We start from the raw sequence: 115,343 nt of genomic DNA, 5'->3' as shown, positions 1-115,343 counted from the left end.
AAAGTTACGTTTATACGCAGAAATCAAGGCTGCTTCAATTGCATCAAACAGAATTTCCGGCGCAATACCCTTTTCTCTTCCTAGTTGTTCAAATGCCTGCATAAATTCTGCATTCATAACAATTCCCCCTTATTCAATTTTCAATGCTAAAATTCTATATGAAGTCTGATTTGTGCAGTCTTTTCTATTGGGATAGTAACAGTTTGACCATCTATATCAATCTGAACATTACCATTGAGCAAACCAATTAACGTCCCCACTAGTAGTTTCTCTCCGTTAATAGGCTCATAGGTTTTCACTTCTATCTTATCACCAGCATGACGGATAAAATCCCGGTCTTTTTTTAGCGGACGATCAAGACCAGGAGAGGAAACTTCGAGATAATAATGATCTTTTATTAAATCACTTTCGTCCAGCTTAGCTTCAAGTTGTTCACTCACCCACTGGCAATCATCAATCTCAATACCTGATTCTTTATCAAGAAAGACTCTAAGATACCAGTCCCGTTCCTTAACATATTCAACATCAACCAATTCGAGTTTACTATCAACAATAATATCTGAAACAATGGTTTCCACTATTGCTTCTATTTTTTCTCGCAACACAACAATTAACACCTCCAATTAGGGCTTAATAAGCCGTAACAGTTCTTACTTTATATTGTTTCCTAATATCCTACCTCTCATACCTAATTATGGTAAGAGCGACTAGTGCTAAAATACGATGAAAGAGTGGGTGCTCAATACCCACTCTTAAAAAGTCAAATACCTTTTATACACTCAACTATTATACCACTAAACTGGTAATTTTACAACCGGCTTTTCACTCGAATTTCACTTCAGGCAAACAATTGGATTTGATCTGAATCATCTAGTCCTGCTAAACAGCCATGATTTTTCAGAACATCAATTACAGTTTTAGAAACTCTGCTGCGCGAGCGTAAATCCTCAATTGACGAAAAATCTCTGTCTTCGCGAGCTGCTACGATATTATGAGCAGCAGATACTCCTACCCCTTGCAAGGACCCAATTGGAGGTAAAAGCCCATTATCAAGAATTAGAAATTTTTCAGCGTCAGATTTATATAAATCCACCCGGTGAAAAACAAACCCGCGCAAGTACATCTCGTGCGCTATTTCTAAAATCGTTTGGATACTCTTCTCTTTTGTTGAAAGAGCATTTCCTTTTTCCTCTAACATCACAAGCTCATCTTTAAGTACTTTAGCACCTTTGACAATTAAGTCTGCATCAAAATCGGTAGCTCTAACGGTGCAATAGGCGGCATAAAATGCCAACGGATGATGCACTTTGCAGTAGGCTATCCGGAAAGCCATCATTACATATGCTACGGCATGTGCTTTGGGAAACATGTATTTTATTTTCTGACAGGATTCGATAAACCACTCGGGTACATTTTTAGCCCTGATCTTTTCGACATCATCAGGTTTTATCCCCTTGCCTTTACGCACACTTTCCATAGTTTTAAATGCCAGCAGCGAATCAACGCCTTTCTGCATGAGATAGACCATAATGTCATCACGCGTAGAAATGGCCTCAGAAAGTTTAGCAGTTCCACTGCGAATAAGATCCTGGGCATTATTAAGCCAGACATCTGTCCCATGAGAAAAACCGCTTATTCGTATCAGTTCACTAAAGGTCTTTGGTTTCGTATCCTCAAGCATTTGCCTGACAAATTTAGTCCCAAATTCCGGTATTCCGAAGGTGGCAACTGTACTGTTAAGTGCTTCCGGCGTAAGCTGTAGTGCGGTTGTCGAAGAAAATAGGCTCATCGTCGCAGCATCATCAAAAGGAATTGTCTTGGGATCAATATGTGTCAAGTCTTCCAGCATTTTGATCACTGTCGGATCATCATGTCCTAGAATATCAAGTTTGACCAGGCGACTACTGATTGAGTGGTAATCAAAGTGAGTAGTAATTGTTGCTGAGTTCTTATCGTCTGCCGGATATTGAATTGGTGTAAAGTGATGCACATCCATATCCCTGGGTATAACCATAATACCACCAGGATGTTGACCAGTAGTTCGTTTTACGCCGGTACAACCTCCCACAAGCTTATTTATATAAGCATTACGGGCGGTAGAGCCTTTATCATTCAGATAATTTTTAACATAACCATAGGCTGTCTTGTCGGCGATAGTGGCAATCGTCCCGGCCCTAAATACATTATCACGGCCAAATAATTCTTCGGTATATTTGTGGGCAACCGGCTGATAATCACCGGAAAAGTTTAGGTCAATATCAGGCACTTTATCACCATGGAAACCCATAAATACAGCAAAGGGGATATCATGGCCATTTTTCTCCATATCAGTCTGGCAATGAGGACAAACTTTCTCCGGCAAATCGAAGCCGCCACCATAACTGCCATCAGTAATAAATTCACTGTATTTACAACTGGGACAGCGCCAATGCGGTGGTAACGGATTAACTTCGGTTATCCCGGTCATAGTAGCAACAAAAGAAGAGCCTACTGACCCCCTGGAGCCTACCAGATAACCATCATCCATCGATTTCTTTACCAGTTTATGGGCAATAAGATATAGTACAGCAAAACCATGATTAATTATCGAATCAAGTTCATTCTCAAGACGTTTAGCCACAATCTCCGGTAATGGAGTTCCATAGAGTTGTTCGGCGTTTTGATAGGACATAATCTTAATATCTTCTTCTGCCCCAGGGATTTGCGGCGAATACAATTCTTCCGGAATAGGCTTAATGCTTTCAATACTGTCATTAATACGCTTAGGAACCTCAATTACTACTTCATGGGCTTTCTCTGCTCCCAGGTAGCTAAACTCAGCCAACATTTCGTCAGTTGTTCGAAAAAAGAGTGGCGGCTGCTTATCCGCATCATCATAACCCCGCCCAGCCATAAGAATTCGACGATATACTTCATCTTCAGGATTTAAAAAATGAACGTCACAGGTAGCGGCAACAGGTTTTCCCAATTGCGCACCAAGCTCGCAAACTTTTTTGTTGATAACGCGCAATCCTTCTTCATCGGCAATCTTACCTTTGCGTACTAAAAACTCATTATTGCCTGTTGGCTGAATCTCAAGATAGTCATAATACTTAGCAATAGTAAGTAATTCTTCCTGGCTGGCACCATTTATCATCGCGTGAATTAACTCACCCGCTTCGCAAGCTGACCCCAACAATAAGCCTTCCCGATAATCGTCTAATATCATCCGTGGTATGCGCGGCGTACGATGCAGATACCTAAGATGGGATATCGATACCAACCGGTATAAATTGCGCAGGCCAATATTGTTTTGGGCCAAAATGATAATATGACGAGCCTGATTGATATCGTCATCAAACAGATAGCCTTCCATGCCATAGATCACTTTAATACCAGCACTGGCAGCTTCCTCATAGGCTTCCGGGAAAGCTTGCACTACACCATGATCAGTAATGGCAATGGCAGAGTGCCCCCATTTAGCAGCCGTTTTTACTAAATTTTTTGCAGAAACCACAGCATCCATAGCACTCATACGAGTATGGGCATGTAGTTCAATCCGGCGTATAGGCGCATTGTCTTGGCGCTCTTCGACTTTTTCTGCGCGACACATACTGTCAGTAAATAGAATTAATTCATTAGCAAATTTATCATATTGAACTGTCCCTTTAACTGTCGCCTGCATACCGTTTTTAATAGGTCCTGTTGCTTTATCAAACTGCTCTTTATTATCAAAAAAAGCTTTGCCGCTAATACCATCAGTAGAATCAACCAGATCAAATGTCAACAAAAACCGGCCTGATTTCAATTCTTTTACTTCATGGTTAAGAACCTGACCAGTAAGAACTACATTACGTGCTTCCTCCTGGATGGCATTGATCGGCTGAACAGCGACCGCCGCTCCGCGAATATTACGACCAAATAGTATTGGGCTGTCATTTGCTGCTTTTGGTCTATCCTGAGATATAACAGCCTCCTTATACGCGGGAGTTAATAATGCCTCATCACAGTTAATTACTTCTTCCATCTCTGAATAAAGAAATTTCACTTCACAACAGTGACCAAAATTCCGCATAATGAAAGCTTTTATTACCTGCTCGATGCCATGCTCAGCCAAAATTGCTGTTGACAATCCCCCAACAGTTTCAATGCTAAGCGTTTCCCCATCATACGACCAACTCGCTTGCAAAAGCAAATGTTGAATACCGTAATGACCTTCCGTAATTTGTTCAACAAATTGTGGCCAGTTCTCCACCAGATATTGCTTCAAATCTTTTGTCTGCTGAGTAAAACGAACAGTAGTTAAAGCACATTGTTGACATAGATGCTCTGCTATCATACCAATAGTCTGTTCAGAAACAGGTTTAGCTACGGTTATAAATATGATCCATGTCTTAGCAACCGGGTTTACCTCAACTTTAGTAACTTGCGCTGCCTTCACTAATTCCCGATTAACCGTATCAATTGGTAACTGTTCGACAAATTGGAAAAAACTTTGGCAGTTTTCTGGTATAACACAATAACTAGACATTTAACCTCTCCCATCAATAACAGGTCACCACTATTTTACCACGGTTTATCAAGGGATAGCACTCCGTCAATTTCGGCTAGTTCGGCAAATATCTGTATCATATCAGCATTTGCCGGGATTATTAGAACAAACTCAAGGTTTATCACTTTTTGTTCGGGGATATGGTGCATGGTTATATTCTTAATACCAACATTATGTTTTCCAAAAAATATCCCCACTTGACCAATCTGGCCTGGCTGATCGCGCACAATAATTTTTATTTTATCACGACATTTATTACTCCAGTGACGGCGCTCCACTTGCCCAAATAGTACCAATGTTAAAAATACCAGTGCAGTACCGGCGATACCGGCAAAATATAACCCACAGCCAATAGCCAGGCCAATTCCGGCAACAACCCACAAACTGGCTGCCGTTGTAAGCCCTGTAACAGTCAACCCTTCTCGCAGAATAGTACCGGCACCTAAAAAGCCAATCCCACTTACTACTTGTGCCGCAATCCGTGCAGGATCCTTGGTAACAGCATCAAAACCGGAGAACCCATAAATAGACACAAGCGTCATTAATGTCGACCCTATACATACCAATATATGAGTACGCAAGCCAGCCGGACGATCCAAACTCTCGCGTTCAAAACCGATTAAACCGCCAAGAATACAAGAGATCACTAACCGTAAAGTAATATCTATTTCACTGATTGGAGCCACCTTCTCACCTCACATACTTTCCCATATAGTTAAAAAGACGTGATCATCATTATCACGCCTTTTAGTATAAATGGATTATCGTGTTACAACTTTATTAAAAGCTCTTTGACATTACTAAGATATTCTGCTTGGCTAAAATAAAGCACTTCCCCTGTACGCCGGATTTTAATCTCAATTAAATTTTCATTAATTGCCTTGGGACCAATTGTGATCTTAATAGGATAACCAATAAGGTCTGCATCTTTAAATTTAACACCGGGTCGCTCATTGCGATCATCCAGAATAGCCTCTATCCCATTCGCATTTAACTCAGTATATATTTTTTCTGCTAAGGCCATCTGCTTTTCATCTTTACTGCTGACAGGAATAACTACAGCATGGTAAGGAGCAATAGGTGCAGGCCAGATAATACCATTTTGATCATAATTTTGTTCAATAGCCGCTGCCATTGTACGGCTGACGCCAATGCCATAGCAACCCATAACCATCGGTTTTTCTTTACTATCAATATCAATAAAAGTAGCCTGTAATGCCGTACTATATTTGGTAAATAATTTAAATACCTGGCCAACTTCTATTCCCCGGGCAGTTTTAACAGGAGCACCACAGTGAGGACAAGGATCATTTTCTTTTATCAGACGAAGATCTGTAACAAGGAATGGTTTAAAGTCACGGCCAGGATTGACGTTAATATAGTGAGTATCCGGTTTATTAGCGCCGCATACCGCATTACTCATATTCATAACAGTTGCATCGGCAACAATGATAATATTCTCATTATCGTCAAGCCCAACAGGACCAATATAACCAGCTCGACTACCTAATGCATGGGCAATAGCTTCTTCATTAGCCATATCCAGTTGTATACAGCCGACTTTGTTTAATAATTTAATCTCATTTACTTCATGATCGCCGCGAACAAGCGCTAGTACAAGCGTACCAGTATCTGTCCGGTAAGCTAATGTTTTGATCGTCTTTTCCGGTGTAATGCTTAAAAACTGACTGAGATCAACAATAGTCTTCATTCCCGGAGTAGTTTTTTCGTCTAGCGGCAGCTGTTCTTCTCGTGGAAGACAAATCGGATGCAATTCGGCTTTCTCATCGTTGGCTGCATACTCACATTTTTCACAATAGACAATACCAGCTTCTCCTGATTCAGCAATTACCATAAATTCGTGTGAGCCACTGCCGCCAATAGCACCAGAGTCGGCTTCCACGGCGCGGAATGTCAGACCACAACGGGTAAATACGCGTGAATAAGCATCATACATTTTGTTATAGCTTTCGTCAAGACCTGCCTCATCGCGATCAAAGGAGTATAAGTCTTTCATAATAAACTCACGACCCCGCATAAGTCCAAACCGCGGCCTAATCTCATCACGATACTTATTTTGAATCTGATAAAGCATAAGTGGCAGCTGACGATAAGAGCGAATATCCCCACGAACAAGGGTCGTAATCATTTCTTCATGAGTAGGTCCTAGACAAAATTTGCGATCATGACGGTCTTGCAAGCGAAACATTTCTTCACCATAAACGCTCCATCGGCCAGTTTCCTGCCACATTTCGGCTGGCTGAAGAATTGGCATTGCCAATTCTTGTCCACCTTTAGCATCCATTTCTTCACGTACTATTTTTTCAATTTTTTTCAGCACCCGCAAAGCCAAGGGCAAATAGGAATAAACTCCACCTGTAGCTTTACGGATAAGTCCTGCCCTGAGCATTAATTGATGGCTTACTACTTCGGCTTCAGCCGGGGTTTCTCGTAATGTAGGTGCAAATAATTGGGAAAAGCGCATTAAGTATTAGCCTCCTTACTAATTTTATCGATTTCAGCAAATAATGTACTTACTAATTCACCTTCAGGCACTTTACGAATAATCTCGCCTTTACTGAATAACAGACCTTCCCCTTTACCACCGGCAATACCAACATCGGCATCTCTGGCCTCTCCAGGTCCGTTCACAACACAACCCATTACTGCTACCGTAATGGGGGTTTTCATGGTTTTTAACTTACTGTCTACCTGCTCAGCAATTTCAACCAAATTGATTTGGCAACGCCCACAGGTCGGACAAGATATAAGCGTAGGACCATACTTGCGTAGTCCTAAAGACTTAAGAATCTCATTGGCAACATACACCTCTTCGACAGGGTCACCAGTTAATGATACTCTGATTGTATCACCAATTCCCTGAGCTAAAAGCGCGCCAATGCCTACGGCTGACTTAATTACCCCTGAGCGTATTGTCCCCGCCTCAGTAATTCCTAAATGCAATGGATAATCTACAGTTTCTGACATAAGCTTATAAGCACTAATAGTAAGCGGTACATCATGTGCCTTTAACGATATTTTAATATCATGAAAATTAAGATTTTCCAAAATTGCAATATGACTTAACGCGCTTTCGACCATAGCTTCCGCTGTAGGATGCCCGCCATATTTAGCAAGTATTGCTTTACTTAGTGATCCGGCATTAACCCCAATGCGAATCGGAATTCGCCGTTTTTGGGCCTCTTTAACGATTACGGCCACATGATCGACCTCGGCAATGTTCCCTGGATTCAAACGCAACCCATCAATGCCGCGCTCCATGGCCGCAACCGCCAAACGGTAATCAAAGTGAATATCTGCAATAAGGGGAACATCCTCTACGGCGGCTTTTATCTGCTCGATAGCCTGAGCGGCAGACATATCAGGTACAGCAACCCGAACTATATCACAACCGGCATCAATAAGCCGCTTAATTTGCGCTACAGTATCAGCAACATGGTCTGTACGGGTATTGGTCATCGATTGTACCGATATAGGGGCGCTACCACCTACCACCACTTTGCCAACTTGTAGCGGCTGTGTTTTCTTACGCTGCATATTTCATCACCAGCTTAAAACAAATTTAATCGCACTATATCTTTGAAGGTTGCCACAACAAATAGCAGCAGTAACAACGCTAAGCCAATCATCTGAATAAACTGCATTTGGCTATCACTAAGCGGTTTACCTCTAATACCTTCAACAGCCAGTGTGACAACATGCCCACCATCCAATACCGGCACTGGCAAAAGATTAATTAATCCTAAATTGATGCTTAAAAAAGCGGCAAATTGCAGTAATGGAATAATTCCCAATTGGGCAACTTCCCCTGCCATTTGGGCTACACCAATGGGGCCGGCAACATCGGCTGCTGTTTTACCGGTAATCATTTCACCAATACCAATCAACATAGCTTGCGCTACAGTAACTGTTTGTTTTGCAGCCAGACCAGCCGATTCAATTATTCCAGGCTGGTAGTTATCAATCTGGGGAATGACACCAATAACTCCGCGCTTGCCTTTTTCATCATAATCAGGTGTAAGCACAGCTATTTTGTTAGTTTCCAAAGCGCGGGAATAGGTTATCGTAAGCTTGTTTCCTGCATTTGTCTGGATAACACTAACAAAATCCCGCCAGGAATCTACAACTGTTCCATTTACTGCTGTTATTCTATCACCAGGCAGCAACCCGGCAACCGCAGCTGGCTTATCCGGAAAGACTTTACCTATTATTGGTTGGTTGGAGGGACTGTCAATACCTGCGCTCACAAATACAATAAAAAGCAAGAGCACAGGTAAAACAAAATTCATGACCGAACCAGCCACAATTACTAACATCCTAGCCCAGATAGGCTTAGCACTAAATGAACGCTCATCCTGCTGTTCGTCTGGGTCCATACCTGCAATTTTATTAAAACCGCCAAGTGGTATGATACGAATAGAGTAGATGGTCTCACCAATTTTTTTACTTATCAACTTAGGACCAAAGCCGATGGCAAATTCATCCACCCGCATACCCACGCTTTTCGCTGTAATAAAATGTCCTAGCTCGTGAAATAAGATAAGTAAACCGAAAACAAAAATAGTCGCAATGACTGTAGACAAATTTCCACCAACCTTTCAAGTATTGGTTCATTTTTTTAAATCATTTACTGCCAGAAGTGCCAAGTGACGTGCCCATGCATCAGCAGCATCAATCTGCTCCAAATCAGGAGTTGCAATCAAGGTATGTTTTTCCATAGTATATCGTATTACCTGAATGATATCAAGAAAACTAATTTTGCCATTTAAAAAAGCGTAAACCGCTACTTCGTTAGCTGCATTAAAAATACAGGGCATAGTTCCGCCTGCTTTCCCTGCATTATAAGCTAGCTTTAATGCAGGGAAATTTAGCGTATCAGGTTCCGCGAAAGTCAGTGCCGCTAATTTTGTCAAGTCTAAACGAGGGAACTCAGATGATAAGCGTTCAGGATAAGATAACGCATATTGAATCGGCAGTCGCATGTCCGGCATTCCTAGTTGCGCCATAATACTGCCATCAATAAATTCAATCATCGAATGAATTATGCTCTGAGGATGAACACAAACCTCAATATTGTCATAATCAACACCGAATAGCCATTTGGCTTCAATGACCTCTAAGCCTTTATTGGCTAATGTAGCAGAATCAATGGTGATTTTTCGTCCCATTGACCAATTGGGATGTTTTAGACAATCTTCAACCGTCACATTGCGCAATTCTTCTATCGTACGCCCGCGAAATGGTCCACCAGATGCCGTTAAAATAATCCGCTCTATCTGCTGTTTATTTTCTCCATTCAAACATTGAAAAACAGCACTATGCTCGCTGTCAACCGGGGAAATGCTAACATTATATTCCTTTGCTAATGACATCACTAATTCACCGGCAGCTACTAAGGTTTCCTTATTAGCAAGCGCTATATTCTTCTTTGCCTTTATCGCAGCAACCGTTGGCTTCAAGCCTGCAAATCCAACAAGTGATGTCAAAACAGTATCTGTCTGATAAAAAGTAGCTGCTTCCAGCAACCCTTCCTCACCAGCCAAAATTTTCGTTTTACCTCGATAGGCAGTAACCATGCGATCAGCTGCCAATTTATCAATTAGTACCGCAATCTTCGGCTTAAAATACTCAATCTGCTCGGCTAATAATTTCTCATTTTGATACGCAGCTAAGGCAGTTATAGTATACCTATCGGCATTAGCTGCAATCACAGTCAAAGCCTGAGTACCAATTGAGCCGGTACTTCCTAAAATAGCAATATGCTTCATCAAGGAGTTCTCCATTCTAAGTTTCTACACAATAATAAATGCCTTAATATAATAATAAACTACTGGTACAGAAAACATAATGGCGTCAAAACGGTCAAGTATGCCACCATGCCCAGGTAAAATATTACCAGAATTTTTTATGCCGGTAAACCTTTTTAATACTGATTCGGCAAGATCGCCCAAAGGAGCGACAATACCGATTAACAAACCGAGAAAAGCCATATGCACTAGCGGCAATCCGCACAAATGTCCTACAGCAACTACACCTGCGATACTGCCAAGTAAGCCGCCGCTAGCTCCTTCAATGGTTTTTCCAGGACTAATATCCGGACACAACTTGTGCCGGCCAATTAATGACCCTACAAAATATGCCAGCGTATCACTGGCCCAAGTTCCAATAAAAGCTAGCCAAAGATAGACGGCACCTGCTGATAGATTGCCAAGCGCCGTGTACATATAATCATATTGATCTGTAAACCGAAGCAGTAACAAATGAGCAAATGGCAAACTGATATACATTGTGCCCAAGATAGTAAAAGCGGCCTCAGTAACCCCGAATGTCTTATATTTTAGTATTGTTTGCGCCATAGTAACTAATACAACTAACAACATTACCATAACCAATTCCTGCGTGTTGCCAAGCCAAGCACAACCTGATGCCAAAATAATACCAATAAGACCAATATTGTACTGAATTTGAATATCTTTGGCCTGCATCATGGTAAAAAATTCATGCCAGGCAACCAATGCGAGCGCTACTACTGTTGCTGCAAACAGCCAACTGCCATAATTAATAATAACTATAGCTATTGGAATTCCAATAACTGCTGTCAAAATACGCATACCAAGCAATATAGGCACCTACCGTTACTTTGTATTTTTAATCCCGCCAAATCTTCGTTCCCGCTGCTGGTAATCGCGTATAGCCTGCAAGAAATTCTCTGATTTAAAGTCCGGCCAATTAGTCTCTGTAAACCAGAACTCAGCATACGCAACTTGCCATAATAAAAAGTTACTAATACGAAAATCCCCACTCGGCCTAATTAATAAGTCTGGTGCTGGAATATTCGCTGTATATAAATTTTCTTCAATAATTGCCTCATTGATATCTTCTAATGCCAATTCTTGATTTAATACTTTTTCAGTAATTATTTTAACAGCACGCGTCAACTCAGCTCGTCCACCATAGTTTACAGCCAGGTTTAGAATTAAACCGGTATTTTGAGCAGTCTGCGCCTGAGCTTTTTCAATTTTTTTTCGTAAAGTTAGTGCCAGTTCCTCGATCTTACCGATAAACCTGATTTGCACATTATTTTTGTCCAACTCATTAATCTCATTATCAAGATACTCAGCAAGTAAACCCATAAGCAACCTAACTTCATCAGCTGGCCGCCGCCAATTTTCCGTAGAAAAAGCATAAGCAGTAAGAACTTTTATGCCGATCTCCGAAGCTGTCATAACAATTTCTCGTAGCGTTTCCGCGCCAGCCCGGTGACCAAACGCACGGGGAAGACTTTTCTTTTGAGCCCATCTGCCGTTTCCATCCATAATGATTGCCACATGGCCCGGAAGTCTAGTCAAATCAATCGAAGTATAATCATTTTGCTTATTAACAGCCTTATCACTAAACCACTTTTTCCACACACTAAGCCCCTCCGCCAAACTGCAGCATAGTTATTACCAAAATTATCTCCAAAATCCTGAAAAGTTAGCCAAATAAATATAAATTTAAACCCCCTCTTGCGAGGGGGATTTAAATTACTCTGGAGCTACTATTGCCCCAGTAGGGCAAGCTTCAGCACAAGAACCACACTCAACACACTCTTCAGCATCAATGCTGTAAATTGGTTCCCCTTCTTTAATAGCTTCAACCGGACAGGTTGCAGCACAAGAACCACAAGCAACACACTCATCTGTAATCTTGTAAGCCATTTATTAAAACACCTCCTTTCCCATTTTAGCAGCAACTATTAAATTATAAATACCATCAGCATCTAATTGCTGCTTGATAACATAAAGCTTATCTTCCAGTTGGAACAGTTCGCGCGAAGGCTTAGTAACAGTAATGTTATATTTGCATTTCGCTTGTTTCAACCTGCAGATAACTTTAGACAACGGCTGCGCAACTGTATCCACCATATTACACTTCCATTATGTCTTTTTCTTTTGCAGCCATAACCTGATCTACTTCTTTAATATATTTATCTGTTAATTTTTGAATATCGTCTTGCGCTTTTTTGGCCTCATCTTCAGAAACCGTTTTGTCTTTTTCAACCTTCTTTATCGCCTCATTGGCATCACGCCTGAGATTACGAATAACAACTCTGCATTCTTCCGCTTTTTTATGTATAACTTTAACAATTTCCGAACGGCGTTCTTGCGTAAGTTGCGGAATAGTCAATCGAATGATAGCGCCATCATTAGTAGGCATCAGCCCTAAATCCGACTTTTGAATAGCCTTATCAATGGCGTTAAGCATCGTCTTTTCCCATGGTTGAATGACAATCATCCTCGGTTCAGGAACTGAAACATTGGCTACCTGATTAACTGGCGTTGGTGAACCATAATAATCAACCATAACCTTTTCCAGAAGCGAAGGAGTTGCCCTGCCTGCACGCAGACTGCCATACTCTTTCCGTAGGACTTCCAAAGCCTTCTTCATTTTGTCCTCATGGGCAGAATGAATTTCCTTAGTTGCCATTTTTTTCTCCTCCGACGATAGTTCCAATATCTTTGCCTAGCGCAGCTTGCAAAATATTGCCTGGCTCATCAATACTAAATACTACAATTGGAATTTTATTATCCATACACAGCGAAGTAGCTGTAGAATCCATAACTCCTAACCCCCGCTGTAAAACTTCAATATATTCAAGTTCTTTAAACTTCTTGGCATCAGGATTGTGGCGTGGATCAGAATCATATACACCATCAGTGTTCCTTTTTGCCATCAAAATTGCATCTGCTTCAATTTCGGCAGCTCTTAGTGCAGCTGTCGTATCTGTTGAGAAATAAGGATTCCCCGTACCTGCGGCAAAAATAACTACGCGTCCTTTTTCCATATGTCGTATAGCCCGACGACGGATGTATGGCTCAGCAACTTGTTGCATATTAATAGCCGTCTGCACTCTTGAATCAACACCACAATGTTCAAGCGCATCTTGGAGTGCCAGTGAATTCATAACAGTTGCCAGCATTCCCATATAATCAGCAGTGGCACGATCCATGCCTTTCGCGCTGCCGGCAAGGCCACGCCAGATATTCCCGCCACCAACAACAATGGCTACATCCAAATTACTTGCTTTAACCTCTTTTATTTCTTTGGCAATAGAATCAACAACAACAGGATCTATACCATAGCCCTTATTACCAGCCAAGGCTTCACCACTTAATTTTAAGACAACGCGTTTATATTTACCAGCGACCAAAAGGGAAACCTCCTTTAAAATATATGTTTCTACATTTTGCGAATAAATCCTTTATTTCACAAAATATTTTTTTTGAAAAAAGAGAACACTTAGTGTTCTCTTATTTATTGACAGCCGCCATTACTTCAGCTGCAAAATCATTAGCCTTTTTCTCAATACCTTCCCCTAATTGATATCTGGTGAAACGTCGAACTGAAATATTTTCACCAATTTTTGATACTCGTTCAGTTATTAATTGAGTTATTGTTTTATCAGGATCTTTGATAAACGCTTGCTCCAATAAACAATTTTCCTGATAGAACTTTTTCAAACGACCTTCAATCATTTTTTCAACAATATTAGCGGGCTTCCCTTCGTTAAGCGCCTGCGCCCGCAGGATTTCTCTTTCGTGATTCAGTATTTCTTCTGGCACTTCTTCACGAGTAACATAACCAGGGTTAGCGGCAGCAATCTGCATGGCTATATCTCGCACTAGTGATTTAAAATCATCAGTTTTAGCAACAAAATCAGTTTCGCAGTTTACCTCAACAAGAACACCAATACGTCCTGCTCCATGTATGTAAGATTCAACAAGTCCTTCAGAAGCTATACGGCTAGCTTTTTTTGCTGCTGCAGCCAAACCTTTTTCCCGCAAAGAGTCAACAGCCTTTTCCATATCACCGTTAGTCTCACTTAAAGCCTTTTTACAATCCATCATGCCGGCACCAGTGCGTTCCCGTAGTTCTTTAACCATTCCTGCAGTTATCATTTAAAATCCTCCTAACTATTATTAAAGGTAAGAGGGCCGAAAGCCCCTTACCTTTAATGTGCACATAATAGTTTACTCTGCCATCTGTTCGCCTTGGCGACCTTCCAGTACAGCGTCAGCAACCTTTGCGGTAAGCAGCTTAACAGCGCGAATAGCATCATCATTACCAGGAATAACATAATCGATTTCATCAGGATCGCAGTTGGTATCAACAATCCCAACAATAGGAATACCTAAGTTACGAGCTTCTGCCACAGCAATGCGTTCTTTGCGCGGATCAATAATGAAAAGTGCGCCTGGCAGTTTGTGCATATTTTTAATTCCACCAAGGAATTTTTGTAATCGTTCCATTTCGTGGCGTAAAGTAAGGACTTCTTTTTTAGGCAATACTTCAAACATACCTTTAGCTTCCATATCTTCAAGCTCACGCAATCTGTTAATGCGTTTTTGAATTGTTTGGAAGTTTGTCAACATACCACCCAGCCATCTTTCATTGACATAGAACATTTCACATCTGATAGCTTCTTCTTTTACAGCTTCCTGCGCCTGTTTTTTGGTACCTACAAACAGCATAGTTTGCCCTTGAGCAGCTAAGTCACGTACAAAATTATACGCTTCTTCCACCTTTTTTACTGTTTTTTGTAGGTCAATAATGTAAATACCATTACGCTCCGTAAATATGTACGGAGCCATTTTGGGGTTCCACCTTCTGGTTTGGTGACCAAAATGTACACCAGCTTCCAAAAGCTGTTTCATAGAAATAACTGACATAAATACACCTCCTGTTAAATTACCGCCGCAACCCGCATCTTTTGCCTTCACCAGTTTTGGCACAGTAGCAAAATTGGATTGCGTGTGTGATACACCGAAAAGTAGTATAGCATAACTTTCCGCTGATAACAAGTCAAATTCTCTCATAATTTCTTGCTTTTCGCTTTTTATTATACCAATTGCCTTACTTTTTATTCAATTGCAGGAGCAGCATAATTTCGCCCTTGCCCATACCTGTAGCTTTGGCAATTTCCGTCACTGTATAATTCTGGTCTGCCATAGCAATAATGTGACGATATTTTTCAACATTTACTTCTTTAATAGTATGTTTATTCTCTTCGGCCTCAATTGCCAGTTCAGCAATAGGCTGAACTGGCTCAGGCAAAACATCATCTGCAACCGGTAGCACGGATGCATTACCAATCTCGGCAACAACTAGTCCTGTATCCTGTTGCTTAGCTATGCTTTGTTTTTCCTCTAACGCTGACAACTGCTCAATCATCTTATTAGCATACTCAACTTGCTGGTTAAGCAGGCCAATTTTCGTCTCCGCTTCTTCAAGTAATAGCTCAAGTTGAGCAGCTTCCTCTTCAAGGCGTCTAATAATAGCATCAGCTGTTTGCTCTAGTTGCGCTGTAAATTCATTAGCTGGAGCAGACATCTTTAACATAAACATTTTAACAATCATATCTTTTTTATATAGTAATAAAAAAAGAAAAAGAACGATTGCCAGTAAAACAATACTAACACTAGCCGGCAAGAATATCACCTCCATAATACTACGTTTTAATATCGATAATATGTCCTAATACCGGATCTGGAGGCATTATCTCTTGCTCTGAATTTTCTGATTCTAAGGATTTTTGGGAAACTACATTGTGATTTTGGTTAAGGTCACTACCACCGCGTTTATTATTTTCTTTTTTATCATCGCGTTCAACCTTGCCACCCTGGCCTTTTTCTACACTCTGAACCTGATGCTGACGTATCTGGGCCGCCTTTTCCATCTGTTCAGCAAATTGCTGTTGCTGAAGTGTACCTTGATGGGCAAGATTATTTTGTTGCGTCCCGACTTCTGTCGCCTTTGGAATAATTACCTGCATATCAATTGGCCTGATACTCATTACATCACCATCCAACCATAAAAGTAAAAGCTGATTGGTAGTTAATCACTATTTATAAGAGCCTGTTTTAATTTCCCCGTCTTCAGCATAAAAATTCGCAAACTTAGTTGCATCCCGTACTGGTTTCACTAATGTTCCGATAACTAGCTTGACCCCAGGGTAAACTGTATCTGCTACTTTAATGTGACCATAGCGCATTTCTTCCAGAGCTATTTCTATTTCTGCCAGTCTGTTACGCATGGTTTCAGTCTGACCAATTAAATGAAACTGAGCTTTCGTCAATTTAAGCAACATTTCGTGTTTATCCGGAGGCATCGTACTCTGGTTCATTGTTCGTAATATATGTAAAGCTTTTTGCGCTTGCTCTAAATCAAATTCAAACTTTTTAATTTCTTTGCGTAATATTTGGTATTCTTCCCGTAATGCCGGATTTACTCCGACCTCAATATCAGTATTAGTAGCAGAATAAGTACCAATAGTCTTGGCCTTAATTTCTTCACCTGCAGATATCTGTCCACCAACAATAAGACCACGCCGTTCGTCAACAATTACTCTTTTGCCGGCGCTCACTTTACTATGTAAAACAACATCACTGACAATGACGTCTTTTCCTGCTAATACTGTTGCATTTTCAATATACTTTGTAACAACATTCTCACTTGCTTTGATATATCCTTTGTTCATTCCCTGAATACCCATACGAACAGTAACATTCTTGCCTTCAACAATACCACCACTGACATTACCGGCTATCTCTACATTTCCTTCAGCCTTTACTGTAAAACCAGTCTGTACTGAGCCTTTAACGATTACACTACCGACAAATTCAATGTTACCTGTTGATAAATCAACATCACCTTTTATTTCGATAAGAGGAATAACACCTATTTTCTTGTTCACAACAACAAGTTGGCCGTCTTGTCCCGCATATGCCTTTAATCCCTCGACAGCATAAACATTTTTACCTGTTGGCAATACTACATCTTTTCCTGGTTTAGCCTGAACTTCATTCCCCAAAACATCAATTCCCTCGGTTCCTTGTGTTGCAGGCACTTTTTCAGCTAACAACTCATCTTTGTGAACAACGGTAAACAAATTAAGGCTTTTAAAATCCACCCTGCCGTCATCTAATTCTACAGGACGCCCTTTGTTTTCTAAATCAAGGAAATATGTAATTTCGGCATTAGCTCCATTAACAGGTGGCAATCCTTTTGCGCAGACGACCATGCATCCCGGTCTGGTGCGTGCTGCTTCAATTGCCGCGCTGTCAATTCCATAAACTATACCAGCCTGTTTAATTTTATCCATAATCTCATCAATAGTAACCGGTCGACAGCCTTTCGGCATATCTACCTGCAGAGTGGCCTCCATTCTATCACGAGAGACAAAAACCTGAATAACCGGTTCTGTTTCAACTAGTTTCTCTGCTACTTTAATGGGAGTACCTAACGCCTCTTTTACTACACGGACAAGCAAAGCATTCTCTACTTTATCAATGCCGCGTTCTCTCAAAAGATCAGTAATTTGAGGTACTTTTACAGGCTGTCCTTCACCTTGCGGAGAATACACAGCCAGATAAGTACCATTTTCATCTGTTGTAATAGTAAAATATCCATCAAGTGAACTTACATTATCCTCTGCCTGTTCTAATAAGCGTGCATCATCCATACGCAATCTCCCATCACTAGCACTAACGACTAGGTTTGATTATTAAATAAAGCTTGATTTTAGTCTTGACAGAGCACCTCGTAACCGGAAAATAGCTTTAGTATGAAGTTGAGATATACGAGCTTCTGATAATTTTAATATCAAGCTGATCTCTTTTAATGTCAGTCCTTCATAATAGTAAAGACTAACCACCAAACGCTCTTTTTCTGGCAACTTATCAATACTTTTGGCTAACATATCTTTTACTTCTTGCTCTTCTATATGTTGTGCAGGGTTCGGCGTATGCTGCGAAGCTGTCTCTGTTCTGGCAAATTCTTCAAGTGGAATAAGTGTGCTGGCATTTAGCTGATTAATAAGCTTATACAGTTCACTGAGTGGAATTTTCATTGCCATCGCAATTTCTTCATCTTTTACTGAGCGTCCCAGCGCATGTTCTAACTTGGCGACTGTTTGTTCATATTGTCGTGCTTTTTGTCTAATGGTAGCCGGAACCCAATCTTGAGCTCTAAGGGAGTCAAGAATAGCTCCCCTAATTCTTACAACTGCATAGGTTTCGAACTTAACTCCTCTATCAGCATCAAAGCGTTCAATTGATTCCATAAGACCAAAAAATCCATTACTAATCAAATCATCTTTATCTACATGCTGAGGAAGACTAACTGCAACACGGCCTGCCACTAGTTTTACTAAAGGCAAGTAGTTCTCAATAATTTTCTCCCGAATCTCCGGGCTTTTGTTATTACTATACTCCCGCCAAAGTTTGAGAGTGTTAGCAGCCTTCTCTTCAGCATTATTATCTGCCATTGGCGCTTACCCCTCCATCGTTACTTTTGCGTTAGTGTTATATTCTCAAAATTCTTAGGATTAAGAGGTTCAAAATCTGCCGCCGGTAACTCATCTCCCTGTATGTCATCGCTACTTGTAATAGAAACATCCACACCCTTAGGTTCCGATTCATCCAGGGTTTCTTGAAAATAGCGCTCAGCAAATTGACCACAAACATATCCAATAATGGCAAAAAGAACTAACGATACTAATGTTCGGTATACCATAGCAGTTAGTGTAATATTATTATGCACACCTACCAATAATGTTAAGCCACTGGCAATAAGTGCCACATATAAACTAATCCGCAACTTTAGTGTCATAGTTCTTCCTCCAATTATAATTCTTTTTCACCTTTATCAATGGTTTTGACGCGAAAAATGCCAGTGTCCAATTTTAACTCAACTGTACGTCCATAATTACCACCGGTATCTTCAGCTATTAATCGTATCTCCAGCTTCTTTAGTACTAAACGCACAGCTTCTGCATTACGCTCACCGACCCGCATAATATCAGTAGCATTAGTAAATGTAAACATTTGTGCGCCGCCGGCAATCTTCGCAGTAATACGCGACTTGCTTGCACCTAATTTTATTATATCATTAAGCATGGCTGGTAAAGCCGTATCCGCAAATTTTGCTATATTCTCTGCTGAGCGGGCTTGCGTACTGTCGGGTAACATTATATGGGCTAATCCACCTACCTTAGCAACCAAATCAAAAAGTGCGATACCAACACAGGATCCTAGTCCATAACTAATCAGGCTAGCCGGATTACGCCCAACCTTGTAATCAGCCATTCCGACTTTTATTAGTTCAGCCATTATTCTGTCACCCCGATTGCAGCCAAAATTGTACTCAAAGAACCGGGATCAGGAATAAGGAAAAAGTGACCCTTAACGCCATCATTATCAGTGGTAAATTCAGTTTCGATTACCAATGCGTGATCGCCCATTTGACCTAACTGACTTAAGACAACGCTTAATATAGCACCAGCCATATCAACGGCTAAAGCCGGAATAGATGGTAATAATGTCAGTTTAGTAAAGTGAGAAAGCGCATTCAAATAGGCACCTGCCAAAATATTACCAATTTCCATCAGTGCTGATTCATCCATAGAATTAAGGAGTTGAGTTTCACCTTGGCTGCGCCCCATTAGCATATCAACCAAGTAAAAGGCACTGTCACGAGGAAGCAAAAATAAGATACTCCCAGGTGCCAAGCCAAAAACTCTGAGATAAACACCCGCAACCATAGCATCTGGGCCACCTACCACCTCTGGTACTTCACCAAGAGGAAGAATAGCCACTTCTGGTACTGTCATATCAATTTTGTTATTAATGATTTGAGATAGCGCAGTTGCCGCATTACCAGCACCAACATTACCTATTTCCCTCAACGCATCTAACTGCAATGGTGATAGTTTTAAAATATCCTCAGACAAGTTTTGCCACCCCTTTGCTATCTACACCTAACTATTAACTAGCTTTAACTTCTTGACCCACACCAATAATTGCATCTGTATTAAGTAATATTAACAGCCGATTATCTAATTTACCTACACCACTTAAATAATCTCCAGCAATACCACCCACCACCGCTTGCGGTGGTTCAATATTATTTTGGTCAATTGTTGTTACTTCAGACACAGCATCGACAATCATGCCAACAACTATATCTTCAACTTTTATAATAATAATTCGCGTATCTTCCGTATACTCTTCCGGAGGTAAATTAAGTCTTTTCTTCAAATCAATAACAGGCAAAATACTACCGCGTAAATTCATTACACCTTTAATATAATCAGGTGAATGAGGAACCCGGGTAATCTCCGTTATTCGCTTGATCTCTTGAACTTGCAGAATACTGACACCATACTCCTCGCGCCCTAATTTAAATACTACTAACTGAATATCATTACCAGAATATGTTAGTTCAGACACTCTTCTTCCCTCCCTTTTTTACTGTTTTAGCGCCCCAACATCTAAGATAAGTGCTACTTGACCATTACCTAGAATAGTAGCGCCGGCAATAACCTTAATTCCAGCTAATAATTTCCCCATAGATTTAATTACTATTTCTTGCTGCCCAATAAGCGTATCTACAATGATCCCGGCACGCTCTTCCCCAATATGAACGATTACTACAAATAATTCTTCCTGACTATGCTGGCAAGTATTAGCAACATTAAGTACATTTGCCAAACGAACTATGGGAATGATTTGGCCTCTAAGTAAGATAACCTCTTGATTTTGAATTGTTTTTATATCCTGGGGTGTAATATTAATGGTGCTATCAATGGAGCCAAGCGGAATGGCATAAATTTCTTCACATACTTTTACTAATAATGCCTGAATAATAGCCAATGTTAGTGGCAGTCGAATCTTGAATTTACTACCCATATTAATTTTGGTCTCAACATCTACCATGCCGCCTAATGATTCAATTTTAGTCTTAACAGCATCCATGCCAACGCCACGTCCTGAAACATCTGTTACTGTTTCAGCCGTCGAGAAACCGGGCAAAAACACAAGCCGAACAGCTTCAGCTGCTTCAAGCTTATCAGCTTCAGCTTGCGTAATCATCCCCCGCTCCACAGCCTTTTGTTTTATAGTATCAGCATTAATGCCTTTTCCATCATCTTCAACCATAATAATAACATTATTACCTTCATGACGGGCAATCAGGCGAACTTCACCAACAGGATTCTTGCCTTTGGCTTGCCGTTCAGCCGGATGTTCAACACCATGATCAATCGAGTTTCTCAAAAGATGAACTAAAGGATCGCCAATTTCATCGATTACAGTACGGTCAAGTTCTGTTTCCTCCCCCTGAATAATGAGGTTAATCTCTTTATTTAATTCGCGTGACAAGTCTCTAACCATTCGTGGAAAACGATTAAACACCTGACCAACAGGAACCATCCGAACTTTCATGACTACTGACTGCAAATCTGTTGTTACCCTATCCATTTGTTCAATCGTTTCAACAAGATCAGTAAGTCTGTGTGTTAACCCAATTTGCTCCAGCCGGGTCTTGTTAATAACTAATTCCCCAACAAGGTTAAGCAAACTATCCAATTTATCAATATCAACTCTTACTGACTGACCACTTTTAAGCTTTTTATCATTATGTTGTTCATTAGCAACCGGTTTGTCACCAGAGACACTTTTATCCTGTTTGCCGACAGTTGGTTTATCTGCTTGAGCCTCTGGGATTGCGGCTGATTTTTCGGTAGTTTCCGGAATTATCACTGGAATAACAACTACTTTTTCAACCTCTGAAATATTGAGAACAGCTGTTTCAATATTCTCCGCAGTAACACTTGTCAAAACACTAACTTGGAAAGAATTGTCGAAGTTTTCTTTTTCCAATTCTTCAACAGTTGGAACACTCTTAATAACCTCACCAAGTTCTTCTAATGCGTTCATTACCATATATGCCCTGGCAGATTTAAGGAGACATCCTGTCCGCAAATCAATATGAACTTCATAACACTCAATGCCTTGCTTTCTTGCAGCTTTAACAACATTGAGCTCTGTTTCATCAAGATTGACGTTTTGAGCTGAAATAGATTCCGCTTCCGGCGTCGCGGCAACCTGCACAGAGTGTTGTTCAGATACCGAACACGGCTCACCTTTAGCAATTGCTGTGAGTTTGGAAATGAGCGGTTTAATCTCAATAGGCGTATCAGAATTCGAGGATACGTTTTCGACTAGCTGCTCCAAGGTATCAACACATTTAAATAAAATATCAGTAATATCATCATTTGCCTGCAGTGTCCCTTTACGAAGCAAATCAAGTACATTTTCCATCTCATGTGTAAGCTCCGCAATAGTAGTAAACCCCATGGTAGCAGACATACCTTTAATGGTATGAGCACTTCTAAATATTTCATCAAGTACATTTAGATTGCCAGGATCATTTTCAAGATCAAGCAAACAACTATTTAAGGCTTGAAGGTGCTCACGCGATTCTTCTAAAAACATTCCCATATACTGATTGATATCCATTCATCTACACCCCCGTATCACGATTTATGTTTATTGTTTAGCCAAAGCTCTAAGAATTTCAGCGGTTATACCAGTAATAGGCGCTACCCTATCAACTACACCTGCTTCAATAGCTGATTTAGGCATTCCAAATACAACTGCCGTTGATTGATCTTCCGCAATTGTCTTGCCATTTTGACGTTTAATCGCTTGGATACCTTTTGTACCATCATGGCCCATACCGGTTAAAATAACCCCGATTGCCTTACTGCCAAAAATACGGGCTACTGATTCTAGTAAAGGATCTACTGCTGGTCTATGTCCGCTAATGGGAGGGTTTTGGTTAAGCTTAACAAGTACCTTACCACCTTCTTTTTCAAGCAGCATATGATAATCTCCTGGTGCAATCAACACAAGTCCTGGGCACACAACATCATTATGTTCGGCTTCCTTCACTGTTACAGCAGATAAGGAGTTCAGCCGTTCCGCGAGTGACTTAGTAAATCCTGGCGGCATATGCTGGACTATAACAATTCCACAGGGAATATTGCCGGGAATTTTAGTTATAACTTCTTGCAAAGCCCGCGGTCCACCTGTCGAAGTGCCAATAGCAATTATTCGTTCTTCCGTTTGTACACCTAGTGACGAATACACCTGTTTCGTCGTCGGCATATGGTTGATAGTTTGCGTTTTTGTAAGCTGCGATACATTCGCTCTAACAGCAGCCCGACATTTTGCAAGTATTTCAGCTCGCACATCCGTTATATTAGAGATAGGTCCTGCCGTTTTAGCAACAAAATCAACAGCACCTAATTCAAGTGCCCGCAAAGTAGCAATAGCGCCTGCCTTCGTCAAACTACTGATCATAACTACCGGGGTAGGGCATTCTGACATAATTATTTCTAAGGCCTTAAGACCATCCACAATCGGCATCTCAACATCAAGAGTAATTAAGTCAGGCTTCAGGCGTTTTGCTTTATCAATTGCATCTTTACCATTGCGTGCAGTCTCAATAACAGTAAAATCAGCTTCATTAGAAAATAAATCACCTAACAGCTTACGCATGAACACAGAATCATCAACAACCAGCACTTTTATCAAAAAATCACCACCAATACCTTTTAGTTATTCCAACTCTTTGCGGCGCTGTTCAAGTTGTTTTTTAAAAATAAACTTGATAATATTACTACGGTCTTTTTCGGCAATTTCCAGAAATCTTATCCCCACCCAAAATACCGCAAGCTCATGCTGTGGCTGAAACACCCTAACCACTTCACTTTTAAAAGTAAGAGCACCAATCTGTGGATAATGAATTGTCACCATCAATTTAGTTCCAATAGGCCATTTGTGACCAGTAACAATTTGCACACCACCACCACTAATATCTTTTGTTGAAGCATTAATTATTGTATCATCAAGCATTTCATTAGCATCAATCGCTCTAATTTGAACAAGTATAGTCAAATCAATCCTGACAAAAGCCCTTTGCTGAATTTTTTTTATATTATAAGGCAAGACAATCGTCCATACAGGCAACGGATTCATCTGTCTGCTGAGCAGAGAGCTGGTAAATTCAAAAGCCATGTGGTTAATCACTGTCCGCCCGAAGAAAATATCACCTTGCTGTAATCTGACAGGAACGCCCTTACTCATTGGCATAGCTATCACCATATTCTCAGCAGTTATATCTTCAATCCGACTGCGGTATTGCTCTGCAAGACCACTTCGGTCAGGAACAATTACTTTAATACGTTGATTAATTTTAAAAATATCTCTTGACTCGATACTAATAACGACACCCCCATTTGAGGACTACTACATATATTCTAAAAACTTATAAAAAAATCCTTTCATTCCGCGGGGCTTTTGCTGTACATTTTCACCATGAAGTATTTGTTGTGCGATATCTTCAATACAACGGGACGATATCGCTTCAGGAAACGATATCAACAGTGGTATTTGGCTTTTAACAGCCTTTACCAGATTACGGTCTTCATAAACATATCCAAGATGCTCAATGGCTACATCAAGAAATCGCTGAGAGACTCGCATTAATTTATCAACAACCATTTGGCCTTCATCACGATCTACAATTCGGTTAATCACCAGTTTAAGTGGTGCCGTCCCCTTTTGCCCGGCATAGGCTTTTACCATCGCATAGGCATCAGTAATTGCGGTGGGCTCTGGTGTCGTAATAATAATAACTTCATCAGCAGCCACAACAAAATTTAAAACATTGCGGCTGATTCCAGCTCCTGTATCAATTAAAATAAAGTCAGCCCAATTATCAAATAAAGATATTTGGTCTATTATCTGGTTTAAATGGGCATCGCTTAAATTTGCCAGATGATAAATTCCTGAACCGCCGGCCATAAACTTAATGCCGCGCGGACCTTCTGTGGCAATATCAGCAATCTTCAAACCGTCTTCCAATAAATTAAGAATAGTATAAGTGGCTGAACAACCCAGTACCACTTCAACATTAGCCATCCCTAAGTCAGCATCAATTACCAATACCCTTTTGTTAAGTGCGGCTAGAGCAAGCGCGAGGTTTACGGTAAAATTTGTTTTTCCTACACCGCCTTTACCACTGGTAACTGTGATTACCCGGCTTTTTTTAGCACTGTGCTTAATTATCGGACTTGTCGGAATTGAAGAATGTAGTGTCATTTGACGCAATTTCTCAGCTTGATCACTCATTTTAATCCCTCAAAATCATATTTGCTAATTTGGTTGAACTAATTAACTCAATATCATCGGGAACACTTTGTCCTGTAGTCATATATGATAAAGATGCCGGAAAATGATATACCAAATTTAAGATAGTTCCCAAATTACTTGCTTCATCCACTTTTGTAAATAAAATTTTTTGTGGCGAACAAATCGAAAATTTATTTACTATTTCTAAGATGTCACGATATTTTGTTGTAGTACTCAAAACAAGATGTGTTTCAATATCCGGATCAACTGACAATAATGCCTGAAGTTCTGCTAATTGACATTGATTGCTGGGACTGCGGCCAGCAGTATCCACTAATACCAAATCCTTATCCCTATGCCTGTCAAGTGCAGCCTTAAATTCATCAAGGGAATATACAATTTCAATTGGTACACCAATAATATCACCATAAGTTTTTAACTGCTCAACAGCTGCAATCCGATACGTATCAGCGGTCAAAAGTGCTACCTTATATCCCTCTTTTAAAACAAAATTAGCAGCTAACTTAGCAATAGTTGTCGTTTTCCCAACACCGGTCGGGCCGATCAAAGCCACCGTTTTGCAGTTTGAGGGCATTATATTAATTCCATCAATTTTTGGGAAGTAATTAACAATACGTTCAGCTAAAAGCTTACGAACACTCCCATGATCGCCGCCAACAATCGAGTTTTCATCTGGCAATCCCTTAATTAGGCTGGCAGCAATCACTGGATCAATATCATTCTTAATTAATAAGTCCATCAGCGGTGATAATTCGTTACCACTTTTAACAACTTGACCTACCATTTGTTCTATCATTTTTCGCATAGTAGCCATTTCAGTCTGCAACGCCGTTATTTTTGTGTCATCAATATTGGCTACAAGCGGAGTAGTAATGATGGGCTGTTTTTTCTCGACAATCGTGGTTTGGGCAGTGTCTATGGCTGCCATAATCTCTACCATTTCTTTGCCGAAAAAGCCAAAAATTCCCCCTCTTTTAAACCGGCGGGTATGCAAGATAACAGCCTCTCGTCCTAAATCCTGCTTTACCTGAGCCATTGCTTCCGGCATGTTGTATGCGGTAAATAGTTTAACTTTCAACTTACAATTTCACCATCCCTAGTGCCTGTACTTCAGCTTTTGGATCTAATTCAGCATAGGATAAGACCGTTAAATTTGGCGCTACACGTTCTGTAAGTTTGCGGAAATATAGCCTGGCGCCCGGATTTGTAAGAACTACCGGCTGATAACCCATATTAGTCAGCTTAGAAAGTTCATTGGTAAGAGTAGTAATTACAGCTTGCACCACTTTGGGTTCTAATGCAACATAGGAACCTTGTTCAGTGCGCTGTACTGAATTAACGATCATGTTTTCCAACTGCGGATCAACCGTTAAGCAGGTTAAAATATTATTATTTACAAATTGACGGGATATTTGACGAGAAAGCGCATGTCTAACATACTCAGTTAGAATCTCCGTATCTTTTGTTAATTGAGCATAATCAGCTGCTGTCTCAAAGATTGTTACCAAATCTCTAATAGAAATTTTCTCACGTAACAAATTTCCCAATATTTTTTGAATTTCACCAATTGATAAGAGATTAGGTGTCAATTCTTCGACTACAGCTGCATTATTTTGTTTAACAGACTCAACCAGGGTTTGTACTTCTTGCCGCCCTAGAATCTCAGCAGCATGGCTTCTGATAATCTCAGTAAGATGTGTTGCCAAAACAGACACCGGGTCAACTACCGTATAACCCGCAAGCTCAGCTTGCTCACGATAAGTCTCTTGAATCCACAGCGCCGGCAGCCCAAAAGCTGGTTCCACAGTCTCAATTCCAGGCACTGATTCAAAAGCCGCACCTGAATCCATCGCTAAAAAGTGATCTAACATTAATTCGCCTCTGGCAATTTCAATCCCTTTTAATTTAATAACATAGATACTAGGTTTCAATTGAATATTATCGCGAATTCGTATTGTTGGCACAATAAGCCCCAGTTCTAATGCACATTGGCGACGAATCATAACCACCCGGTCTAATAAGTCACCGCCTTGGCTAACATCAACAAGCGGAATAAGACTATAACCAATCTCCAATTCCATCGGATCAACCTGCAGCAAAGCAATGATATTTTCGGGCTTACGGACCTCTTCTTTTTCAATTTCCTCTTGTTGCGACATTTCTGTTTGAACATCTGTTTGTTGAGTTTTAACGAGCGCATAACCAATGACACCAGTAAGCAAACTGACCGTCAAGAACGGAATACCAGGTAACCCTGGAATTAAGCCTAAAAGCAATAATACCCCGCAAGCGATAAAGAAAACGCGGGGATTATTGATAAGCTGACGAGTAAGATCTGAGCCTAGATTAGAATCGGAAGCAGCTCTGGTTACCACTATACCAGTAGCCGTAGATATTAATAACGCCGGTATCTGATTAACCAAACCTTCTCCTACAGTCAACAACGTATAGGTATGAAGCGCTTGCAGCACATCCAGGTCACGCTGCACCATCCCAATAATAAAACCGCCGACAATATTTATTACAATAATAATAATAGCTGCAATGGCATCGCCTTTAACAAATTTACTGGCACCATCCATCGCACCATAAAAATCAGCTTCCCGCTGAATATTACTGCGTCGTTCACGCGCGTCCTTATCCGAAATAAGCCCGGCATTCAGGTCAGCATCAATGCTCATTTGCTTACCTGGCATAGCATCCAAAGTAAAACGTGCGGCAACTTCAGCGACACGTTCGGCGCCTTTGGTAATTACAATAAACTGAATGATAATCAAAATAACAAATACAATAAAACCAACTACCGCATTACCACCAACTACAAAATTACCAAAAGCAGCAATGACTTCCCCCGCATGGCCCTCAAGTAAAATAAGACGAGTAGAAGATACATTAAGCGCCAACCGGAATAAGGTAGCAATTAAGAGCAATGAGGGAAATACTGAAAAATCTAAAGGCTCAATATTATAAATAGCCACCATTACAATAATTACAGCCAACGTAATATTTAGTGTCAATAAAAGGTCAAGTAACATTGTTGGCAGCGGAATAATCATCATCCCGACAATAGTAATAATAAACACAGCTACCATGACGTCACTGTATTTTTCTAAATTTGCAAAAAATTTGGATTCTCGAATAACAGCCATCTATTTTATCGCTCCTTCTACTAGGACAAGCGTTTCTTCAAGCGATATACATAAGCCAGAACTTCTGCAACCGCTTGATATAACTCAGCAGGTATAACATCGCCAATCTCTACCACAGGGTATAAGGCACGGGCTAACGACTTATTCTCTACAACGACAACTTTATTATCCCGTGCAATTTGTTTAATACGCTCAGCCAAAAAATCCTGACCTTTAGCCAAAACTACCGGAGCTGCCATACTTTTCTCATATTTAAGGGCAATCGCCAAATGAGTAGGATTAGTAACGACTACATCGGCTTTGGGAATTTCTTGCATCATTCGCCGCATCGCCATCGCGCGCTGCCTTTCCCTGATTTTACTCTTAATTTGCGGGTCCCCCTCTGTTTGTTTCATTTCCTGTTTGACTTCTTCTTTAGACATCTTTAAACTTTCATTATGTTCCCACCATTGATAAATATAATCAAATATTGCCAAAATCATCATAACCGTAATAATTTGAAAAGCTAAATCAATAATTAGCGAACCTGTTAATCTAAGCGAGTCTATTAATTCCATGCTAATTAGTTTAGAAATATCACTTATTTGAACAATAGCAAAGCGATAAATAAAATAACCAATAATACCTACTTTAAAAAGGGCTTTTGCAAGTTCAACAAGTGACCTTTTCGAAAATAGTCGTTGAAAACCAGATAGCGGATTAATTTTACTAAAATCTGGCATTAATACTTCGGTTGAAAAAATGACTCCTACCTGCATAAAATTAATAACCACTGATATTACCATAATAACTAAGAGAATTGGCAAAACTGTTTTTACCATAACTAATCCCACATTAAAGAATAATAACTGAACAGCATTAATCGTCAAATCTGTGGCAGTCAGACTAGACAAAATGGCTGTCATATAGCCTGCTAATTCATTATATACACCAGTACCTACCAATTTGAGCGTATAAAAAGCAGCCAGAATGACGAAAGCAGAACTAATCTCAGAACTTTTGGCGACTTGCCCCTTTTTCTTAGCATCCGCTTTTCGCTTAGGGGTAGCTTCTTCGGTTTTTTCGCCATTAAACAACTGCAAATCAAAGGTATTCAGCTTATACCGGCTATCTTTAACTTGGGGCAAAGCTTTCCAAGAGGCGGTACATATTATGAAAGCCTTCACTGAAAACCACCTCCAAAAATGCTATATAAAACGGCAAAGCCAACGATAGTACAAAAATGCCGACAATAATTTTGCCCGGCATACCAACAACAAAAATATTCATTTGCGGCATAGTGCGGGCCAAAATACCTAACGCAACATCAGTAAGCAGTACTGCTACCACTACTGGCAAACTAATCTTAATGGCAATGATAAAAATATCTCCAACCATATCTACCACAATATTGGCAAGTTCGGGACGAAACAATCCGCGAGTTACCGGAATACTTGCAAAACTGTATACTATTGCTGATAAAAAAAGATGATGGCTGTTACTAGTCAAAAACACTAGTATTGCTAAAATGTATTTAAAATTGCCAACAAGTGGTACCTGCTGGCCAAATTGAGGATCTATGACATTAACCATTCCAAAACCAATTTGTGTATCTAGTAAGGTGCCTGCCATCTGTATCCCGTAAAAGATAAATGAACAGGCAAAACCCATAATCAAGCCAATTAAAAATTCACCAACTACTACCGCTACATAGGTGAGTACGGCATCTGGGATAACGAGGTTGGTTTGGATTAATAATGGTAACAAAATATAGGATATTAGTAATGACAACCCAGCCTTTACTATTAACGGAACATTTTTAGCACCAAAAATAGGGGCTGATGAAAAAATCCCACTCAATCTTGCAAAAATCAACAGGAAAAAACCCAACTGGTTTTGCAATAAAGTAAACAGATCCATGCTTTCTTACCACCTATCTATTGGTAGAACTACCCCATCTTCTCCGTTAACGAACCATAGTAGGCAGACTCAAAAACAAGTCTCTGGTATAGCTAATCAATATACTCAGCATCCATGGACCAAAAACAAGAACAGCAATAAAAACAGCAATAATTTTAGGGATAAAAGCAAGTGACTGCTCTTGTATTTGAGTTGTCGCTTGAAATATGCTGACCGCAACACCAACAACCAGTCCCAGAATAAGCATCGGCGCTGACACCAGCATAACCATTGCTAAAGCGTCACGACCAATCTGAATAGCCATATCACCAGACATAAGCGCCCCCCTAAATAAAGCTACTGATTAATGACCGTGTAATCAAATGCCAGCCATCCACCAATATAAATAATAATACCTTAAAAGGTAAGGATATCATTGACGGTGGCAACATCATCATCCCCATAGCCATAAGGGTACTGGCAACGACCATATCAATAACAATAAACGGAATATAAATCAAAAAACCAATCTGAAAAGCAGTTTTAAGCTCACTAATAATAAAAGACGGAATTAATACTGTTGTAGGAACATCTTCCGGGCCATTGGGCCGGGGCATCTCTGATAAATTCACAAATAATGCTAAGTCGTTTTCGCGAGTTTGCTTAAACATAAATTCACGCATAGGTTTCACAGCCTCAGTCATTGCCGTTTGTTGATCCATCGTCCCAGCCAACATAGGCTGCAAAGCATTTTGATTCACCTGATCGAAATAAGGAGACATCGTATAAAAGGTCAAGAACAGCGAAAGCCCAACTAAAACTTGATTCGGAGGCATCTGCTGAGTTGACAAAGCACTGCGTAAAAATGACAATACTATAATTATACGAGTAAATGAAGTCATCATAATCAAAATAGACGGTGCCAGTGAAAGCACCGTTAACATTAACAGAACTTGCAGGCTAAGCGCAACATCCTGAGGACTATTTGCTTGTTCCACACCAACATTAATATTGGGAATAGGTATCAGCGGCGCGGCTCCAGCTACAGCTGGAAAAGCTAGTACAATAATTATGGTCAAAATCAAACCATGTTTTTGCCATGATTTTACATAGTTAATCCATTGTGACACTCTATTTACCTCTTCCTACTATCGGTATCCTGCTCCTTCGCGTGAAATTCGGGAGTGTCTGAAGTAAAATTAAAAAGGGATTTTTTTTGCATTTGCCTAAGCATACCAATTTGTCGATGAAAAACACTGCTAAATTGTTCCGGAGGCATAGCGCTATTTTGAGTAGCTTTAAGTTGCTCAATTTCTGATAAAGCGGTAATCTCATTGAGCATCGTAATACTTTGTTCGGTTACCCCCAATACCATATACCTGCCTGCTATTTCTATTACATAAATAGCACGGTTAGGCCCCAAAGACAAAGTGGCATAAATCTTACCGCTACCAAATCTACCACCATTAGTCATTCTTTGTCCTAAAAAACGCGAAGTAAGATAAGCAAGAGCAAGAACTAATAAAAACGTTAATAGTAACGATACAATATAACCACTGGTTGCAAGCCAGGATGAGGTTGCTGGTTGAGGCTCCTGATATTTTAAATATTCGCCCGTGTCAGCAGCAGCCAATACCTGACCTGTAAACAAGAATAACCAACTAACAAATACTAGGATACTGCCGTGAACGCGCAAATTACCAAACATTTACAAATTCACCTGACTAACCAACCGCTTTGCGGACAGCTTCCAAAACACGATCAGGCTGAAATGGCTTAACAATAAAGTCGCGGGCACCTGATTGAATTGCTTCGATAACCATAGCCTGCTGTCCCATTGCGCTACACATAATAATGATTGCACCAGCATCCATCTTTTTAATTTCTTTTACGGCAGCAATTCCATCCATTTCCGGCATAGTAATATCCATAGTGGTCAAATCCGGTTTAAGTTCTTGATACTTTTCTACCGCTTTGAGACCATTTTCCGCTTCGCCAACTACATCATACCCATTTTTAGATAAAATATCTTTAATCATCATTCTCATAAAAGCGGCATCATCAACAATTAAAACTTTAATGGCCATTAAATTTATCTCCCCTATCTCAAATAAAATTCGGAATTACTACTGAAGATGGCTAGCCCGTTCCAAAGGAGTTATTATATCGGTAATCCGTACGCCAAAGTTTTCATCAATTACAACAACCTCGCCTTTGGCAATTAGTTTCCCATTAACCAGAACATCTACCGGTTCTCCCGCCAGTTTGTCCAATTCAACTACTGAACCTGGTGTCAATTCCAAAATATCGCGAATTAGTTTGCGAGTCCGCCCTAGTTCAACCGTAATCTGTAGTGGAACATCCATAATAAGGCCAATATTGGCATCCACACCCGGCATCCCTGCCGGTTTTAAGGCAGAAAACTGCACAGGCTGTACAGCGACATTTTGCACTGGTGGCTGTTTCGGTTGGGGTGCTGGTTGAGCGGCGGCAGGAGCGGGTTGCGGCTGAGCTGTTGGCTGCGGTGCAGCTTTTGGAGCGGCTGCTGTAGGTGTTTGCACCGCATTTAACAGATTTTCAACCATTTCTCTAGCAACATTAATAGGCAATATCTGCATAAGCTCACTGTCAATAAGATCCTCCACTTCCATACGGAAAGACACCCGCACTAACGAATCATCACCTGAAACGATGCTATCAATATTAGGATCAACAGCAAAATCCAGCAGATTGACTTTTGGTGGCGCAATATCAACTTTTTTCTTAAACATAGTCGATATGGAGGTTGCCGTTGAACCCATCATTTGATTCATAGATTCACTAACAGCACTCATATAGAGTTCATTTAATTCTGTTGGTGGATTAGTGCCATCCCCCCCCATCATTAAGTCTGCGATAATTAACGCATCCTGCTCGCGTACCGCCAAAATGTTAGTACCTAACAGGCCTTGTGTATAACCTACCTCAATGACTAAATACGGCAGCGGATATTGGCGTTTAATTTCATTTAAGCTAGTTATCGAAACCTTAGGTGTAGTAATAGATACTCGTCTGCCTAAAAGCACAGACAGCGTCGTAGCCGCAGTACCCATAGATATATTGCCAATCTCACCTAAAGCATCTTTTTCAATATCAGATAAATCTTGCCCAGCCGGAGATGGCGAGGCTGCTACTGGTTCGCCTCTTAGCAAAGCGTCTATTTCTTCCTGGGACAGGAATCCATCACTCATTATTATCATCTCCTTGGGAAATTACTTGAGTTATTTGTACTGCATTTCTGTTAGCAATAAGGCCTGGTTTACATTTAAATTTCTCTCGGCTGCCAATCATTAGGCTTAGGTCATTTTCCGCTTTTGTCTCCAGCTGCAGTACATCCCCCACACCTAAATCCAATAGTTCATGGACAGTAACTGTGGCCCGCCCAAGCTCAACTATAAAAGGAATCAGCGTTCTTTCAATTTTTCGTTTTAATACATTCATGGTTTCCGGTGAAGCCTGCTTAGCAGTTGCAGCAGACACCCAGAAGGTTGTCGTCAATTTGGACATAATCGGTTCAAGTACCAAATACGGAATGCAAATATTCATCAAACCTTCAGCCTGACCAATCTTTGCTTGCAGAGTAATAAGTACAACCATATCATTAGGAGGAACAATCTGGGTAAACTGTGGATTGGTCTCTAAAGCCTCCATGCGGGGTTCAATCGCTACTACCTGTTTCCAGGCATCCTGCATGTTCTCCATAGCTTTATTAATTACTTTCCTGATAATCGCTTCCTCAATATCAGTTAAGGAACGTGGCTTAGCAGGTGGTAACCCTGGACCGCCAAATAACCGGTCAATGATAGCCAGTACAATATTAGGATTTATCTCTAATATTGCATTACCTTTAAGTGGTCGCATCTGAAAAATACTAATAACACTGGGGTTTGGCATTGACCGGATAAACTCCTCATACGTCAGTTGGTCAACAGAGGCCACATCAATATGAATAAGTGTCCGAAGATGCGCTGACAGGTAGGTATTAAGCAAACGCGCAAAGTTTTCATGCAGCATATAAAGAGTACGAATTTGATCCTTAGAAAACTTATCAGGGCGTTTAAAATCATATATTTTAATTTTCCGCTGTTTTTCTTCGGTTTTAATCTCTTCAGCAGTTACAACACCCGTAGATAAAGCTGACAAAAGTTCATCGATCTCAGATTGTGATAAAACATCGGGTCCTGCCAATCCTCCCCCTCCTTTCACATAAAAAAGTGTTATGTTACTACACCTTAGCTACTACTAGCTGTTTTTTATTATACTAAAAACATAAATGTAAAGCTACTGTAAAACAAAATTGGTTATATAGATATCATATACACGATCTTCGCCAAGTGTTGTATTAATTTCATTTTTTAACATTTCTTTTAACTGTTCCTGCTTAGTTGGATCAAAGTCTTCGATCTTTTGTGAACGCAAAACATAAACAGCAGTATCTAGTATCTTTATTTCTTCAGGTGAGAGCGTTTTCCCTTCCTTGGTCGCTGTATTTTTACTTGGTTTCAATTCCACAATAACGCCAATTTTAAGGTAGCGTCCACTATTTACACCACCAATATTAAGAATCAACCCGTCTTTTGCATCACCGAGCTTAATAAACTGACCTGGCTCATGCTGAGAATTTTTTTTCTCAACCGTTTGATCTGATACAACCCTGGTTGCGATCAAATATGAAATACCACCAGCCAAAATTAAGCCTACCACAATTAAAATGATAATTACCATCATCGACATCTTTTTGGGCTTTTCCTCTTCGGCCACTGGCTCACCTCCATTATACTATATTTGTGCTGCTCATCTTGCCGTCAGTCACAAGGCATTGCATGTATTAGCGCATATTTCTGAATAATGCCCGGCGGTAATCCATTACCTTACGCACAATTTCATCCATAGCTTCTTCCACAATAAGCTTCTTGCCGCTAGTTAGGGTAATTACTGTATCTGGTGTCTCTTCAATGGTTTCAATCAATTCGGCATTCACTACAAAATCACAATCCTGAGACTTAAGTTTGGTAACCTTGATCATGTCTATCCCTCCCTTACTATTGTTTCAAAAAACAGGTAGCGGAAGGGAGGCCTTCCCCCCGCTACCTTTCCCTGAGATTATCGTTTCAGATTGGCTATTATCTCTAACATTTCGTCAGAAGTAGTAATATCTTTAGAATTCGCCTGAAAACCACGCTGGGTAATAATCATATTACTGAATTGCTCTGCTAAATCAACATTAGACCCTTCCAGACTTCCTGGTTTAAAAGCGCCGTCAGATATAATCCGGCGTTCGCCTGAGTTAGCTGATTTAACATAGTAGTTCTGACCTGATTTTTCCAGACCGCCGGGATTACTAAAGGTAGCCAAGGCCACCTTAGCCAGCGTCATTGTCCGATCATTACTGAAGGTACCAATAAGCTCTCCGGAAGTATTAGCCACAACATTTTTCAACGTGCCGGCCGCATAACCATCTGTTTTGGTAGCAAAAATCGTGGACTTGCCACTATGTTGGGTAAGAGCCGGAGTGCCATCTTCCTTAAAGAGATTCATTGTCACCGGGAAGTTGGTAGCGCCAGCAATGCCGGGTACTGTAATCTGTGGCCCACCATTAGCTGAAGCCGGTGAAATTAAGACGCCCTTGGAATTAAAAGCAATTTTATCATTAGTAACGTCAGCCTTTTTACCGTCTACCGTGGCTGAAACAATCCATTCACCTGGTACACCGGTTTTGGTATAAGTATATTCCACTTTGTGAGCTGCTCCCAAACTATCATACACATTGATCGAGGCATTAGCGGTATCAGCCGTTTTAGATGTAATGCCTGACATGTCTAGCGATAATCCATTTACTGCAATCGTAGAAGTATTAACACCACCAACGATATATGTAGGAGTAGCAGTAGCAGGAGTAACAGCAATAGTACTAGTAACGTCCTGCACTGTACCGCTGGCATCAGTATAAGTAGCCTTTGTAACTTTCCATTCGTTTTCAGTTGTATTATTAGTTTTTGTAAGCGTTATTGTATATGGTACACGCTGGCCACCATCAATAACCTCAATAGTAGTCTCTACAACAGTACCTTCTTGGGCATCCGCAGGTAACACGCCAGTTAGTTTAATTCCAGAATCATCGGTTACTCCAGTCAAATCGGTTTCCCCTTTTAAAGCATCAGTTGCTCCCGCTATAATACCAGTGGTATCGACAGTAACCGGCATAATTCCGCCTTTACCATTGTCAATGGAAAGTGTAATCGGTGAAGGTGTTGTCCCTACCGTAAACGACTGTCCGCCAGTTGTGCTGTCACCGGTTGTAACACTCCAGGTATTCGTACCAGGCTCGCCCGTTTTTTTGAAATTAACGGTAACAGGCACCTTTGCACCACTTGCCAGATACGTTTGCACCTGAAATGACACTACTTCACCTACAGCTGTATCGGCATTCAACGTTCCTTCAAAATTCATTTTCGTATCAGCGGTAGCAATACCTGCTGCTATCCCATAGCCATCGGCACTCAAATTATTCTCAATGGCAATCTTGGTAGATACTTGAGGCGGCATCGAGGTTCCTTCCGGAATCTGAATAGCGGTAAGTGATCCTGTTGCATTTATCTCACCGGAAGCGTCTGCCATCCAGCCCATAACTTTAAGACCTGTGCCAGTAACACCATAATTGCCACTACCATCAAAATCAAAATTCCCTGCCCTGGTATAATATTCTTGTGTACCATCGCTAAGAATAAATAAGTTTTTACCTGTGACAGCTAAGTCGGTCATCTTGCCAGTCGACTGATAAATACCATCTGTAAAGATGGTATCAATACTAGCCACACCCACACCCAGTCCAACCTGCAGTGGGTTAGTACCGCCGCGATTTCCTTGAGCAGCACCTGCCCCTTGCATGGTTTGGCTTAAAACATCCTGAAAATTAACTCTGCTGGCCTTATACCCGGTGGTATTAACGTTGGCAATATTATTACCAATAGAATCCATCGCTATTTGATGGGCTTTGAGACCTGATACCCCGGAAAATAATGAACGCATCATAGTGAAACTGACCTCCAATTTATATCTAATTTATATTTAGTGACTGCGTCTGTCATTCAGCAGCCTGAGGGCTCCCTCAAGAGGTCCAGCCCTAAATAATTACCGCACTATCAATATTGGTAAATACATTGTCCTTAATATTGGCACCATCCATAGCTGTTATGACAGTCTTATTTTTGACACTAACAACAAATGCCAAATTATCATTCATCAGTATTAGCGACTCTTTAGCCCCTTTTTGCGCGGCTTTCTCTACTGCTTGGCTCAATTTGTTTAATTGGGTACTGTCAAGCTGGATTTTACGGCTATTTAAGCGTTGTAAGGCATGCTGGGAAAACTTAACTCCGGTTATTTCCTGTTGTAACAGTTGATCAAAGTTAGAACCATTCGTTGTTATATTAATAGCCGAATTCGCTTTTGTTGTGGTAGATGCTTGACCGGATGAACTAAGCTTAGGCAACGGCTGGTACGAATTATAGATACGATTATCAGGCATTCGTATTTACCGTCGTAGGGAATTCAACCCCGGTTATTTTGCTTAATTCAATCGAATCAGATCCAATTACCAACTTAGGCTCACCGTTTACTAACCGTACGGAATTAACTACACCTGTCTTCACTTCAGCACTGCTGCTATCTGTCCAAGTCACTTTCATCCCGATCATGTTGCTGGCCTGCGTCATCTGCATCGACGAATTCATGTTCTTCATTTGTTCCAAACTCGTGAACTGCGCCATTTGCGAAATAAATTCCTTATCTTCCATGGGATTCATTGGATCCTGGTACTGTAATTGGGTGATTAGTAGTTTTAAAAAATCATCTTTACCAAGGGAATCACTCGCTTTTTTGGTAGTTGTTGTGTTAGTAGTGGCCGAAGATTGACTATTGGCAGCAACTGCATTTGTATTAGCCATGTTAACACCTCCTTTTTTTTAAATACGGTAATCTACCCCGGATTGTAAGCCCATTCCAGAAGTATTCCCGCTAGCTAATTCACCATCAATAGCTTCGACAAAATCATCGGCAGCTTTTTTATTAGTAAATTTCATTAACTGCTGGCGCGAGTTTTGACTTTGATCCTGATTGGGCTGAAATTGGCTAAGGCCAGCGTAAACACTAACATTATCCACTTTAATCCCCGTACTAGCTAATTCTTGTTTGAGCTGAGACAAAGACGCTTCAATCAAACTGCGCACTTCAGGATTATTGGAATGGAAGCTGGCATTTACCACGCCATTTTCAACAGCTACTTTCAGGGTAAGTTCACCAAGATGCTCTGGTTTGAGTTTCATAATCATTTCAGTATTTTGTGGTTTGGCAATAATTTTTGTTTGCTCCACAATTTGATCAAGGACTTGATATACATCAGCAGTAGGAGTTGTTTGCGATTGAGTTTCAGTAGCTTTAGCTGACATCGTTAACCCATTTGCAGATACTAGTGCGGCATCTAAATTCTGAGCGAACGCCGAAAAATTCATTACTTCATTATTTCCAGTGGATAGAACTTGTGTACCCTGGAATGAACTGGTATCTGTTAGATTATCCTTTTGACCGCTAAGGTCTGATCGTAAAGCTTTGTCCTGCTGGCTTGTTCCAACTGCCGGTATAGCTATTTGTTCGCCAGTTTGTTGCACTTGCTCGTTAGCTTTGCCGTTAGTATCTTGGGTTGTTTCTACTTTTATGGCTTGTGCTTGCAGGCCTGTTAGCGCTTGCGGTAAAATTGTGCTGTTTGCAGTTGGCATTGCTTCTACCTGCACGGCTTGGGTTTGTTGCATATTTGTTGTTACTTGCGCTACGGCTGTGCCATTTACAATTGGTGTTGTTTCTATCTGCATCGCCTGAGTTGGTAGACCTGCTGCCGCTTGCGCTGCAACTGCGCTATTTACTGTTGGTGTTGTTTCTATCTGCATCGCCTGAGTTGGTAGGCCTGCTGCCGCTTGCGCCGCAGCTGTGCTATTTACTGCTAATGTTGTTTCTATCTGCATTGCCGGGGTTAGTTGTCCTGCTGCCGCTTGCGCTGCAACTGTGCTATTTACTGTTGGTGTTGTTTCTATCTGCGACGCCGGGGTTGGTTGTCCTGCTGTCATTTGCGCTGCAGCTGTGCTATTTACTGCTGGTGTTGTTTCTATCTGCATCGCCAGGGTTGGTTGTCCTGCTGCCGCTTGCGCTGCAACTGTGCTATTTACTGTTGGTGTTGTTTCTATCTGCGACGCCGGGGTTGGTTGTCCTGCTGTCATTTGCGCTGCAGCTGTGCTATTTACTGCTGGTGTTGTTTCTATCTGCATCGCCAGGGTTGGTTGTCCTGCTGCCGCTTGCGCTGCAACTGTGCTATTTATTGCTGGAGTTGTTTCTATCTGCATCGCCGGAGTTGGTAGACCTGCTGCCGCTTGCGCTGCAACTGTGCTATTTACTGTTGGTGTTGTTTCTATCTGCATCGCCAGGGTTGGTTGACCTGCTGCCGCTTGTGCTGCGGCTGTGCTATTTACTGCTGGTGTTATTTCTATCTGTATCGCCTGAGTTGGTAGGCCTGCCGCCGCTTGTGCTGCGGCTGTGCTATTTACTGCTGGTGTTATTTCTATCTGTATCGCCTGAGTTGGTAGGCCTGCCGCCGCTTGTGCTGCGGCTGTGCTATTTACTGCTGGTGTTATTTCTATCTGTATCGCCTGAGTTGGTAGGCCTGCCGCCGCTTGCGCTGCAGCTGTACTATTTACTGTTGGTGTTGTTTTTATCTGCATCGCCTGAGTTGATAGGCCTGCTGCCGCTTGCGCTGCAGCTGTGCTATTTACTGTTGGTGTTGTTTCTATCTGCATCGCCTGAGTTGATAGGCCTGCTGCCGCTTGCGCTGCAGCTGTGCTATTTACTGTTGGTGTTGTTTCTATCTGCATCGCCTGAGTTGATAGGCCTGCTGCCGCTTGCGCTGCAGCTGTGCTATTTACTGTTGGTGTTGTTTCTATCTGCATCGCCTGAGTTGATAGGCCTGCTGCCGCTTGCGCTGCAGCTGTGCTATTTACTGTTGGTGTTGTTTCTATCTGCATCGCTGGGGTTGGTAGGCCCTGTGCCGCTATTGCGGTAGTAACTTGCTCTGAAGACACCATAGACTGGGCATTCACAAGTGATGGATTTGCCTCTGCCATAGCAAGCAATATTTGTGTGGTTAAAACAGGATTCATAAGGTTCATTGACAGATCTTGAGCAAACAGTGCGTTTTCTTCAGACTGGTTTGTATCCTCCTCAGAACTCTCGTTAGAATCAGCTGACGTTTGATCATTGGCAACAGTATCCTTATCCTTAAACGCATTGGTTAGCACAGCATTCATAAGATTTCCCGCAGTAAACTGTTCCTCCGCTTTGACATTTACTTCATCAGTCTGGGAAACAGCATTGCTAAGCACATTGCTAAAGCTAGTCTTGGATTTACTTTGGGAATTGTTACTTGAGCTAGTATTAGTCGCCGTTTGGGATAAAGTAGCCTTGGTAAGGAACAAATTAAGCGCTAGATTCATTTTTTCACCTCCCTTCACTGATTTGCTTTGCTATATCACGCTATAACCTGGGTACTTGTGGCTGACCTCTAAGCATATCCTGGGTTATGCGAGCAGCACGCGTGGAGTCAAATAAAGCTAAAATTTTGGAAACTTGCTCTTCTTCCATTTTGCCCAAAATAGAAATAACAGTGGGATCATCTAATTCTTTCATAATCGCTACCGCTGCCTCTGGTTTCATTCCCCCATAGAGTCGTGCTAACTTTGAGGTACGCTTAGCTTCTTCTTGACGTTTAATTTTATCTTGTTTCTCTAACTCTTCCTTGGTAATAATAGTGGTTCCTGGAAGTTGCGGCGTTGGTAACAGCGAAGCTGCTGGCAACTGAGCCTGTTTGGGATCACCCGGAGCTATTGGCTGATTGGTTGCCACATCATCTTCCAGCTCGACCGGCTCAAAGTTCGTTTTCGGAAAAAAATGAGCCACTACCGGGTATTGCGATAAGTTCGCATCTCGGGTAAGTTTCTCTATATCAATCACTTTTAAATATACTCCGGCAGCAAAACATATGGCTATCAAAATACACAGCGCGACAAGGATGGACAATACTTTAAAAATCCCACTAAATTTTGGTTTGGGAGCCTCTGCCTCTGGAGCTGTCTTAGAAGCCACTATGGATGCTTGTTTAGTTTTGGTGGCAGGAATTTTAGGTTTTTCAGCCATAATTAATTATAGACTCCTCTACTTAGCCAATGATAGAACTTTGGCTACATAGTTACGGGTTTCACTGTACGGCGGAACACCATTGTAGTTTTTTACTGCTTGTGGTCCGGCATTATAGGCAGCTACCGCTTTAGTAACATCGCCATCAAAAGTATTCAGCATCTGCTTCAGATATTGAACACCACCATCAATATTCTCACGCGGATCATTAATATTACGTACACCGAGTGAGCTGGCGGTTTCGGGCATAAGCTGCATTACACCGACTGCGCCAACAGGAGAAACAGCCTCTTGAGATAGTCCTGATTCAGCTTCAGCAACAGCCATTGCCAGTTTCGGATTAACACCATATTTCGCAGCAGCTACCTGTATCATCTTTGCAATGTCGCCGCCTTGAGTGCTACTGCCGGTTGTTGGGCTTGGGCTATTAGTTGATAGCTGGGCATTAGCGGCTGAAAGGGTTGTAGCAAAATCATTGCTGGATTGAGTTGCTGGAACTGTTGGGGTAAAGCGCCGTTCTATGGCGGCAATCCACTGAGTTACTTGGTTGACACTTGACATCATGGTTATTCACTCTCCTTGTTACGCATAAAAGCCTGCGTTCCAAGCTCATCAAGAACTTTTTGTTCTTCTTGCAGTAGTTCGGTATGATACTGTTCTAAACGTTTTTCCCGTAAATTATCAACAAGTTTTCTTTGTTTCACGGCAGCTTCCAGGCCAACAAGGCACTCTTGACGGTAAGTTTCTGCATTGGCAACTTGTTCTTGCTGATGAATAATTTCGCTCTTAATTTTATCGATATAATAGCCGAAAGTCTTAAGAGTTTCAATGGTTGGAGAACCAGACTGTTCTTGGCTGAGTAAATCAAGACTGACTACTAAATTATTTTGCAATTGATTCAGTAATTCTTGTTCTTTGGATAAGCGGATACTGGCCTCAGTCATCTTGAGCTGCGCCTGTTCTTCTTCCATTTTTCGAAATTTAAGCAGCGTCTCCAGGCGAAACCGGAATTTCTTCATGGCCTACCACCTCAGTAACCATTAGGCAACAATCATTTTTAACCGTTTAATAGTCTCGGACATAGGCATATTCTCATCTACATCCTGTTGCAGAAAAGCTTTAATTTGATCAATGACTGCAATGGCGCGATCAATGTTAGGATTACTGCCTTGGGCATAAGCACCAATATTAATTAAATCTTCGGCTTCGCGATAAGTAGCAAGTAAAGCCCGTAGTCTTTGAGCACACTGTATATGTTCTTTATCGACAATTTCCGTCATTACCCGGCTAACACTATTTAATATATCAATGGCCGGATAATGATTTAGTGCCGCCAACCCTCGAGACAACACAATATGTCCATCCAAAATACTGCGCACAGCATCAGCAATCGGTTCATTCATATCATCCCCGTCAACTAATACGGTGTAAATGCCAGTAATTGAACCTTGATCACCAGTACCTGAACGTTCTAATAGTTTTGGCAACATGGAAAATACGGAAGGGGTATACCCCCGGGTAGCAGGTGGCTCACCTACTGTCAACCCCACTTCACGCTGAGCCATGGCAAAACGTGTTACTGAATCCATCATCAGCATGACATCCATGCCCTGATCACGAAAATATTCAGCAATGGCAGTTGCTGTCATTGCCCCCTTAATTCTAACAAGGGCCGGTTGATCAGATGTTGCCACAACAACTACAGAGCGTTTAAGGCCTTCTTCACCTAAATCGCGTTCGATAAATTCCCGTACTTCCCGGCCACGTTCACCAATAAGAGCAATTACACTAATATCAGCCTCTGTATTGCGCGCGATCATACCTAACAGCGTACTTTTACCAACGCCACTTCCAGCCATAATTCCTACCCGCTGACCCCGTCCAAGTGTTAACAAACTATCGATAGCTCGTACACCTACGCCAAGCTTTTCTTCAATGCGCCGGCGGGTTAAAGGCGGTGGCGGCATAGTACTAAGCGGATAATCAGTATTGCTAAATAGCGGACCTTTATCATCTATCGGATTACCAAGCCCGTCTAAAATGCGTCCTAATAATTGACGGCCTACGCTTACCCTGAGCATTCTATGAGCTGATACCACTTCGCAGCCCGGACCAATACCTTGCAGATCACCAACAGGCATCAGTAAAATGCGGTTCTCTCTAAATCCCACAACCTCAGCAGGAATTGGTTCTCCTTTGCGAGGATAAACATAGCATAACTCTCCCAAATTCACATTAGGTCCTTGTGATTCCATCACTAAGCCAATTATTTGAGTAATCTTACCGTTTAGTTTCATGTTATCCGCATTAGCTATTGCAGACAAATAGCGAGAGGAATCAAATGTTTTACTCATGGTAATACTTCCTCAAGGGCCTTGTGAACTAGTTCTAACTTAGTGTCTAATCTTGCATCAACAGTACCTAACGCGGTTTCAATAATACATCCACCTATGGCTACCGTATGATCAGCAGTTATCGTAATGGTATTATCCCGTTTGAGCATTAACTGCAAATCACGTTTGGCCATTAGCACCATTTCATAATCTTCAGGATTAACTCTGATTGTTATCTGCTCCTGATCGCTAACCTTGTCTAAGGCTTCCTTAAGTATTGGCAAAATTGTTGTCGGATTATCGGCAATCTCTCTCGCTACTATTTTACTGGCTATGGCAAGTGCAATTTCAACGATTTGCCGTTCGGCATCAAGAAACATTTTGGCAACTTCTTGTTCAGCTGTTTGAATAAGATGTTGGGCTTTTTCAAGTGACAACTGCATCGTTTGTTGCATATCAGCAAGTGCTGTTTGATTACCTTGATTATATCCTTCTTGATAACCTTGCTCACGGCCTTCCTGATGGCCTTGGGTGTGAGCTTCATCGTAAGCCTGCTGAGCTTGCTGAGCTATTTCTTTTGCCTTACTTTCAGCCTCACTCAAACACTGTGTAGCGGTTGTCTGAGCCTTAGCCATAATAGCTTCGGCTTCACTGCGAATTGCTTCCAAATCTATTTCTGGTAGTAGAGCAGGCAGTGGCTGTTTCTCTTGCACTATTACCGGCTCAGGAACAGATAATGGCCTGTGTTTAATGATAACCGGCGGCTTTCTTTGACAAAGCACACTTTTTATAATCTTAGACAATTATTTCGTCTCCTTTACCACGCGAAACAACGATTTCGCCTGATTCCTCGAGACGACGGATATTATTTACAATTTTCTGTTGAGCTTCTTCCACATCTCTTATGCGTACAGGACCCATATATTCGATTTCTTCCTTAAGCATTTCAGCAGCCCGTTTGGAAATATTCTTATAAACCTTATTAGCCACTTCACTGGCTGTTGCTTTTAGGGCCAATGCCAAGTCTTTATTATCAATTTCTCTAAGCACAAGCTGGAGTGATCTGTCATCCAACAATACAATATCCTCAAAGACAAACATACGTTTTTTGATTTCTTCTGCTAATTCAGGGTTTTGTACTTCCATATTTTCAATAATGGTTCTCTCTGTAGTCCTGTCAACACGGTTAAGTATTTCAACAATGGAGTCTACACCGCCAGCTGCTGTAAAGTCTTGCGTTACCAATGATGATAATTTGCGTTCAAGTATTCTTTCCACATCCCGAATAACATCAGGCGAGGTTCGATCCATTGTGGCAATCCGCCGTGCAACATCTACCTGCCGCTCCGGCGGCAATGCGGAAACAATAGCAGCAGATTGTTCTGGTTGGAGATAAGCCATGATCAACGCAATTGTTTGGGGATGTTCATTTTGGATAAAGTTAAGCAATTGGCTTGGATCAGTTTTTCGTGCAAAGTCAAACGGACGAATTTGCAGACTAGTGGTGAGACGGTTAATAATTGACACTGCTTTATCAGAACCTAGCGCTTTTTCCAAAATCTCACGCGCATAATCTAAACCGCCGCTGGAAATATATTCTTTGGCTAAACACATTTGGTGAAACTCATTTAACACTTTATCTTTTTGTTCTTGTGACAGTTTACGTTGATTAGCAATTTCCAGCGTCAGCTTCTCAATTTCATCTTCCTTCATATGTTTTAATACTTGGGCGGAAATGTCAGGCCCTAAAGCAATTAATAAGATTGCTGCTTTTTGCTTGCCTGTCACTTCATTTGACTGATACATAGCCTGGTGCCTCCCGTCATTCTTCTGCTAACCAAACCTTCAGAATCTGGGCCACATCCTCAGGGCGCGATTTGGCAAATTTCTCAACCGTACTTCTTTGTTCAGCCCGTTCTTTTTCCTGGGCATTCATTTCTTCTTGAGCAGCCTCTGTTTCATCCATTATAGGTTGCGCTTCCAGTGAAATAGCTTCCAGCATTTGTTCTTCTTCTTGCTCGCGACGGCGAGCATACCGTCTATACAAATAGTATAGGATAGCACTAATAATAAGAACAGCTAGTCCAACTTTCAGCAAGAATGCCTGTTGCTGTTTGTTAGCATATTCTTCGTCTTCTTTGCGTTGTTTATCAGCCAATTCTGTATTGAACTGTATTGGTTCAACAGCAATTATATCTCCCCGGGTAGGATTAAGTCCAATGGCCGAAGCAACAGTTTTATTTAAGCTTTCTTGCTGCGCTCTGGGCATCGCTGCGTCTACAAGTACTGCTACAGTTAGCCGCCTGATAGCACCAGGGGTACTTACTACTTTTTCCTTGGTTTCATTAATCTCGTAATTACGGGTTGCTTCCCGCTTTTCATAATTGGATTGCGAATTATTATTATTATTAGCGACATAGCCAGGAATATTGGTTGTCGTTCCGGGAACACCCCCAGGAGCTGCAGCAGAATTCCCTTGATAACTCTCGTTAGTCTCCTGTGAACTACGGATAATACCTTTGTCATCGACAACAGGCTCAAAAACTTGGCGATCCATAGTTCGTTGGTCAAAGTTGAGTTCAACATTAACCCTGGCAGCAGCCTTACCAATACCCAGAGTCTGATCAAGTAAGGATTGTACGTTCTTTTGCAGGTCTTCCTGTACTTTTTTGGTCATTTCAAACTGAGTAATCGCCGCAGTGCCGGCCAGAGGTGGCGTTTCTGAATCTGACTGGTCATTTAAAACCCGTGCCAAACTATCGACAACAGTAATATTCTCCGGTTTTAACCCCTGAACACTATGGGCGACCAAATTAACGATTCCTTTCACTTGTTGCTGATTCAATTTTGCATCTGGTTTAAGTTTAAGCATAATGGAAGCCGTAGCTGGTTTTTCTGTTTTTTTATAGAGGCTATCTTCTGACATTACAATGTGAACTCTGGCTTTTTCCACTTCTCCCATTTGTTCAATTGTACGTGTCAGTTCTCCCTGAACGGCTTGCAAAAGCTGCACTTTATTCTGAAATTCTGTTGCGCCAAACTTATTTTGTTCAAAAATTTCAAAGCCTTTATTTCCTCGTGGCAAACCCTGACCTGCTAATTCCAACCTTAGCTTATGTACATCTTGGGCCGGAACTAAAATGACAGTACCGTTACTGCCAGTTTGAACTTCATAACCAACCTTCATTTCTTTCAGTTTTGCAGTAACTTTAGCTGCGTCTTCGGCCTCAAGCGTAGTAAACAACGGTACATTGTCGGGGCGACTTCCCCACCAGTAACTCCATGCTAGAATAGAAATAAATACAAATGCCACTGTACCAAGGATAATGTACTTATGTTTTTTATCTAATTTTTGCCAAAGACGCAGAGACTGTTCTTTCAAGTCAGTCATGTCTCCACCCTTTCAGTTACGGAAAAATAATTCCAATTAAACACCCATTATAGTTATCTATTCGCTTATCTTAATTATTTTCAATTAAACATTAAACTTGCATTCTCATAATTTCCTGATAAGCGTCGACAACTTTATTGCGGACCTGCATCGTCAGTTGTAAGGCCACTGTCGCTTTTTCGGCAGCTATTGTAACTTCAGCTATATCCTGAATTTTGCCTGTAGCCAAATTTATTGACGCCTGGCTGGCTTCGTTTTGCAGCTGATTTACATTGTTTAATGCTTCATCTAAAAATTCGCCAAAGGTTTTTTCAGGCTGTTTAGTACTTTCAGCGATTTCAAGTATCTTGCCGGTAATAGGCGCTAATTTTAAAGCTTCAATTTGCATTATTCCTCCTATTTCCCAATATCTAAGGCCTTCATGGCCATACTCTTGGCTGCATTCGCAGCAGTAACGTTAGCCTCATAAGCTCTAGAAGCAGTAATCATATCCACCATTTCACTAACTATACTAATGTTCGGCATCTCCACATAGCCTTCCGTGTTAGCATCCGGGTGGTTAGGGTCATACATAAGCTTAAATGGTGTCGTATCTTTTGTGATTCCGGTTACCCGAACACCATCGCCTGTATCCATTTGCTTAGACAGTATCTGTCCAAAAGAAGCTTGTTCAGAACGTGGTTCAAATACCACCATTTGCCGGCGATAAGGGCCACCCTCGGCAGTACGGGTAGTATTAGCATTAGCTATATTATTAGAAATAACGTCCATCCGCAGGCGTTCAGCAGTCATACCGGAAGCGGAAGCGTCAATGGCCTGAAATAATCCCATAATACTCATTTCCCTCCGTTAATTACAGATTTGAGATTAGAAAAATATTTATTAATCCGATCAGCAACTGCATTATAATAAATCGAGTTTTTTGCCAAGCCTGCCATTTCGCTGTCAATATCCACATTATTGTCATCATTACGAAAAGAAGTAGTAGTAATAGTGTTTATCATAGGTTCTACATCATTTATTCCGGTTGATTTTACTGGCAAATGTCGTTCGTGAGTTCTGGCAATTGGTGCCTTTTCAGAACTCATAGCTAACTCCAACTGATTTTCAAAACTTACTTCACTCTTCTTAAACTTAGGAGTATTTACATTCGCTATGTTATTGCTAATAACTTTATGCCGTAATGAAGCAGCGCTTAACGCTTTTTCTAATACAGACACCTGCGATGACTGCACAAGTGAGTTAAGCATTTTGCCAACCCTCCTTTAACTTGATCCAAACTATTTACTATAATAATTTTGTCTATATAATTATATAGTATTTCTACAAATCACATACTATTATTTCTACAAAATACATGAAAATCCTCTAACTTTTTTGTGAAAAATGTTTGCCAATGCTTAAACTTAGGACCTTCGGCCTATCCCGTCTACATAATACTTTCTAGTTCAAACTTTTCTATTGTAAATTATTGTTAAATTGTTTTATTACTCAAAAATATGTCGATTACTATCCCTTTTACTCCGGCATAATCAATGGAATTAAAAAAAGATGACTCCATTGCAGGAATCATCTTTGTAAAACTACATAGTCTTTTTTACGTTTCTCACCAAAGGGTACCTATTACTCTCAAAACTCGATTTATGATAAATTATTTTTTTAGTTTTTGTAATTCTTCTAATAATCGTTCGTTAAGAACTTTTATATATGTTCCTTTCATTCCAAGCGATTTAGATTCAATCACACCTGCACTTTCAAACTTACGTAATGCATTGACTATTACGGAGCGGGTAATACCAACGCGATCAGCAATTTTACTGGCAACCAACAAGCCTTCATTGCCTTCTAGTTCGCTTAATATATGCATAACTGCTTCTAATTCCGAATAAGATAATGTTCCCAGGGCTACTTGCACAGTAGCCTTTTTTCTAGCTTCTTCCTCTATTTTTTCGCTGCGGTCTCTGAGCATTTCCATGCCAACAACCGTTCCACCATATTCAGCCAATATTAAATCATCATCAACAAATTCAACACTAAATTTAGCTACAATTAATGTTCCTATACGTTCCCCTACGCCATGGATAGGAACAATGGTAGTAAATTTATCGTTAAATAAGCAATTGGTTTCTGCACTAAAACTACATAATCCGCCTTCCAAACGAAGGTTAGGAGATGTCTGCTCAATCTTGCGCAACCATGCTACATACCGTTCAGGAAACCTTCCTGTTTGAAGCACTTTATCCCGCATAAGATCACACTCAAAATCATCAAGTAATGCATAGCCCAAAATACTACCATCTTTGTTAACAATATAGACGTTAGACGCCATAACGTTGCTAAGCACTGTCGCGACTTCGCTATATTCGACTTTTTCTGATTTCTGAAGCAATTTATTAATAGTACGTGTACGTTCTAATAATGACATTTACTATTCCCACCTTCCATAATGTGAAACAAAGCTATAAAATGTAATGACTTAGATCTTGATTTATAACTATATGATCCAATTTGGATTTAACATAGTCACGATTAATAATGACCTGCTTTTCAGCAACATCAGGCGCATCAAAGGCTAGATCTTCCAAAAGCTTTTCTAAAATAGTGTGTAGTCGCCGGGCACCAATGTTTTCAGTCTGGCTATTCACTCTACAAGCGATATCAGCCAATTCATCAATAGCATCCTCGGTAAACTCAACTTTAACATCTTCAGTTTCCAACAGGCTAATATATTGTTTGATAAGTGCATTAGCCGGTTCAGTCAGTATTTGCCGAAAGTCTTCTTTGGATAGATTAGTAAGTTCAACCCTAATGGGAAAACGCCCCTGCAGCTCTGGTATCAAGTCAGAAGGCTTAGAAACATGGAACGCACCTGCGGCAATAAACAAAACATGATCAGTTTTTACTGGGCCATATTTAGTAACAATTGTAGAGCCCTCAACAATCGGCAAGATATCACGTTGAACGCCCTCGCGGGAAACATCAGGTCCTGAACTTTGACCTCTGCCGGAAATCTTATCAATTTCATCCAAAAAGATAATCCCATAGTTTTCGGCTACATCAATAGCACAAGTAATCACTTCATCCATATCAATCAACTTTTGCGCTTCTTCCTGCGTAAAAATTTTTCGGGCGTTGGATACTGTTACTTTACGTTTCTTCTGTTTCTTTGGTAGTAAATTACCAAGCATATCTTGTATATTCATGCCCATTTCTTCAATTCCAGTCCCAGCAAACATTCCCATCACTGGTTGAGCACCATCTTCTACTGTAATTTCAAGCAATTCTTCTTCAAGTTCACCGTTAAGCAGGCGTTTGCGCCACCATTCACGGCCTGTGTTTACTACTTGCGGCTCTTCTTCTACTTCTGGTGGTTTATCTTGACTTGTTCCGATCCCCCCGGAGAATAGCATTTCAAATGGGTTGCGGGACGATTCTTTTTTTACCTGTGGAACAAACTGATCAAGAATGCGCTCCTCTGCCAATTTTTTGGCCTTATCGTTAACTTCCAGCATCTTCTGGTGCTTAACCATACGAATGGATGTTTCAACTAAATCACGCACCATGGATTCGACGTCACGACCAACATAGCCTATTTCCGTAAACTTAGTTGCTTCTACTTTTACAAAAGGCGCGTTGACAAGTTTGGCTAAGCGGCGGGCAATTTCAGTTTTGCCAACTCCTGTAGGACCAATCATCAAAATATTTTTAGGGATAATTTCTTCTTTAAGTTCTGCAGGCAGTTTCTTACTACGCCAGCGATTTCTAAGTGCCACAGCTACTGATTTTTTTGCTTGCTGCTGACCAATTATATATTTATTCAATTCCTTGACTATTTCTTTTGGCGTTAGTTCCAGCAAAATCATCCCCCCTTTTTTTCTTATAACTCTTCGACCGTAATATGGTCATTCGTATACACACAAATGTTGGAAGCAATTTCGAGCGCCGTGCGCACAATATCGGTGGCGCTTAATGGAGAATGCAGTACTAGGGCTCTGGCAGCAGCAAGTGCATATGGTCCGCCAGAACCAATCGCAGTAACGCCGTCATCTGGTTCAATTACTTCACCATTACCAGATATAATAAGCAGATGGTTATCATCAATTACAATAAGCAGCGCTTCCAGTCGTCTCAGTACCCTGTCCTGGCGCCATTCTTTCGCAAGTTCGACAGCTGCTCTCATCATATTGCCATTAAACTCTTCCAGTTTTCCTTCAAACTTCTCAAATAGCGTAAACGCATCAGCCACTGAACCGGCAAATCCAGCCAATACTTTACCGTGATATAATCGGCGGACTTTTTTTGCATTGTGTTTCATTATTGTGTTTTGACCAAAAGTAACTTGTCCGTCACCGGCAATAGCTGTCTTCCCCTGATGGCGAACAGCAACAATCGTTGTGGCATGAAACATGAATATCACCTCCCAGGAAAATCAAGCACGCGGATGAAATTTCCTGTAATTTGCTTTGAGTCCTTCGGTTGTTACATGAGTGTAAAGCTGAGTAGTAGACAAATTAACATGACCTAAAAGTTCCTGAACAGTCCTTAGGTCAGCACCATTATCTAATAGATGGGTCGCAAAAGTGTGGCGAAGGGTATGTGGACTGACATTTTTTTCAATTGCCATTATCTCAACATATTTGTCAACAATTCTTCGAACGCTCCTGTCAGTGAGTGGTCCTCCCCGACTATTTACAAATACATAGTTATGAACCTTATCTATTTGATGGCCATATTCCCCCGGGTTCGCACATAACCCAGGGCGTGTATTAGCTAGATAAAGTTGCAAAACTTCAGCCGCCGTCCGTCCCATCAAGACAATTCGCTGTTTAGCACCTTTACCAGATACAACAATTGCACGTCCGGAAAAATCAATATCTGCAAGAGTAATTCCAGTAAGCTCACTGACCCGAATCCCTGTTGCATATAGCATTTCCAATACAGCTTGATCACGAATTCCCAGCGAACTGTTGCCTGGCAAAGTGATTAATTCACGAATTTCGTTTATGTCAAGAAAAACAGGTAATTTTTTGTCCAGTTTTGGTGTGCTAACCACTTTACAGGGATTTTCCTTTAAAATATTTTCCCGGCATAAAAATCTGAAAAACGACCTAAGCGCCGCAATCCGTCGCATAATGGTCGCTTTGGCATACTGTTTCGATTTTAAGAAAGCCAGATAACTGCGGATTATAAGCGGGTTGATATCAGCAAACAGAGCCACACCACTATCCTGGTTATCCACAAATTCTACAAACCGCCAAATGTCACATTGATAGTTGCGAATAGTATGTTGCGAAGCATTTTTTTCAAGTTTTAGGTGTAAGACAAACTTCTCTACTAATTGGGCAATACCATCAAATGCTTCGCCTTTTGAGAGCATTTTTTTATCATTCTTTCCGATAATATTTACTCTTGTGCCATTCTGGCGGAAATTACTATTATACTAACACACTTGATAGGATTGCGCAATATTATTGTCATATTATTCAAATAAATTCTCGTAATGCCGCTAATGCTCTGTTGGCAATAGTTTGATTCTTGACCTTCTTATCTTTAATCTTATGCGCTAGTGGCGGAAGCAGACCAAAATTTATATTCATTGGTTGAAAATGTGTCGGATCAGCATGTGTAATGTAATGACACAAAGCGCCATGGGCAGTTTGCTCGGGAAATACCTGCAGTTCAAGTCCTTGCAATAGCCTACTGGCATTAATTCCAGCTACCAGACCGCTTGCTGCTGATTCAACATAGCCCTCAACACCAGTAATTTGACCGGCAAAGAATACTTGCGGCTGCACTTTCATTTGTAAGGTAGGCAGCAAAATCTGCGGTGAGTTAATAAAAGTATTCCGGTGCATTACCCCATAGCGGACAAAATCCGCATTCTCCAAACCGGGAATAAGTCTAAAGACACGCTGCTGTTCAGGCCATTGTAGATGGGTTTGAAAACCAACCATATTATAAAGTGTTGCCGAACGGTTGTCTTGCCTTAGTTGGACTACAGCATATGGCATTTCGCCGGTCTCTGGATGCCGTAAGCCAACAGGCTTCATTGGCCCAAAGCGCATGGTATCAATCCCGCGGGCAGCCATAGTCTCTATCGGCATACACCCTTCGAAAACTACTATCTTTTCAAAGTCTTTGACTGGTGCGGTCTGAGCACAGGTAATTTCCTGCCAAAACAGTTCATATTGTTCTTTGGTCATAGGGCAATTTAGATAGTCATCGTCCCCTTTGCCATAGCGAGAAGCGCGGTAAATTATATTCATATTAAGTGAATCAGCGGTAACGATAGGCGCCGCCGCGTCATAAAAATAGAGATATTCATTGCCAGTGAGACCCGCAATGGCAGTAGATAAGCCTGGAGAAGTAAGTGGCCCAGTCGCAATAATTAAGGGACGCTCAGCAGGTACTGCCAGAACTTCAGTATGTTTAACCGCTATCCGTGGATGGTTACTGAGTGTATTGGTAATCATCTCACTAAAATCATTACGATCGACTGCCAACGCCCCGCCTGCGGGTACACAGTGAGCATCAGCCGCTTTCATAATTAGTGAATTTAGTATTCTCATTTCCTCTTTTAAAAGTCCTACCGCATTTTCTATTGCGGCCCCTCTAAGCGAGTTGCTGCACACTAGTTCGGCAAATAAAGCGGTATGATGAGCCGGCGTCATCACCTGAGGGCGCATTTCATATAAGTCCACATTAATACCGGCTTCGGCCAGTTGCCAGGCAGCCTCACTGCCAGCCAAACCAGCTCCTAGTATAGTGACTTTATCCATTATTTTTCCTCCGGTTAGCTGCAAGTTTCTTTTTCGCCTTTGCCTGTACTTCTTTTTCTTCTACGTCCGTCGCAGTTTCATCGCTATCAGTTGCTTGACGGGACGAGCAGTTCTCATTACTGCAAATGCTAGAAAAACCACCATTTTTAAATTTATGTCTGACCATATATGCCCCACATACCTGACAATTCTCTTTCAACGGCATATCCCAGGTATTAAAATCACATTCCGGATATTTCTCACAGCCGTAAAAGACTCGCCGGCGTTTTGTGTGACGTTCAACAATAGAGCCGCCGCATTTGGGACACTTAACACCAATATCTTTTAAAATCGGCTTAGTATTGCGGCAAGCCGGAAACCCGGGGCATGCTAAGAAATTACCATATCGCCCCTGTTTTACGACCATCATTTGACCACAATTTTCACAGGGAACATCAGATACTTCGACAGGTAATTCGACATGGCCAATCGCTTCTTCAGCCAAACTTAGATCTTGCGCAAAAGGGGCATAAAATTCTTCTAATACATTTAACCACGAGGCATCACCTTCGGCAATATCATCTAACTTATCTTCCATTCCAGCAGTAAATTCAATATCTAGAATCTTTTCAAAGTATTGCTTTAGAAGGTCAAGTACCACAAATCCCAGCTCGGTAGGATGAAATTTTTTCTCAATTCTCTCGACATATCCCCGGTCAACAATTGTCTCAATTGTTGGTGCATAGGTGCTGGGACGTCCAATTCCTTTTTCCTCTAAGACTTTGACCAATGATGCCTCTGTGTAGCGAGGCGGTGGTTCGGTAAAATGTTGTTTAGGGTCAAGCTTGTTAAGTTTCAACACTTGTCCTGCTAGTAATACAGGTAGAGTGGTTTCCTTATCTAAGTCACTATCAGCAGTTTGTTCTACCTCTTTACTCTTACCAATTGCGCCACTAAACGCGGCTAAAAATCCCGGGAATTTTATTTGTGATCCAGTAGCTCTGAGTTTATACCTTCCAGCAGTAATCTCGATAGTAAGTGTATCATAAATCGCAGGTGTCATCTGACTAGCTATAAATCTTTCCCAGACAAGTGTATAGAGCTTTAACTGATCTTTGTTCAAGCTAGTGGCAACAGCATCTGGAGTTAATTCCAGGGTAGTAGGCCTAACAGCTTCATGGGCATCCTGAGATTTTTTATTAGCGTAGGCTGGTGCCTTCGCCGGCAGATAATTTAGCCCAAATTTATTCTCAACATAACTTCGAGCTTCCTGTTGAGCAATCTCAGCCACGCGGGTAGAATCGGTACGCATATAGGTAATAAGACCAACTTGCCCCATACGGCCAATAGTAAGCCCTTCATACAATTGTTGTGCAATTATCATGGTCTTACGGGAAGTAAATCCCAATTTACGGGCAGCCTCTTGCTGCAAACTACTGGTAGTAAAGGGCGGTTGAGGATTACGCTTTCTTTCCCGTTTTTTAACATCACTCACTATATATTCCGCTTGAATCAACTCGCTGACAATGCTTTGGGCTTGCTGCTCGCTATTAATAGCACTTTTTTGACCATCAATAGCTACTAATTCAGCATCAAACGCTTTTGAATTCGTCTTTTCTTTAAGTTTGGCTATTATCGTCCAATATTCTTCCGGAGTAAATGCCTGTATCTCTTTCTCTCTATCACAAATTAGCCGGACGGCAACTGATTGTACCCGGCCAGCACTTAATCCCTTACGCACTTTCCGCCACAGAAGTGGACTCAGCTTATAGCCCACTATCCGGTCTAGAATTCGCCTGGCTTGTTGAGCGTAAACCCGCGGCAAATTAATGGGGCGTGGGTTTTTGACAGCTTGCTGAATGGCCGTTTTTGTAATCTCGTTAAATTCAATCCGACAGGTAGTTTGCTCCGGAATATTGAGGATGTGCGCCAAGTGCCATGCAATAGCTTCCCCTTCGCGATCCGGGTCTGTTGCTAGATAAACAATATCGGCATTTTTGGCTGCTCCTTTTAGGCTTTTTATAAGATCGCCTTTACCTCGAATATTAATATACTTTGGTTCAAAGCCATTTTCAAGATTAACACCAAATTGACTTTTAGGCAAATCACGCAAATGTCCCATAGAGGCTTTGACTGTATAATTTTTCCCAAGAAACTTTTCTATTGTCTTGGCTTTAGCCGGGGATTCTACTACAACTAGAGCTTTGCTCACTTAATTCCCTCCCTGGCGGTACAGGTATAGCGCTGACCGCTATGTTCGACCGTCAAACCCCTTAATGAAAGTTGTAATACTATATATGCAGCCGTTGCCGGCAATACATTCAATTTCATCACAATTTCTTCAATTCCTATAGGCTTTTCATAATTTAGTAAACTATACACTTGCTGTTCAGCCGGAGAAAGTTCAGGCTCAGCTTGATTACCCAGACTTGTCTCCCAACCATACTCTTCTAAGATGTCCATTGCACTATCTACTAGCTTAGCTCCCTGTTTTATAAGACGGTTTGTTCCTTTACTATTATCTGCAAAAATGCCGCCAGGCACAGCAAAAACATCTCTGCCTTCTTCTAGCGCAAAATCAGCTGTTATCAGCGCTCCACTTTTTTCTGCAGCTTCTACGACAATAACACCACGCGCAAGACCGTTAATAATACGGTTGCGGGCTGGAAAATGCCCTGGATGAGCAATGACACCGGGTGCATATTCTGAGAGTATTACTCCTCTTTCAGCAATACTGGCTAACAGTTTGGCGTTCTCTGGCGGATATGAAATATCCACACCTGAGCCAAGCACAGCAAGGGTATAGCCCTGTTCCAACGCACCTAGATGAGCAGCTGTATCAATTCCTCTGGCAGCCCCGCTAACAATACCTACTTGCACAGTTGCTAATGCTGCTGCCAACATACCTGCAACATTTTTCCCATAAGTTGTGGCTTTACGTGAGCCGACAATAGCTACCAGCTTATCATTTACCGGTAACGTACCGCGGTAATATAGAACATATGGTGGATTAAAGGTATTACGAAGCAGGGTGGGATAGTTTTTATCCAATAAGCAGCAAAGACCAATTCGTTTTTTTGTTAATAATTCAGCCAACTTATGTATATCTATCTTATCCCGCTGACCAAGTAAATTATTACAAATTGTGTTATCAAGACACTTGGATAAAAATAAATCGCCCTGGTCAGCCAACCAAGCCTGCCGGGCGCTACCAAAATAATCAACCAAGGCCTTAATGCGTGAACTGCCAATACCTGGTACCCTCTGCAACGCAGCCAAGTAAAATTGTTCCATATCCAGTTCCTCCACATTTAGCTAACATTGAAACGCCAATAGCACATAGTAAATACTTGGAAAATTGTAGGTAATAGCAATTATACCTGGAATAAAATCTAAAGGTCAAGGGCCTAAGGCCCTATTTTTAAGATTTTTTATAATAATTTAGCTTTTTTAACAATAATTTAATAATAATTTAGCAATATCTGCAGCTGCATTAGGTCGACCAAGTAACGCGGCCTGCTGACGTAACGCGGATAAATCATCATTATCCTCAAATAGTAACCGAGTTAATATGGCATACAATTCCGGTAAGGAATCTGCCCTGAGAGCAACATGACCATCCAATAAAAATTGTGTGTTTGCTTCTTCCTGTCCCGGTATAGGACGGAAAATAACAAGTGGCACTGCCTTGGTCAGAGCTTCTGCTGAGCTCATCCCACCAGGTTTGGATATTAATAAATCGGCAACACTCATATACTCGTGCACATTATCGATATAACCCAGAACCTTGACTGGATGCCTGGCAGTGGCTGCAATTTGAACAAGTTTCCTGTAAAGCGACTGGTTTTTTCCCGCTATAGCAATAAGCTGTAACGGTCTGTTAATTTGATTACATAAATTTAATATTTTATCTATTGGTAAAACGCCTGCACCGCCGCCCATAATCAATATATTCTTGCGGCCCTGAGAAAGTTTAAGCTTAGCCATTAGCTTTTCTTTACTATTTGGTTGACTAAACTTATTGCTAACAGGTATTCCTGTAACGGCAATGGAGTCAGCAGCAATGCCATACTGACGCAAGTAATCAGCCAAAGCAAAGTGAGCTACAAAATAGTAATCTATTTCGTGGCATACCCATAGACGGTGAACAACAAAATCTGTAACGATAGCTACCGTTGGAACAGTAACTAGCCCCTTTTTCTTTAGCCATGCAACTAGTCCTGCCGGAGTTGCATGCGTACATACAATAACCGCCGGCTGAAACTCATTAATATAATTAAGCATGCGTTTAGCAAGAAATCGACTAATTAACTCTCGTCCAAACAGCGCCATGCGGCTTTGGTTCCCCCAGCCATAGGCAGTTCCATAGAGCGCAGGAAAAACAGTAAGAATTTTTAAGTATATTGTAAGTATTGCCTGACCAATAGCGGGGGGAATGAAATCAAATACATTGCATAATTCAGTTTCACACGCATGCCTCATCGTAAGAATTTGACTAACTGCCTGCGCTGCCCTGATATGACCTGCACCTATCGGAGCACTAATAAATAAAATTCGCTTATTACTCAAGCGTAGCCGCCTGCTCAGAAGATTTTATCGCACCATATACATTGACTTGACTGTCATCAATTGTGGACAACAACAGTTCTTGTGCAGTCTTTCCTTTGTATACTGCTATATGGCCTGCAATCTCCGATAACGGAATTAAAACGAATTTTCTCTCAGGCATGCGTGGATGCGGGAGTTCAAGCACAGTAGTAGTCATCTCTACGTCATGATATAGCAAAAGGTCAATATCAATGTTACGCGGGCCCCAGCGAACTTCTCGAACCCTTCCCATTTGCCGTTCAGTTGCCAGGCAAATGGCAAGCAGTTCTAGCGGCGGCAAATCAGTGTTAATTGCAATCACAGCATTTAGAAAACTAGGCTGCTCTTTTAAACCCACCGGTTCCGTCTCATATAAAAAAGATACTTTTTCAATCGAAATTCTGGGATGATTACCTAACAGTCTAATTGCAGTAGCAATATTTTCTTCCCTGGTATGCATAATATTGCTGATATTAGAACCCAGTCCCAAAACGATCATTGTTCACGTCTCCGTACAGATTCAACTTCCACATAATCAAGTGCAGCCGCAATTGGCACCGAGGGTTTGCGCACCCGTACGATCACTTCTTCTACAAGGGGGTGCAACCGCAAAACCTCCCCGGCAATATGGTAGGTTAATGCTTCTAAAATCCGAAAACGATGGTTTTCTACAATCTCTTTAGTTTGGTTATATATAGATACATAGTCTACCGTCTCTTGAAGATTATCGCTTTTGCCAGCCTGGCTTAAATCAGCCTTCATATCAAGATCAACATAAAAACGCTGTCCCAACTCCCGTTCAAATTCATATACCCCGTGAAAGCCGTAAAACACCATGTTTTTTAAAGATACTCTATGACTCACTTTGACTCCCCCTACTTGTATTTCGCATTGAGCATTGCATCGGTCATACGAGCAACGCGGGCGATGGCTTTTACATCATGTACTCTAACAATATTTGCACCTTTAGTAATTCCTAATGCTACAGTAGCAGCTGTTCCTTCCACTCTGTCATTAGCTGGAGCATCTAAGATATCGCCTATAAAGCGTTTGCGCGAAGTACCTAAAAGTACCGGGCAACCAAGAGACTTAAGTTCATCTAGCCGGGCCATGATAACTAGATTATCTGAACCCTTTTTGACAAAACCGATACCTGGATCTACAATAAAGTTATCTGGCCCTATGCCGGCAGTTTCACCAATCTGCATACTACGCCGTAAAAATTCAAGCATATGAGACATAATATCCCTTTGATACTCAGCCTCGCCTTGATTATACATAATGACCACAGGAACATTATACTCGGCTACTACTTTAGCCATTTCAGGGTCAAACTGCAGACCCCAGATATCATTGATAATATGAGCACCCACTTTTAACGTTTCCCTGGCAACACTTGCTTTATAAGTATCGATAGAAATCGGTATACTAAAGGCATCAAGAACTTTTTCTAATATAGGCATTAGCCTTTCCAGTTCTTCTTCAGCTGAAATTTTATGCGAACCATATGGCCTGGTCGATTCGGCACCAATGTCAATGATATCAGCACCATCTTTAATCATTTGTTCGACATGTTTTAAGGCAACATCTATATTGTTAAACTTTCCGCCATCGGAAAAGGAATCTGGTGTAAAGTTTAAAATACCCATAATCAGGGTTTTTTCCGGAGAAATTGATAGCGTATGAGCTCCAAGCTTATAACTACGCTGGGGAAATTTTTCATCAACCGCTATTATCGCTTCCAATTTCTCAGCTAATTTTTTCAGTCCCCATGGCTGAACCTTCAGTTGGGGAATACACTGTTTGAAATGTTTTAAGCTACCACTTAGCAGCACATCCGTATATTGGCTGCTATTATCAGCTGCTCCTCTTGAGACTGAGGCCTCACCGCCTTTAGAAAGAAATGTCTGCTTTAAAATAAGCGCAGCCTTACTTACTACATTTTCAACTTTTATCGTCTTATAAACAGCCTTATTTGACATGATAGCTGCTCCAGCAGGATCACAATTAACTATTGCCACTTCTTTTTGGGCCTGCTCCCGGTTTTTTATTTCAATTATTCGCATATTATACTGCATTTGCACCCTCCCCTATTGCGGAAAAATATGATTTTATTGTATCATAAAATTATGTAGAATAAAGATTATTATGCAAATTTTAGAGAATTACCATTAGATTTGCAATATCTAGGAGGCATATTATGAGACAACGCCTATCGCCTGATCATTTTAATCTCCCTGTTGAACAGATAAAAAGTGGCTATTTCAGCGACAGTTATTTTTTACGCACCCAAGAAATTCTAATCAAAGACAACCATCGTCCTCGAGTAGTAATGCAAGTGTTTCAGCGTCAACAAGCCATTGTATGTGGTATTGATGAGGCTATTGCCATTATTAAGAAATGTGCCCATGATCCTGACAATTTACTTATTCATGCCTTGTATGACGGTGATCCGATTGCCCCCTGGGAAACTGTTATGACTATCGAGGGCGATTTGGCAAATTTTTCGCATCTGGAGACTGTTTATCTGGGTTCACTCTCCCGCCAAAGTAAAATTGCCACTAATGTGCAGCGGGTAGTACAAGCGGCTAATGGTAAACCGGTTTTATTTTTCCCTTCACGGTTTGATCATTATGCTGTCCAGGAATCTGACGGTTATGCGGCTCATATTGGCGGTGTATTTGGTGTTTCTACGCCTGCTAATGGCTCACTCTGGGGCGCTGATGCACTTGGCACCATTCCCCATGCTTTAATTTCTGCTTATGGCGGCGATACTGTTCGGGCCACCAAAGCCTTTGATACCCATACAGATCGGAAAATAGGCCGAGTAGCGCTTGTCGATTTTTCCAATGACTGTGTTGCAACAGCTTTGGCCGTAGCCAGAGAAATGGGTGATACTCTGGGGGGTGTTCGCCTTGATACGGCTGATACCCTAATTGATGCTTCGGTACTCCCTTATATGGGTACATTTAAACCTACTGGTGTTTGCGCACAGCTGGTTATAAATGTCCGTCAGGCTCTTGACCGTGAGGGATTTAGTCATGTAAAGATAATGGTATCTGGCGGTTTTAACACTGAGCGTATCAAGCAGTTTGAGGCGGCTAATGTGCCTGTTGACGTTTATGCTGTTGGTAGTAGCTTATTTAATGATAATATCAATTTCACGGCAGATGTAGTTATGGTAGATGGTCAACCTTGTGGTAAAGTTGGCCGAAGTTACCGTCCAAATCCCCGTCTTGCTTTAGTAAAATAATAATCAATAAAAAGGTGAAACAACCAGATCGGTTGCTTCACCTTTTTTGTTCACTATTATTAATTACCACTTTCGGCTCGATCCGCCGCCACCACCGGAACCTCCGCCATAGCCGCCACCGGAACCTCCACCACCGCCACCACGAAATCGCAGTAACGAAAGAATAAGATAGGTAAAACTTCCGCCTAGAAATAGCCAATCACAGATAAATAATGCTAATGCTCCTGCTACCAGTGCAAGCTGTGCCCACCATGGCAGAGTATCTAACCAAGATTGATTGGCAGCAGACTGTGCCTTAACTGGCTTGGCATCAATACTTATATCCAGATTATACTCTTTAGCTGTTATATTAACTAACGCCTGATAGCCATTCCAAATACCTTTGTTGTAATCATTGGCGGCAAAATATGGTATCATGTACGTATCTTGAATGGCACCTGTTTTGGCATCATTGAGGGCACCTTCCAAGCCATAACCTACTTCTATCCTGGATTGTCGGTCATTTACGGCAACTAACAGTAGCACACCGTTATTTAGCTGTTTATCACCAATACCCCACTGTCTTAGAACCTCTAAGGCATACGTCTCCACTGGGGTTTCCTCAAGCGAATTGATTGTCAACACCACAATTTGCGCTTTGGTTTTAGCCGCCAGTTTACTGCCTAAGCTATTAATTTTGCTCTTGGTTTCAGAATCCAGTACGCCAGCATGGTCTTGAACATATATACTCTGCGTCGGTGCCGGAGGAATTTGAGGCTGAGCCCAAGCACTTGCTGCTAGTAATATATACCCTACCAAAACTAGCCAAGCTAACTTTTTATTCATAAGCTATCCCCTCGCTTGGCCAATTAGAATTTAACCTGTGGAACTTGTTTTGCACCTTCTTCAGCTTTAAAATATTCTTTGGGTCCAAAACCCATCATGCCAGCAAACAGGCTTGTTGGCAGGGAACGTATTTTTACATTATAGCCTTGCACAGCATCATTATAATCTTTTCGAGCCACGGCAATCCGGTTTTCGGTACCACTAAGTTCGTCCATAAGTGCCCGGAAATTTTGGTCCGCCTTAAGATTTGGATAATTCTCGACGACAACCAATAGTCTGCTGAGAGCTGAACTCAGTTCAGCATTTGCCTCTGCCTTACCAACCGGGCCTTGCGCTCCTGTCAGCTTTGCACGTGCATCAGCTACAGCCTGAATCGCCTGTTGTTCATGGGCAGCATAGCCTTTTACGGTATTAACCAAATTGGGAATCAAATCGGCTCGACGCTGCAGTTGATTTTCAATCTGACTCCACTTACCATTAACACTTTCATTCATGCTAACCAGCGTGTTATAACTGAACACAGCACTTACTAGTAACACCCCAACTATAGCAATAACAATCCATACTGTCTTATTCATTTATAATCCCCCTTTTTTTATAGACTTCCTATTTTTATTATTTCTAACGTGAATAAATATATCATTGATAAGGTATTTATTTCCTGGAAATTGTTTGGAAGTCATTGCGAAATTGAATAGCTTCCGCAATATGAGTTGCTTCAATTTGCACTATGCCACTCAAATCTGCAATCGTCTGAGCTACTTTTATTATTCTGTCATAGCCTCGCGCACTGAGATTCATCTTGATAAACGCTTGCTTAAGAATATCTATCGAAGCAGGAGTCAGCTTGCATAATTTTTTTATATGTTTGTGCTCCATCTGGGCATTTGCATACAAGCCGAAGCTTTGAAGCCGTTTGTGCTGGATCAACCTTGCGGCCTCCACACGCTGTCGAATAGTAACCGATGACTCTTGCTCTGTATTTCTTATCAAATCGTTATACTCAAGCCGTGGCACGTGAATGGTTATATCTAAACGGTCCAATAATGGTCCTGATATTTTCTTTTGATATCGACGAATGTCACTATGTGTGCAACTGCACTCCCTTGACGGATCAGAACTAAAGCCGCACGGACATGGATTTAAAGCAGCTATGAGCATGATCTTGGCAGGATAAGACAAGGTCGCGTTAACTCGCGAAATAGTCACTTCGCCATCCTCAAGCGGCTGACGCAGGACTTCTAGTACGGTTCGGGGAAACTCAGGCAGTTCGTCCAAAAATAGCACACCATTATGGCTTAAGGTAACCTCCCCTGGTCTCGGCACACTTCCACCGCCAATCATGCCTGCGGTTGACACTGTATGGTGTGGACTGCGAAATGGTCGATTGCGAACTAACCCAATATTATTCTTAAGCATGCCGGCAACGCTATAAATTTTTGTTACTTCAAGTGCCTCTTGTGCTGTCATATCTGGCAGTATTGATGGAATCCTTCTTGCAAGCATTGTTTTCCCTGAACCTGGCGGTCCAACCATCATGACATTGTGAAAACCAGCTGCAGCTATCTCCAATGCCCGCTTGGCAACGATCTGACCCTGTACGTCAGCAAAATCAAGTTCAGCATTAAGGTTTTGACCTTCGGATAAGTTCGGAAGCGCTGCGGGCAAAATCTTCTCACCCTTAAGATGCGCAACAACCTCTGTCAGTGTTTCCGGTGCATAAACTGTCAAATTTCCAGCCAATAGCGCTTCTTGCACGTTTTCTGGAGCTACAATCATTTCAGCGATATTATTATTTTGGCAGTTCGCCGCCATCGATAATATTCCGGCTACCGCTCGCAAACGGCCTTCTAAAGACAATTCTCCGGCAAACACCTGTCTGCGGCAATTCGTTGGTTTAAGCTGACCGCTTGCAGCTAAAATGCCTACGGCAATAGGCAAATCAAGTCCTGAACTATCTTTCTTAATATCAGCTGGTGCTAAATTTACAGTAATGCGCCGGGCAGGAAATTCGAAACCACTATTTTTAATCGCAGCCCGTACGCGTTCCCGCGATTCACGCACAGCAGTGTCCGGCAAGCCCACAATATCAAATGCTGGAATACCATTGGCAATATCTACTTCAACATTTATTAATATCCCGTTTAATCCTAATGTTGTTGAACCAAATGTTTGCGCAAACACAAATTACCCTCACCACCATTCAGCCAAACATGTAATTTATTGTATGTAGTGAAAACTCCTGTTGCGATAATAAAGCCATAATCTGCGCCGCTGTCATCTGCGTTGTGTCCAAGGGTGAAATACCACCAAATTCAGCTGTTTTAGTTATTCTTGATAATTGCTGCAAATCCTGCCTATTAGGGCTTTCGCACTAAGAAATTAATGTCGCGGCCTCTTTTGCGCAAAAAACCTGCTAAGAAAAACAAGAACTTTCTTAGCAGGTTTTTTGCCAATTTGAAATTTACACAAAATCAGGAATACACCCTTTGCGGACATATTCGCCTCCTTCTGATTATAAACATAAAAGCACTCAGCAATATACCAATTACTTAGTACTCTTACAATAGCCATCAAAACTTCTTTTCCAAAAATTAAACGGTGAAAGACTTAGCCTCCGTCGTTTTGCAGATAAAAACATGCTTTCCCCCGAATCAAATTACCACCTTCGTCTTTCTCTGTGCCGGGCAAAAACCATAAATCCCAACACTCACAAGTTGTAGCCGGACCATAATCGTCAAGATCAGCCGCTTCCGCATGTGTTATAACATGATCTATGTCGATGGTTAAATCTAATGCTTCACAAAGTACAGCCACAATCTGTGCCATTGCTTCAATTTGTGCCTTGGTTGGCGGCTCTGGCCCAAAATCACTAATATCTGCATTATAGCAGCATTCTAATACAATACCAATCGCCCCAGAATTTCGGTTCCACGTATGAGTTTTTAGTTTAGACAAATCATCAGTGCTGACATAAATACTGCCATCTTGGTCAACGTTGATATGGTAGTTATAAAAAAACTGACCATAATGACTGGCAGACCAATGCAGGTACAGGGTAATATCCCTATTTACCAAATGCGCCTTCATGCGTAAATCATCCTGGCTATTTATTGCAAGTTGCTTTAATTGTTCCAAGGTAACTTTTTTCATATAAAACGCCTCCTTGGTTATGTTATTGTCGCAGAAGTAATTTTGTGAATTAGTTATTTAACCCCTGCGGTGACAATACTTTCTCTGACAAAAAAAAAAAAAGCCACCCACCAGGCGAACCCGTCAGGCGCCAAAAATAAAAAAGCCCACCCGCCAAAACGACTGAGAATGGACTAAATTAACAAAACCGGATGTTATTCATATGCACGGTTATTTCCCCTACGGGATGACTGTTTTTAATGTACTTATGTAGTTAGCCGCTCTATCCTTAGGGATGGGTTAGGATGTACTAGTTCTCCTAAAAACAGCCCCCGGCATACGCCAGGGGGCTTATTTATGTTCAATACACTATTGCACACGTAATACATAATTTACAATTTTGCATTGCGGCATTTTAGAGCAAACTGAATATAACTCTCAAGACTCTCAATTATTTCTTGTTCTTCTTCTTGTGAGATGTTTTCCAACGTAGTCGTACCTATAGTATCTTTAACTATTTCATGGATTTGATAAAGGGGGTACCCTAATTTACTCAGTTGATTAATCAAATCTTTTATCAGTTTGTAACCCACTCCTAAACCTCCTCTTTTTTCCCGAATAAAAATAGCCAGATTGCATTTTATTGCAACCTGGCTGTCATAGACTATTAAATCCTTAGATCCATGGCTTTGCGTCTCTTCCTTTCAGAAGGTTTGCCAAATATTTATATTATATATTTTGTATTATATACCAACATATAATATATTACTAGTATGTAAAAATTATACTAATCAATTTAATGTCAACCATTTACCCTCGCGCAATCTGTTTGCGTTTCGCGATCTGTATAACACATCGTGTCCGAATAATCAATTATCTCGATTTATGGGATATTTTTGCAACCCCTACTTAAAACTAAAATTCAGGTATTAAAGATATGTAAGAAACAGATAATATGCATAAAACATAAGGAGCAATCACATGAGTAATCAAGTTATAGTATGGTCTATGTTAGTTCCGCCATGGCTAACACTTTTCTTTATGAAGCGACAGGAAATTAAAAGATGGATGCCTGCAGCCCTGTTTGTAATAGTAACAACTACGATAATTCATGAAGTAGGATTCACCTGGGGAATCTGGGAAACACATGAAAATACTTACCCTCTTGGTCATATGATAAGTTTTACTTATGGTGCATTACCGGTTGGAGCAATGTGGATTCTTAAATATACCTATGGACGGTTTTGGCTATATGCTGCTGTTCAGTTAGTTGGCAGCTTAACACTTGTCCTTTTAGTTCAGCCATGGCTTCATATACGAGGTATATTCGTGTATATCGATCAAAATAATGCATTGGCAGGTATTGGAGCATTCTCGACAACGCTAGGGCACTTATTGTTAGTTTACCTTTACCAAATGTGGCAAGATGAAGGACTAGTTCTCCCAAAACAAAAAAGTTCTTCTATAAGTCTGCAACCTGCAGCAGCAAAACCAGATCCAGATGATAAGCCCGATAAGTAAATGCACCTATCACAACTTCGTACCCTTTATATTCGAATAATACCCATTTCGGCAATACGGTTTTTCCAATCAATTCTAATAATATCTATCTGTCCAATATATTCCTCTGTCTATCAGCAATAACAAAATGCTTTTGCGTTTTTTACTCTCCTTCAAGAATCTGATTACAGAGTTATTCGAAGTTATCGTTAAGCTAGCAAATTGAATTGCAGTATAATTTTCCGGCAATGTGTGTCTCCTTCTGTTTTTGGTAAAAGAAAAGAGCCCGTGTTGAGGGCTCAATTGTATATATACATTATTTGCAATTCACAACTAACTGTTTACTTTTTCTAGCAAAAGAGATATAGCTACCTAAGTATTCAATTAGCTCTTGGTAATCTTGTTTATTTAGTTTTTCAATTGGTTGATCTCCAGTTGCGTCATGTATAAATGCGTTTACTTCTTCTTCTCTGTAACCCAAGTCAATTAATTGTGCTTTTAAAGAATATATTTCTTCAACTTTCAATTTTATCACCCTATATATAATTCTACAAAACATACCCATAACCCTTTGTTTCTAATCCGGTACTATTTGTATAAGAAAAACGTGGCCCTTCGTCTTACGTTGAGCCAATGGAATACAAGGTGAGGGGTTTTACCGCCGGCTTTTCTCCTACGGAACGCTTTCTCCGGCAAAGGCCGGGGGGGTTACGGGTTACGGCACGGGGCACGGGGGCGCCTGTGCCAGGTTTATTCTTGACACTCCTTGTTTTATAAGGCCTCCATAACTCTCAAAAACATATACTTTCCTATCTTATAAGAAAAGCGCCCCGAAGGATGCTATCGCTTAAAGTAACCCTTTAATATATAAAATGATTCATCTTGTAACCTAAAATCCTTGTTAAGAAGGCGATTCAAATCATTAGCTAAATCAAATTCACCTTTATATATTAATTCCTGGACCATGCTTCTTATTTTATCCCGGTCTTTTGTTCTAAGATCGTCAAGCATCTTATAGGCAAATTCCTGTGTAGATATCTTCATATAATCCCCCTCCTCCACCTGTCGTTAACAAATACTATGCTTGGCTTATATTATTTATGCCGTAGAAGAGGTAAAAGAAAAGAGCCCTTCTTATAGGACTCAAGCATAAATCAATATTTGTAATTGCTCTTTTTTACTTGCAAAATGCGTTATATCCATTCAAGTGATCAATCACTTCAACACAGTCTTGCTCAATTAACTGTTCAATCAACTTCTAGCACATTGTCCTGAATGGATAATTATGTTAAAATGGAGAAAAAGTTGTTTGGAGGGTTATACATTATGAGCCACATAATTAAATTCTGTTTAGCCTCACTAGTATGCATCTTCTTCTCAATAACCGCGTTGCCTTTGGCTCAAGCTGCATCTCAGGCTACAATACAAGTAAATGTTGAAATTAGCGACTCTAAATTTTGGGATTGCACTTTTATCAAAGAAGCTATCCCTAGCAAGCCATCAACTGTTAAGGTTGAATGGAGTTTTGGAAATAATGGTAATAACCCAAAGGATGCAACCATAATTTCAGCAGGAAAGACTAAAGGTCAAGTAGCTATTGTATCTGCAAGGGGGGAATTAGTAAACCTTAGTATTTGCGTAAAAAACGCAAAAAATGAGACTCTCGGTAAATGGGGTATGCAATTTACTAATAAGGGGCAAAATGAAAGCGTTACGATTTCACTTCCTGAAACAATAGAACCCTTGTTTAAGCGGGAGTCTTGACTCGCGTATTAAGATAAAGCAAAATCCGCCGTTACCCCACTGAGTACGGGATAGGCGGATTTTTATTATATTCCCCCTTAATTAAATTTCTACTATCTCGCTATTGGAACTCTCATCAGCCGTGCACTAGCTCCTGAAAAAATCGATTTGTCCGTCAACCATAACAATCTCCGGGTGAGCAGAAACAATCAATGGGTCTTCACTCCATACAACCAAATCGGCATCCATTCCTGGTGCCAGACTGCCAACACGGTCATCAATGCCTAAAATCTTGGCGGCATCGCAGGTGATCATTTTTAATGCCTGATGAGCCGGTAGGCCGTACCGGGTAGACAAACCGGCATATAGTGACAGAAAACAGCTGGGTGTTACCGGATGATCGCTCATCATGGCAAATGATACACCATGCCGATATAACAGTACTGGCGATTCCATGGTCTTATCTTTTAACTCCACTTTTGACCTGGTGGATAATGTTGGTCCTAAGATTACAGGAATTCTTTCGACTGACAACAGTTCTGCGATAAGATAAGCTTCCGTACCATGCTCGATAATGATATCAACATCAAATTCCTGGGCGATCCGTACTGCAGTAATAATGTCATCGGCCCGATGAGCATGTGCCCGAAGCGGCATCTCCTTACGCAGCACTTTGGCGATTGCCTCCATTCCCATATCATATTTGCAATTTTTTTCTTTCTGACTCGCCAGATACTGACGGGCCTTCCAGAAAACTTCCCTGATTAAAGCGGCGGTTGCCATGCGTGAGACCGGCATTTTTTTTCGATCTGCCCCGTAAACACGCTTGGGATTTTCCCCAAAGGCAATTTTTAACCCCGCATACCGCTTCAGCAGCATCTGTTCTACGGTGGGTCTGGGCACCGTTTTAAGAAGAACGCATTGTCCACCAATAGGATTGGCACTGCCAGGAGCCACCATAACGGTCGTTATGCCCCCCTGGTAAGCTTCCAGGAGGCCAAGATCTGCGGGGTTAATTGCGTCAAGAACATGCATGCCGGGGGTAACCGGTTCACTGCGTTCATTGACATCAGAACCGGCCCAGCCCATACCTTCGCTTTCGATGCCTAAATGGGTATGAGCGTCAATGATTCCCGGGGTTATGATCTTACCGGTTACATCGATGATCCGGCATCCGGTCGGGATGTCAATATTTTTGCCAACTGCCCATATTTTACTGTTATGAACCAGCACTGTGCCGTGATCCAGACTTTTACTGCACATTGTCAGGATTTTACCGCCTGTTAATGCAATCATGTTCATCCCTCCTAGTAGATATGATAACTCATATCTATATATATTCAGGCAAAAACTTAGAACTATTATGTTGCAGCAGGATGCATGCGGGTGCTTTTTCCCCTTTTCTTCATCTAAAAAACGAACTAAAATCTCATCCTAACACTTTCCTACCTCAATGTTACTTTTCTCTGTTACCAATGTACGGATCTTCCAGACTAATCTTAAACGCATTGACCAAATTTCTCCTAATTACAGAAAAACCATAATTTCTAAAGAACAGGAAAAAAGGCAAGAGACCTCCCTTCAATCTGGAAGATCTCTTGCCTTTTACCTACTGTTTTGGCCGTGCTTTTATGTCTTTCATTTGCGGAAAAACTTTCCCAGCGTCTTTATTGCTAAGATGATCGGTTTCCTTCCCTCCGTAGGGTCCCTGATGCCGTTGCTCAAGACCACTTGGACCGTGAGCTGACTTCGAATTATCGTCGTAAATATTACCCATTTTAAAAACACCTCCTAAGATAGTATTTAAATATACACCACAAATATCCCGTAATTAATTACCAGTTATCTTGTTTCTTCATATGGGCAAAATATTGCTGGAGGTGATTCTATGAGAAACGAAAGCCGTAGCAAAAATAACAAACTGTGCCATAATGAGAGGAACCCACAGAATCTTGAGTTTGGCTATGAGTTATCAAACGTAGAAGAATGCCGCAATGAAAATAAAGCGGTGGTGGCTAGGGCTATAAACGGTAAAGTTTTTAAATAGATCAATCTCCAGGGACGGCTTTTTATGGCTGTCTCTTCCTATTCAATGTTTTTCCTATCGAACGAAAAACCCGCGATATTCGCGGGTTTTATCGTTTATCCTATCTATTACTGCCAACTACCAACACCTTATCGGGCCATCTCTACTACCCCTTTTTTCGCATAGTCAAGACTGTACAGCCCGGTATTCAGCCAGCGATACTTTCCTTTATTCGCATCCAGACGGTAAATCCGGTAATAGCCAATGTTCCTGTCGCCGTTTTCATCCATGGCAACCAGTCCACTAACCCCCCGGAAAACCGAGTTTTGGATAAATCGATTAACCGTGTCCCTGTCAGCCAAAATTCCCTTATCAAGATAGGCGCAGCCAATCATCCACAAGGCATCAAAAGCGCTAAGCGAACTTTCTTGCAACGGATGAGCGATTGTATTCGAAACCCGATAATTCATTACCCGATACAAAGGGTCAAAATAATTGCCATAGGCGCTATAGGCGAGCGCAGTAAATTGCACCCGCGCAGCTGTCTCGGCCGCTTGCCGGTCATTAGCCAGCGCACTAGTTAATGCGGTGCTGTCTGTGCCGTACCAGCGTACCCCGTTTAAATGGCTTCCCGTTGGAAGCCGCAGCAGCTTCGCAGCTTCATCATAAGCAACCAGCAGCACCGCCGTGTGGTCTGTGCCTGTTTTCTCAACCAATTGCTCGGCCTGCTTCAAAATCCCGTCAAAATTCCGGACATCTTTCTTGTAGCTCAACGGAATGACCTTGCCGTCATATGCCGTACTGAAAGCTTCCGTCAAATTCTTTCCATAGATATCGTCGCGATACAATACAATCACCTGGGTAACCGCATCCTGTTTCATTAAAGCCGCCAGTGCCTTGCCCTGGTACTTGTCATTCATAATCAGTCGATAAATATGATCGTTTTGACATAATGACGTGGCCGTTGCCGTGGGTGAGATGCAGGAGGCTTCAGTTGCATTCACCAGGGGCGCCACTGCGGTAAGTTCGGCACTGCTTATAGGACCAATAAAATTCCTGACCCCCTCAGCCAGTAGTTTTTTTGCTGCTGTCGCTGCGGTTTGCGGGTCGCTTGCGGTATCCTCGATCTGCAGTGTAACCGTTAATCCGGAGCCGTTTGCCGCCGCATACTGGTTAAAGGCGGTCGCCGCTTCCTGCAGGACAGTCTGGACTTGGCGGCCAAATTCACCTGTAGAGCCCCGCAGAGACAGCAATGCCCCGATCCGGATTTCGCCGCTTTCTTTCTTTATTTTAGGTTCCAGTGTTTGTATAATCGGCGGACTGATTACCGGTTTTACATAATGTCCCCGGCAACGCCACACATAGCTCCCTTCGCCTTCTGCGTAAAGCTGATAGCGCAAAAAGCGGGCGCTGTTAGTATCCCCATTTTCATCCATAACATTAATCAAGCCAAAGGAATTACGGTATTGTCCAGCGGTAGCCATCAATTCTGTCTTCAGACTCTCTATGTCCGCCTGCGGACTTCTGCGACAGGTCTCGGCAAGCAGCCAAAGACTGTCCCAGGCGGGAAGGGCATATGGAGATACCTCAGCCGCCCCGTTCAGAGTGTAATTGATATATGGCATTACATCCAGGGCAATCCCCTGGTAGCCGGTAGCTATGCCTTCCATTTGTACCCCGGCGGCAAATGCGGCCACTTTTTTGTCGGCAAGTAACTCCTTACTGGTGGCAATATCCGCACACGCAAACCATTTCATGAACGCCAGCGGATTATTGGGTTCTATGTGGCGAATTATTTCGGCTGCATCCTGCGCAGATCCAATCAACATAATTGCGGTTTGGCTGCGGTCTTCCTTAGCTGTCAGACTGGTGAGTTTTTCCACAGTTGCCGCAAAGTTGCCTGACGCTGCAGGGAGAGCAATACTCCCGGCCACGGTATTGCCACAATTTACCGCCGCCTTCTGCAATTGCTCACAAAAACCCCGGCCAAATGCATCATCCCGGTAAACGACAATAAACCGGGAAAATCTTTCTGTTGTCATAATTTTCATGAGACCTTCTGCCTGCTTCCAGTCATTGGGAATTACCCGAAAAAAATTATCTTTTTTCGCCAACTCTGTCGCAGTGGCCGACGGACTTAATAGCAGCATGGAATGTCCTAAGGCAAAGTCATTGACTGCATTTGCCTCCTCACTGCTCATTGGACCAATGACCAGTTGTATCCCCTGACCGGCAAGCAAATCCATCTGGCGTAATGCTTCCTGCGGATTTCCCGCTGTATTGCGGATATCCAATTCGAACTTCAAACCGGAATCAGCCAGATAATGATTGACTTGATCCAGCCCGGTTGTGAGCGCTTTCTGGGCACTGGTGCCGTGCTCGCTCCACTCACCGCTCAGTGGCAGCAAAGCGCCGATTCTGATAGTCTGTTTTTCTTTGGCGCTGCATACCGGCAGGCCAAACGCTGTCATAGCCACCGAAAAACACAGAAATATTGTCAGCAGCCAACTCAATTTTACCCTAGTCATTCCACAGCCTCCTCAACTATTTATATTTACCTATAAATTCTTCATATTGCAAGATTATCCTTTCACAATTATGGATTATCATGTATTTAATTCTTTATTTTTGGAGGGAAATACTCCGCAAACCACGAATACTGTTACAAATCTTCGAACTATATCGAAAAAGTTGTTGCAGAAAGTGGTGAATCTATGCCTTCTCATACCAAAAAGCATACCTGGCACAAGTTGCTCTTAAGACTGACTGCCTGCTGTGCACTGACCTTCCCGATAACACAGGCCATGGCGACTGAAGTAAAGTCAGTTCCGGAATATGCGCTCGAAACCATTTATGTAATGGGTACAAAAACAGCTGAAGACCTTGAAACCATCCAAAAAACGACCGTGGACGTCAAGAAAAAAATTGATGCCGGACAAATTAACAATGTTACCGACCTTTTGCGTGACCTTGTCGGTTTTACCGTACTATTCAACCCGAATTCCGGTACCCAGATCACGCTGCGCGGCGTAGGCGGCGAACGGTTTCTGGTATCGGTTAACGGTAATGTTCTGCAAAATCAAGGCGGGTTAATGCTGGGCCGCGGGTTCGCCTGGGATTCCATTCCAGTTGCCACTATCCAAAAAATAGAGATTATTCGCGGTGCCAGTTCAGCAGCCTACGCCGGTACCTGGGGCGGTGTTATAAATTTGGTAACTATCCAAACACCCGGGGAAACCGGGACCGAAAGCAAAGTTAGTTATGGCAGCTTTAATACCCGGAAACTGACCCTTACCCATCAGGGCACTACGCCTGACGGCAAGGTTTCCTGGGTCGTCGGCAGCAGCAAAAATACGTCTGACGGTTTTTACCGCAACAACTGGAGTGACGATAAAAATGCCAACCTTGACCTAAATTACAAAATCAATAAGCAGGATACCCTGTCTTTTACTTTAACACATGACATTCGCAAAGAAGGAATTATCACCGGCAATAACGCAAAATCACCCAACGGGTATAATCCCGATTATCCGGTTGTTAACGATCCGCCGAAATTATTTGAGACGACAGGTCTTGCCTGGATTGACGGCAGCTACCGCTTCTGGCGGACAAACAATTATGCCCTCAACTACAAAACCGCTGCAAGCAAAATAAACCTGTACGAAAATACGCAATTCCGGACCGAATGGGTGCGCACGGCTGCCGACCCTGCCTTGAAACAAAACTGGGAATCGGATTTGAGTAACCGCGGCTTTGACTGGCAGCAGTCGGTGACGGCTGGCAACCATCATCTGGCGTATGGGTTACAATACCAAACAATGAAGTATGACCTAACCTCTTCCCAATCGGTTTTGGATCACAAATTCAGCGGCCTCTTTGTTCAGGACAACTGGAACATAACGCCGGACTGGACCATTGGACTAGGCGCACGATACGACTTCTATAAATTTACCATGAATGTATTCGACACAACAGTGGCAGCAAAACCCTATAGCAATAATACAAATTATTTCAGCCCCAAACTCAGCATTACCCACGCCCTCAGCAGCCGGGATACTGTCTATGCCAGTGCCAGCGCCGTTTTTCGCCCCCCGACACCGGCCGATTATTTCCGGTGGAGCTATAATTATTCTAATTGGAGTACGGGCAGCAGCCCCAGATTACTGTCGGCAGCCCTGGGTTTTACCTCCCAGTCAGAGTGGCAGCAGGCTTTTGGATACCTTGAGCCAGAACAGGGAAAATCGTTTGAACTTGGCTGGCGCAAACAGGCTAGCGACCATTTTTCCTGGCGCTTTACTAGTTTCTATAATGACATTGATAACTACATCAATATTCTGATCTCCCGGTATACCACCAAAGGCTACTATCCGACATATAATATTGACAATGCCAAAATTAAAGGGTTGGAATTCTCTGCCGATTATATTTTTGACCCTAACTTCAGTATAGCTGCTACCTTTTCCCGTCAAAAAGGCACCAAGAGTGGTGACCGCCTGGATGCCTCCCCCAAACTGAAGAACCTGCCTGAGAACACCATTACCTGTGGTCTGCATTATCAAAAAGACGGATTTTTTGTTGCCCTTGATAGCCATTACACCGGACAGCAGTATGCGGGACCGCTCCGCCTGGCAGGTTATTCCACGACCGATTTATCTTTCCGGGTAGAGCGCGGACAATCAGCCATCAGTCTGGCCTTATGCAATCTTTTTGACAAGGAATACCAGGAAGCCGGATACACCATGCCGGGAAGAACCTACAATGTATCCTGGCAGCAAAAGTTCTGACTGTCAGCAAAGGCTGCAAGGTAAACTAGTTAGGGCCTACCCTCACAAGTGAAATTCATGTAAACAGACTTCGTTCTTTTTGCCGCCGTTCAATTTCTTTATCAAAAATATATTTTGCAATTTTATTGGTCATTTTAGCGTCTAGTTCGCAAAACTTAATTGATGCAAAATGTTTCTGGGATGCTGTTTTGGGGTATTTAATACGAACAAATTCCCCTTTCACTTTCAATGTTGATTGTTCCCACAAGGATAACGTAACCATAACCTTTGAATCTGCAGGTGGTGCTACTGGCATAGCAACCTGCAATCCACCAGCACTAAAATCTTTTGTGAATGTTTTTATTACTTTTCTTTGACAATGTTCATCTAGAAATTCCAGTAGAACCTCTAAGCAAATCTTTAGTCTTACATATTCACGCATTTGAGTCCGTTGAATATCAACTGGCAGAGAAATCTCCCACAAAGAAATTACATCCCACCTATACCCAAGCAAAATAGCTTTTAAAAAATAGGCACATTCCTCAGCCGTAATTCTCGCTTCGATTATATCACCAATGTGGGATTGCATTTTCTTGTCTTCTCGAAATGGAGACAAGATAAACATAGACTTTTCGCCAATCGAATCAATGAAGCTCGAATAAATAATTTCTTCTTGTGTTTCCAAATCATTGTATCTAATATCTATTTTTTCTAATGCACTCAAAATGCTGATGTCCATAGATCCCCCATAAATCTTATCAACTCATAAAAAATCACTAATCTGTCTGCGTCACAATTAATATTAATACAGTTCACTCCCTGGGCCTACTTCCTAGTAATTTATGGGTATTTCTTTATATTGAACCGTTTGTCCTGCTGCATTCTTACATTTCTTAACAAATCTCTGCATCTTTTCAAGACAAACTAATCTATCCCCTGTAAGATATAGGGAATTCAAAAGAGTTTAATAAAACGCCATTCCTATACTGCAGAGTGGCGTTTTTACGTTTAACACGGCCCCTTTTTTATCTTCCTTAAAAAAGTTCAAATGTTATTTTTTTGTGGTAAAATTAGGATATATATTAAAGAAGATAATTCTATTTCTGAAATCAAAAGGAGTTCCTATGATTAAATGTCTATATTGCGGATATGAATGCCCCGATACTGCTAATATATGCCCCAACTGCGGTAAACCAATAATTAAAACAGCCAGCGGTAATCAACCTACTTTCAATGATATTAAAGAAGCTCATCTCCGAAAAAAACAGGCATAAAACAAAAAGAAACAAATTCAAAGAAACAAGTTATTATTGCTGCTTGTGTACTTTTAATATCAGCTTTACTAATCTACAAATTTATGTAGGAAATGCCGTAATAGTTGGTGGCACCAATGATACAGCTGTTTTAACGGCGATAAACTTGGCGGCCAGTGTACGCCGCCGATGGGTTTGGGTGGCGAAAAAGTAAAAACATTTTTGCATAGAGGTGATATCCCGTGCCGCTTACACGAAAGGAGAAACAAAGAATCTACGAGGAAGAACTCGAACGAATAAAAGCCCGGGAACGCATCCAAGCTGCACGTACTCGGCAGCCGAAATCTTCGGGTTTTATGAATTGGGTTATTGTCTTAGGTTTTTTGCTTATGCTTTATATTGTATTGGGTGGTAAGTAATACTTATCCCTATATCCTAGGACTTTTTTTGCACCAGACCCAGACAATTCTCATTACGATGTGCCGGAGCGATCATCTGATAAAAGAACAGCAGTGCACCTGCCTCACCGAGCAGCATGATGATTGCCATCGGCATTGCATTGCTGCTCCCGGCGCTACCTACGAGCGGAGCCATAATTCCGCCCGAGATCATCGAAAAAAAACCGATGAGTGCTGAAGCACTGCCTGCATTCTTGCCATGTGCCCGCATCGCAAGCGAAAAGCTCGTCGCACCCATAACGGATATCGTTGGAATCGTAAAAAGCAGCGCGATGAGCACGATACCCAGCGGAGCCTTCCACCAGAAACAGCCCAGGAGAAGAATACTGCCCATAAATGCCTGCACGAGCGATCGCCGTAGCATCGTTGCGTCCGATACACGTCCCGCCAGGCGTCCACTCAACACACCGCCTATCATGATGGCCACACCAATCCCCCCGAAAATCCCGCTATAGACCTGCGCTGAGACACCATAAATATTCTGAAACACAAAGGATGACCCCGAAATATAAGCAAAGAACGCTCCAAACGAAAAGCACTGCATGAGGCAATGACCAAGAAAATACCGATCACTCAGCAGTCTGCCAAAACTCATGAAGCTCGACTTGATACCTGCGATACGCTTTTCCGCGGGCAGCGTTTCCGTAAAGATAAAAGATGCGACAGTAAGCACCAAACCGATGCATCCGAGAAAGGCAAAGATTCCCCGCCATGAGGCCACAAGCAGAATCTGTCCGCCGACAACCGGCGCGAGGACCGGTGCCAATCCGTTTACGAGCATAAGCATCGAGAAAAATTTTGTGAGTTCCGGGCCCTCGCAGACATCACGTGCAATCGCACGTGCGATGACAATGCCGACTGCACCGGCAAGCCCTTGAATAAAGCGAAATGCAAGGAATACCCAAATGGACGTCGCAAATACGCAGATAAGCGTCGAAAGCGCGAAAACAAAAAGACCAACGTAGAGCGGTCTGCGGCGGCCTTTCATGTCGCTGACCGGGCCAGCGACAATCTGCCCGATGGCCATACCCGCCATCGTCGCTGTAAGCGTGAGCTGGACCATCGATGTAGCAACGCCAAATTCATCCGTCATAAGCGGTAGCGCGGGTAAATACATATCCATCGAAAGCGGTGCAAGCGCTGCAAGTAACCCTAAAAGAATTGTGAGCCAGACCTGACTCTTTTTATTTTGTACTGTCATAAAATTATCCTCCTAAATCAAAATGTTAGTTAGCAATAACTAACACAGAATCGCTAAAAATATTACGGCTGTATTCCACGCGCAAAACACTTTGCGCCAAAAATGATTTCTTTTTTTTTGCTGATAGCACTGATCGGACCATATACATCCAACATTTTGTTACAGAACAAACCAAAGTTAAAACTCATGAAATGAATTGCAAGTTTCTCATTATCCGCCTTGAGAATCTTGCCCTGCGCGTACATCTCGTCAAAATACCACACGAGAAACTCCTTGAGCAAGCTCGGATCCCTTTTTACATCGATATTGCAAGCAAGCAAATTCTTACTTTCCTTGAAGCGGATAAGGATAGCCTTTTCATTGCGTAAATTAAAATAATATTGCATCTCCGCCAAGAGCAACAGATCATGCTCCAATTCCCAGATCAACTGCTCACGAAGACCGTTTTCTATAGGATACTCAAAGGAATACTGCTTCATGATCGCTACAAGGATCGCCTTTTTCGAGCCGAAATGGCGAAATACCGACATCTCGCTCACACCGGCGGAAGCTGCAATATCCTTCGTCGTCGTCTCCTTAAATCCTTTATCCACAATAAGCTCCGTCGCCGCCTGCAAGATTTTCTCCCGGGTTGATAGATTTTCTGTCTGCATATAGCCCCCTATTAGTTAGTACTAACTAACATTGTAATATTTCAGGAAGATTTGTCAAATAAATATCACCTATTTTCAACGCTTTCCTGGAGTAATGTCTTGGCTTGCCGCGTAGCCCACTTGATTTCATTTGCCGTTACAGCCACTTCAAGTAACCCATGCAAATAATAGCTGCCTGAAAGTCTGGGTTGCCATTGCTCAATTGCCTTAGTTAAGCTTTCCCAATACTCTTCACTGATTTCCTCCGGGTTTGCGGTACCGCCATCAAGAATAACAGATCTAATTTTTCCATTGACACGAATAACTATTGTGCAACCGCTTTCTAATAGTTGTAAAATCGCTCTAAATTCCTCACTGATAGGTGGAGTACCAGATTTAATTCTTCGATCCAATCGTGTAGGCAAAAGATCAAAGATCCGGTCACCTTTCTTAGTAATTGATTCATTGTACTCAAGTAGTTTTTTAGCTAATAAAACCCACTCTCTGTGTTCAGATGATTCAGCGACCACTTGGCGCTCTCTACTAAGCAAATCCAACAGTATTCGTGCTTCCTTATTTAGTTTGTTAACCCGCTTACATTGTTCTGTATCTATATGAAGCTCACCGCTGTCAAGGCCAACATAATCCTGTACCGCCCGGCAAAAATAAAGAACTGCCGCCTCGTTGCTTTCTCTCAGTTTCTCTTTAAGTAGTTTGCTATACTTTGGCGGCCATAACAATACGTTGATAAGCATAGCCGAACCAAGACCGACAAAAATTACTCCTGATCTGGCAAGGGCATGAAATAAAAACTCTTCTGTGCTAGAACTTAAAACAAAAAGAGCAGCAACTATACCCATGGTTATGCCGCTATGTAGTTTAAACTTTATATATATTGGTATAAGTAAAACTACTATTAAGCCTGCTGATAACGGATTAACCCCAAGAAAATAGCCAAAAAAGAAACCTGCCGTAACCCCCAGTAGATGGACCAAAATTTGATCCCGCGCGGCCCTCAAGGTCAAAAATATTGATGGTTGTATATTTATCACGGCAGAAACAGCACCAAAAAAAGCTGGTTCCAAACCAAGATATTTGCAGATAAACATTGTAATTGCAACAGCTATACCTGTTTTAATAACGCGTGCACCAATTTTCATTTTTCAACTCAACTCCTACCACTATTATCCGTTCAGCTGCCAAACGCATTTATTATGTGATTACATTGAATTGATTCTTTTGTTAGATACACTTCCAAAATATCAAACCTGCAGGCACAATCGGTGATTTTACGCTGATTTAAAAAACATAATGCAGTATTTATTATTTTCTGCTGTTTTCTAAAGTTAACGGCTTCTGCCGGAAACCCATAAATCGTCGAACGTCTAGTCTTTACTTCCACAAACACTAGGCAGTCTTTATCTTTCGCAATGATATCTATTTCGCCAGTTTTAGCACGATATTTGGTAGCAATAATTGCATATCCCAGTTTACTTAGATAACTGGCAGCAGACTGTTCGCCTTTGTCACCTGTCGCGATATGATTCATTATCTCCTCCAATAACTTTAGAACTGCCGATTGCCTAAACGCTGGTCTAAACGATAAATATACGCTAATACTTCAGCCACCGCTTGGTATAATTCCGGCGGTATTTCTCTGTCTAGTTCAACAGCCATCAGCATGCCTGTTAATGTTTTATTCTGATATATAGGTACCCCATGCTCCATAGCCGAATGTATTATTTTCCCAGCAACAACACCTGCCCCTTTTGCTACAACTTTAGGCGCAATACCGTCCTGTTCATTATATTTAAGTGCAACTGCTTTAGGTAGTTTGTCACGCTTAGTATCTGGCATAGTCTCATCTCCTTAGTAGTACAACAATTACTCTGCACAGCCAGTTGCAATCGCAACAGCTTTAACCGGGGCAAAGCTCTGCCGATGGTATGGACAAGGTCCGTATTTAGCAAGCGCTTCCATATGTTCTTGAGTACCATATCCTTTATGACGGCTAAATCCATACTTTGGATACCGGCAGTCAAGCTCATTCATGATTTGGTCCCGTTCTACTTTCGCGATAATGGATGCCGCCGCAATAGAAGCACTAACCTGATCGCCACTGATAATGGATTTCGATGGTATAAGCAATTCAGGTAATGGTACCGCATCAATTAATACAGCCTGAGGTACTGGTAACAAACCAGCAATCGCACTATACATTCCCCTTATTGTAGCTTGATAAATATTAATATCATCAATTATTTCAGGGCTCACTGCACACCGATTTACTGCAATCGCGGTATTTTTTATTTCTTCATACAATTTTTCACGTTGAGACGATGTTAATTTTTTGGAATCATTTAGCCCTGGCAAGTAACAATCTGGCGGTAAAATTACAGCAGCAACCATTACAGGGCCAGCCAATGGTCCCCTGCCGGCTTCATCGACTCCGGCCACCAGACTGTAACCGTCATTATTTAGCTGCCGTTCATATTCATATAGAGCTGCAATCCGTTCACGCTCGCGCTGAGCCTGCCGAAGATGAGTCTCCCATCTATCAATAAGACGCTTTACCGAAATACGGGCATCCATTTTAAGTCTGTTTATTGTTTCTAATGAAATTTCCTGCTCTGATAATAACGCAGTAATTTGCGCGACTGTCATCTGTGCCGTGTCCAAAAGTAAAATACCTCCAATTTCAGATGTTTTAGTTATTCTGCGGTGAAGACTGCAAATCCTGCCCCACCTCTCACGGCAATCAAAAAAATAGCCCAGCTAAGTCGCTGGGTTGGAGAAGTGTTCATAATAGGTATGGTATAGTTAGAATTATATATCCCTATTTTTAGAATTTCCTTAGAAATGTTTGGAAAATGAAAATAGCCGTTCAAGCTACAGTCCGTATACCAACAGTTAATTATTTAAGGAATATAAATCAACCCAGCAAGAAAAGTATTACCTTGGTTGAGTAAAAAAATCTTAAACTCCTGCAAAGCATTAAATACTGGTGTAAACTTTAGGCGCAGCCAAAAATGAAAAAATGTATGCGTCCCGCCCCCGAAAATAGGAATTCGATTTAAGGTATACATTGTAGAATTCATCCTATTCCGTCCAAAATTCACAGTAAAAGCGGCTCGATACCCAGCTTCTTTTGCTAACTGAATAATTCGTTGGTCGTATTTTCCTCCCGGATAGGCTAAGTATTCAACTTTTTTCCCAAGCCTCCATTCCAATGCCTTCTTAGAATTAACCAATTGGGCATAAACCTCTTCATCTGAAGCCTTGGGCAATATAATATGACTTAACGTGTGACTTTCAAAATTAATACCGTTATCACTCATTTCCCTTATTTGCTGCCACGTTAAATATCTGCTATATTTCCCCGCGAAATCAGTAATTAAAAATATCGTCGCTTTAAAATGATATTTTTGCAGAATTGGATAGGCTACTTGATAATTATCCTCATAGCCGTCATCAAAAGTAATCAAAATCGGTTTATTGGGAAGCTCTTTTCCATATTGCAAATAGTCCGCTAGCTGTTCTGGTGAAATAGCGGTATACCCCTCTTGATATAAATACTTGATTTGTGCTTCAAACTCGGTATCACTAAGCGTTAATACGTTATGGTTTTCGTTATTGATTTGATGGTAATTTAGAACTGGTATACCTTGAAAATAAGTTAAGGCGATATAACTCAGTCCCAGGATAAAGAATAAAATTAACGTTACTACTTGGTTCATTTTCTTTGAAAATAAGTGCAAAAAAAAAGCATCTCCTTATGTGTTTTTAACTAAGTGTCCAACAAGTCTGCCCTAGGTCATAGGAAGTTCTCCATTTTTCCCTGACTTATTATTATCACGGGATTTTTTAAAGGATCCAGCCATTCCAGCAATTCAGCCAGGTCTTTCTCGCTCATCGCAACACAGCCTAATGTAGGACTATCATAACTCCGCCAAATATGTGCGAATATAGCACTTCCCTTGCCTGCTGCTCTTGCTTCAGTATTATATTCAATCACAAAGCCTATTTTATATAAATTATCATCTCGCTTCATCTTCTCGCATGATCCCAAAAATGGACGTTGCCGTACCAATCGATTATAGTTTGCAGAAGCCGGATCATCAACCCAATAATCATTTTGAGTCAGATGAATATATGGCAGTTTTGTAATAAATGTGTCATAGCCAAATGCGCGTTTAATGTCATAAACGCCACCCGGTGTATACCCATCCCCTTCTTTCTTTTCCCCAGATGAAAGTATCCCATTTCTTCCCAGCGATGCTTTTATTGTTGAAGATATTTGTTTCCATTCTCCTTTTTGTTTCTCCCAGGAAGTTACTATTCCTTGCATTTTTTCATTTTCTCCCGGTTGAACCAGTATTACTTGGCAAACTCTCTCGTCTATTACTACCATAGCAAACGTCACCGTTACGCAAAAACTTATAAAACTTTATAAAAAGTTTATGTTTGCTTCCTCGTTCAACGCATCCGACCTCGGCAAACCTACTATCGTTTGATGTGATGCTCCGGAGGCTTAAATTCCCGTGTAAACTCACAGTACACCTTAATACTGTCGTTTAGAAGGCTAATATTAAGTTACGTTTCTCTCCTTCCCTGTTATTCATCAAATTAATGTTTTTATTATGTCTCTGCGTCCAGTGGACAATGATCCTCGGAATAACCCTGTTCCCAGTCTTATTACTTCTTTTACTACTTTCGTATAGATGGGAATTAATAATCCCCTCCACCTGAACCGATCTTAATCAAATTCTTACCCAACTTTTCCAATTTATAACTTCTTTTAAATATATAAAATTCCTGCCAAATTCAGCTGAAATTGCAAAAATTATTATCTGAATAATCAAGTGATTAATGGTTAAAATTACCACTTAGCTTGGTATCTTGCCCTCATTCTTCGCGGAAGTGATTTATATACCAGATCATAGGAATGGTCGATTAACTCTCTTATTTCTCTTTCTGGAATACTACCGTCGATTATTAACGTATTCCAGTGGCGTTTATTCAAGTGGTAACCAGGAGTTATGCTTGGATATTGTTCTCTCAAAATCTCCGAATAGCCAGGATCACATTTTAATGAAAGATTGTCCTGTCCATTTTTACGTGATAGTAGTGCAAATATTTTGGCTGCTACTTTAATAACAATGACATCGGGACCGAAAGGATAATCCTCTACGGCACCTGGCTTTGTTAGGCAATATGCAAATAGGTCTTTAGAATCCATAATATTCCTTTCTATAGTCACATGGTTACTTAACGCCCCTGTGAGGCTTGACACCTTGCTCTCAAATCCGACTCAGCGCAATATCAAGTGCCTCTGCAGCAGTATTTGCGTAGTCCAGTTTAACCCACTTTCGCTCATCCAGATAGGAACCCTCGTAGGCCATCCCCCGTACTCTTGAAGCCCACCCACCAGAAGCTTCGACAATTACGACAGGCTTACGGTTTAAATAGGCTGCAGATAACTCGCCTAGAGTACCATTGCCTCCGGCTATCATGATTATTACATCAGAAGAATGCACTAAGATTAGACTTCTGTAATCGAAACTCAGTCCCGTCGAAATAGGGATATCTATAAACTCATTCGCAACTTCCACATTATCGCCAGGAAGAATACCTACGACCAGCCCATTTGCTTGTTTCGCTCCCCGTGATACTGCACCCATTACCCCACTTGTCCCGCCAGTAATAAGAATTGCACCGCGCAACGCAATTTCCTTACCTATTTCTTCAGCTAATACACATGTTTCTGCTGGTATTTCGCCTGACTGTCCAATTACCCCGATCCGTATCAAAATCAACCCCGCCCTTTCAACTTATTGTTTAGTATATTATTCCACGATATTACAGCTGAGCCCTGCAAAATCAAGCAGTATCTGCCATATTCCTACCTTGCCGCCAGGAAGGATTCTACATTAAAACAAAGAATTGTTTTAAGAGGAGGAATGTGTAATGAAAAAATTTTTACTTATGATTATTTTTGCCATGGTAACCAACGTATGTTTTGCCGAAGATGTATACACTGTTACAGAAAATGGTTATACTAAGTATCTTCACACCGAATCATTAAAAGTGAAAGTTATTTCTAAGACTGAGCAAGAATCATTTTTCGAAATGACATATACTTTAATCTGCATACCAGATAAAGATTCTTTAGCCAACTTAAGAAGTCAAACCTTTGATAATAAAATTAACTTTGAAAAACAAACTTTCACTTTTAAATGCTCTTTTGGTAAAAATAGTAATCAATGGAACCAAGACGGATCTGTTTGGCTAATTAGTGATCAACTTTGGGGCGATTCCCCGGAAAAATGTTTGTATGAATCACACGGCAACATGCCAGGTGGAGCCTATTATGGAAACACTCCTGAAGCAGTCTTTAATAGAAATATTATTATCGCCGCTTACAATTATGTTATTGCCCATAATTTAATTGTATATTATTGAATCTAAGAAAAGACTTGGCACAAGCCAAGCCTTTTCTCTTATTACAAGAATACTATTTCATTTATTAGAACATTTCTCTGTTTCAGGATTTTCTACAGGAATATCCAGTGTGAATTTCCCCAGCTTTCCTGAACGAAAATCAGTAAGAATCATTCTTCTCGCCTTCTCACAGTCTACTGTACCGCCGCTCCGCAAACAGCCCCGTTTGGCAGCGATTAAAGCAAGCAGCTCATTTGTATCTTCAGTTAACTGCTCTGGAGTAAGTTTATAACGTTCACATAAGCGGTCACGGTAACGCGCATTAAGTATTTCGAGTAAATTCAGGATAACTTTCTCCATATCATAGATATCATCTTTAATTGCACCCGTTACAGCTAATTTAACAGCAACTTCCTGATCATCCATCCTCGGCCATAGTACACCCGGAGTGTCCAGTAATTCAAGATTTTTACCAATTTTTAGCCATTGCTGCCCGCGTGTCACACCGGGTTTATCCCCTGTTTTCGCTGTTGCCGTACCTAACAGACGATTGATAAGTGAAGATTTGCCTACGTTGGGAATACCTAAAATCATAGCTCGTACAGCGCGTCCTTTTATCCCTTTGGCAGCTAATTTAGCAATTTTTTCACTGGCCTCTTGTTCAACTTTATTTGCCAGTTCTTTGGTTCCTTTACCACTGGCGGAATCAAGCGTTACTGTTGTAAATCCCAAATGGCGGAAATAGCTAACCCACTCGACTGTCCGTACTGGCTCTGCAAGGTCGGCTTTATTTAGTGCCACTACTTTAGGTTTGCCCTCTACAAGTTCAGCAATAATAGGATTTGCACTACTTAAAGGAATACGGGCATCTAATAGTTCTATTACAACATCAATCAGCTTCAGCTGCTCGCGAATCATACGTTGTGCTTTGGTCATATGACCGGGAAACCAGTGAATGTGCATTGTATCACACTCCTTACTTGAAAAAACAAATACTATCTCTAGTGTATAGCTACGGCAATGTTTTTATGTGGTCAAGAGGCCAAAAAATAGTAACTGCTTTTCCCTTTATGAGTTCTAGCGGTACAAAACCGACATCTTTAAAACGGCTGTCTTCGGAATTGTTGCGGTTATCGCCCATTACATAAATATGCCCTTGTGGAACAGTTGCCGCAGGATAAGAACCCTTAATCCGTTCTAATATGTAAGGCTCATTTAAAAGCTGCCCATTAAGAAATACTCTGCCGTCTTTTATCTCGACAGTATCCCCAGCTACTGCTATTACCCGTTTAATAAAATCGCGGCTGGGATCACGAGGATAGCGAAATACCAGTACTTCGCCTCTTTCGGGTGTTTTAATACGATAAATAAACTTATTGACAACAAGACGTTCGCCATCTACCAACGTTGGTCGCATCGACGGTCCTTCGACCATATATAGTTCAACAATAAAATACCGGATAAAAAACGCCAGCAATATGGCTATGATAATAGATATTACCCAGTCTTTTATTTCCTCACTAGTATTACTCACAGCCTTCCTCCTTCGAATAGAGATGGTGCCCCTGTGGCGATATAAATTCTGTTAGGAGAATTAAGAAAAGGGACTGAAATCAGTCCCTAAACACATTGAATTAGCGTTTTTCTTTGATACGTGCTGCTTTACCAGTAAGATTACGCAGATAGTATAACTTCGCTCTGCGAACAATACCGCGACGCATTACTTCAATTTTTTCAATACGGGGAGAATGTACTGGGAAAGTACGCTCTACACCAACATTATAGGAAACGCGTCTTACAATAAAAGTTTCTCGTACACCGCAGCCTTGACGGTTAATGACCACGCCTTCAAAAACCTGAATACGTTCACGAGTGCCCTCAACAACTTTTACATGTACGCGCACGGTGTCACCTGGCTTAAAGGACGGGATGTCCTGACGCAATTGTTCTTGTTCCAAAATTTCAATAATATTCATTTGATTTTCCTCCTTATATCAGACGTTCGTACTATATGCAGAGGATATATGCAGAGGACCGTCCGTATTTCACAAAACGTATTATATCACATATTAACCAGCAACTCAAACTAAAAAACTGTGATTTACGTGTTTTTCCACCAGTATTCACCTAACAGGCGGTCAAGAATGATCGCGACAGCGGCACGAACAGGCAAGTGATTATAATTTCCTGGCCCATAAATAGGTTCTAATATATAATCAAATTGCTTCATTACTGAATTCTCTATGCCCCAACCAGTACCAAACAAGAGTAAGAATGGTCTATCGGTATCACTAAGTTGCTGGCGAAGTTTAGCATAGGAAACAGTATTGTCATAGTTACGGGCATCGGTAGTAACTATTATGGGCGGCATTCCTTCCTTTGCTGCAATATAATCAACTGCCGCCGCAATATCTGGAATAACTTCCAGTATGCTTAGCGCTTCTTTACGATCAGGATTATACTGTCCCCCATACCCTTCTTGCCAATAACTAATAATTTCTTCAGCTAGAGCCTTTTGTGCCTCAAGGGGATGAATAATAAAATATTTTAGCACGTTATAAGTTCGAGCCGTTCGGGCAATATCATGAATATCAAAATTAGTAATAGCAGTCGTAATTATCTCATTATTTTTATTATATATCGGATAATGTACTAAACCTAAATATACAGGCATTGCCATATTCAGCCTCCCGCCTGTTCAGACTTTATTTCCTGCAAAAGTTTATCATCAAGAGGATTTAGCTCAACGTTATTCATTAAATCCGGTCGACGTTCCATAGTTGCCCGCAGCGATTCTTTACGTCGCCATTTTTCAATTTTAGCATGATCTCCGGAAAGCAGTATTTCCGGTACTTCCCAACCGTTAAATTCACGCGGGCGTGTATAGTGCGGATATTCCAGCAAGCCATTATAAAAAGAATCGTGCTGCGCACTATCGTCAGCGCCAAGAACACCTGGGATCATGCGAGCCACGGCATCAGTAATTACCATAGCAGGTAGTTCGCCACCTGTTAGTACATAATCGCCAATGGAAATTGCTTCATCAACCACATGTTCACGAATCCTGGCATCAATACCTTCATAGTGACCGCAAAGAAATATCAGTTGTTCATACCCGGCAAGTTCCCGGGCTTTCGCCTGGTCAAATGACTGTCCTCCTGGGCACATAAGAATTATCCGCCTGCGTAAAGCGTTATTAGCACTTACTACACTTTCCACTGCACGGAATATTGGCTCAGGCTTCATAACCATACCTGCTCCACCGCCAAAGGGGGCATCATCTACAATACGATGTTTGTCATAAGTAAAATCCCGGGGATTTGTTACATGAATAGCGATAAGCCCATTGTCCTGCGCTCGTTTTAGAATGCTATGACCTAGCGGACCTGTAAACATTTCGGGAAATAGTGAAATAATGTCAATACGCATAACTATCCTCTGTTTATTCCATTTCTTCCTGCAGTTTAACTATCATTTGCTTACCTAAAATATCAATTTTCTTAATAACTTCTTTAATGGCAGGGATTAACAATTCACTCTTGTCTTGTTGCTTAACAACATAAACATCGTTGCTGCCTGGTTGCAGTACATCAGTTATTGTTCCCAGTAAATTGCCTTCTTCAGTAAATACATTGAGCCCAATAATATCAAAAATAAAATAGCGGCCTTCAGGCAGTTTGACGGCATCTTCACGCCTAATTTTAATCAATTTGCCACGTAAGTGCTCAATATCATTGATAGAATCAAGCCTCAAAAATTTGAGTAAAATAAACTTTTTGTGTTGTCTGGCCGACTCTAATGTAAGCTCACCAACATCATCAACAAACACCTTAGTAAGATCATAAAATCGGTCGGGAAAATCGGTCAGCGGTACTATACGAACGTCACCCCGCACACCGTGCGGGGCAACAATTTTACCGATGGTAATCAACTCGGCTTTAGGCATATTAGCTGCGAAAGGCAATGACTTTGCCATCTTCAAGCAAAATTTCAGTTGCCATCAGTTTATGAAGATCATCGCCAATGTTTATAGTAACGACTCTATCCATAGTACCCTGAACAATTTCCGCACCGATTTCCAGTTGGGCTGTGTCTTTCAACTTATCCAACATATGGTTTTTAAATTCAAGGCGTTTTTGCCGCTCAGCATCAATCTGCTGACGAAGACCAACAAGACCTTGAGCATCTTGCTTTGCCTGTTCACTCATCATACGTTTAGCATGAAAATCAATTTGCTGAAGTTCCAGATCCGCCTTTTTAATGGCTTCCTGAATTTCAGCTGCCACTTGTGCTTTAAGATCTTCGGTTACTTTTGCTTTAATGGTCACCGGACACTTAATTGTCAAGTTCTCGATATTAGCCATTTGCTCCACCCCTTCGGTCATCAGATTAACAGTTTACTTATAGTATTTCTACCATTACTCGTTTGTTTTCCCGGGTGGCAGCAGCTTTAACTACAGTGCGAATAGCTTTGGCGATACGTCCCTGCTTACCAATTATCTTTCCCATATCTTCAGGGGCGACATGCAGTTCATAGACTGTACCCGCATTATCATTTGTCTCGTTAACATTGACTTGTTCCGGGTTTTTCACTAATGCCTTGGCGATAACTTCGACTAATTCTTTCATGTAGTTATCACGCCTCGTTTCTATGCTTCTTTCTTAGAGCGCTTTACTTCATCCCATTTTTTCAGGATGCCGGTTTGGCTGAATAGATTTTTAACAGTATCAGTAGGTTGAGCACCTTTTTGGAGCCATGCGATGGCTTTTTCCTCGTCAATCTTGATTACTGCTGGTTCAGTAGTCGAGTCGTAATGCCCCAGATTTTCAATAAACCTTCCATCCCGCGGCGAACGAGAGTCAGACACTACTACACGATAGAAAGGACGTTTTTTTGCGCCCATACGCTTTAAACGAATTTTAACTGCCATTATAAGTCACCTCCTTTACAGAATATCTAACTATTTTGAGAAAAATCATTGCATAAAGGGAAGTTTAAAACTTGGCTTTTTGCCACTTTTTTGCATATCTTTCAACCGTTTCATCATCTTTTTAGCCTCAACAAACTGCTTTAACAGGCGATTGACATCCTGAACCCTTGTGCCACTGCCGATAGCAATGCGCTTGCGACGACTGCCATTAATAATAGCTGGGTCACGACGTTCCTTAGTCGTCATAGAGTGAATGATGGCGATGATATGCTTGACTTCTTTATTATCGATATCCAATCCCTGCAGCCCTTTGAGCTTACCCATGCCAGGCAACATACCCAGGATTTGATCAAGTGGCCCCAATTTGCGGACTTGTTCTATTTGCTCCAAGAAATCATCTAAGGTAAATTCTTCTTTACGAAGCTTCTTTTGCATTTCTTGTGCTTTTTCTAAGTTAATGGTTGATTCAGCCTTTTCAATAAGGCTGAGAACATCGCCCATACCCAAAATTCGTGAAGCCATACGATCAGGATGAAATTGTTCCAACGCATCCAGCTTCTCGCCCATACCAGCGAATTTGATTGGCTGACCGGTAACGGCCTTGATCGAGAGAGCAGCACCACCACGGGCATCACCATCAAGCTTAGTCAGGATAATACCATCAATACCCAGGTCATTGTTGAAGGACTCAGCAACATTAACTGCGTCTTGACCAGTCATAGCGTCAACTACCAGCAGTATTTCGTGAGGCTTAACTGTTTGCTTAATGGATTTGAGTTCACCCATGAGTTCTTCATTAATATGCAGACGGCCTGCCGTATCAATAATCACGATATCACGAGCCATCATCAATGCCTGATTAACAGCTTTCTTGGCAATGTTGACCGGATTATCCTGCCCCATAGTAAATACGGGAATTTCAAGTTGTTCGCCTAATACTTCCAGCTGCTTTATGGCGGCCGGACGATAGACGTCAGCCGCTACCATAAGCGGTCGTTTTCCCTGACGTTTTAGAAGATTTGCCAGCTTTCCGGCGGTTGTCGTCTTGCCTGCCCCTTGCAAACCAACCAACATAATAACTGTCGGCGGCCGTGATGCAATAGCAATACGACTTTGGGTCCCCCCCATTAAATTAGTTAATTCTTCATTTACAATCTTTACCACATGTTGAGCAGGTGTCAGGCTTTCCAGCACTTCCTGGCCAATAGCCCGCTCTTTAATTTTAGCAACTAAATCTTTTACTACTTTAAAGTTCACATCAGCCTCTAAGAGGGCCATCCGCACCTCTTTAAGTGCCTCTACAACATCACTTTCAGATAATTTTCCCTTACCGCGCAGCTTCTTAAATGTCTGCTGAAGTTTGTCAGCCAAACTTTCAAAGACCATATATATGTCACACCTCCCGGGTGTCTTCTAGCAACGAATTTAACGTAATTATTGCTTGATTTAATTCAGGTAATATCTTCACAGAATGTGGTAATTGCTCTAAACTACCAACAACCTCAACTAGTAGTTTTCGTTCTTGCCTGTAACGAGCAGCCAAACCTAGCTTTTGTTCATATTCTTCCAAGGTTTGTTCCGCTCGCCTTAAGATATCATGTACTGCTTGCCTTGATACACTGAATTCTGCAGCGATTTCTGCCAACGATAAATCCTGTAGATAATGCATATTAAGACAGTCACGCTGTTTTTCCGTTAAAAGTGCATTGTAAAAATCGTACAACTGTCCCACTCGCAAAACTTTATTTAACATGTGGTCCATACATTCACCTGCTTACCTGGCAAGTAAAAATCCTTTACATTGCAGATTATATCAAAAACAAAAAGTTGTGTCAAGTAAAATTACTTGTCAGAAAATAAAGCAGCAGCAAATTCAGCAGCAGCAAATGGTCGGAGGTCATTGACCCCTTCACCCACTCCTATCCATTTGACGGGCAGACTAAGTTCATTATTAATGGCAATTACTACCCCACCCTTAGCAGTACCATCTAATTTAGTTAGTACTACACCAGTAAGGGCAACCGAGTCACCGAATAGTTTTGCCTGACTAATTGCATTCTGACCGGTAGTAGCATCTAGCACAAGTAGGGTTTCGTGTGGTGCCGCCGGTATCTCTTTTGCTATTACTCTATTGATTTTCTTCAATTCTTCCATCAAATTTGCTTTGGTATGCAAACGTCCGGCAGTATCAATCATTACAATATCTACTTTCCGGGCTTTGGCAGCCTGAACAGCATCAAAAGCCACTGCTGCCGGGTCTGATCCTTCGGCATGCTTAATAATTTCCGTACCGGCCCGTTGTCCCCATATTTCGAGTTGATCAATTGCCGCTGCCCTAAAGGTGTCTGCGGCAGCAATAAGTACCTTTTTCCCGGATTCATGATAATAGTTGGCTAACTTACCAATAGTTGTTGTTTTGCCAACTCCATTTACGCCAACAATCAGTATAACAGTCGGTGGATCATTTTCTATTGGTTCTGCGTGGTGTTTGCAAAGCAACATAGTATTAATTTTATCTTGTAAAAATGGTTTTAAATCATCAGGAGAATTAATCTGTTTATTTCTAATTCCATTACGAATTTCTGTCATTAATTTGGTGGTGGTTGACACCCCGACATCTGCAGAAAGTAAAACTGCTTCCAAATCATCCAGTAATTCGTCTTCAATGGTAGCATAACCGATAACTAATTGTTCTATTTTTTCCGTAAAACTTTTTCTCGTCTTTTCTAATCCAGCTTTCAATTTATCAAAAAACCCCATTGTCATTTCCCCCAAACTAATAGTATATTTTATCCTGCTTTTTCAATAAATTTCACCGAAACTAATCGGGATATTCCAGATTCCTCCATGGTTACACCATGTAATACACTCGCCGCTTCCATAGTACCCTTGCGATGGGTAACAACAATAAACTGTGTACTTTGAGCATAGTCTTGCAAAAATTCGCTGAACCGCTCTACATTGGCCTCATCAAGTGCTGCGTCAATTTCATCAACTACACAAAACGGGGCTGGGCGAACCGTTAAAATAGCAAATAGAAGCGCTATTACAGTAAGCGAGCGCTCGCCACCTGATAAAAGTGCCAAGTTTTGCAACTTCTTTCCTGGCGGCTGCACAATAATATCGATTCCTGTACTAAGAATATTGCCTGGCTCAATAAGCACAAGTTCTGCTCGTCCGCCACCAAATAGCCTAACAAATACATCACCGAAAGATAGGTTAATGGCCTTAAATGCCTTATTAAACTGCTTTGACATAGTTGTATCAATATCGCTAATTATCGATGTCAGATACTCTTTAGCTCGCAGTAAATCACCTGTCTGTTCATGTAAAAAAGAATATCGTTCTTGTATCTTATTGTATTCATCAATAGCTGCCGGATTAACAAAACCAAGAGCCGCAATCTGACTTTCCAAATAAGTTATTGCCTTAAGCAGTCCATCGATACTGTCTGTTCTCTTTAATGCACGAGCCTCCTCAATAGTCAAAGCAAGCTGTCCGGCAAGTTGCTCACGGCAATTCTCTGCTTCATAACCATATTTGGCGATAAGCAGCTCTATTTCATGAAGCCGTGCCTGAAGCTCATTACTCTGACGGCGTAAATCTTTAGTTTCTTTATCTAATTTTTGCATACCTGACAATAGCTCTAGCTTGGCAGCATACTGTGCCTGACGAGTATCAGTTAATTGACATTTATCACGCTGCAGCTTTTCCTTGCATTCTGCCAATGAGGCAAGCTCGGTTTGCGCCTGGCCAGCCTCAGCTTGAATTTGTTTTTTCTCATTTTGGAGACGAGACAATTGCGTAGCCATCGACACTAGAGTTTCTTTAACCTGCTGACAGGCTGAATCAGTAACTGCTATCTCTTGGGTAGCTGCACTCAGTTTACTCCTGGCATCAGTTAACTCTGCATTCAATACCTGCTGTTCATATTTCATCGACTTAACTTGGTTTTGCCAATCAACAACCTGAGACTTATGACTAATTTCCTGGTTTTCCAAGCGAACAAGAGCTGACTTACTTTGCGTAATTTTATCCTGAAACGCAGCAGCCTGTTGCTGACACTCGGCTATCTCGCTGCTAATTGTTTTAAGTGCCAACTCACATTTTTGGGCATCAACTTGATTTCTATCAATATGAATTGCAAGTTCGGTTTGACGAAGTTCTATTTCTTTTAGTCTAACTTCAACACAGCCAAGCTTGGAATTAACTTCAGCCATCGCAGTACTACTAACGTTTTTTTCCTGTTGAAAATTTATCCGTTTTTCGCTTAATCTTTCTAAGCTGTGTTTAAGTGTATCTATTTCATTGGTTCTGGCAATAAAACTGGCTTCTTTCCTTCCCCTGCTTCCACCCGTCAATGACCCGCCGGGGTTCACCAACTCACCATCCAAAGTTACAATTCTCACTGAAAAGCCACTATTACGGGCAATTTCCAGCGCTGCATTAATGGTTTTGGCAATAATTACCCGTCCCAGCAAAAAGTTAACTACAGGCTTATACCGCTCATCAGTACTAACTACCTCTGCAGCAAAACCTAACGCACCTGGTTGACTAGCCGCTAACAATTCCGAATCTCTGGGTTTAGTGATTCTAATTGTATTTAAAGGTAAAAATGTTGCCCTCCCCAAATTTTGTGATTTTAAAAGCGTAATCGCCTGTTTGGCTGTTTGATCAGTATCGGTAACAATATGCTGTTGAGCGCCGCCTAATGCTACTTCAATCGCATTAACATATTTATCAGGTACAGAGAATAACTGAGCAATCGCACCACAAATACCACTTTTCCAAGAATACTGGCTCTTTAGTATACCCTTAATGGCCCGGCCAAACCCTTCTAGTTCATACTGCATACTTGTTAAAACAGTTAACCGGGATGACTGCTCCTGGATGATACCGGCAATTTCGCGCTCCTTCTCGCTTATAGTAGCAAGCTGGTTTTCCAACTGAGTTGCATCCTTACGCAACAGCACAGTCTGTCCTTGCAGTTCTTTTTGCTCTGTCGCCAAATATTCAGCCTCATTATGCAGTTGACTTTCCTTAGTACTAAATTCAGCCTGTTGCTTTAAATAAACATGATATTCTTTAGCAAGAATATCCTGTTTTCCCATTAACGCGACCGCATCACGTTCAAACATGCGTAGCGAATTGCGCGCATTTACTACCTGCTGTAAATGATCGAAGGTCTGCTCCTGTCCAGCCTCTAATTGACTTTCCATTTGCTTAATACTGGTAAGCAGCTCATCATTACGAATATCCTTCTCAGCTACCCATCCCTGGATTATTAGGACTTGTTGCTGTTTGACATCTAGGTCGCTTTGCAAATCAACAAGCTTCGAGCCTGCCGCCACATATTCGTTTGTTATTCGGTCAACTTCACCACTAATTCTTGCTTCCGCCTTATGAGCCTGCTCAATTCGTTCTGTTAGTATTCCACTTCGACTGTCTATACGCTCACTTTCGGTGGCCATTGCCGTTATTGCCTGGTCACTATAGATAAGTCTCTCTTCCGCTTGAGCAATTTGCAATGTCAATGACTCTTTTCTATTATCGGCTGAGGTTAACTGGGTAGTAATGGCAATACGCTGATCGGTCAAATGGGTCTGCTCAAGATCAGCACTTTCGACCAACTTGTCGGCTTTTTCTAACCGTTCCAAAAGCACAGTCGCCTGACAGGCTATTAGTTCTGCACGTAATTTATTAAAAGTAACCGTCCTGGCGGCGCTTTCTTTTAAAGGTTCAAGCTGGGTTTCCAGTTCCGCAATAATATCTTGTACCCTGGTAAGGTTTTGTTCCGCATCCTCGAGTTTACGTAATGCATCCCGTTTACGTTGCTTATACTTAGTTATTCCTGCAGCCTCTTCAAATAACAACCGTCGCTCCTCTGGCTTACTACTCAATATTTCATCCACTTTATTCTGACCAATTACCGTCATTGACTCGCGGCCTAACCCTGTATCGGCCAGCATTTCATGGATATCCTTTAATCTGCAGGCAGTCTTATTAATATAATATTCGCTATCTCCTGATCTAAATACTCGTCTGGTAATGATAACTTCATTAAACGCCAGCGGTAGTTGCCCATCACTATTATCAAAAACCAAGGACACCTCGGCTACTCCTAATGGCCTGCGTTTAGTACTACCGGCAAAGATAACATCTTCCATTTTTGTGCCCCGCAAAGTACGCAAACTCTGCTCACCGAGCGCCCAACGAATAGCATCAGAAATATTGCTTTTTCCACTGCCGTTCGGGCCTACGATGGCTGTAATTCCTCGCCCAAATTCTAATTCAATTTTCTCGGCAAACGATTTGAAACCATAGGCCTCAAGTCTGCGCAATAGCACAATAATCACCCTTACCTGTAATTTAGATCAATCAAAATTTTACCACGGGCAGTAAGGTAATACAAGTGATATAAAAAAGCCTGCTGCATATGCAAACAGGCTTCTTCACATTAAATTCCCTCTAGTTACCGGGGCTCAACAATAAATTTAATTGCGGTACGCTCTTCCCCGTCAATCGAAATTTCCGCAAAAGCGGGTATGGCGACCAAATCAATGCCATTGGGAGCGACAAAACCACGTGAAATCGCAATAGCCTTAATAGCCTGATTAACCGCCCCTGCACCTACTGCCTGCACTTCTGCGGTTCCTTTTTCCCGCAAAACTGCTGCCAGAGCGCCTGCTACGGATTTGGGATTTGATTGTGAAGATACTTTAAGAACTTCCATTTTTCGCTCTCCTCCTTTGAATTCCAGGGCCTATACTATAAAGGTATTCTGCACATTTCCTAAAAATTCCTTCTTTTACATGATTTTTAAATACATTTTATCAAATTTTTATTAAAGAGAACTACCCGGCCATGATGTTCAAGCAACAAGCAGCCTTTTTTTACAGAAGAATCTGCATAGAGAGTAGCTTTTGTTATGTTATAAGCAGCCATAAGCTTATTAATATTATTATTGTATTGCCCTCTCACTTTAGAACAATCCTGTGGATGATGACGAATAATTAACTCATCTTCTGAAGCTCTCCATTTTTGTTCCATAAATCCGGCTACCATTAAATAAAAGATATACGAATCTACCAGTTCGCCAAAAGCAGGATGATACGGGCCGGAAATAACATTTGTTTTGTTATCAAGTTCCACTGAAGCCTGCAGTCCTGTACGAATAACCTCGATACCTTGCTGTTCAAATACCAACTTCATATAAGCCGAGCGCGCCACTGCCTGTTGCAAAGACAACGGTTGATAACGCCCTTGACTATATAATCCGGCAAGCACAGTATCAGCAATAACTATGACCGGATAAATACGAACAAATTCTGGGGATAGTGTACTCACCTGACGCACAGTCTTGATTAGGCTGACCCAATCTTCGCCTGGTAACCCTGGCATAAGCTGCAAGCCACAATGTATTCCTGACTCTTTTAATAATTTTACCGCATTAGTCACTGTTTGACTATCATGCCCGCGTCTTGCACTGGTAAGTACATGATTATCCAGTGATTGAACACCTAATTCAACAATAGTTACTCCACGGCGAATTAAATTGGCAATAATATCTTTATTGATACAATCAGGCCTTGTGGAAAGGCGAATAGCATGAATAGATCCATTTCGCAGTGCCTGACTGGCCGGCGCCAGCAATTCGTTTTGAATATTTTCGGGCAACGCCGTAAAACTGCCACCATAAAAAGCCACTTCAATCCAGCGCTTTTGGTTAATGGTGTTCAACCGTTCACAAATCATTGTACTTACCTGGTTAGCCGTAACCGGTGTTTGACAACCAGTTATTTTTTTCTGATTACAAAAAATGCACTGATGTAAACAACCTAAGTGGGGAATAAACACTGGGATAATATAATGTTTCATAATAACCTCTACTAAAAAGGACGACCAAGCTGGCCGTCCAAATCTATTGTTATTGTGCTAACGTTCCAAGCTTTACTAATGCCTGCTTAGCCGCATGCTGTTCAGCTTCTTTTTTACTTTTACCCCAACCCGAACCCATACGTTCGTTATTAACGAGTACAGCTACTTCAAACGATTTGTCATGATCCGGACCGCGTTCGCTTATCACTTCATACGCAATTTTGCTGTCGTTATTTTTTTGCACTATTTCCTGTAACCAGGTTTTATAATCTTTTAAGTAATCACCACGTTCAACCAAAAATAATTCTGACTTAAGTTGATTTAACACATATTTAGCAGCACTTCTAAAGCCGCCGTCAAGATATACAGCACCAATAACAGCTTCAAACGCATCGGCAAGAATTGATATCCGTTCCCGGCCACCTGACAAAGCTTCCCCTTTACCTAAGAGAAGGTACTCTCCTAAGCCTAATTCCAATGCCCGTTTGGCCAATGTATGTTCACATACAACTTGAGCCCTGGCCTTGGTAAGTTCGCCTTCTGGTAATTGTGGACACTGGCTAAATAAATAGGAGCTAATAATTAAATCTAACACAGCATCGCCTAAAAATTCCAAACGTTCATTATGCCTAATAGTAGCACCTTTGGTTTCATTGGCATAAGAGGTATGGATAAGGGCTTGGTGCAATAATTTGTAATCGCTGAACACAAATTCTAGCGTTTGGCACAACTCGGATAATGCCTGTAGGCGGTTAGCATCCAGCATTCCTTTAGCGTGTTTCATAAAAGCGTTTACGCCTGGTATTTTTTCACCAGGATAGTTGCATTATGGCCGCCGAATCCAAATGAGTTTGAAAGCGCCACATTAACAACTTGCTCCTGTGCTTTATTAGGTACATAATCCAAGTCCAATTCAGGATCCGGATTCTCCAAGTTAATCGTTGGTGGAATAACACCATTTACAATGGCAAGTACTATTGCAATTGCTTCAATACCGCCAGATGCCCCTAAAAGATGCCCTGTCATCGATTTTGTTGAGCTAACCTTAAGTTGTTTGGCATGCTCGCCAAACAATGATTTTATTGCCAATGTCTCATTTTTGTCGTTTAGAGGAGTCGATGTTCCGTGAGCATTAATATAGTCCACTGCGCTGGGCTCAATTCCAGCATCTTTAAGTGCCATAGCCATACACTTAGCTGCTTGAACACCCTCGGGAGCCGGAGCAGTAATATGGTAAGCATCCGCATTTGAACCATAACCGATAATCTCAGCATAAATTCTAGCCCCACGTGCTACAGCATGGTCAAGTGCTTCCATAACAATTATACCCGCACCTTCCCCCATAACAAATCCGTTACGGTCAGCATCAAAAGGGCGAGAAGCCTTTTCGGGCTCATCATTATGAGTAGACATAGCTTTCATTGCACAGAACCCGGCTACAGCTGTTGGTGATATGGCCGCTTCAGTTCCGCCGGCAACCATAACATCTGCATCACCACGTTGGATAATTTTAAAAGCATCACCAATAGCATTGGTTCCTGTTGCACAGGCAGTAACTACACAACTGCAAGGGCCCTCTAAGCCAAAAGTAATTGATGTTTGGCCGGCAGGCATGTTGGCAATCATCATCGGTACAAAAAATGGGCTAATTCGTCCAGGACCTTTATCAAATAAAGTTTTAAATTGGTCATGCAGCGTATCCATGCCGCCAATACCAGTACCGATCAAAGTACCCATACGACTCCGGTCTTCTTGTTCAAAGTCAATACCAGCATCCTCAAACGCCATTTTTGCAGCTGAAACAGCAAATTGAGTGCATCGATCCATCCGTTTAGCTTCTTTTTTCTCAATATACGGAGTAGGATCAAAATCTTTTACTTCGCCCGCAATCTGCGTAGTATATTCACTAGGATCAAAACGGGTAATACGACCAATACCTGATTTTCCAGCAATCAAAGACTGCCAAAAGGCAGCTGTTCCAATACCTACAGGTGTAACGGCTCCCATGCCTGTAATTACAACTCGGTTCTTCAAAAAGGTCACCTCACTAGTTTATTTCTTCAACTTCTTTAAGAAGTCTTGCGAAAATTTCTTTAACAGGTAGTATTTTATCTATTTTATGAATATACTCGCCGGTGAATACCAGCCCGGTATCAACATCACCCTGTTGGGCCCGAATCAGTGCACTGATTATGCAAAAGTTCCTTGCGCAATGTTTTAGACAGGCCCCACAAGTTTCAGGCTCATCAGCTGTACATTCAAGAATTTTCTTAGCAAAAGGATTTTTTATCGCCCGCCCTGGCAATCCTACCGGGCTTTTGATTAATACCACATCTTCCGGTCTAGCTTTTAAATAAAACTCCTTTAACGCTGGAGCGGCATTTGACTCGTCACTAGCAGCAAATCTTGTGCCCATTTGCACACCATCTGCCCCAAGTTTTATTACTTCAGCAATATCCTGGCCAAACATTATTCCACCGGCACCAATAACAGGTATACTCACTGATTTTTTGATATCAGGTAAAATATCTCTTAGCGATTGGTCTGTTCCTAAGTGCCCACCAGCTTCCTTGCCTTCAACAATGATGGCAGCAGCACCTAGTTTTTCCGAAATTTTGGCCCCTTTAACTGTTGATACAATAGGCACGATTGGAGTTCCAGACTTTTTCCCCATAGGAAATACATCGCGAGAAAAACCAGCTCCTGCTACTACCAAATCAATTCCTTCATCAATAGCAGTATTGACATAACGTGCAAATTCCCTTGCTGCCACCATAATATTTATACCGATTATTCCCTTAGTTAAACTGCGTGCCAAACGGATTTCGTAACGCAACTCATCAAAGCCCATGCCAGATGCCGCTATAAGTCCGATCCCACCCTCTTCAGCCACTGCTGCTGCCAAGCGCGCAGTTGATAATCTTATGGCCATACCACCTTGGATAATAGGAATCTTAGCAACATGTTGGCCAATTTTAAGCTCCGGAAGTTTCAAGTAACAACTCCTCCAATCAATAACCATACCCTTAGCTACATCCTGCCATTACCTTTAAGAAAGTCCCGCGAAAAAAGTTTCCACGGGACTTTCTTCATTGTCGTAAGGTAATGTCATTAATTATGACACCAGCAAAGCAGTGTTACGCTTGTTTTTCCTTGTCTATGTACTCCACAGCGTCTTTTACTGTTTTGATTTTTTCAGCTATTTCATCCGGAATTTCGATACTGAATTCCTCTTCAAAGGCCATAATCAGTTCAACAATATCCAGTGAATCAGCGCCAAGATCGTCAATGAAAGTAGAATTGATGGCTACATCAGCTTCATCAACGCCAAGTTGCTCAACAACGATTTCTTTAACCTTGTCAAAAGTTGTCATGATGGTGTTCACCTCCTTCCAAGGCATGTAATCTTAATTTTTTAAAGTCATATATTACATTACCATACCACCGTCAACATTTAAAGTCTGTCCGGTAATATAATTTGCAGATTCTGTTGCTAAAAATACTACAGCGGCAGCAACATCTTCCGCAGCACCTAAACGATTAAGAGGTATTTTGGCTATCAAATCAGTCTTAACTTGTTCAGCTAAGGTATTGGTCATATCTGTGGCAATAAACCCTGGTGCAATAGCATTAACGGTAATGCCCCGTGATGCCAATTCCTTGGCCATAGATTTAGTAAAACCAATAACCCCGGCTTTGGCAGCGGCATAGTTTGCCTGTCCGGCATTGCCAGTAATCCCAACAACCGACGTCATATTGATTATTCTACCACTTCTTTGCTTCATCATAATCTTAGCTACTGCCTTCGTGCAATAGAATATGCCTTTAAGATTAGTATTTATTACAGCGTCCCAATCTTCGTCCTTCATGCGCATTAACAGTGTATCCCGGGTTATACCCGCGTTATTTACCAAAATGTCAATTTTCCCATAGGCTTCGATTGTTGCTTTTACAAGCGCTTCAGTCGCCCCATTATCTGAAACATCGGCCTGAAATGTAAATGCCCGACCGCCAGCATCAGTAATGGTTTTACAAACCTCTTCAGCAGCCTTGGCGTTACCCGCATAATTGATAACAACCTTTGCGCCAACTTTCGCTAAAGCAATAGCTACTGCCCGGCCAATTCCTCTTGAAGCCCCGGTAACAATTGCCACTTGTCCATCTAAATGCATTTTAGCGAACCTCCTTGAAATAATCAAGCACTTTTTCGCAAGAAGCCACATCTTCAATATTCAAGGCTGCCATTTCTTTTACAATCTTTTTAGTAAAACCGGTAAGAACTTTACCAGGACCAACTTCAACAAAAGTAGTAGCGCCAGAATTCACGATTTGAGCAATACAGTCTTCCCAAAGTACTGGGCTAGCTGCCTGTTTGACTAGCAATTCCCGTAATTCTCCACCTTGAGTTACAATCTGCCCATTAACATTTACAACAACCGGAATTTGAGCATCTTTAATGTCAACTTGAGCAAGCTCGGTTTCCAGTTTCCTGGCTGCCGGTTGCATGAGTGTACTGTGAAAAGGAGCACTTACAGGTAAAGATACTGCCCGTTTAGCGCCGGCAGCTTTTAACAACTCATTCGCTTTTTCAACAGCTTGCGCCGTACCTGCGATAACAATTTGGCCTGGGCAATTAAAGTTTACTGCTTGCACAGCACCGAGTTCGCCTTCCACTTGCTGACAAATCTCAACAACTTTACTGCGTTCAAGTCCCAGGATAGCTGCCATGCTGCCTTCTCCCAGCGGCACTGCTTCTTGCATGAACTGACCGCGTTTTCTTACCAACCTCACAGCATCAGTAAACGCTAACGCCCCTGCAGCCACCAAGGCTGAGTATTCACCTAAGCTATGACCGGCCACAATATCCGGTTTAATACCTTGCTCCTTTAGTACCTCATAGCATGCTACACTAACCGTCAAAATAGCCGGTTGTGTATTATATGTCTTTTTTAGTTCTTCTTCAGGACCATCAAAACACATGTCAGTAATTGAAAAGCCAAGTGCCTCATCGGCTGACTTGAATATGGCCCGAACCGTATCAAATTGTTCATATAGGTCTTTACCCATACCTACAGTCTGAGAACCTTGTCCAGGAAAAACAAAAGCCAGTTTTCCCATTTATTTCCCTCCTTATGTATCTATCTATATTTTCTGTGAAAGTTCAGCCATTACTTCAGGAATGTGCTGAACTATATCCTGCATAATTTCATTTACCGGGCGTATAGTAGTAATCATACCAGCCACCTGCCCAATCATTACTGAACCATAATCCACATCGCCGTCGCGCACAGCTGCTTTGAGCTTTCCGGCACCCAGACGTTCCAATTCTTCTGTTGACGCACCGCACTTTTCTAATTCAGCAAAATCGCGGGTTAACTTATTGGCAATAACTCTAACAGGATGACCTGTTATGGCACCAGTAACTACAGTCGAGCGTTCTTTGCATTTGATAATGGCCGCCTTATAATTGGGGTGAGCTGTACACTCCGTCGTGGCTGCAAATACTGTTCCCAACTGAACACCTTGAGCGCCCAGAGCTAAAGCCGCCACAACGCCGCGCGCATCACCAATACCGCCTGCGGCAATAACCGGCACACTAACGGCATCAACAACAAGTGGCACTAATGCCATTGTTGTTACTTCACCTACATGACCGCCGCTTTCCATGCCTTCAGCAATAATCGCATCAATACCTACCCGTTCTAATCGTTTGGCAAGCGCTACGGAGGCAACAACAGGAATTATCTTTGTTCCAACTGCCTTTAAGGCTGGGATATATTCTCCCGGATTACCTGCCCCAGTAGTAACAACAGCTACGCGTTCCTCAATAACTACCTGCATTACCTCTTTGACAAACGGCGACTTGAGCATAATATTGACGCCAAAAGGCTTGTTTGTCAGCTTTTTGGCCTTGGCAATCTCCGCTCGTAGTGCGTCAGGCGGCATATGTCCCGCACCAATAATTCCCAAACCACCGGCATTAGACACCGCGGCTGCCAATTCAGCTGTAGCTACCCAGGCCATTCCACCCTGCAGGATAGGATATTTTATCTGTAACAGCTGGCAAAGTTTGTTATTTAACAATTAGTATTGGCCTCCTTGCCCCATTTCATAACAGCAGAGGCCCACGTTAACCCAGCGCCAAAACCAACAAGCACAACATTATCACCTTGTTTAATTTTGCCGCTATGCACAGCCTCTTCCAGCGCAATGGGGATAGATGCGGCTGAAGTATTGCCATATTTATCAACATTGACTATTACTTTATCCATCGGCAATTTAAGCCGTTTGGCTGCCGACTGGATAATACGAATATTGGCCTGATGCGGGATTAAACAATCAACATCGGCAGCACTAAGACCAGCAGCTTCCAAAGTCTTATTGGCAGCTTCCCCCATTATTTTAACGGCAAATTTAAATACTTCATTACCACTCATATGAATAAAGTGCATTCTTTGGGAGACAGTTTCATCGGTTGCCGGATTACGTGAACCACCAGCAGGAAGCTGTAACAAATCGCCACCTGCACCATCAGCCCCCAGTTGCGAGGCTAAAATACCATAGCCTGGTGACGTCTCAGCCAGTACGGCCGCGCCAGCGCCATCCCCAAACAAAACACAGGTATTACGATCCGTCCAGTCCAGTATTTTGGAAAGAGTTTCCGCACCAATAACTAATACTTTTTTATATAAACCGGCCTTAATAAATTGACTGCCGGTTACCATTGCATAAACAAATCCGGAACATCCTGCTGCCAAATCAAAAGCAGCAGCGTTAGTAGCCTTAATATTGGCCTGTACCAAACAAGCTGTAGACGGAAAAAACATATCCGGTGTAGCTGAAGCAACAATGATGAGATCAATTTCTTCAGCAGTAACACCAGCATCATCAAGAGCTCTTTGTGCCGCCCGGCTGGCTAGATCTGAGGTCGCGATATCAGAAGCAGCTATCCGCCGCTCACGAATACCAGTTCGATCGACAATCCATTCATCAGAAGTTTCTACAATGCTTTCTAAATCTTTATTTGTTACTATCTTATCCGGTAAATAAGTACCAATACCTATAATACCAACTGCTATATTATCACTCATTAGTCACAACCCCTTCTTTAGCAATGGTTTCGCGAATATGGGCAACAACTTCTTGTTCAGTAAATTCTTTAGCTACTCTAATCGCACTCTTTATATCCTTTGCCCGTGAACTACCATGACAGATAATAAAACCACCGTTAACACCTAATAGCGGCGCACCGCCGTATTCGGCATGATCAAGCTTTTTCTTTAATCCCCGCAAAGTAGGCATTATAAGCATAGCAGCCAATTTTGTCCAAAGGCTGCCGGACTTGATTGATTGTTTAAGCAATTGCAAGATAGCACTGGCTAAGCCTTCACCAAACTTTAAGACAATATTCCCAACAAACCCATCGCAAACCACAACATCGACAGTACCTTTCGGAATGTCCCGTCCTTCAACATTACCAATGAAATTTACACTATTAAGTTGTGTTAATAGCGGATATGTAGTAAAAGCTTGTTCATTCCCTTTGCTTTCTTCTTCACCAATATTTAAAAGACCTACCCTCGGCCTTGGAATGTTAAGTACATACTCAGCATAAATAGAGCCCATAATAGCATTTTGCACCAAATGCTTGGGTTTGCTATCAACATTAGCACCTGAATCTAAAAGAACTGTTGTACCAGTAAGGTTAGGTATCGGTGTCGCAATAGCCGGCCGCTCAATACCTTTTATGCGGCCTAATCCAAATAAGGCAGCCGCCACTGCACCACCGGTACTGCCAGCTGATATTACTACATCACAATGTCCTTGTTTCACTAATCCAGTGGCAACAACTACTGAGGCATCCTTTTTTTTCCTTACAGCGGCACCCGGTGAATCGTGCATATCAATAACTTCGCTGGCATGTTGAACAGTAATATTTCCCTCTTTCCACTTACCATGACGGTCAAGCGCTTGAATAATTTGAGCTTGGTCGCCGACTAAAACAATTTCAATGCCTTCTTGTTCATATTCCTGAGCAGCTTGAAATGCGCCTAGAACAATCTCGTCAGGCCCATAATCTCCACCCATAGCATCAACGGCAACCCTCATTTGGTATCTCCCCTCACACAACCGACAAAATACAAACTATTGATCTTTATTGCTATTTATGCAAATTAGCTTCAAGTGATACCATAATAAATTTGGCACGAAATACTTCCTGTTTATCATTTCTAGTTTTTACCCAAATAAAATATTTATTGCCTCTTTTTTTTATAATTTCAGCTTTTGCTACCAGTTTTTCGCTTTCATGCACTGCAATCTTATATTTGACATTTGCGACCCCAGTAACGGCTATGGGTGCATCTATAATTGCTAGTGCTAACGAATTGGCCTGAGCAAAAACATAATGTCCCCGTGCAACTTTCGTTTTTTCAAATACCATATCAGGTGTTACTGTCATTAGCGATATACCTGATCTGCCTAGTTCAAGATCAATCAATTCACCAACGACATCGGCACTGGAAATAGACTTGAGCTTGTTCCGTGCTTCTTCCGCCATCAGCTTAGTACGCTCCCTAAGTTCGGGTATACCAAGTTCCAGCCTGTCAAGCCGGATAGTTTGCACACTCACATTCAAATGTGCAGCTAATTCCTCATCAGTAAGAAAAGGTGTGTTTATCAGCTTTTCTTGCAAATGCTCCTGACGTATTTTTTTTTGAATTCGCGCCATAACATCACCTAGTTTTATCAACAAGTTTTAATACCATATGCTAGTATTAATTATAGCTAGTTACTACTAATTATGCAAGTAAAAAAGTGAGCAAGATAAAATTGATCGTCTTTTATCTTGCTCACTGCTTATTTTTTTATTCTGCTTGAACCACAACTTTACCATTATAATGACCACATTCAGGACAAACACGGTGAGGCATTTTCTTTTCGTGACATTGGGGGCATTCTACTAATCCAGGAATAGTAAGTTTCCAATTAGCACGACGTTTATCACGGCGGGCTTTGGACATTTTGCGCTTAGGTACTGCCATTTGTTTCCACCTCCTTAACAAAATTGGCTAACCTGCATATCTCAGTCCTTCGACAAGAGTTTTTCTAAAACCGCAAGCCTTGGATCAGTTTTAACTAGGTTGCAGCCGCAGGTATTTACGTTTAGGTTGACTCCGCACTTAGGGCATAAGCCGCGACAAGTCTCGCTGCACACCGGTTTAATGGGCTCGGCCAACAAAAGAGTTTCGCGAACAAGGTCGGTAATATCAATTTCATCGCCTTTAAAATAGTCAATTTCCGAATCTAAAACATCTCTTGATTCTTTGAATTCAACTTCGCGGTATTCTTCACTAAACACAGCAGTAAGTGAGGTAACCATCTCTTCCAGACAACGGCTACAGCATTGCTTTAAGCAAGTATTAATTTCGCCGGTTACCTCAAAAACTATTCCTTTATTGGTAACCAGACCTTCAACTATTACACGCTCTGACAAAATAAGCTGCTCTTTACCAAGACCTAGTTCTTCGGCTGAAGTTCTAAAAGAAAAGGATTGGGTGCTACCAAGCTCTTTTTTGAGTTGAGCTATATTAATTTTCATCATTTTCCACCAACCTTCATCTATTATATCGACACGCCGAATGTTTGTCAAGAAATAAGCAAAGCAGGGAACGAATGTCCCCTGCCTGTCCTACGAAGGCTCATTAGCAATTATGCAAGATTGCCGCAGATTGTCTTAGTATCGCGGGCGATAACAAGTTCTTCATTGGTCGGAATAACAAAAATTTTGACTTCTGAACCGTCGGCACTGATTTCTTGCGCTTTGCCCCGAATATTATTTTTGGCAGGATCGATGCGAGTGCCCAAATATTCAAGACCATTACAAATTTTCTCGCGCATAGTAATCGAGTTTTCGCCAAGACCAGCAGTAAATACAATAACATCAACGCCACCTATAGCAGCGACATAAGAACCAATATATTTACGAACTCTATAAGCAAAGATATCAAGGGCCAGAGCCGCCCGCTCATTGCCTGCATTAGCGGCTTCCTCAATATCACGGAAATCACTGGATACACCTGAAATACCAAGTACGCCCGATTTTTTATTCAAGTAGTTATCTATTTGCTCGGCAGTCATTTTTTCTTTTTTCATCAGGAAAGGAAGAATCGCAGGATCAATTCCACCGCTGCGAGTTCCCATTACAAGACCATCAAGTGGAGTAAAGCCCATGCTGGTATCAATACACTTACCATTTTTAATAGCTGCAATACTGGAACCATTTCCTAAGTGGCAAGTGATTATACGCAAATCGGATAATTTTTTGCCCATAAGCTCAGCCACTTGTTGTGAAACAAATTTATGGGAGGTTCCATGAAAGCCATACCGTCTAACACCATATTTCTCGTACGCTTCGTAGGGAATAGCGTAAAGGAACGCCTCTTTAGGCATTGTTTGATGGAAAGCAGTATCAAAAACAGCTACCTGCGGAACACCAGGCATAATTTTGGAGCAAGCATTTACACCCATAATATTAGGCGGATTATGCAGCGGCGCCATTTCAATACACTCTTCCAAAGCTTTCATAACGTCAGGCGTAATCAATACGGAATCGGCAAATTTTTCTCCACCATGAACAATCCGGTGACCAACAGCGGCAATTTCTTTCATACTGGCAATTACACCATGTTTAGCATCAGTTAACGCCTCAATAACTAGTTTAATACCAATGCTATGATCGCTGATATCAGCATTAATAATTACTTTGTCTTTACCTTCCGGCTGATGAGTTAACACCGAACCATCTAAACCAATACGCTCAACTAGACCCTTAGCCAAAACGGACTCATCGTTCATATTAACCAGCTGGTACTTAATCGAAGAACTTCCACAGTTAACAACTAAAACTTTCACAGCAAAATCCTCCTTATTTTTGGGGTACATAGTAGTAACCAATTTTTATGTTTTCGACGCCTGACTAATTTTCCCTTCATTCAGGAACATTATTTAATAAAAAATTTCACAAATAGCGAATATAGGGTAAAATAACATAGGGTGAAGTGTAATGAACGCAGTAGGTATGATCGTTGAGTATAATCCTTTCCATAATGGGCATTTATGGCATTTGAACGAAGCTAAACGAATTTCCGGTGCACAATTCGCTATTGGTATTATGAGCGGTAACTTTTTACAACGCGGCGAACCGGCAATAGCGGATAAATGGTCACGAGCGGCGATGGCCGTTCAGGCCGGTGTTGATTTGATAATCGAACTGCCTGCCGTCTTTTCAGTACGCAGCGCACAATATTTTGCAGCAGGAGGTATTCAGCTGCTCAGTCGTCTGGGAATTGTCAGCCATGTCTGCTTTGGAACCGAAACGCCAGACTTATCTCTGCTGGCTTCTGTCGCCAATGGTTTAAATAACCAAGGTGTTATTGACAGGATGCGCCAACAAATGAAAACAGGTCAAACCTATGCCGCCAGCCTGGCGGCAGCACTATCGACAGAATCAGGTATTGCAGCAAGTCTGATACAAACCCCAAATAACCTTTTAGCCATCGAATACTTACGGGCAATCACAGCCTATGCTCCCCAGCTTAAGCCTCTTCCCATACAACGCCTGGGTGCTAATTATCATGATAATCAGGTTACCGCTACTATTGCCAGTGCCACTGCTATTAGAGCAGCCCTTTTAGAAAATAGTACGCTTTCTCCCAACAGTATGGCCTGGCAATCACTGCCGCCAGCGTGTGCCAAACAAATTAATTATTTAGTTTCGATTGGCAAAGTGCCGGTTACATTACAGGCCTTCAGCAATATGATTTTGGCCAAACTCAGGACTATGGGCCTTGATGAGCTGGCTGCTTTACCAGAGGTTACCGAAGGACTTCACAATAGAATAAGCGATGCTGCCCTTAAGGCAACATCGGTTGAAGAATTACTACTTTATAGCAAAAGCAAGCGCTACACATTAACCCGTCTACAACGAATTATTATCTATGCGCTATTAGGGATAACCAAAGATAAGCTTACACAATTTGACCAATCAGGCCCACTCTATGCCCGCGTATTGGCCTTTAACCGCAATGGGCGGACACTACTAAAAGAAATCAGCAATCAAGCTACTGTGCCTATAATAACAAAAACAGCTCATTTCCTTACTAGTAAACAGCGGCAACATAGCAACTTACCGCCCTTGCAAGTTATGTTAGCTTATGACATTGTGGCAACAGAAACATATGTACTTGGCTCACCTAATGGTCAGTGGCGGTCAGGTGGTCAGGATTATCAGACTTCGCCGCACTATATACCGGACTAGACAATAATTTCTTAATTTCCGGAATGACTGCTTCAGCGGCCAATTCTCCTGCTAAAGCACACTCATCCATTGTATCAAAAGAACTGGGTGACAGCTTACCCACAGCAGGCTGAATAAGAATATCACAATCAGGCTGGCGCTGCCTGCATAATTCTCGTTCCATAATATCAATGGATTGAATGATTACGTCAAACATGTTACTGATATTGCAAACTGTACCTGCATGCGCCAAATCAACAGCAATCACAACATCTGCGCCCATATTCCTCACCGTATCAATAGGGGTCGGATTGATAACTGCACCATCTATGAACAGTACATCATCAATAGCAAAAGGAATAAACACTCCCGGTACAGAAATACTAGCCCTTACTGCCTTGGCAACATCCCCTTCGGTAAAGACAACTTCCTGTCCACTGTTTAGTTCGGTTGCAACAATTGCCAACGGAGTTGTTAAATCTGCAAACGTCTTTTGTTTTGTTAATAGACGAATTGTCGCTAGAGCCCGTTCGCCGGCAACAATTCCCATCTGCGGGATTACAAAATCCAACCAGTGACGTTTTTTTAAATTTTTGGCTAATTTTAAGATAGTTTCCGGATCAAGCCCTGCGGCATATAGTGCGCCAATTAAACTGCCAATACTACAACCAGCAATATAATCTATCGGTATCTGATGATTTCTGAGTACCTTTAACACTCCAATATGCGCAATCCCCCGTAAGCCGCCAGATCCTAAAGCCAAACCTATTTTTGGTAACACAATTTATCCTCCTCCAATACAACTAAGTGTATTTGATACTTCATTTTAGTTATATTACCGCTTGCCTATCAATATATATATTATCAAACCGCACGGCTTGGAGGAGGAGATTAATATATGCGGACTTGGGGCAGTGGCAGGCGTTATCGTTCACGACTACTAGTATATTTTATGGCCTTTTGTACTGTATTTATTACCATTACTATGGTTACGTATCCTAAAGAAACCTTTGATTCGGCCATCATGGGCTTGAACCTATGGTGGAATGTAGTTTTTCCCGCTCTGCTGCCTTTTTTTATTTTGTCCGAGATACTTATGGGAATTGGTGTTGTTCACTTCATCGGCGTTTTACTGGAACCGTTGATGAGGCCTATTTTCAATGTCCCCGGCGTTGGTGCTTTCGCCATGTCCATGGGACTTGCATCAGGCTACCCCATGGATGCTGTAATAACCTGCCGCTTTCGAAAAAACCAACTATGTACAGCTGTCGAGGCCGAGCGCCTGCTATCTTTCACTAACACTGCTGATCCACTATTCATGTTTGGAGCTGTAGCAGTAGGTATGTTTGGTATGCCTGAATTAGGAGCAACTATTGCCTTGGCCCATTACATATCAAGTTTTCTCGTTGGGGTTGCTTTCCGATTTCATGGCCGGAGCAGGGATAGCTATGCCCTCGATACTCCAGCAGCAAGCGGCAATATCATTATTCGTGCCTTTCGGGCCTTATATAATGCCCGTCAAGAAGATAAGCGCTCATCAGGGCAATTGCTTGGTGATGCTGTAAAATTATCCATGAATACCATTATATTGATTGGTGGCTTTATCATTGTATTCTCCGTATTTATTCGTATCATGACGATAGTTGGCATTACTGATATCCTGACTGACGTATTTGCATCAGCACTAAGCTTGATCAACTATAATACCAACCTGGCTCCGGCATTGGTAAGCGGTTTCCTGGAAATTGATTTAGGAACACTAGCAGTCAGTCAAGTAGCGGCTCCTCTAGTTGAAAAAGTTGCTATTGCCAGTGCCATCATTGCTTGGAGCGGTCTTTGTGTCCACGGCCAAGTAGCCAGTATTGTTATCGAATCAGGTATTCGTATGACTCCTTACATAGTAGGTAGACTGCTACACGCCGTACTCGCAGCTATCCTCACCGTATTACTGCTTGGATCAGGACAACGCCTTACCACACTAATGGTTATTCCCGCATCCATGACTATGAGCCAAAGTAATAGTTTTATTTTTTGGTTGACTAGAATTGAGCAGACTACGTATCAAATTGGAATACTGCTTAGCATCCTGATTGTAATGTCAATTGCAGTTCATCTGCTAAGAGGAATCTATCGTTATGCGAATAGAAAAGGAGCCTAGCTCCTTTTCTATTTTGTTAAATTATTTTTATTTTGCTGCAAATCACGATGTCCCTGCCTAACTACTTCTAGTGTTTGCTCCAGGTTATTCAAAACATGCTTAAATACTTCGTCTGCATAATTGACAGCATCATTTTGTAGGTTTTTAGCAGTTAAACTAGCTTGCGTCATAAGGTCATTTGCTTGCTCCTGTGCCTGTTTATTAATAATATTTTCATCAGTAAGCTTAATAACATAGGTTTTAGCTTGTTCTACGATATTTTGTGCTTCTTTTTGTGCTTCATCAAGAATACGCTGGCGATCAGCGATAATCCGTTTTGCTTCCTCAAGCTCTTTAGGGAGCAGTTCACGGAAGTCATCTAGGAATTTTGCCAAATCATCTTCTTCAATAACCCGCTTATTCGTAAAGGGTAGGCGGGTCGCCTCAACCAGTATAGTTTCCATCTCATCTAACAACTTGTCAATACTCATAATCTTCTCCCTTCCCCTTCAAACAATTCTAGCTTTTTTCACGAATTCTTTTTGTAATTTTTTCTTCTAAGCATTCAGGTACCAAACCAGTAATTGGTCCACCAAATTTAGCCAATTCTTTAATACTACTTGAACTAACAAATGAATACTCATTACTTGTCATCATAAAAATTGTTTCTATTTCCGGAACTATTTTTTTAATGAGCAAAGCGCGTTGAAATTCATATTCAAAATCACTCAAAGCTCTTAAGCCCCGAACAATAAAACTACTATTTTGCTGCAGCACATAATCATATAAAAGACCGGAAAAACTATCAACCTTGATATTAGCAATATCCTTAGTTGCCAGATTTAACATTTCCACCCGTTCTTCCATGGTAAATAGTGGTTTTTTGTTAGGATTATGAAAAACAGCTGCAATGACTAAATCAAACATTTTACTAGCCCGTGAGAATATATCCACATGCCCGTTTGTAACCGGATCAAAACTTCCAGGGCAAACCCCTATCCGCATATCAGCTTCCTCCTGAAGTAATTTCGTAATATCGCGTTAAGATAAGACTTGGCTTGTGCCGTCCTTTAGGACGCAGGCAGAAGCCTTAGTCGTTCAATCCAGGGAAAGTTAACCTTTCCATCTGGACAAAAAAGCCACCAATGTTTCCCCATAACGTTCGTTACGAACTAGCTTCAAGTGTTGCCAATCCGCATTTAGTTGTTCATGTTTAGAGTATTCAACAACAATTAGTCCGCCGTTTTCAACAACATCAGTATTATCAAGTTTTTGCAGCACAGCATTTACCAATCCCTGATTATATGGAGGGTCTACAAATATAAGCGTGAATGACCGCCCTGATTGGGCTAATTTATCCAATGTTTTTAGAGAGTCACCACGGTAAACTTCAGACACTTTACTTAAATCAGCATGATTAATATTTTCTTTTGTTGTCGCAAGACTGACCATACTATGGTCTACAAATAACGCATGGACTGCCCCGCGGCTTAATGCCTCCAATCCCAAATTACCTGTACCGGCAAATAAATCCAGTACTTTTGCACCCATAATTGCATTTCGATCAACTTGCACTTCTAAGTTTGCAAGAATATTAAATATAGATTCCTTAACCCGGTCAGCCGTAGGACGCACATCAAGTCCTTTAGGTGCTTTAAGCTTGATTCCTTTGGCAACTCCTGTAATAATCCGCATACATACCTCAAATTGTAATTTAAATTCACTTAACATTAGTATTTTAGCACATTTAAACAACCACAGCACTTTTTGTGAAAAATAATATTTGTCTACTAGTATACCCGCCTCAAGAGTAGACAAACAAAAAATAACCGGATAACCGGCTATTTTTTATTACCGCTATATATAAACAGGTAAAAGCGGAATATATATTATCTAACTATACGGAAAG

Annotated in this window: 129 protein-coding genes and 1 riboswitch (2 of these 130 only partly in view); of the genes, 10 read left to right on the top strand and 119 right to left on the bottom strand. The window is 41.6% G+C overall.

Translation table 11 applies throughout. The features are described from left to right. From nusA to folP, 65 genes are all read right to left on the bottom strand, one after another. Window positions 1–117, bottom strand: partial view of a transcription termination factor NusA gene (gene nusA / locus AC1ECB_RS05735; RefSeq protein WP_485667824.1) — the beginning only. Its footprint begins 963 nt before the window's first position; only the first 117 of its 1,080 coding nucleotides appear in the window; it begins with the start codon at window positions 115–117; its stop codon lies off the left edge, out of view. 29 nt (window positions 118–146) lie between these two features. Beyond that, entirely contained in the window at window positions 147–605 is a 459-nt protein-coding gene (locus AC1ECB_RS05730; protein ID WP_485667823.1) for a ribosome maturation factor RimP, read from the bottom strand. A 233-nt stretch (window positions 606–838) separates the two neighbouring features. Further along, window positions 839–4,510 (bottom strand): PolC-type DNA polymerase III, encoded by a 3,672-nt coding sequence (locus tag AC1ECB_RS05725; protein ID WP_485667822.1) that lies wholly within the window; start codon window positions 4,508–4,510, stop codon window positions 839–841. 35 nt (window positions 4,511–4,545) lie between these two features. Then, window positions 4,546–5,217, bottom strand: a complete 672-nt coding sequence (locus tag AC1ECB_RS05720) for an MgtC/SapB family protein (protein WP_485667821.1) — start codon at window positions 5,215–5,217, stop codon at window positions 4,546–4,548. Between the two features lie 83 nt (window positions 5,218–5,300). Beyond that, window positions 5,301–7,016 (bottom strand): proline--tRNA ligase, encoded by a 1,716-nt coding sequence (locus AC1ECB_RS05715; protein WP_485667820.1) that lies wholly within the window; start codon window positions 7,014–7,016, stop codon window positions 5,301–5,303. After that, window positions 7,016–8,089 (bottom strand): flavodoxin-dependent (E)-4-hydroxy-3-methylbut-2-enyl-diphosphate synthase, encoded by a 1,074-nt coding sequence (ispG, locus tag AC1ECB_RS05710; RefSeq protein WP_485667819.1) that lies wholly within the window; start codon window positions 8,087–8,089, stop codon window positions 7,016–7,018. Before ispG ends, AC1ECB_RS05715 begins: the two co-directional genes overlap by 1 nt. Before the next feature lie 14 nt (window positions 8,090–8,103). Further along, the gene (rseP, locus tag AC1ECB_RS05705) at window positions 8,104–9,135 is read right to left on the bottom strand and encodes an RIP metalloprotease RseP (RefSeq protein ID WP_485667818.1); all 1,032 of its coding nucleotides are present in this window, start codon (window positions 9,133–9,135) and stop codon (window positions 8,104–8,106) included. 27 nt (window positions 9,136–9,162) lie between these two features. Beyond that, on the bottom strand, window positions 9,163–10,320 hold the full coding sequence (locus AC1ECB_RS05700; RefSeq protein ID WP_485667817.1) for a 1-deoxy-D-xylulose-5-phosphate reductoisomerase: 1,158 nt from the start codon (window positions 10,318–10,320) through the stop codon (window positions 9,163–9,165). Between the two features lie 24 nt (window positions 10,321–10,344). Continuing rightward, window positions 10,345–11,163 carry a phosphatidate cytidylyltransferase gene (locus tag AC1ECB_RS05695; protein WP_485669286.1) on the bottom strand — a complete coding sequence of 273 codons (819 nt, stop codon included), beginning with the start codon at window positions 11,161–11,163 and terminating at the stop codon, window positions 10,345–10,347. A gap of 24 nt (window positions 11,164–11,187) precedes the next feature. Next, complete coding sequence (uppS, locus tag AC1ECB_RS05690) at window positions 11,188–11,964, bottom strand: undecaprenyl pyrophosphate synthase (protein ID WP_485667816.1); 777 nt, start codon at window positions 11,962–11,964, stop codon at window positions 11,188–11,190. A 114-nt stretch (window positions 11,965–12,078) separates the two neighbouring features. Then, window positions 12,079–12,252 carry a DUF362 domain-containing protein gene (locus tag AC1ECB_RS05685; protein WP_021167616.1) on the bottom strand — a complete coding sequence of 58 codons (174 nt, stop codon included), beginning with the start codon at window positions 12,250–12,252 and terminating at the stop codon, window positions 12,079–12,081. Window positions 12,253–12,255: 3 nt separating this feature from the next. Then, a complete protein-coding gene (locus AC1ECB_RS05680; protein WP_485667815.1) occupies window positions 12,256–12,459 on the bottom strand; it encodes a hypothetical protein in 204 nt (67 codons plus the stop codon). Between the two features lies 1 nt (window position 12,460). Beyond that, complete coding sequence (frr, locus tag AC1ECB_RS05675) at window positions 12,461–13,021, bottom strand: ribosome recycling factor (RefSeq protein WP_021167614.1); 561 nt, start codon at window positions 13,019–13,021, stop codon at window positions 12,461–12,463. After that, window positions 13,011–13,745, bottom strand: a complete 735-nt coding sequence (pyrH, locus tag AC1ECB_RS05670) for a UMP kinase (RefSeq protein WP_021167613.1) — start codon at window positions 13,743–13,745, stop codon at window positions 13,011–13,013. The genes frr and pyrH overlap by 11 nt, the downstream gene beginning before the upstream one ends. Window positions 13,746–13,845: 100 nt before the next feature. After that, entirely contained in the window at window positions 13,846–14,493 is a 648-nt protein-coding gene (tsf, locus tag AC1ECB_RS05665; RefSeq protein WP_485667814.1) for a translation elongation factor Ts, read from the bottom strand. A gap of 72 nt (window positions 14,494–14,565) precedes the next feature. Further along, window positions 14,566–15,264: a 30S ribosomal protein S2 gene (gene rpsB / locus AC1ECB_RS05660; RefSeq protein WP_028972385.1), complete on the bottom strand. Its 699-nt coding sequence runs from the start codon at window positions 15,262–15,264 to the stop codon at window positions 14,566–14,568. A 184-nt stretch (window positions 15,265–15,448) separates the two neighbouring features. Further along, window positions 15,449–16,024, bottom strand: coding sequence for a hypothetical protein (locus AC1ECB_RS05655; protein WP_485667813.1), 576 nt, complete (start codon window positions 16,022–16,024; stop codon window positions 15,449–15,451). Window positions 16,025–16,043: 19 nt separating this feature from the next. Beyond that, window positions 16,044–16,388 (bottom strand): hypothetical protein, encoded by a 345-nt coding sequence (locus AC1ECB_RS05650; protein ID WP_485667812.1) that lies wholly within the window; start codon window positions 16,386–16,388, stop codon window positions 16,044–16,046. 48 nt (window positions 16,389–16,436) lie between these two features. Continuing rightward, window positions 16,437–18,056, bottom strand: a complete 1,620-nt coding sequence (locus tag AC1ECB_RS05645; RefSeq protein ID WP_485667811.1) for a DUF342 domain-containing protein — start codon at window positions 18,054–18,056, stop codon at window positions 16,437–16,439. 42 nt (window positions 18,057–18,098) lie between these two features. Then, window positions 18,099–18,860: a FliA/WhiG family RNA polymerase sigma factor gene (locus AC1ECB_RS05640; protein ID WP_485667810.1), complete on the bottom strand. Its 762-nt coding sequence runs from the start codon at window positions 18,858–18,860 to the stop codon at window positions 18,099–18,101. 20 nt (window positions 18,861–18,880) lie between these two features. Next, on the bottom strand, window positions 18,881–19,204 hold the full coding sequence (locus tag AC1ECB_RS05635) for a hypothetical protein (RefSeq protein WP_485667809.1): 324 nt from the start codon (window positions 19,202–19,204) through the stop codon (window positions 18,881–18,883). 14 nt (window positions 19,205–19,218) lie between these two features. Continuing rightward, window positions 19,219–19,704: a chemotaxis protein CheD gene (locus tag AC1ECB_RS05630; protein WP_021167605.1), complete on the bottom strand. Its 486-nt coding sequence runs from the start codon at window positions 19,702–19,704 to the stop codon at window positions 19,219–19,221. Further along, window positions 19,704–20,324 (bottom strand): chemotaxis protein CheC, encoded by a 621-nt coding sequence (locus AC1ECB_RS05625; protein ID WP_021167604.1) that lies wholly within the window; start codon window positions 20,322–20,324, stop codon window positions 19,704–19,706. The genes AC1ECB_RS05630 and AC1ECB_RS05625 overlap by 1 nt, the downstream gene beginning before the upstream one ends. 34 nt (window positions 20,325–20,358) lie before the next feature. After that, on the bottom strand, window positions 20,359–20,823 hold the full coding sequence (locus tag AC1ECB_RS05620) for a chemotaxis protein CheW (protein ID WP_021167603.1): 465 nt from the start codon (window positions 20,821–20,823) through the stop codon (window positions 20,359–20,361). An 18-nt stretch (window positions 20,824–20,841) separates the two neighbouring features. Continuing rightward, the gene (locus AC1ECB_RS05615; RefSeq protein ID WP_485667808.1) at window positions 20,842–22,893 is read right to left on the bottom strand and encodes a chemotaxis protein CheW; all 2,052 of its coding nucleotides are present in this window, start codon (window positions 22,891–22,893) and stop codon (window positions 20,842–20,844) included. Window positions 22,894–22,923: 30 nt separating this feature from the next. After that, window positions 22,924–23,973 carry a protein-glutamate methylesterase/protein-glutamine glutaminase gene (locus tag AC1ECB_RS05610; RefSeq protein ID WP_485667807.1) on the bottom strand — a complete coding sequence of 350 codons (1,050 nt, stop codon included), beginning with the start codon at window positions 23,971–23,973 and terminating at the stop codon, window positions 22,924–22,926. A gap of 24 nt (window positions 23,974–23,997) precedes the next feature. Beyond that, entirely contained in the window at window positions 23,998–24,633 is a 636-nt protein-coding gene (locus AC1ECB_RS05605; RefSeq protein ID WP_485669285.1) for a flagellar brake protein, read from the bottom strand. 54 nt (window positions 24,634–24,687) lie between these two features. Further along, window positions 24,688–25,572 (bottom strand): MinD/ParA family protein, encoded by an 885-nt coding sequence (locus AC1ECB_RS05600; RefSeq protein WP_485667806.1) that lies wholly within the window; start codon window positions 25,570–25,572, stop codon window positions 24,688–24,690. A 1-nt stretch (window position 25,573) separates the two neighbouring features. Next, complete coding sequence (flhF, locus tag AC1ECB_RS05595) at window positions 25,574–26,671, bottom strand: flagellar biosynthesis GTPase FlhF (protein ID WP_485667805.1); 1,098 nt, start codon at window positions 26,669–26,671, stop codon at window positions 25,574–25,576. A gap of 1 nt (window position 26,672) precedes the next feature. Beyond that, on the bottom strand, window positions 26,673–28,742 hold the full coding sequence (gene flhA / locus AC1ECB_RS05590; RefSeq protein ID WP_485667804.1) for a flagellar biosynthesis protein FlhA: 2,070 nt from the start codon (window positions 28,740–28,742) through the stop codon (window positions 26,673–26,675). A gap of 20 nt (window positions 28,743–28,762) precedes the next feature. Further along, on the bottom strand, window positions 28,763–29,869 hold the full coding sequence (gene flhB / locus AC1ECB_RS05585) for a flagellar biosynthesis protein FlhB (protein ID WP_485669284.1): 1,107 nt from the start codon (window positions 29,867–29,869) through the stop codon (window positions 28,763–28,765). After that, window positions 29,856–30,641 (bottom strand): flagellar biosynthetic protein FliR, encoded by a 786-nt coding sequence (gene fliR, locus AC1ECB_RS05580; protein ID WP_485667803.1) that lies wholly within the window; start codon window positions 30,639–30,641, stop codon window positions 29,856–29,858. The genes flhB and fliR overlap by 14 nt, the downstream gene beginning before the upstream one ends. A gap of 46 nt (window positions 30,642–30,687) precedes the next feature. After that, window positions 30,688–30,957, bottom strand: coding sequence for a flagellar biosynthesis protein FliQ (gene fliQ / locus AC1ECB_RS05575; RefSeq protein WP_485667802.1), 270 nt, complete (start codon window positions 30,955–30,957; stop codon window positions 30,688–30,690). Between the two features lie 10 nt (window positions 30,958–30,967). Beyond that, the gene (gene fliP, locus AC1ECB_RS05570; RefSeq protein ID WP_485669283.1) at window positions 30,968–31,705 is read right to left on the bottom strand and encodes a flagellar type III secretion system pore protein FliP; all 738 of its coding nucleotides are present in this window, start codon (window positions 31,703–31,705) and stop codon (window positions 30,968–30,970) included. Between the two features lie 50 nt (window positions 31,706–31,755). Further along, on the bottom strand, window positions 31,756–32,328 hold the full coding sequence (gene fliO / locus AC1ECB_RS05565) for a flagellar biosynthetic protein FliO (protein ID WP_485667801.1): 573 nt from the start codon (window positions 32,326–32,328) through the stop codon (window positions 31,756–31,758). A 16-nt stretch (window positions 32,329–32,344) separates the two neighbouring features. Beyond that, complete coding sequence (locus AC1ECB_RS05560; RefSeq protein ID WP_021167591.1) at window positions 32,345–32,707, bottom strand: response regulator; 363 nt, start codon at window positions 32,705–32,707, stop codon at window positions 32,345–32,347. Between the two features lie 39 nt (window positions 32,708–32,746). Continuing rightward, entirely contained in the window at window positions 32,747–33,850 is a 1,104-nt protein-coding gene (gene fliY, locus AC1ECB_RS05555; protein WP_485667800.1) for a flagellar motor switch phosphatase FliY, read from the bottom strand. Continuing rightward, a complete protein-coding gene (gene fliM / locus AC1ECB_RS05550; RefSeq protein ID WP_145099432.1) occupies window positions 33,843–34,847 on the bottom strand; it encodes a flagellar motor switch protein FliM in 1,005 nt (334 codons plus the stop codon). Before fliM ends, fliY begins: the two co-directional genes overlap by 8 nt. 93 nt (window positions 34,848–34,940) lie before the next feature. Next, window positions 34,941–35,420 carry a flagellar basal body-associated FliL family protein gene (locus AC1ECB_RS05545; RefSeq protein WP_485667799.1) on the bottom strand — a complete coding sequence of 160 codons (480 nt, stop codon included), beginning with the start codon at window positions 35,418–35,420 and terminating at the stop codon, window positions 34,941–34,943. A 67-nt stretch (window positions 35,421–35,487) separates the two neighbouring features. Beyond that, complete coding sequence (locus AC1ECB_RS05540; RefSeq protein ID WP_021167586.1) at window positions 35,488–35,685, bottom strand: flagellar FlbD family protein; 198 nt, start codon at window positions 35,683–35,685, stop codon at window positions 35,488–35,490. Window positions 35,686–35,762: 77 nt separating this feature from the next. After that, window positions 35,763–37,691 (bottom strand): flagellar hook protein FlgE, encoded by a 1,929-nt coding sequence (locus tag AC1ECB_RS05535; RefSeq protein WP_485667798.1) that lies wholly within the window; start codon window positions 37,689–37,691, stop codon window positions 35,763–35,765. Between the two features lie 91 nt (window positions 37,692–37,782). After that, entirely contained in the window at window positions 37,783–38,187 is a 405-nt protein-coding gene (locus AC1ECB_RS05530; RefSeq protein WP_485667797.1) for a TIGR02530 family flagellar biosynthesis protein, read from the bottom strand. After that, window positions 38,180–38,605 carry a flagellar hook assembly protein FlgD gene (gene flgD / locus AC1ECB_RS05525; RefSeq protein WP_485667796.1) on the bottom strand — a complete coding sequence of 142 codons (426 nt, stop codon included), beginning with the start codon at window positions 38,603–38,605 and terminating at the stop codon, window positions 38,180–38,182. The genes AC1ECB_RS05530 and flgD overlap by 8 nt, the downstream gene beginning before the upstream one ends. An 18-nt stretch (window positions 38,606–38,623) precedes the next feature. Then, window positions 38,624–41,194, bottom strand: coding sequence for a flagellar hook-length control protein FliK (locus AC1ECB_RS05520; RefSeq protein WP_485667795.1), 2,571 nt, complete (start codon window positions 41,192–41,194; stop codon window positions 38,624–38,626). Between the two features lie 40 nt (window positions 41,195–41,234). Continuing rightward, window positions 41,235–41,894, bottom strand: coding sequence for a MotE family protein (locus AC1ECB_RS05515; RefSeq protein ID WP_485667794.1), 660 nt, complete (start codon window positions 41,892–41,894; stop codon window positions 41,235–41,237). 18 nt (window positions 41,895–41,912) lie between these two features. Then, window positions 41,913–42,455 (bottom strand): lytic transglycosylase domain-containing protein, encoded by a 543-nt coding sequence (locus tag AC1ECB_RS05510; RefSeq protein ID WP_485669282.1) that lies wholly within the window; start codon window positions 42,453–42,455, stop codon window positions 41,913–41,915. A gap of 5 nt (window positions 42,456–42,460) precedes the next feature. Further along, a complete protein-coding gene (gene fliJ, locus AC1ECB_RS05505) occupies window positions 42,461–42,913 on the bottom strand; it encodes a flagellar export protein FliJ (RefSeq protein ID WP_485667793.1) in 453 nt (150 codons plus the stop codon). A 21-nt stretch (window positions 42,914–42,934) separates the two neighbouring features. Next, window positions 42,935–44,248: a flagellar protein export ATPase FliI gene (gene fliI / locus AC1ECB_RS05500; protein ID WP_485667792.1), complete on the bottom strand. Its 1,314-nt coding sequence runs from the start codon at window positions 44,246–44,248 to the stop codon at window positions 42,935–42,937. Beyond that, a complete protein-coding gene (locus tag AC1ECB_RS05495) occupies window positions 44,245–45,030 on the bottom strand; it encodes a FliH/SctL family protein (RefSeq protein ID WP_485667791.1) in 786 nt (261 codons plus the stop codon). Before AC1ECB_RS05495 ends, fliI begins: the two co-directional genes overlap by 4 nt. Next, window positions 45,023–46,033: a flagellar motor switch protein FliG gene (gene fliG, locus AC1ECB_RS05490; RefSeq protein WP_021167576.1), complete on the bottom strand. Its 1,011-nt coding sequence runs from the start codon at window positions 46,031–46,033 to the stop codon at window positions 45,023–45,025. The genes AC1ECB_RS05495 and fliG overlap by 8 nt, the downstream gene beginning before the upstream one ends. A gap of 16 nt (window positions 46,034–46,049) precedes the next feature. Continuing rightward, window positions 46,050–47,618 (bottom strand): flagellar basal-body MS-ring/collar protein FliF, encoded by a 1,569-nt coding sequence (gene fliF, locus AC1ECB_RS05485; protein ID WP_485667790.1) that lies wholly within the window; start codon window positions 47,616–47,618, stop codon window positions 46,050–46,052. A gap of 91 nt (window positions 47,619–47,709) precedes the next feature. Further along, on the bottom strand, window positions 47,710–48,006 hold the full coding sequence (gene fliE / locus AC1ECB_RS05480; protein ID WP_485667789.1) for a flagellar hook-basal body complex protein FliE: 297 nt from the start codon (window positions 48,004–48,006) through the stop codon (window positions 47,710–47,712). 8 nt (window positions 48,007–48,014) lie between these two features. After that, the gene (gene flgC / locus AC1ECB_RS05475) at window positions 48,015–48,449 is read right to left on the bottom strand and encodes a flagellar basal body rod protein FlgC (RefSeq protein WP_485667788.1); all 435 of its coding nucleotides are present in this window, start codon (window positions 48,447–48,449) and stop codon (window positions 48,015–48,017) included. A gap of 5 nt (window positions 48,450–48,454) precedes the next feature. Next, window positions 48,455–48,868 carry a flagellar basal body rod protein FlgB gene (gene flgB, locus AC1ECB_RS05470; RefSeq protein ID WP_021167572.1) on the bottom strand — a complete coding sequence of 138 codons (414 nt, stop codon included), beginning with the start codon at window positions 48,866–48,868 and terminating at the stop codon, window positions 48,455–48,457. A gap of 401 nt (window positions 48,869–49,269) precedes the next feature. Next, complete coding sequence (gene codY / locus AC1ECB_RS05465) at window positions 49,270–50,043, bottom strand: GTP-sensing pleiotropic transcriptional regulator CodY (protein WP_485667787.1); 774 nt, start codon at window positions 50,041–50,043, stop codon at window positions 49,270–49,272. 34 nt (window positions 50,044–50,077) lie between these two features. Further along, entirely contained in the window at window positions 50,078–51,475 is a 1,398-nt protein-coding gene (gene hslU, locus AC1ECB_RS05460; RefSeq protein WP_485667786.1) for an ATP-dependent protease ATPase subunit HslU, read from the bottom strand. 20 nt (window positions 51,476–51,495) lie between these two features. After that, window positions 51,496–52,026: an ATP-dependent protease subunit HslV gene (gene hslV, locus AC1ECB_RS05455; protein WP_021167569.1), complete on the bottom strand. Its 531-nt coding sequence runs from the start codon at window positions 52,024–52,026 to the stop codon at window positions 51,496–51,498. A gap of 21 nt (window positions 52,027–52,047) precedes the next feature. Further along, window positions 52,048–52,995: a site-specific tyrosine recombinase/integron integrase gene (xerA, locus tag AC1ECB_RS05450; RefSeq protein ID WP_485667785.1), complete on the bottom strand. Its 948-nt coding sequence runs from the start codon at window positions 52,993–52,995 to the stop codon at window positions 52,048–52,050. Between the two features lie 106 nt (window positions 52,996–53,101). Then, window positions 53,102–54,397, bottom strand: a complete 1,296-nt coding sequence (gene trmFO, locus AC1ECB_RS05445) for a methylenetetrahydrofolate--tRNA-(uracil(54)-C(5))-methyltransferase (FADH(2)-oxidizing) TrmFO (protein ID WP_485667784.1) — start codon at window positions 54,395–54,397, stop codon at window positions 53,102–53,104. Next, window positions 54,390–56,588 carry a type I DNA topoisomerase gene (topA, locus tag AC1ECB_RS05440; protein ID WP_485667783.1) on the bottom strand — a complete coding sequence of 733 codons (2,199 nt, stop codon included), beginning with the start codon at window positions 56,586–56,588 and terminating at the stop codon, window positions 54,390–54,392. Before topA ends, trmFO begins: the two co-directional genes overlap by 8 nt. Further along, window positions 56,585–57,670, bottom strand: coding sequence for a DNA-processing protein DprA (gene dprA / locus AC1ECB_RS05435; RefSeq protein WP_485667782.1), 1,086 nt, complete (start codon window positions 57,668–57,670; stop codon window positions 56,585–56,587). The genes topA and dprA overlap by 4 nt, the downstream gene beginning before the upstream one ends. A gap of 156 nt (window positions 57,671–57,826) precedes the next feature. Continuing rightward, window positions 57,827–58,945 carry an MGDG synthase family glycosyltransferase gene (locus tag AC1ECB_RS05430; RefSeq protein ID WP_485667781.1) on the bottom strand — a complete coding sequence of 373 codons (1,119 nt, stop codon included), beginning with the start codon at window positions 58,943–58,945 and terminating at the stop codon, window positions 57,827–57,829. After that, window positions 58,938–59,462, bottom strand: coding sequence for a 2-amino-4-hydroxy-6-hydroxymethyldihydropteridine diphosphokinase (gene folK / locus AC1ECB_RS05425; RefSeq protein WP_485667780.1), 525 nt, complete (start codon window positions 59,460–59,462; stop codon window positions 58,938–58,940). The genes AC1ECB_RS05430 and folK overlap by 8 nt, the downstream gene beginning before the upstream one ends. Beyond that, window positions 59,459–59,827: a dihydroneopterin aldolase gene (gene folB, locus AC1ECB_RS05420; RefSeq protein ID WP_485667779.1), complete on the bottom strand. Its 369-nt coding sequence runs from the start codon at window positions 59,825–59,827 to the stop codon at window positions 59,459–59,461. The genes folK and folB overlap by 4 nt, the downstream gene beginning before the upstream one ends. A gap of 11 nt (window positions 59,828–59,838) precedes the next feature. Then, the gene (gene folP / locus AC1ECB_RS05415; RefSeq protein ID WP_485667778.1) at window positions 59,839–61,041 is read right to left on the bottom strand and encodes a dihydropteroate synthase; all 1,203 of its coding nucleotides are present in this window, start codon (window positions 61,039–61,041) and stop codon (window positions 59,839–59,841) included. Window positions 61,042–61,163: 122 nt separating this feature from the next. Between folP and AC1ECB_RS05410 the strand changes: the two genes are divergently transcribed. Further along, a complete protein-coding gene (locus AC1ECB_RS05410; RefSeq protein WP_485667777.1) occupies window positions 61,164–62,216 on the top strand; it encodes a nicotinate phosphoribosyltransferase in 1,053 nt (350 codons plus the stop codon). 63 nt (window positions 62,217–62,279) lie between these two features. On the opposite strand, the gene AC1ECB_RS05405 is transcribed toward AC1ECB_RS05410, so the two are convergent. The 5 genes from AC1ECB_RS05405 to AC1ECB_RS05385 form a co-directional block, all read right to left on the bottom strand. Beyond that, window positions 62,280–63,041 carry a TPM domain-containing protein gene (locus AC1ECB_RS05405; RefSeq protein WP_485667776.1) on the bottom strand — a complete coding sequence of 254 codons (762 nt, stop codon included), beginning with the start codon at window positions 63,039–63,041 and terminating at the stop codon, window positions 62,280–62,282. A gap of 23 nt (window positions 63,042–63,064) precedes the next feature. Continuing rightward, window positions 63,065–63,619 carry a LemA family protein gene (locus AC1ECB_RS05400; protein ID WP_485667775.1) on the bottom strand — a complete coding sequence of 185 codons (555 nt, stop codon included), beginning with the start codon at window positions 63,617–63,619 and terminating at the stop codon, window positions 63,065–63,067. Between the two features lie 76 nt (window positions 63,620–63,695). After that, window positions 63,696–65,225, bottom strand: a complete 1,530-nt coding sequence (locus AC1ECB_RS05395) for a YifB family Mg chelatase-like AAA ATPase (RefSeq protein WP_485667774.1) — start codon at window positions 65,223–65,225, stop codon at window positions 63,696–63,698. 426 nt (window positions 65,226–65,651) lie between these two features. After that, window positions 65,652–66,194, bottom strand: a complete 543-nt coding sequence (locus tag AC1ECB_RS05390; protein WP_485667773.1) for a peptidoglycan recognition protein family protein — start codon at window positions 66,192–66,194, stop codon at window positions 65,652–65,654. 371 nt (window positions 66,195–66,565) lie between these two features. Beyond that, complete coding sequence (locus AC1ECB_RS05385; protein WP_021167555.1) at window positions 66,566–66,766, bottom strand: hypothetical protein; 201 nt, start codon at window positions 66,764–66,766, stop codon at window positions 66,566–66,568. Between the two features lie 48 nt (window positions 66,767–66,814). Further along, window positions 66,815–66,901, bottom strand: a riboswitch (cyclic di-GMP riboswitch). A 253-nt stretch (window positions 66,902–67,154) separates the two neighbouring features. Here AC1ECB_RS05385 and AC1ECB_RS05380 point away from each other — a divergent pair. Next, window positions 67,155–67,694, top strand: coding sequence for a hypothetical protein (locus tag AC1ECB_RS05380; RefSeq protein WP_485667772.1), 540 nt, complete (start codon window positions 67,155–67,157; stop codon window positions 67,692–67,694). Window positions 67,695–67,989: 295 nt separating this feature from the next. On the opposite strand, the gene AC1ECB_RS05375 is transcribed toward AC1ECB_RS05380, so the two are convergent. After that, window positions 67,990–68,199: a hypothetical protein gene (locus tag AC1ECB_RS05375; RefSeq protein WP_485667771.1), complete on the bottom strand. Its 210-nt coding sequence runs from the start codon at window positions 68,197–68,199 to the stop codon at window positions 67,990–67,992. Window positions 68,200–68,513: 314 nt separating this feature from the next. Further along, complete coding sequence (locus tag AC1ECB_RS05370) at window positions 68,514–68,717, bottom strand: hypothetical protein (RefSeq protein WP_485667770.1); 204 nt, start codon at window positions 68,715–68,717, stop codon at window positions 68,514–68,516. Window positions 68,718–68,999: 282 nt separating this feature from the next. Here AC1ECB_RS05370 and AC1ECB_RS05365 point away from each other — a divergent pair, with 282 nt between their 5' ends. Continuing rightward, window positions 69,000–69,437, top strand: a complete 438-nt coding sequence (locus AC1ECB_RS05365; protein WP_485667769.1) for an immunoglobulin domain-containing protein — start codon at window positions 69,000–69,002, stop codon at window positions 69,435–69,437. A gap of 126 nt (window positions 69,438–69,563) precedes the next feature. Here AC1ECB_RS05365 and AC1ECB_RS05360 read toward each other — a convergent pair whose 3' ends face one another. Beyond that, window positions 69,564–70,712 (bottom strand): amidohydrolase, encoded by a 1,149-nt coding sequence (locus AC1ECB_RS05360; protein WP_485667768.1) that lies wholly within the window; start codon window positions 70,710–70,712, stop codon window positions 69,564–69,566. A 592-nt stretch (window positions 70,713–71,304) separates the two neighbouring features. Here AC1ECB_RS05360 and AC1ECB_RS05355 point away from each other — a divergent pair. Then, window positions 71,305–71,463 carry a hypothetical protein gene (locus tag AC1ECB_RS05355; protein WP_485667767.1) on the top strand — a complete coding sequence of 53 codons (159 nt, stop codon included), beginning with the start codon at window positions 71,305–71,307 and terminating at the stop codon, window positions 71,461–71,463. Between the two features lie 128 nt (window positions 71,464–71,591). Here the strand turns inward: AC1ECB_RS05355 and AC1ECB_RS05350 are convergent, their stop codons facing one another. After that, complete coding sequence (locus AC1ECB_RS05350; RefSeq protein ID WP_485667766.1) at window positions 71,592–73,970, bottom strand: ABC transporter substrate-binding protein; 2,379 nt, start codon at window positions 73,968–73,970, stop codon at window positions 71,592–71,594. Between the two features lie 186 nt (window positions 73,971–74,156). Here AC1ECB_RS05350 and AC1ECB_RS05345 point away from each other — a divergent pair, with 186 nt between their 5' ends. Next, window positions 74,157–76,226, top strand: coding sequence for a TonB-dependent receptor (locus tag AC1ECB_RS05345; RefSeq protein WP_485667765.1), 2,070 nt, complete (start codon window positions 74,157–74,159; stop codon window positions 76,224–76,226). A 55-nt stretch (window positions 76,227–76,281) separates the two neighbouring features. On the opposite strand, the gene AC1ECB_RS05340 is transcribed toward AC1ECB_RS05345, so the two are convergent. After that, a complete protein-coding gene (locus tag AC1ECB_RS05340) occupies window positions 76,282–76,944 on the bottom strand; it encodes a flagellar brake protein (protein WP_485667764.1) in 663 nt (220 codons plus the stop codon). 385 nt (window positions 76,945–77,329) lie between these two features. Here AC1ECB_RS05340 and AC1ECB_RS05335 point away from each other — a divergent pair, with 385 nt between their 5' ends. Continuing rightward, a complete protein-coding gene (locus AC1ECB_RS05335) occupies window positions 77,330–77,479 on the top strand; it encodes a zinc-ribbon domain-containing protein (RefSeq protein WP_485667763.1) in 150 nt (49 codons plus the stop codon). An 81-nt stretch (window positions 77,480–77,560) separates the two neighbouring features. Here the strand turns inward: AC1ECB_RS05335 and AC1ECB_RS05330 are convergent, their stop codons facing one another. Continuing rightward, a complete protein-coding gene (locus AC1ECB_RS05330; protein WP_485667762.1) occupies window positions 77,561–77,686 on the bottom strand; it encodes a hypothetical protein in 126 nt (41 codons plus the stop codon). 14 nt (window positions 77,687–77,700) lie between these two features. Here AC1ECB_RS05330 and AC1ECB_RS05325 point away from each other — a divergent pair, with 14 nt between their 5' ends. Further along, window positions 77,701–77,877, top strand: a complete 177-nt coding sequence (locus AC1ECB_RS05325) for a hypothetical protein (protein WP_485667761.1) — start codon at window positions 77,701–77,703, stop codon at window positions 77,875–77,877. Window positions 77,878–77,893: 16 nt separating this feature from the next. Here AC1ECB_RS05325 and AC1ECB_RS05320 read toward each other — a convergent pair whose 3' ends face one another. The 10 genes from AC1ECB_RS05320 to AC1ECB_RS05275 form a co-directional block, all read right to left on the bottom strand. Further along, on the bottom strand, window positions 77,894–79,117 hold the full coding sequence (locus AC1ECB_RS05320) for a multidrug effflux MFS transporter (protein ID WP_485667760.1): 1,224 nt from the start codon (window positions 79,115–79,117) through the stop codon (window positions 77,894–77,896). A gap of 62 nt (window positions 79,118–79,179) precedes the next feature. Then, window positions 79,180–79,770 carry a TetR/AcrR family transcriptional regulator gene (locus AC1ECB_RS05315; protein WP_485667759.1) on the bottom strand — a complete coding sequence of 197 codons (591 nt, stop codon included), beginning with the start codon at window positions 79,768–79,770 and terminating at the stop codon, window positions 79,180–79,182. Between the two features lie 65 nt (window positions 79,771–79,835). Further along, window positions 79,836–80,909: an FUSC family protein gene (locus AC1ECB_RS05310; protein WP_485667758.1), complete on the bottom strand. Its 1,074-nt coding sequence runs from the start codon at window positions 80,907–80,909 to the stop codon at window positions 79,836–79,838. 32 nt (window positions 80,910–80,941) lie between these two features. Beyond that, entirely contained in the window at window positions 80,942–81,298 is a 357-nt protein-coding gene (locus AC1ECB_RS05305) for a YraN family protein (protein WP_021167539.1), read from the bottom strand. A 17-nt stretch (window positions 81,299–81,315) separates the two neighbouring features. After that, window positions 81,316–81,606, bottom strand: a complete 291-nt coding sequence (locus AC1ECB_RS05300; RefSeq protein WP_485667757.1) for an EscU/YscU/HrcU family type III secretion system export apparatus switch protein — start codon at window positions 81,604–81,606, stop codon at window positions 81,316–81,318. Window positions 81,607–81,633: 27 nt separating this feature from the next. Next, a complete protein-coding gene (locus AC1ECB_RS05295; RefSeq protein ID WP_485667756.1) occupies window positions 81,634–82,428 on the bottom strand; it encodes a ribonuclease HII in 795 nt (264 codons plus the stop codon). Between the two features lie 239 nt (window positions 82,429–82,667). Continuing rightward, window positions 82,668–83,507 (bottom strand): polysaccharide deacetylase family protein, encoded by an 840-nt coding sequence (locus AC1ECB_RS05290; RefSeq protein ID WP_485667755.1) that lies wholly within the window; start codon window positions 83,505–83,507, stop codon window positions 82,668–82,670. Window positions 83,508–83,563: 56 nt separating this feature from the next. Then, complete coding sequence (locus AC1ECB_RS05285; protein WP_485667754.1) at window positions 83,564–84,160, bottom strand: L,D-transpeptidase family protein; 597 nt, start codon at window positions 84,158–84,160, stop codon at window positions 83,564–83,566. A 468-nt stretch (window positions 84,161–84,628) separates the two neighbouring features. Next, window positions 84,629–84,988 (bottom strand): MmcQ/YjbR family DNA-binding protein, encoded by a 360-nt coding sequence (locus tag AC1ECB_RS05280; protein ID WP_485667753.1) that lies wholly within the window; start codon window positions 84,986–84,988, stop codon window positions 84,629–84,631. A gap of 61 nt (window positions 84,989–85,049) precedes the next feature. Further along, window positions 85,050–85,559: a TIGR00725 family protein gene (locus tag AC1ECB_RS05275; protein WP_485667752.1), complete on the bottom strand. Its 510-nt coding sequence runs from the start codon at window positions 85,557–85,559 to the stop codon at window positions 85,050–85,052. A gap of 157 nt (window positions 85,560–85,716) precedes the next feature. Between AC1ECB_RS05275 and AC1ECB_RS05270 the strand changes: the two genes are divergently transcribed. Beyond that, entirely contained in the window at window positions 85,717–86,211 is a 495-nt protein-coding gene (locus tag AC1ECB_RS05270; protein ID WP_485667751.1) for a hypothetical protein, read from the top strand. Between the two features lie 57 nt (window positions 86,212–86,268). Here AC1ECB_RS05270 and ylqF read toward each other — a convergent pair whose 3' ends face one another. From ylqF to AC1ECB_RS05130, 28 genes are all read right to left on the bottom strand, one after another. Continuing rightward, window positions 86,269–87,153 (bottom strand): ribosome biogenesis GTPase YlqF, encoded by an 885-nt coding sequence (ylqF, locus tag AC1ECB_RS05265; RefSeq protein WP_485667750.1) that lies wholly within the window; start codon window positions 87,151–87,153, stop codon window positions 86,269–86,271. A 49-nt stretch (window positions 87,154–87,202) separates the two neighbouring features. Beyond that, a complete protein-coding gene (gene lepB / locus AC1ECB_RS05260; RefSeq protein ID WP_485667749.1) occupies window positions 87,203–87,724 on the bottom strand; it encodes a signal peptidase I in 522 nt (173 codons plus the stop codon). Window positions 87,725–87,824: 100 nt separating this feature from the next. After that, window positions 87,825–88,166: a 50S ribosomal protein L19 gene (gene rplS, locus AC1ECB_RS05255; protein ID WP_094605484.1), complete on the bottom strand. Its 342-nt coding sequence runs from the start codon at window positions 88,164–88,166 to the stop codon at window positions 87,825–87,827. Between the two features lie 125 nt (window positions 88,167–88,291). Next, entirely contained in the window at window positions 88,292–88,870 is a 579-nt protein-coding gene (locus AC1ECB_RS05250; RefSeq protein ID WP_485667748.1) for an RNA methyltransferase, read from the bottom strand. A gap of 2 nt (window positions 88,871–88,872) precedes the next feature. After that, a complete protein-coding gene (trmD, locus tag AC1ECB_RS05245) occupies window positions 88,873–89,619 on the bottom strand; it encodes a tRNA (guanosine(37)-N1)-methyltransferase TrmD (RefSeq protein WP_485667747.1) in 747 nt (248 codons plus the stop codon). Window positions 89,620–89,632: 13 nt separating this feature from the next. Then, window positions 89,633–90,154 (bottom strand): ribosome maturation factor RimM, encoded by a 522-nt coding sequence (rimM, locus tag AC1ECB_RS05240; protein ID WP_485667746.1) that lies wholly within the window; start codon window positions 90,152–90,154, stop codon window positions 89,633–89,635. Then, window positions 90,138–90,554, bottom strand: coding sequence for a YlqD family protein (locus AC1ECB_RS05235; protein WP_021167525.1), 417 nt, complete (start codon window positions 90,552–90,554; stop codon window positions 90,138–90,140). The genes rimM and AC1ECB_RS05235 overlap by 17 nt, the downstream gene beginning before the upstream one ends. Before the next feature lie 37 nt (window positions 90,555–90,591). Next, the gene (locus AC1ECB_RS05230; RefSeq protein ID WP_021167524.1) at window positions 90,592–90,819 is read right to left on the bottom strand and encodes a KH domain-containing protein; all 228 of its coding nucleotides are present in this window, start codon (window positions 90,817–90,819) and stop codon (window positions 90,592–90,594) included. Between the two features lie 20 nt (window positions 90,820–90,839). After that, entirely contained in the window at window positions 90,840–91,121 is a 282-nt protein-coding gene (gene rpsP / locus AC1ECB_RS05225; RefSeq protein ID WP_021167523.1) for a 30S ribosomal protein S16, read from the bottom strand. A gap of 45 nt (window positions 91,122–91,166) precedes the next feature. Then, the gene (ffh, locus tag AC1ECB_RS05220) at window positions 91,167–92,507 is read right to left on the bottom strand and encodes a signal recognition particle protein (RefSeq protein WP_485667745.1); all 1,341 of its coding nucleotides are present in this window, start codon (window positions 92,505–92,507) and stop codon (window positions 91,167–91,169) included. A 7-nt stretch (window positions 92,508–92,514) separates the two neighbouring features. Continuing rightward, a complete protein-coding gene (gene ylxM, locus AC1ECB_RS05215) occupies window positions 92,515–92,883 on the bottom strand; it encodes a YlxM family DNA-binding protein (RefSeq protein WP_485667744.1) in 369 nt (122 codons plus the stop codon). A gap of 80 nt (window positions 92,884–92,963) precedes the next feature. Further along, window positions 92,964–93,881 (bottom strand): signal recognition particle-docking protein FtsY, encoded by a 918-nt coding sequence (gene ftsY, locus AC1ECB_RS05210; RefSeq protein ID WP_485667743.1) that lies wholly within the window; start codon window positions 93,879–93,881, stop codon window positions 92,964–92,966. A gap of 29 nt (window positions 93,882–93,910) precedes the next feature. Then, a complete protein-coding gene (gene smc / locus AC1ECB_RS05205; protein ID WP_485667742.1) occupies window positions 93,911–97,468 on the bottom strand; it encodes a chromosome segregation protein SMC in 3,558 nt (1,185 codons plus the stop codon). Window positions 97,469–97,593: 125 nt separating this feature from the next. Next, window positions 97,594–97,854, bottom strand: coding sequence for a stage V sporulation protein S (locus tag AC1ECB_RS05200; protein WP_021167518.1), 261 nt, complete (start codon window positions 97,852–97,854; stop codon window positions 97,594–97,596). Window positions 97,855–97,940: 86 nt separating this feature from the next. Further along, window positions 97,941–98,999, bottom strand: a complete 1,059-nt coding sequence (locus AC1ECB_RS05195; protein WP_485667741.1) for an elongator complex protein 3 — start codon at window positions 98,997–98,999, stop codon at window positions 97,941–97,943. Window positions 99,000–99,048: 49 nt separating this feature from the next. Next, window positions 99,049–99,783, bottom strand: coding sequence for a ribonuclease III (rnc, locus tag AC1ECB_RS05190; RefSeq protein WP_021167516.1), 735 nt, complete (start codon window positions 99,781–99,783; stop codon window positions 99,049–99,051). A gap of 8 nt (window positions 99,784–99,791) precedes the next feature. Then, on the bottom strand, window positions 99,792–101,033 hold the full coding sequence (gene fabF, locus AC1ECB_RS05185; protein ID WP_485667740.1) for a beta-ketoacyl-ACP synthase II: 1,242 nt from the start codon (window positions 101,031–101,033) through the stop codon (window positions 99,792–99,794). A gap of 13 nt (window positions 101,034–101,046) precedes the next feature. After that, window positions 101,047–101,994, bottom strand: coding sequence for an NAD(P)H-dependent flavin oxidoreductase (locus AC1ECB_RS05180; RefSeq protein ID WP_485667739.1), 948 nt, complete (start codon window positions 101,992–101,994; stop codon window positions 101,047–101,049). 142 nt (window positions 101,995–102,136) lie between these two features. Further along, a complete protein-coding gene (locus AC1ECB_RS05175; protein ID WP_021167513.1) occupies window positions 102,137–102,373 on the bottom strand; it encodes an acyl carrier protein in 237 nt (78 codons plus the stop codon). Window positions 102,374–102,427: 54 nt separating this feature from the next. Then, the gene (gene fabG / locus AC1ECB_RS05170) at window positions 102,428–103,171 is read right to left on the bottom strand and encodes a 3-oxoacyl-[acyl-carrier-protein] reductase (RefSeq protein ID WP_485667738.1); all 744 of its coding nucleotides are present in this window, start codon (window positions 103,169–103,171) and stop codon (window positions 102,428–102,430) included. A gap of 1 nt (window position 103,172) precedes the next feature. After that, window positions 103,173–104,117, bottom strand: coding sequence for an ACP S-malonyltransferase (gene fabD, locus AC1ECB_RS05165; protein ID WP_485667737.1), 945 nt, complete (start codon window positions 104,115–104,117; stop codon window positions 103,173–103,175). A 24-nt stretch (window positions 104,118–104,141) separates the two neighbouring features. Further along, window positions 104,142–105,083, bottom strand: coding sequence for an enoyl-[acyl-carrier-protein] reductase FabK (gene fabK, locus AC1ECB_RS05160; RefSeq protein WP_485667736.1), 942 nt, complete (start codon window positions 105,081–105,083; stop codon window positions 104,142–104,144). Then, window positions 105,077–106,090 (bottom strand): beta-ketoacyl-ACP synthase III, encoded by a 1,014-nt coding sequence (locus AC1ECB_RS05155; RefSeq protein WP_485667735.1) that lies wholly within the window; start codon window positions 106,088–106,090, stop codon window positions 105,077–105,079. The genes fabK and AC1ECB_RS05155 overlap by 7 nt, the downstream gene beginning before the upstream one ends. After that, window positions 106,083–107,108 carry a phosphate acyltransferase PlsX gene (plsX, locus tag AC1ECB_RS05150; protein ID WP_485667734.1) on the bottom strand — a complete coding sequence of 342 codons (1,026 nt, stop codon included), beginning with the start codon at window positions 107,106–107,108 and terminating at the stop codon, window positions 106,083–106,085. Before plsX ends, AC1ECB_RS05155 begins: the two co-directional genes overlap by 8 nt. A gap of 52 nt (window positions 107,109–107,160) precedes the next feature. Continuing rightward, window positions 107,161–107,730, bottom strand: coding sequence for a transcription factor FapR (fapR, locus tag AC1ECB_RS05145; protein ID WP_485667733.1), 570 nt, complete (start codon window positions 107,728–107,730; stop codon window positions 107,161–107,163). A 136-nt stretch (window positions 107,731–107,866) separates the two neighbouring features. After that, entirely contained in the window at window positions 107,867–108,043 is a 177-nt protein-coding gene (gene rpmF, locus AC1ECB_RS05140) for a 50S ribosomal protein L32 (protein WP_021167506.1), read from the bottom strand. 41 nt (window positions 108,044–108,084) lie between these two features. Further along, entirely contained in the window at window positions 108,085–108,603 is a 519-nt protein-coding gene (locus tag AC1ECB_RS05135) for a YceD family protein (RefSeq protein WP_485667732.1), read from the bottom strand. Between the two features lie 107 nt (window positions 108,604–108,710). Then, entirely contained in the window at window positions 108,711–109,913 is a 1,203-nt protein-coding gene (locus tag AC1ECB_RS05130) for an acetate/propionate family kinase (RefSeq protein ID WP_485667731.1), read from the bottom strand. 151 nt (window positions 109,914–110,064) lie between these two features. Between AC1ECB_RS05130 and AC1ECB_RS05125 the strand changes: the two genes are divergently transcribed. Then, window positions 110,065–111,318 (top strand): nucleotidyltransferase, encoded by a 1,254-nt coding sequence (locus AC1ECB_RS05125; RefSeq protein WP_485667730.1) that lies wholly within the window; start codon window positions 110,065–110,067, stop codon window positions 111,316–111,318. Here AC1ECB_RS05125 and AC1ECB_RS05120 read toward each other — a convergent pair. After that, window positions 111,254–112,078, bottom strand: a complete 825-nt coding sequence (locus tag AC1ECB_RS05120) for a patatin-like phospholipase family protein (RefSeq protein ID WP_485667729.1) — start codon at window positions 112,076–112,078, stop codon at window positions 111,254–111,256. The genes AC1ECB_RS05125 and AC1ECB_RS05120 overlap by 65 nt on opposite strands. A 117-nt stretch (window positions 112,079–112,195) precedes the next feature. Here AC1ECB_RS05120 and ylbJ point away from each other — a divergent pair, with 117 nt between their 5' ends. Further along, a complete protein-coding gene (ylbJ, locus tag AC1ECB_RS05115; RefSeq protein WP_485667728.1) occupies window positions 112,196–113,455 on the top strand; it encodes a sporulation integral membrane protein YlbJ in 1,260 nt (419 codons plus the stop codon). 8 nt (window positions 113,456–113,463) lie between these two features. Here the strand turns inward: ylbJ and AC1ECB_RS05110 are convergent, their stop codons facing one another. The 4 genes from AC1ECB_RS05110 to AC1ECB_RS05095 all read right to left on the bottom strand — a co-directional run. Continuing rightward, window positions 113,464–113,925, bottom strand: a complete 462-nt coding sequence (locus AC1ECB_RS05110; RefSeq protein WP_021167500.1) for an ATP synthase subunit B family protein — start codon at window positions 113,923–113,925, stop codon at window positions 113,464–113,466. 28 nt (window positions 113,926–113,953) lie between these two features. Further along, window positions 113,954–114,439 carry a pantetheine-phosphate adenylyltransferase gene (gene coaD, locus AC1ECB_RS05105; protein ID WP_485667727.1) on the bottom strand — a complete coding sequence of 162 codons (486 nt, stop codon included), beginning with the start codon at window positions 114,437–114,439 and terminating at the stop codon, window positions 113,954–113,956. A gap of 108 nt (window positions 114,440–114,547) precedes the next feature. Next, complete coding sequence (gene rsmD / locus AC1ECB_RS05100) at window positions 114,548–115,129, bottom strand: 16S rRNA (guanine(966)-N(2))-methyltransferase RsmD (protein ID WP_485667726.1); 582 nt, start codon at window positions 115,127–115,129, stop codon at window positions 114,548–114,550. Window positions 115,130–115,323: 194 nt separating this feature from the next. Beyond that, window positions 115,324–115,343, bottom strand: the final stretch of a protein-coding gene (locus AC1ECB_RS05095; RefSeq protein ID WP_485667725.1) for a C40 family peptidase. The gene runs 688 nt beyond the window's last position; the window shows 20 of its 708 coding nt (coding positions 689–708); its start codon lies beyond the right edge, outside the window; the stop codon is at window positions 115,324–115,326.

Source organism: Sporomusa sp. 246TCP1 (genome assembly GCF_057319775.1).
The sequence above is the reverse complement of the archived record's forward strand: the minus strand, read 5'-3'. Positions and strand labels throughout refer to the sequence as shown.

Excerpts from the sequence above, each read along its gene's own strand:
- AC1ECB_RS05725 (WP_485667822.1), bottom strand. The coding sequence starts at position 4,510 with ATGTCTAGTTATTGTGTTATACCAGAAAACTGCCAAAGTTTTTTCCAA.
- AC1ECB_RS05715 (WP_485667820.1), bottom strand. The coding sequence starts at position 7,016 with ATGCGCTTTTCCCAATTATTTGCACCTACATTACGAGAAACCCCGGCT.
- ispG (WP_485667819.1), bottom strand. The coding sequence starts at position 8,089 with ATGCAGCGTAAGAAAACACAGCCGCTACAAGTTGGCAAAGTGGTGGTA.
- AC1ECB_RS05700 (WP_485667817.1), bottom strand. The coding sequence starts at position 10,320 with ATGAAGCATATTGCTATTTTAGGAAGTACCGGCTCAATTGGTACTCAG.
- AC1ECB_RS05695 (WP_485669286.1), bottom strand. The coding sequence starts at position 11,163 with ATGCGTATTTTGACAGCAGTTATTGGAATTCCAATAGCTATAGTTATT.
- AC1ECB_RS05685 (WP_021167616.1), bottom strand. The coding sequence starts at position 12,252 with ATGGCTTACAAGATTACAGATGAGTGTGTTGCTTGTGGTTCTTGTGCT.
- AC1ECB_RS05680 (WP_485667815.1), bottom strand. The coding sequence starts at position 12,459 with ATGGTGGATACAGTTGCGCAGCCGTTGTCTAAAGTTATCTGCAGGTTG.
- frr (WP_021167614.1), bottom strand. The coding sequence starts at position 13,021 with ATGGCAACTAAGGAAATTCATTCTGCCCATGAGGACAAAATGAAGAAG.
- tsf (WP_485667814.1), bottom strand. The coding sequence starts at position 14,493 with ATGATAACTGCAGGAATGGTTAAAGAACTACGGGAACGCACTGGTGCC.
- rpsB (WP_028972385.1), bottom strand. The coding sequence starts at position 15,264 with ATGTCAGTTATTTCTATGAAACAGCTTTTGGAAGCTGGTGTACATTTT.
- AC1ECB_RS05650 (WP_485667812.1), bottom strand. The coding sequence starts at position 16,388 with ATGAGTATCAGGCCAATTGATATGCAGGTAATTATTCCAAAGGCGACA.
- AC1ECB_RS05645 (WP_485667811.1), bottom strand. The coding sequence starts at position 18,056 with ATGGATGATGCACGCTTATTAGAACAGGCAGAGGATAATGTAAGTTCA.
- AC1ECB_RS05640 (WP_485667810.1), bottom strand. The coding sequence starts at position 18,860 with ATGGCAGATAATAATGCTGAAGAGAAGGCTGCTAACACTCTCAAACTT.
- AC1ECB_RS05635 (WP_485667809.1), bottom strand. The coding sequence starts at position 19,204 with ATGACACTAAAGTTGCGGATTAGTTTATATGTGGCACTTATTGCCAGT.
- AC1ECB_RS05630 (WP_021167605.1), bottom strand. The coding sequence starts at position 19,704 with ATGGCTGAACTAATAAAAGTCGGAATGGCTGATTACAAGGTTGGGCGT.
- AC1ECB_RS05615 (WP_485667808.1), bottom strand. The coding sequence starts at position 22,893 with ATGGATATCAATCAGTATATGGGAATGTTTTTAGAAGAATCGCGTGAG.
- AC1ECB_RS05600 (WP_485667806.1), bottom strand. The coding sequence starts at position 25,572 with ATGAGTGATCAAGCTGAGAAATTGCGTCAAATGACACTACATTCTTCA.
- flhA (WP_485667804.1), bottom strand. The coding sequence starts at position 28,742 with ATGGCTGTTATTCGAGAATCCAAATTTTTTGCAAATTTAGAAAAATAC.
- fliR (WP_485667803.1), bottom strand. The coding sequence starts at position 30,641 with ATGGATCTGTTTACTTTATTGCAAAACCAGTTGGGTTTTTTCCTGTTG.
- fliQ (WP_485667802.1), bottom strand. The coding sequence starts at position 30,957 with ATGTCTGGTGATATGGCTATTCAGATTGGTCGTGACGCTTTAGCAATG.
- fliO (WP_485667801.1), bottom strand. The coding sequence starts at position 32,328 with ATGTTTGGTAATTTGCGCGTTCACGGCAGTATCCTAGTATTTGTTAGT.
- AC1ECB_RS05560 (WP_021167591.1), bottom strand. The coding sequence starts at position 32,707 with ATGGCCATTAAAGTTTTAATTGTTGATGATGCCGCTTTTATGAGAATG.
- fliY (WP_485667800.1), bottom strand. The coding sequence starts at position 33,850 with ATGAGTGATGGATTCCTGTCCCAGGAAGAAATAGACGCTTTGCTAAGA.
- AC1ECB_RS05540 (WP_021167586.1), bottom strand. The coding sequence starts at position 35,685 with ATGATCAAGGTTACCAAACTTAAGTCTCAGGATTGTGATTTTGTAGTG.
- AC1ECB_RS05535 (WP_485667798.1), bottom strand. The coding sequence starts at position 37,691 with ATGATGCGTTCATTATTTTCCGGGGTATCAGGTCTCAAAGCCCATCAA.
- AC1ECB_RS05530 (WP_485667797.1), bottom strand. The coding sequence starts at position 38,187 with ATGCCTGATAATCGTATCTATAATTCGTACCAGCCGTTGCCTAAGCTT.
- flgD (WP_485667796.1), bottom strand. The coding sequence starts at position 38,605 with ATGGCTAATACAAATGCAGTTGCTGCCAATAGTCAATCTTCGGCCACT.
- AC1ECB_RS05520 (WP_485667795.1), bottom strand. The coding sequence starts at position 41,194 with ATGAATCTAGCGCTTAATTTGTTCCTTACCAAGGCTACTTTATCCCAA.
- AC1ECB_RS05515 (WP_485667794.1), bottom strand. The coding sequence starts at position 41,894 with ATGGCTGAAAAACCTAAAATTCCTGCCACCAAAACTAAACAAGCATCC.
- AC1ECB_RS05510 (WP_485669282.1), bottom strand. The coding sequence starts at position 42,455 with ATGTCAAGTGTCAACCAAGTAACTCAGTGGATTGCCGCCATAGAACGG.
- fliJ (WP_485667793.1), bottom strand. The coding sequence starts at position 42,913 with ATGAAGAAATTCCGGTTTCGCCTGGAGACGCTGCTTAAATTTCGAAAA.
- fliI (WP_485667792.1), bottom strand. The coding sequence starts at position 44,248 with ATGAGTAAAACATTTGATTCCTCTCGCTATTTGTCTGCAATAGCTAAT.
- fliG (WP_021167576.1), bottom strand. The coding sequence starts at position 46,033 with ATGTATCAGTCAAATGAAGTGACAGGCAAGCAAAAAGCAGCAATCTTA.
- fliF (WP_485667790.1), bottom strand. The coding sequence starts at position 47,618 with ATGACTGACTTGAAAGAACAGTCTCTGCGTCTTTGGCAAAAATTAGAT.
- fliE (WP_485667789.1), bottom strand. The coding sequence starts at position 48,006 with ATGCAAATTGAAGCTTTAAAATTAGCGCCTATTACCGGCAAGATACTT.
- flgC (WP_485667788.1), bottom strand. The coding sequence starts at position 48,449 with ATGGGATTATTTCAGGCCATTGACGCTTCCGCTTCCGGTATGACTGCT.
- flgB (WP_021167572.1), bottom strand. The coding sequence starts at position 48,868 with ATGCTTAACTCACTTGTGCAGTCATCGCAGGTGTCTGTATTAGAAAAA.
- codY (WP_485667787.1), bottom strand. The coding sequence starts at position 50,043 with ATGTCATTATTAGAACGTACACGTACTATTAATAAATTGCTTCAGAAA.
- hslV (WP_021167569.1), bottom strand. The coding sequence starts at position 52,026 with ATGTTTCATGCCACAACGATTGTTGCTGTTCGCCATCAGGGGAAGACA.
- xerA (WP_485667785.1), bottom strand. The coding sequence starts at position 52,995 with ATGCTCTCAAAAGGCGAAGCATTTGATGGTATTGCCCAATTAGTAGAG.
- trmFO (WP_485667784.1), bottom strand. The coding sequence starts at position 54,397 with ATGGATAAAGTCACTATACTAGGAGCTGGTTTGGCTGGCAGTGAGGCT.
- dprA (WP_485667782.1), bottom strand. The coding sequence starts at position 57,670 with ATGGAACAATTTTACTTGGCTGCGTTGCAGAGGGTACCAGGTATTGGC.
- folK (WP_485667780.1), bottom strand. The coding sequence starts at position 59,462 with ATGATCGTTTTGGGACTGGGTTCTAATATCAGCAATATTATGCATACC.
- folP (WP_485667778.1), bottom strand. The coding sequence starts at position 61,041 with ATGCAGTATAATATGCGAATAATTGAAATAAAAAACCGGGAGCAGGCC.
- AC1ECB_RS05410 (WP_485667777.1), top strand. The coding sequence starts at position 61,164 with ATGAGACAACGCCTATCGCCTGATCATTTTAATCTCCCTGTTGAACAG.
- AC1ECB_RS05405 (WP_485667776.1), bottom strand. The coding sequence starts at position 63,041 with ATGAATAAAAAGTTAGCTTGGCTAGTTTTGGTAGGGTATATATTACTA.
- AC1ECB_RS05400 (WP_485667775.1), bottom strand. The coding sequence starts at position 63,619 with ATGAATAAGACAGTATGGATTGTTATTGCTATAGTTGGGGTGTTACTA.
- AC1ECB_RS05390 (WP_485667773.1), bottom strand. The coding sequence starts at position 66,194 with ATGAAAAAAGTTACCTTGGAACAATTAAAGCAACTTGCAATAAATAGC.
- AC1ECB_RS05380 (WP_485667772.1), top strand. The coding sequence starts at position 67,155 with ATGAGTAATCAAGTTATAGTATGGTCTATGTTAGTTCCGCCATGGCTA.
- AC1ECB_RS05370 (WP_485667770.1), bottom strand. The coding sequence starts at position 68,717 with ATGAAGATATCTACACAGGAATTTGCCTATAAGATGCTTGACGATCTT.
- AC1ECB_RS05365 (WP_485667769.1), top strand. The coding sequence starts at position 69,000 with ATGAGCCACATAATTAAATTCTGTTTAGCCTCACTAGTATGCATCTTC.
- AC1ECB_RS05360 (WP_485667768.1), bottom strand. The coding sequence starts at position 70,712 with ATGATTGCATTAACAGGCGGTAAAATCCTGACAATGTGCAGTAAAAGT.
- AC1ECB_RS05355 (WP_485667767.1), top strand. The coding sequence starts at position 71,305 with ATGAGAAACGAAAGCCGTAGCAAAAATAACAAACTGTGCCATAATGAG.
- AC1ECB_RS05350 (WP_485667766.1), bottom strand. The coding sequence starts at position 73,970 with ATGACTAGGGTAAAATTGAGTTGGCTGCTGACAATATTTCTGTGTTTT.
- AC1ECB_RS05345 (WP_485667765.1), top strand. The coding sequence starts at position 74,157 with ATGCCTTCTCATACCAAAAAGCATACCTGGCACAAGTTGCTCTTAAGA.
- AC1ECB_RS05340 (WP_485667764.1), bottom strand. The coding sequence starts at position 76,944 with ATGGACATCAGCATTTTGAGTGCATTAGAAAAAATAGATATTAGATAC.
- AC1ECB_RS05335 (WP_485667763.1), top strand. The coding sequence starts at position 77,330 with ATGATTAAATGTCTATATTGCGGATATGAATGCCCCGATACTGCTAAT.
- AC1ECB_RS05330 (WP_485667762.1), bottom strand. The coding sequence starts at position 77,686 with ATGCAAAAATGTTTTTACTTTTTCGCCACCCAAACCCATCGGCGGCGT.
- AC1ECB_RS05320 (WP_485667760.1), bottom strand. The coding sequence starts at position 79,117 with ATGACAGTACAAAATAAAAAGAGTCAGGTCTGGCTCACAATTCTTTTA.
- AC1ECB_RS05315 (WP_485667759.1), bottom strand. The coding sequence starts at position 79,770 with ATGCAGACAGAAAATCTATCAACCCGGGAGAAAATCTTGCAGGCGGCG.
- AC1ECB_RS05310 (WP_485667758.1), bottom strand. The coding sequence starts at position 80,909 with ATGAAAATTGGTGCACGCGTTATTAAAACAGGTATAGCTGTTGCAATT.
- AC1ECB_RS05305 (WP_021167539.1), bottom strand. The coding sequence starts at position 81,298 with ATGAATCATATCGCGACAGGTGACAAAGGCGAACAGTCTGCTGCCAGT.
- AC1ECB_RS05300 (WP_485667757.1), bottom strand. The coding sequence starts at position 81,606 with ATGCCAGATACTAAGCGTGACAAACTACCTAAAGCAGTTGCACTTAAA.
- AC1ECB_RS05285 (WP_485667754.1), bottom strand. The coding sequence starts at position 84,160 with ATGGTAGTAATAGACGAGAGAGTTTGCCAAGTAATACTGGTTCAACCG.
- AC1ECB_RS05280 (WP_485667753.1), bottom strand. The coding sequence starts at position 84,988 with ATGGATTCTAAAGACCTATTTGCATATTGCCTAACAAAGCCAGGTGCC.
- AC1ECB_RS05270 (WP_485667751.1), top strand. The coding sequence starts at position 85,717 with ATGAAAAAATTTTTACTTATGATTATTTTTGCCATGGTAACCAACGTA.
- ylqF (WP_485667750.1), bottom strand. The coding sequence starts at position 87,153 with ATGCACATTCACTGGTTTCCCGGTCATATGACCAAAGCACAACGTATG.
- rplS (WP_094605484.1), bottom strand. The coding sequence starts at position 88,166 with ATGAATATTATTGAAATTTTGGAACAAGAACAATTGCGTCAGGACATC.
- AC1ECB_RS05250 (WP_485667748.1), bottom strand. The coding sequence starts at position 88,870 with ATGGCAATGCCTGTATATTTAGGTTTAGTACATTATCCGATATATAAT.
- trmD (WP_485667747.1), bottom strand. The coding sequence starts at position 89,619 with ATGCGTATTGACATTATTTCACTATTTCCCGAAATGTTTACAGGTCCG.
- AC1ECB_RS05235 (WP_021167525.1), bottom strand. The coding sequence starts at position 90,554 with ATGGCTAATATCGAGAACTTGACAATTAAGTGTCCGGTGACCATTAAA.
- AC1ECB_RS05230 (WP_021167524.1), bottom strand. The coding sequence starts at position 90,819 with ATGAAAGAATTAGTCGAAGTTATCGCCAAGGCATTAGTGAAAAACCCG.
- rpsP (WP_021167523.1), bottom strand. The coding sequence starts at position 91,121 with ATGGCAGTTAAAATTCGTTTAAAGCGTATGGGCGCAAAAAAACGTCCT.
- ffh (WP_485667745.1), bottom strand. The coding sequence starts at position 92,507 with ATGGTCTTTGAAAGTTTGGCTGACAAACTTCAGCAGACATTTAAGAAG.
- ylxM (WP_485667744.1), bottom strand. The coding sequence starts at position 92,883 with ATGGACCACATGTTAAATAAAGTTTTGCGAGTGGGACAGTTGTACGAT.
- ftsY (WP_485667743.1), bottom strand. The coding sequence starts at position 93,881 with ATGGGGTTTTTTGATAAATTGAAAGCTGGATTAGAAAAGACGAGAAAA.
- AC1ECB_RS05200 (WP_021167518.1), bottom strand. The coding sequence starts at position 97,854 with ATGGAAGTTCTTAAAGTATCTTCACAATCAAATCCCAAATCCGTAGCA.
- AC1ECB_RS05195 (WP_485667741.1), bottom strand. The coding sequence starts at position 98,999 with ATGAAACATTATATTATCCCAGTGTTTATTCCCCACTTAGGTTGTTTA.
- rnc (WP_021167516.1), bottom strand. The coding sequence starts at position 99,783 with ATGAAACACGCTAAAGGAATGCTGGATGCTAACCGCCTACAGGCATTA.
- AC1ECB_RS05175 (WP_021167513.1), bottom strand. The coding sequence starts at position 102,373 with ATGACAACTTTTGACAAGGTTAAAGAAATCGTTGTTGAGCAACTTGGC.
- fabG (WP_485667738.1), bottom strand. The coding sequence starts at position 103,171 with ATGCATTTAGATGGACAAGTGGCAATTGTTACCGGGGCTTCAAGAGGA.
- fabD (WP_485667737.1), bottom strand. The coding sequence starts at position 104,117 with ATGGGAAAACTGGCTTTTGTTTTTCCTGGACAAGGTTCTCAGACTGTA.
- AC1ECB_RS05155 (WP_485667735.1), bottom strand. The coding sequence starts at position 106,090 with ATGAGTGATAATATAGCAGTTGGTATTATAGGTATTGGTACTTATTTA.
- plsX (WP_485667734.1), bottom strand. The coding sequence starts at position 107,108 with ATGAGGGTTGCCGTTGATGCTATGGGTGGAGATTATGGGCCTGACGAG.
- fapR (WP_485667733.1), bottom strand. The coding sequence starts at position 107,730 with ATGGCGCGAATTCAAAAAAAAATACGTCAGGAGCATTTGCAAGAAAAG.
- rpmF (WP_021167506.1), bottom strand. The coding sequence starts at position 108,043 with ATGGCAGTACCTAAGCGCAAAATGTCCAAAGCCCGCCGTGATAAACGT.
- AC1ECB_RS05135 (WP_485667732.1), bottom strand. The coding sequence starts at position 108,603 with ATGATGAAAATTAATATAGCTCAACTCAAAAAAGAGCTTGGTAGCACC.
- AC1ECB_RS05125 (WP_485667730.1), top strand. The coding sequence starts at position 110,065 with ATGAACGCAGTAGGTATGATCGTTGAGTATAATCCTTTCCATAATGGG.
- ylbJ (WP_485667728.1), top strand. The coding sequence starts at position 112,196 with ATGCGGACTTGGGGCAGTGGCAGGCGTTATCGTTCACGACTACTAGTA.
- AC1ECB_RS05110 (WP_021167500.1), bottom strand. The coding sequence starts at position 113,925 with ATGAGTATTGACAAGTTGTTAGATGAGATGGAAACTATACTGGTTGAG.
- coaD (WP_485667727.1), bottom strand. The coding sequence starts at position 114,439 with ATGCGGATAGGGGTTTGCCCTGGAAGTTTTGATCCGGTTACAAACGGG.
- rsmD (WP_485667726.1), bottom strand. The coding sequence starts at position 115,129 with ATGCGGATTATTACAGGAGTTGCCAAAGGAATCAAGCTTAAAGCACCT.